General features: G+C 73.0%; 104 protein-coding genes and 1 tRNA gene (1 of these 105 cut by a window edge). 64 read left to right on the top strand and 41 right to left on the bottom strand.

Annotation, left to right across the window (positions count from 1 at the left end):
- Positions 1-1,216, top strand: a 1,216-nt coding sequence (locus ABT403_RS22760; protein ID WP_351649668.1) for a glycoside hydrolase family 10-like protein, incomplete at its 5' end; no start/stop codon positions are given.
- A 16-nt stretch (positions 1,217-1,232) separates the two neighbouring features.
- On the opposite strand, the gene ABT403_RS22755 is transcribed toward ABT403_RS22760, so the two are convergent.
- Together ABT403_RS22755 and ABT403_RS22750 are read right to left on the bottom strand one after the other, a co-directional pair.
- Positions 1,233-1,448, bottom strand: a complete 216-nt coding sequence (locus tag ABT403_RS22755) for a DUF1918 domain-containing protein (protein ID WP_344159138.1) — start codon at positions 1,446-1,448, stop codon at positions 1,233-1,235.
- 59 nt (positions 1,449-1,507) lie between these two features.
- Positions 1,508-2,437 (bottom strand): DMT family transporter, encoded by a 930-nt coding sequence (locus ABT403_RS22750; protein ID WP_344159141.1) that lies wholly within the window; start codon positions 2,435-2,437, stop codon positions 1,508-1,510.
- On the opposite strand from ABT403_RS22750, the gene ABT403_RS22745 reads away from it, so the two are divergent.
- The 8 genes from ABT403_RS22745 to ABT403_RS22710 all read left to right on the top strand — a co-directional run bounded on the left by ABT403_RS22745 (position 2,436) and on the right by ABT403_RS22710 (position 10,246).
- Positions 2,436-3,875, top strand: coding sequence for an aminotransferase-like domain-containing protein (locus ABT403_RS22745; protein ID WP_344159144.1), 1,440 nt, complete (start codon positions 2,436-2,438; stop codon positions 3,873-3,875). The genes ABT403_RS22750 and ABT403_RS22745 overlap by 2 nt on opposite strands.
- Positions 3,876-3,971: 96 nt before the next feature.
- On the top strand, positions 3,972-4,733 hold the full coding sequence (locus tag ABT403_RS22740) for an N-acetyltransferase (RefSeq protein ID WP_344159147.1): 762 nt from the start codon (positions 3,972-3,974) through the stop codon (positions 4,731-4,733).
- 70 nt (positions 4,734-4,803) lie between these two features.
- Positions 4,804-5,304, top strand: coding sequence for a GNAT family N-acetyltransferase (locus tag ABT403_RS22735; RefSeq protein ID WP_344159150.1), 501 nt, complete (start codon positions 4,804-4,806; stop codon positions 5,302-5,304).
- 75 nt (positions 5,305-5,379) lie between these two features.
- The gene (gene argC, locus ABT403_RS22730) at positions 5,380-6,408 is read left to right on the top strand and encodes an N-acetyl-gamma-glutamyl-phosphate reductase (RefSeq protein ID WP_344159153.1); all 1,029 of its coding nucleotides are present in this window, start codon (positions 5,380-5,382) and stop codon (positions 6,406-6,408) included.
- On the top strand, positions 6,405-7,562 hold the full coding sequence (gene argJ / locus ABT403_RS22725; RefSeq protein WP_344159156.1) for a bifunctional glutamate N-acetyltransferase/amino-acid acetyltransferase ArgJ: 1,158 nt from the start codon (positions 6,405-6,407) through the stop codon (positions 7,560-7,562). The genes argC and argJ overlap by 4 nt, the downstream gene beginning before the upstream one ends.
- A complete protein-coding gene (gene argB, locus ABT403_RS22720; RefSeq protein WP_344159159.1) occupies positions 7,559-8,497 on the top strand; it encodes an acetylglutamate kinase in 939 nt (312 codons plus the stop codon). The genes argJ and argB overlap by 4 nt, the downstream gene beginning before the upstream one ends.
- On the top strand, positions 8,494-9,699 hold the full coding sequence (locus ABT403_RS22715; RefSeq protein ID WP_344159162.1) for an acetylornithine transaminase: 1,206 nt from the start codon (positions 8,494-8,496) through the stop codon (positions 9,697-9,699). The genes argB and ABT403_RS22715 overlap by 4 nt, the downstream gene beginning before the upstream one ends.
- Before the next feature lie 7 nt (positions 9,700-9,706).
- Positions 9,707-10,246, top strand: coding sequence for an arginine repressor (locus ABT403_RS22710; protein WP_079425174.1), 540 nt, complete (start codon positions 9,707-9,709; stop codon positions 10,244-10,246).
- 25 nt (positions 10,247-10,271) lie between these two features.
- On the opposite strand, the gene ABT403_RS22705 is transcribed toward ABT403_RS22710, so the two are convergent.
- Together ABT403_RS22705 and ABT403_RS22700 are read right to left on the bottom strand one after the other, a co-directional pair.
- Positions 10,272-10,958, bottom strand: coding sequence for a L,D-transpeptidase family protein (locus ABT403_RS22705; RefSeq protein ID WP_425580200.1), 687 nt, complete (start codon positions 10,956-10,958; stop codon positions 10,272-10,274).
- Positions 10,959-11,136: 178 nt separating this feature from the next.
- Entirely contained in the window at positions 11,137-12,678 is a 1,542-nt protein-coding gene (locus tag ABT403_RS22700; protein WP_344159169.1) for a HEAT repeat domain-containing protein, read from the bottom strand.
- Positions 12,679-12,940: 262 nt separating this feature from the next.
- Between ABT403_RS22700 and argH the strand changes: the two genes are divergently transcribed.
- Complete coding sequence (gene argH / locus ABT403_RS22695) at positions 12,941-14,368, top strand: argininosuccinate lyase (RefSeq protein WP_344159171.1); 1,428 nt, start codon at positions 12,941-12,943, stop codon at positions 14,366-14,368.
- A 67-nt stretch (positions 14,369-14,435) separates the two neighbouring features.
- Here the strand turns inward: argH and ABT403_RS22690 are convergent, their stop codons facing one another.
- Together ABT403_RS22690 and ABT403_RS22685 are read right to left on the bottom strand one after the other, a co-directional pair.
- Positions 14,436-14,855, bottom strand: coding sequence for a hypothetical protein (locus tag ABT403_RS22690; protein ID WP_344159174.1), 420 nt, complete (start codon positions 14,853-14,855; stop codon positions 14,436-14,438).
- Between the two features lie 67 nt (positions 14,856-14,922).
- Positions 14,923-15,435 carry an HAD domain-containing protein gene (locus ABT403_RS22685; RefSeq protein ID WP_344159177.1) on the bottom strand — a complete coding sequence of 171 codons (513 nt, stop codon included), beginning with the start codon at positions 15,433-15,435 and terminating at the stop codon, positions 14,923-14,925.
- A gap of 90 nt (positions 15,436-15,525) precedes the next feature.
- Here ABT403_RS22685 and ABT403_RS22680 point away from each other — a divergent pair, with 90 nt between their 5' ends.
- From ABT403_RS22680 to ABT403_RS22670, 3 genes are all read left to right on the top strand, one after another.
- Positions 15,526-16,074, top strand: a complete 549-nt coding sequence (locus ABT403_RS22680; RefSeq protein ID WP_344159180.1) for a TetR/AcrR family transcriptional regulator — start codon at positions 15,526-15,528, stop codon at positions 16,072-16,074.
- A complete protein-coding gene (locus tag ABT403_RS22675) occupies positions 16,074-17,618 on the top strand; it encodes an MFS transporter (RefSeq protein WP_344159183.1) in 1,545 nt (514 codons plus the stop codon). The genes ABT403_RS22680 and ABT403_RS22675 overlap by 1 nt, the downstream gene beginning before the upstream one ends.
- Positions 17,619-17,687: 69 nt before the next feature.
- Positions 17,688-19,187, top strand: coding sequence for a membrane-associated oxidoreductase (locus tag ABT403_RS22670; protein ID WP_344159186.1), 1,500 nt, complete (start codon positions 17,688-17,690; stop codon positions 19,185-19,187).
- Between the two features lie 9 nt (positions 19,188-19,196).
- Here ABT403_RS22670 and ABT403_RS22665 read toward each other — a convergent pair whose 3' ends face one another.
- A complete protein-coding gene (locus ABT403_RS22665; RefSeq protein WP_344159189.1) occupies positions 19,197-19,826 on the bottom strand; it encodes a lysophospholipid acyltransferase family protein in 630 nt (209 codons plus the stop codon).
- 289 nt (positions 19,827-20,115) lie between these two features.
- Between ABT403_RS22665 and ABT403_RS22660 the strand changes: the two genes are divergently transcribed.
- The 3 genes from ABT403_RS22660 (at position 20,116) to ABT403_RS22650 (ending at position 22,417) form a co-directional block, all read left to right on the top strand.
- Positions 20,116-21,276 (top strand): glycerophosphodiester phosphodiesterase, encoded by a 1,161-nt coding sequence (locus tag ABT403_RS22660; RefSeq protein ID WP_344159192.1) that lies wholly within the window; start codon positions 20,116-20,118, stop codon positions 21,274-21,276.
- A gap of 73 nt (positions 21,277-21,349) precedes the next feature.
- On the top strand, positions 21,350-21,874 hold the full coding sequence (locus ABT403_RS22655; RefSeq protein ID WP_344159195.1) for an RNA polymerase sigma factor: 525 nt from the start codon (positions 21,350-21,352) through the stop codon (positions 21,872-21,874).
- Between the two features lie 36 nt (positions 21,875-21,910).
- Positions 21,911-22,417 carry a GNAT family N-acetyltransferase gene (locus ABT403_RS22650; RefSeq protein WP_344159795.1) on the top strand — a complete coding sequence of 169 codons (507 nt, stop codon included), beginning with the start codon at positions 21,911-21,913 and terminating at the stop codon, positions 22,415-22,417.
- A 15-nt stretch (positions 22,418-22,432) separates the two neighbouring features.
- On the opposite strand, the gene ABT403_RS22645 is transcribed toward ABT403_RS22650, so the two are convergent.
- Together ABT403_RS22645 and ABT403_RS22640 are read right to left on the bottom strand one after the other, a co-directional pair.
- Positions 22,433-22,849: a hypothetical protein gene (locus tag ABT403_RS22645; protein ID WP_344159198.1), complete on the bottom strand. Its 417-nt coding sequence runs from the start codon at positions 22,847-22,849 to the stop codon at positions 22,433-22,435.
- Positions 22,842-23,210 carry a hypothetical protein gene (locus tag ABT403_RS22640; protein WP_344159201.1) on the bottom strand — a complete coding sequence of 123 codons (369 nt, stop codon included), beginning with the start codon at positions 23,208-23,210 and terminating at the stop codon, positions 22,842-22,844. The genes ABT403_RS22645 and ABT403_RS22640 overlap by 8 nt, the downstream gene beginning before the upstream one ends.
- Before the next feature lie 583 nt (positions 23,211-23,793).
- Between ABT403_RS22640 and ABT403_RS22635 the strand changes: the two genes are divergently transcribed.
- The 6 genes from ABT403_RS22635 to cobT all read left to right on the top strand — a co-directional run bounded on the left by ABT403_RS22635 (position 23,794) and on the right by cobT (position 32,680).
- Complete coding sequence (locus ABT403_RS22635; protein WP_344159204.1) at positions 23,794-24,849, top strand: methionine ABC transporter ATP-binding protein; 1,056 nt, start codon at positions 23,794-23,796, stop codon at positions 24,847-24,849.
- Positions 24,846-25,514, top strand: a complete 669-nt coding sequence (locus ABT403_RS22630; protein WP_045948060.1) for a methionine ABC transporter permease — start codon at positions 24,846-24,848, stop codon at positions 25,512-25,514. The genes ABT403_RS22635 and ABT403_RS22630 overlap by 4 nt, the downstream gene beginning before the upstream one ends.
- A gap of 114 nt (positions 25,515-25,628) precedes the next feature.
- Positions 25,629-26,492, top strand: a complete 864-nt coding sequence (locus ABT403_RS22625; protein ID WP_344159211.1) for a MetQ/NlpA family ABC transporter substrate-binding protein — start codon at positions 25,629-25,631, stop codon at positions 26,490-26,492.
- 217 nt (positions 26,493-26,709) lie between these two features.
- Positions 26,710-27,417 carry a GNAT family N-acetyltransferase gene (locus ABT403_RS22620; RefSeq protein WP_344159214.1) on the top strand — a complete coding sequence of 236 codons (708 nt, stop codon included), beginning with the start codon at positions 26,710-26,712 and terminating at the stop codon, positions 27,415-27,417.
- Positions 27,418-27,477: 60 nt separating this feature from the next.
- The gene (gene cbiE, locus ABT403_RS22615) at positions 27,478-28,692 is read left to right on the top strand and encodes a precorrin-6y C5,15-methyltransferase (decarboxylating) subunit CbiE (RefSeq protein ID WP_344159217.1); all 1,215 of its coding nucleotides are present in this window, start codon (positions 27,478-27,480) and stop codon (positions 28,690-28,692) included.
- A 244-nt stretch (positions 28,693-28,936) separates the two neighbouring features.
- Positions 28,937-32,680 (top strand): nicotinate-nucleotide--dimethylbenzimidazole phosphoribosyltransferase, encoded by a 3,744-nt coding sequence (gene cobT / locus ABT403_RS22610; RefSeq protein WP_344159220.1) that lies wholly within the window; start codon positions 28,937-28,939, stop codon positions 32,678-32,680.
- Positions 32,681-33,730: 1,050 nt separating this feature from the next.
- Here the strand turns inward: cobT and ABT403_RS22605 are convergent.
- The 5 genes from ABT403_RS22605 to mshD form a co-directional block, all read right to left on the bottom strand.
- A complete protein-coding gene (locus ABT403_RS22605; protein ID WP_344162502.1) occupies positions 33,731-34,687 on the bottom strand; it encodes a CHAD domain-containing protein in 957 nt (318 codons plus the stop codon).
- A complete protein-coding gene (locus ABT403_RS22600) occupies positions 34,668-36,950 on the bottom strand; it encodes an RNA degradosome polyphosphate kinase (RefSeq protein ID WP_344162505.1) in 2,283 nt (760 codons plus the stop codon). The genes ABT403_RS22605 and ABT403_RS22600 overlap by 20 nt, the downstream gene beginning before the upstream one ends.
- 53 nt (positions 36,951-37,003) lie before the next feature.
- On the bottom strand, positions 37,004-37,789 hold the full coding sequence (locus ABT403_RS22595) for a class I SAM-dependent methyltransferase (protein ID WP_344162508.1): 786 nt from the start codon (positions 37,787-37,789) through the stop codon (positions 37,004-37,006).
- 28 nt (positions 37,790-37,817) lie between these two features.
- Entirely contained in the window at positions 37,818-38,948 is a 1,131-nt protein-coding gene (locus ABT403_RS22590; RefSeq protein WP_344162511.1) for an NsdA family TPR-like regulatory protein, read from the bottom strand.
- A 758-nt stretch (positions 38,949-39,706) separates the two neighbouring features.
- On the bottom strand, positions 39,707-40,642 hold the full coding sequence (mshD, locus tag ABT403_RS22585) for a mycothiol synthase (protein WP_344162514.1): 936 nt from the start codon (positions 40,640-40,642) through the stop codon (positions 39,707-39,709).
- Between the two features lie 147 nt (positions 40,643-40,789).
- On the opposite strand from mshD, the gene ABT403_RS22580 reads away from it, so the two are divergent.
- A complete protein-coding gene (locus ABT403_RS22580; protein WP_344162517.1) occupies positions 40,790-42,607 on the top strand; it encodes a bifunctional metallophosphatase/5'-nucleotidase in 1,818 nt (605 codons plus the stop codon).
- Positions 42,608-42,675: 68 nt separating this feature from the next.
- Here ABT403_RS22580 and ABT403_RS22575 read toward each other — a convergent pair whose 3' ends face one another.
- A complete protein-coding gene (locus tag ABT403_RS22575; RefSeq protein ID WP_344162520.1) occupies positions 42,676-43,461 on the bottom strand; it encodes an alpha/beta fold hydrolase in 786 nt (261 codons plus the stop codon).
- 140 nt (positions 43,462-43,601) lie between these two features.
- On the opposite strand from ABT403_RS22575, the gene ABT403_RS22570 reads away from it, so the two are divergent.
- Entirely contained in the window at positions 43,602-44,189 is a 588-nt protein-coding gene (locus tag ABT403_RS22570) for a TetR/AcrR family transcriptional regulator (protein ID WP_344162523.1), read from the top strand.
- A 130-nt stretch (positions 44,190-44,319) separates the two neighbouring features.
- Positions 44,320-45,228: a phosphatidylinositol-specific phospholipase C gene (locus ABT403_RS22565; RefSeq protein WP_344162526.1), complete on the top strand. Its 909-nt coding sequence runs from the start codon at positions 44,320-44,322 to the stop codon at positions 45,226-45,228.
- Here ABT403_RS22565 and ABT403_RS22560 read toward each other — a convergent pair.
- The 5 genes from ABT403_RS22560 to ABT403_RS22540 form a co-directional block, all read right to left on the bottom strand.
- Positions 45,208-46,662: a sensor histidine kinase gene (locus tag ABT403_RS22560; RefSeq protein ID WP_344162528.1), complete on the bottom strand. Its 1,455-nt coding sequence runs from the start codon at positions 46,660-46,662 to the stop codon at positions 45,208-45,210. The two genes, ABT403_RS22565 and ABT403_RS22560, sit on opposite strands and share 21 nt — an antisense overlap.
- Positions 46,659-47,393, bottom strand: coding sequence for a response regulator transcription factor (locus tag ABT403_RS22555; protein ID WP_344162531.1), 735 nt, complete (start codon positions 47,391-47,393; stop codon positions 46,659-46,661). Before ABT403_RS22555 ends, ABT403_RS22560 begins: the two co-directional genes overlap by 4 nt.
- Positions 47,394-47,485: 92 nt before the next feature.
- Positions 47,486-48,760, bottom strand: coding sequence for a S1C family serine protease (locus tag ABT403_RS22550; protein WP_344162534.1), 1,275 nt, complete (start codon positions 48,758-48,760; stop codon positions 47,486-47,488).
- Between the two features lie 120 nt (positions 48,761-48,880).
- On the bottom strand, positions 48,881-49,903 hold the full coding sequence (locus ABT403_RS22545) for a LacI family DNA-binding transcriptional regulator (protein ID WP_344162537.1): 1,023 nt from the start codon (positions 49,901-49,903) through the stop codon (positions 48,881-48,883).
- A 74-nt stretch (positions 49,904-49,977) separates the two neighbouring features.
- Positions 49,978-50,766 carry a response regulator transcription factor gene (locus tag ABT403_RS22540; protein WP_344162540.1) on the bottom strand — a complete coding sequence of 263 codons (789 nt, stop codon included), beginning with the start codon at positions 50,764-50,766 and terminating at the stop codon, positions 49,978-49,980.
- Positions 50,767-51,236: 470 nt separating this feature from the next.
- Between ABT403_RS22540 and ABT403_RS22535 the strand changes: the two genes are divergently transcribed.
- The 13 genes from ABT403_RS22535 (at position 51,237) to ygfZ (ending at position 61,394) form a co-directional block, all read left to right on the top strand.
- Entirely contained in the window at positions 51,237-51,491 is a 255-nt protein-coding gene (locus ABT403_RS22535; RefSeq protein WP_344162543.1) for a MoaD/ThiS family protein, read from the top strand.
- A 783-nt stretch (positions 51,492-52,274) separates the two neighbouring features.
- Positions 52,275-53,441 carry a hypothetical protein gene (locus ABT403_RS22530; protein WP_502966013.1) on the top strand — a complete coding sequence of 389 codons (1,167 nt, stop codon included), beginning with the start codon at positions 52,275-52,277 and terminating at the stop codon, positions 53,439-53,441.
- Between the two features lie 131 nt (positions 53,442-53,572).
- A complete protein-coding gene (locus ABT403_RS22525; protein ID WP_344162546.1) occupies positions 53,573-54,289 on the top strand; it encodes an LmeA family phospholipid-binding protein in 717 nt (238 codons plus the stop codon).
- Between the two features lie 161 nt (positions 54,290-54,450).
- Positions 54,451-54,534, top strand: coding sequence for a putative leader peptide (locus tag ABT403_RS22520; RefSeq protein ID WP_350206375.1), 84 nt, complete (start codon positions 54,451-54,453; stop codon positions 54,532-54,534).
- Positions 54,535-54,728: 194 nt separating this feature from the next.
- The gene (locus ABT403_RS22515; RefSeq protein ID WP_344162549.1) at positions 54,729-55,574 is read left to right on the top strand and encodes a sulfurtransferase; all 846 of its coding nucleotides are present in this window, start codon (positions 54,729-54,731) and stop codon (positions 55,572-55,574) included.
- Positions 55,575-55,643: 69 nt separating this feature from the next.
- Positions 55,644-55,934, top strand: coding sequence for a DUF1416 domain-containing protein (locus tag ABT403_RS22510; protein WP_344162552.1), 291 nt, complete (start codon positions 55,644-55,646; stop codon positions 55,932-55,934).
- A 144-nt stretch (positions 55,935-56,078) separates the two neighbouring features.
- Complete coding sequence (locus tag ABT403_RS22505) at positions 56,079-56,345, top strand: DUF3099 domain-containing protein (protein WP_042813060.1); 267 nt, start codon at positions 56,079-56,081, stop codon at positions 56,343-56,345.
- A 114-nt stretch (positions 56,346-56,459) separates the two neighbouring features.
- A complete protein-coding gene (locus tag ABT403_RS22500) occupies positions 56,460-57,203 on the top strand; it encodes a hypothetical protein (protein WP_344162559.1) in 744 nt (247 codons plus the stop codon).
- On the top strand, positions 57,200-58,120 hold the full coding sequence (locus ABT403_RS22495; RefSeq protein WP_344162562.1) for a hypothetical protein: 921 nt from the start codon (positions 57,200-57,202) through the stop codon (positions 58,118-58,120). The genes ABT403_RS22500 and ABT403_RS22495 overlap by 4 nt, the downstream gene beginning before the upstream one ends.
- Positions 58,117-58,977, top strand: coding sequence for a hypothetical protein (locus ABT403_RS22490; protein ID WP_344162565.1), 861 nt, complete (start codon positions 58,117-58,119; stop codon positions 58,975-58,977). The genes ABT403_RS22495 and ABT403_RS22490 overlap by 4 nt, the downstream gene beginning before the upstream one ends.
- A 276-nt stretch (positions 58,978-59,253) precedes the next feature.
- Entirely contained in the window at positions 59,254-59,826 is a 573-nt protein-coding gene (locus tag ABT403_RS22485; protein ID WP_045950390.1) for a heme-binding beta-barrel domain-containing protein, read from the top strand.
- 80 nt (positions 59,827-59,906) lie between these two features.
- Positions 59,907-60,374 (top strand): Fur family transcriptional regulator, encoded by a 468-nt coding sequence (locus tag ABT403_RS22480; protein WP_344162571.1) that lies wholly within the window; start codon positions 59,907-59,909, stop codon positions 60,372-60,374.
- Between the two features lie 51 nt (positions 60,375-60,425).
- A complete protein-coding gene (ygfZ, locus tag ABT403_RS22475) occupies positions 60,426-61,394 on the top strand; it encodes a CAF17-like 4Fe-4S cluster assembly/insertion protein YgfZ (protein WP_344162574.1) in 969 nt (322 codons plus the stop codon).
- 9 nt (positions 61,395-61,403) lie between these two features.
- Here the strand turns inward: ygfZ and dtd are convergent, their stop codons facing one another.
- On the bottom strand, positions 61,404-61,829 hold the full coding sequence (dtd, locus tag ABT403_RS22470; RefSeq protein ID WP_344162578.1) for a D-aminoacyl-tRNA deacylase: 426 nt from the start codon (positions 61,827-61,829) through the stop codon (positions 61,404-61,406).
- A gap of 132 nt (positions 61,830-61,961) precedes the next feature.
- On the opposite strand from dtd, the gene ABT403_RS22465 reads away from it, so the two are divergent.
- From ABT403_RS22465 to ABT403_RS22455, 3 genes are all read left to right on the top strand, one after another.
- A complete protein-coding gene (locus tag ABT403_RS22465; RefSeq protein ID WP_344162581.1) occupies positions 61,962-62,561 on the top strand; it encodes an RsiG family protein in 600 nt (199 codons plus the stop codon).
- A gap of 85 nt (positions 62,562-62,646) precedes the next feature.
- Positions 62,647-63,891, top strand: coding sequence for a GNAT family N-acetyltransferase (locus ABT403_RS22460; RefSeq protein ID WP_344162584.1), 1,245 nt, complete (start codon positions 62,647-62,649; stop codon positions 63,889-63,891).
- Positions 63,892-63,925: 34 nt separating this feature from the next.
- Complete coding sequence (locus tag ABT403_RS22455) at positions 63,926-64,705, top strand: putative protein N(5)-glutamine methyltransferase (protein ID WP_344162587.1); 780 nt, start codon at positions 63,926-63,928, stop codon at positions 64,703-64,705.
- Between the two features lie 6 nt (positions 64,706-64,711).
- Here ABT403_RS22455 and ABT403_RS22450 read toward each other — a convergent pair whose 3' ends face one another.
- A complete protein-coding gene (locus ABT403_RS22450; RefSeq protein WP_344165720.1) occupies positions 64,712-65,494 on the bottom strand; it encodes an SDR family oxidoreductase in 783 nt (260 codons plus the stop codon).
- A 169-nt stretch (positions 65,495-65,663) separates the two neighbouring features.
- Here ABT403_RS22450 and ABT403_RS22445 point away from each other — a divergent pair, with 169 nt between their 5' ends.
- A complete protein-coding gene (locus tag ABT403_RS22445) occupies positions 65,664-66,551 on the top strand; it encodes a sigma-70 family RNA polymerase sigma factor (protein ID WP_344162590.1) in 888 nt (295 codons plus the stop codon).
- Positions 66,552-66,625: 74 nt separating this feature from the next.
- Here ABT403_RS22445 and ABT403_RS22440 read toward each other — a convergent pair whose 3' ends face one another.
- Positions 66,626-66,964, bottom strand: a complete 339-nt coding sequence (locus tag ABT403_RS22440; RefSeq protein ID WP_344162593.1) for a DoxX family protein — start codon at positions 66,962-66,964, stop codon at positions 66,626-66,628.
- 185 nt (positions 66,965-67,149) lie between these two features.
- Between ABT403_RS22440 and ABT403_RS22435 the strand changes: the two genes are divergently transcribed.
- The 3 genes from ABT403_RS22435 to ABT403_RS22425 all read left to right on the top strand — a co-directional run bounded on the left by ABT403_RS22435 (position 67,150) and on the right by ABT403_RS22425 (position 68,623).
- Positions 67,150-67,536, top strand: a complete 387-nt coding sequence (locus ABT403_RS22435; RefSeq protein ID WP_344162596.1) for a helix-turn-helix domain-containing protein — start codon at positions 67,150-67,152, stop codon at positions 67,534-67,536.
- A gap of 22 nt (positions 67,537-67,558) precedes the next feature.
- Positions 67,559-68,143: a hypothetical protein gene (locus tag ABT403_RS22430; protein ID WP_344162599.1), complete on the top strand. Its 585-nt coding sequence runs from the start codon at positions 67,559-67,561 to the stop codon at positions 68,141-68,143.
- A 138-nt stretch (positions 68,144-68,281) separates the two neighbouring features.
- Positions 68,282-68,623: a DUF2516 family protein gene (locus tag ABT403_RS22425; RefSeq protein ID WP_344162602.1), complete on the top strand. Its 342-nt coding sequence runs from the start codon at positions 68,282-68,284 to the stop codon at positions 68,621-68,623.
- Between the two features lie 23 nt (positions 68,624-68,646).
- Here the strand turns inward: ABT403_RS22425 and ABT403_RS22420 are convergent, their stop codons facing one another.
- The 3 genes from ABT403_RS22420 to ABT403_RS22410 all read right to left on the bottom strand — a co-directional run bounded on the left by ABT403_RS22420 (position 68,647) and on the right by ABT403_RS22410 (position 72,424).
- Positions 68,647-69,903 (bottom strand): PP2C family protein-serine/threonine phosphatase, encoded by a 1,257-nt coding sequence (locus ABT403_RS22420; protein WP_344162605.1) that lies wholly within the window; start codon positions 69,901-69,903, stop codon positions 68,647-68,649.
- A 372-nt stretch (positions 69,904-70,275) separates the two neighbouring features.
- Positions 70,276-71,400, bottom strand: a complete 1,125-nt coding sequence (locus ABT403_RS22415) for a C40 family peptidase (protein ID WP_344162608.1) — start codon at positions 71,398-71,400, stop codon at positions 70,276-70,278.
- Positions 71,401-71,611: 211 nt separating this feature from the next.
- Entirely contained in the window at positions 71,612-72,424 is an 813-nt protein-coding gene (locus tag ABT403_RS22410) for a class I SAM-dependent methyltransferase (protein WP_344162611.1), read from the bottom strand.
- Between the two features lie 214 nt (positions 72,425-72,638).
- On the opposite strand from ABT403_RS22410, the gene mshA reads away from it, so the two are divergent.
- Positions 72,639-74,021 carry a D-inositol-3-phosphate glycosyltransferase gene (gene mshA, locus ABT403_RS22405; protein WP_425580234.1) on the top strand — a complete coding sequence of 461 codons (1,383 nt, stop codon included), beginning with the start codon at positions 72,639-72,641 and terminating at the stop codon, positions 74,019-74,021.
- A complete protein-coding gene (locus tag ABT403_RS22400) occupies positions 74,014-74,505 on the top strand; it encodes a type III secretion system chaperone family protein (RefSeq protein WP_344162614.1) in 492 nt (163 codons plus the stop codon). The genes mshA and ABT403_RS22400 overlap by 8 nt, the downstream gene beginning before the upstream one ends.
- A 227-nt stretch (positions 74,506-74,732) precedes the next feature.
- On the opposite strand, the gene ABT403_RS22395 is transcribed toward ABT403_RS22400, so the two are convergent.
- Entirely contained in the window at positions 74,733-76,046 is a 1,314-nt protein-coding gene (locus tag ABT403_RS22395; RefSeq protein ID WP_344162618.1) for an MDR family MFS transporter, read from the bottom strand.
- A gap of 162 nt (positions 76,047-76,208) precedes the next feature.
- Here ABT403_RS22395 and ABT403_RS22390 point away from each other — a divergent pair, with 162 nt between their 5' ends.
- The 3 genes from ABT403_RS22390 to ABT403_RS22380 all read left to right on the top strand — a co-directional run bounded on the left by ABT403_RS22390 (position 76,209) and on the right by ABT403_RS22380 (position 78,353).
- Entirely contained in the window at positions 76,209-76,967 is a 759-nt protein-coding gene (locus ABT403_RS22390; protein ID WP_344162621.1) for a phosphoglyceromutase, read from the top strand.
- Between the two features lie 96 nt (positions 76,968-77,063).
- On the top strand, positions 77,064-77,804 hold the full coding sequence (locus tag ABT403_RS22385) for a VOC family protein (RefSeq protein ID WP_351649638.1): 741 nt from the start codon (positions 77,064-77,066) through the stop codon (positions 77,802-77,804).
- A gap of 132 nt (positions 77,805-77,936) precedes the next feature.
- Positions 77,937-78,353, top strand: a complete 417-nt coding sequence (locus tag ABT403_RS22380) for a hypothetical protein (RefSeq protein ID WP_344162627.1) — start codon at positions 77,937-77,939, stop codon at positions 78,351-78,353.
- A gap of 71 nt (positions 78,354-78,424) precedes the next feature.
- Here ABT403_RS22380 and ABT403_RS22375 read toward each other — a convergent pair whose 3' ends face one another.
- A complete protein-coding gene (locus ABT403_RS22375; protein ID WP_167344738.1) occupies positions 78,425-78,574 on the bottom strand; it encodes a hypothetical protein in 150 nt (49 codons plus the stop codon).
- Between the two features lie 141 nt (positions 78,575-78,715).
- Positions 78,716-79,393 carry a phosphate signaling complex protein PhoU gene (gene phoU / locus ABT403_RS22370; protein ID WP_344162630.1) on the bottom strand — a complete coding sequence of 226 codons (678 nt, stop codon included), beginning with the start codon at positions 79,391-79,393 and terminating at the stop codon, positions 78,716-78,718.
- Positions 79,394-79,604: 211 nt separating this feature from the next.
- On the opposite strand from phoU, the gene phoR reads away from it, so the two are divergent.
- On the top strand, positions 79,605-80,843 hold the full coding sequence (phoR, locus tag ABT403_RS22365) for a two-component system sensor histidine kinase PhoR (protein ID WP_344162633.1): 1,239 nt from the start codon (positions 79,605-79,607) through the stop codon (positions 80,841-80,843).
- A 5-nt stretch (positions 80,844-80,848) separates the two neighbouring features.
- Positions 80,849-81,520: a two-component system response regulator PhoP gene (phoP, locus tag ABT403_RS22360; RefSeq protein WP_467644498.1), complete on the top strand. Its 672-nt coding sequence runs from the start codon at positions 80,849-80,851 to the stop codon at positions 81,518-81,520.
- A gap of 67 nt (positions 81,521-81,587) precedes the next feature.
- Here phoP and ABT403_RS22355 read toward each other — a convergent pair whose 3' ends face one another.
- Entirely contained in the window at positions 81,588-82,253 is a 666-nt protein-coding gene (locus ABT403_RS22355) for a copper chaperone PCu(A)C domain-containing protein (RefSeq protein WP_344162639.1), read from the bottom strand.
- A 555-nt stretch (positions 82,254-82,808) separates the two neighbouring features.
- Here ABT403_RS22355 and ABT403_RS22350 point away from each other — a divergent pair.
- The 6 genes from ABT403_RS22350 (at position 82,809) to ABT403_RS22325 (ending at position 89,278) form a co-directional block, all read left to right on the top strand.
- Positions 82,809-83,291 (top strand): CarD family transcriptional regulator, encoded by a 483-nt coding sequence (locus ABT403_RS22350; protein ID WP_003953493.1) that lies wholly within the window; start codon positions 82,809-82,811, stop codon positions 83,289-83,291.
- Positions 83,292-83,599: 308 nt separating this feature from the next.
- Entirely contained in the window at positions 83,600-84,370 is a 771-nt protein-coding gene (gene ispD / locus ABT403_RS22345) for a 2-C-methyl-D-erythritol 4-phosphate cytidylyltransferase (RefSeq protein ID WP_344162642.1), read from the top strand.
- The gene (gene ispF, locus ABT403_RS22340) at positions 84,360-84,893 is read left to right on the top strand and encodes a 2-C-methyl-D-erythritol 2,4-cyclodiphosphate synthase (protein WP_344162645.1); all 534 of its coding nucleotides are present in this window, start codon (positions 84,360-84,362) and stop codon (positions 84,891-84,893) included. The genes ispD and ispF overlap by 11 nt, the downstream gene beginning before the upstream one ends.
- 137 nt (positions 84,894-85,030) lie before the next feature.
- On the top strand, positions 85,031-86,431 hold the full coding sequence (cysS, locus tag ABT403_RS22335) for a cysteine--tRNA ligase (protein ID WP_344162648.1): 1,401 nt from the start codon (positions 85,031-85,033) through the stop codon (positions 86,429-86,431).
- Positions 86,432-86,575: 144 nt separating this feature from the next.
- Entirely contained in the window at positions 86,576-87,547 is a 972-nt protein-coding gene (gene rlmB, locus ABT403_RS22330; protein WP_344162651.1) for a 23S rRNA (guanosine(2251)-2'-O)-methyltransferase RlmB, read from the top strand.
- A gap of 174 nt (positions 87,548-87,721) precedes the next feature.
- Complete coding sequence (locus tag ABT403_RS22325; protein WP_344162654.1) at positions 87,722-89,278, top strand: DoxX family protein; 1,557 nt, start codon at positions 87,722-87,724, stop codon at positions 89,276-89,278.
- A 127-nt stretch (positions 89,279-89,405) separates the two neighbouring features.
- Here the strand turns inward: ABT403_RS22325 and ABT403_RS22320 are convergent, their stop codons facing one another.
- From ABT403_RS22320 to ABT403_RS22305, 4 genes are all read right to left on the bottom strand, one after another.
- Entirely contained in the window at positions 89,406-90,176 is a 771-nt protein-coding gene (locus ABT403_RS22320; RefSeq protein ID WP_344162656.1) for a nucleotidyltransferase family protein, read from the bottom strand.
- 54 nt (positions 90,177-90,230) lie between these two features.
- Positions 90,231-90,644: a hypothetical protein gene (locus ABT403_RS22315; RefSeq protein WP_042816721.1), complete on the bottom strand. Its 414-nt coding sequence runs from the start codon at positions 90,642-90,644 to the stop codon at positions 90,231-90,233.
- A gap of 204 nt (positions 90,645-90,848) precedes the next feature.
- Positions 90,849-91,925, bottom strand: a complete 1,077-nt coding sequence (locus ABT403_RS22310; protein WP_344162660.1) for an ABC transporter ATP-binding protein — start codon at positions 91,923-91,925, stop codon at positions 90,849-90,851.
- Between the two features lie 291 nt (positions 91,926-92,216).
- Positions 92,217-93,599, bottom strand: a complete 1,383-nt coding sequence (locus ABT403_RS22305; RefSeq protein ID WP_344162663.1) for an RNA-guided endonuclease InsQ/TnpB family protein — start codon at positions 93,597-93,599, stop codon at positions 92,217-92,219.
- Between the two features lie 161 nt (positions 93,600-93,760).
- On the opposite strand from ABT403_RS22305, the gene ABT403_RS22300 reads away from it, so the two are divergent.
- Positions 93,761-93,834, top strand: a tRNA-Thr gene (locus tag ABT403_RS22300).
- 87 nt (positions 93,835-93,921) lie between these two features.
- On the opposite strand, the gene ABT403_RS22295 is transcribed toward ABT403_RS22300, so the two are convergent.
- Both ABT403_RS22295 and ABT403_RS22290 read right to left on the bottom strand, forming a co-directional pair.
- Complete coding sequence (locus ABT403_RS22295; RefSeq protein WP_344162665.1) at positions 93,922-95,316, bottom strand: NAD(P)/FAD-dependent oxidoreductase; 1,395 nt, start codon at positions 95,314-95,316, stop codon at positions 93,922-93,924.
- 103 nt (positions 95,317-95,419) lie between these two features.
- Positions 95,420-96,415: a zinc-binding dehydrogenase gene (locus ABT403_RS22290; RefSeq protein WP_344165726.1), complete on the bottom strand. Its 996-nt coding sequence runs from the start codon at positions 96,413-96,415 to the stop codon at positions 95,420-95,422.
- A gap of 102 nt (positions 96,416-96,517) precedes the next feature.
- Here ABT403_RS22290 and ABT403_RS22285 point away from each other — a divergent pair, with 102 nt between their 5' ends.
- Positions 96,518-97,201: a pentapeptide repeat-containing protein gene (locus ABT403_RS22285; RefSeq protein ID WP_351649629.1), complete on the top strand. Its 684-nt coding sequence runs from the start codon at positions 96,518-96,520 to the stop codon at positions 97,199-97,201.
- A 237-nt stretch (positions 97,202-97,438) separates the two neighbouring features.
- On the opposite strand, the gene ABT403_RS22280 is transcribed toward ABT403_RS22285, so the two are convergent.
- The 3 genes from ABT403_RS22280 to ABT403_RS22270 all read right to left on the bottom strand — a co-directional run bounded on the left by ABT403_RS22280 (position 97,439) and on the right by ABT403_RS22270 (position 99,788).
- The gene (locus ABT403_RS22280) at positions 97,439-97,942 is read right to left on the bottom strand and encodes a hypothetical protein (protein WP_344162671.1); all 504 of its coding nucleotides are present in this window, start codon (positions 97,940-97,942) and stop codon (positions 97,439-97,441) included.
- 74 nt (positions 97,943-98,016) lie between these two features.
- Positions 98,017-98,640, bottom strand: a complete 624-nt coding sequence (locus tag ABT403_RS22275; RefSeq protein WP_344162674.1) for a response regulator — start codon at positions 98,638-98,640, stop codon at positions 98,017-98,019.
- Positions 98,637-99,788 (bottom strand): sensor histidine kinase, encoded by a 1,152-nt coding sequence (locus ABT403_RS22270; protein WP_344165729.1) that lies wholly within the window; start codon positions 99,786-99,788, stop codon positions 98,637-98,639. The genes ABT403_RS22275 and ABT403_RS22270 overlap by 4 nt, the downstream gene beginning before the upstream one ends.
- Before the next feature lie 322 nt (positions 99,789-100,110).
- On the opposite strand from ABT403_RS22270, the gene ABT403_RS22265 reads away from it, so the two are divergent.
- Together ABT403_RS22265 and ABT403_RS22260 are read left to right on the top strand one after the other, a co-directional pair.
- Positions 100,111-100,638 (top strand): GlcG/HbpS family heme-binding protein, encoded by a 528-nt coding sequence (locus tag ABT403_RS22265; protein ID WP_344162677.1) that lies wholly within the window; start codon positions 100,111-100,113, stop codon positions 100,636-100,638.
- Positions 100,639-100,658: 20 nt separating this feature from the next.
- Complete coding sequence (locus tag ABT403_RS22260; protein WP_344162680.1) at positions 100,659-102,077, top strand: M1 family metallopeptidase; 1,419 nt, start codon at positions 100,659-100,661, stop codon at positions 102,075-102,077.
- Positions 102,078-102,209: 132 nt separating this feature from the next.
- On the opposite strand, the gene ABT403_RS22255 is transcribed toward ABT403_RS22260, so the two are convergent.
- The gene (locus ABT403_RS22255) at positions 102,210-102,785 is read right to left on the bottom strand and encodes a TerD family protein (RefSeq protein WP_344162683.1); all 576 of its coding nucleotides are present in this window, start codon (positions 102,783-102,785) and stop codon (positions 102,210-102,212) included.
- 164 nt (positions 102,786-102,949) lie between these two features.
- Here ABT403_RS22255 and arfB point away from each other — a divergent pair, with 164 nt between their 5' ends.
- Positions 102,950-103,375, top strand: a complete 426-nt coding sequence (gene arfB, locus ABT403_RS22250; RefSeq protein WP_344162686.1) for an alternative ribosome rescue aminoacyl-tRNA hydrolase ArfB — start codon at positions 102,950-102,952, stop codon at positions 103,373-103,375.
- A gap of 46 nt (positions 103,376-103,421) precedes the next feature.
- On the opposite strand, the gene ABT403_RS22245 is transcribed toward arfB, so the two are convergent.
- Positions 103,422-104,003 (bottom strand): flavin reductase family protein, encoded by a 582-nt coding sequence (locus ABT403_RS22245; RefSeq protein WP_344162689.1) that lies wholly within the window; start codon positions 104,001-104,003, stop codon positions 103,422-103,424.
- A 303-nt stretch (positions 104,004-104,306) separates the two neighbouring features.
- On the opposite strand from ABT403_RS22245, the gene cdgB reads away from it, so the two are divergent.
- A protein-coding gene (gene cdgB, locus ABT403_RS22240) for a diguanylate cyclase CdgB (protein WP_344162691.1) crosses the window boundary here: on the top strand, positions 104,307-104,961 show its start. Its footprint extends 1,052 nt past the window's final position; the window shows 655 of its 1,707 coding nt (coding positions 1-655); its start codon is at positions 104,307-104,309; its stop codon lies off the right edge, out of view.

Genomic DNA, 104,961 nt, shown 5'->3' with positions numbered 1-104,961 from the left:
GGAGGCGGCGGCGGGCCGGGCGGGGGCGGCCGCCGGCCCGGCGCGGGCGCCGGGGCGGGCGGCCGGGGGCGGGGGAGCGGGCCGGGCGGCGGCCCGGGAGTTCCGGGGGATGTGGATCGCGACCGTACAGAACGTGGACTGGCCCTCCGCGTCGGGCCTCGCCGCCCGGGAGCAGCGCGCGGAGCTGATCGCGCTCCTCGACACCGCCGTCCGGCGCCGGCTGAACGCGGTGGTCCTCCAGGTCCGCCCGGCCGCCGACTCCTTCTGGCCGTCGGCGCGCGAGCCCTGGTCGCAGTGGCTGACCGGGGCCCAGGGCAAGGACCCGGGATGGGACCCGCTGGGCACGGCCGTCGCCGAGGCGCACGCGCGGGGCCTGGAGCTGCACGCCTGGTTCAACCCGTACCGGGTGGCCAACCACGGCGACCCGTCCCGGCTCTCGGCCGGGCACCCGGCCCGCCGCAACCCCGACTGGGTGGTCCCGTACGGCGGCAAGCTCTACTACAACCCCGGGCTGCCGCAGGTGCGGGCCTTCGTGCAGGAGGCGATGCTGGACGCCGTCTCCCGCTATCCCGTCGACGGGGTCCACTGGGACGACTACTTCTACCCGTACCCGGTGGAGGGGGAGTACTTCGACGACGACGACGCCTACGCCGAGTACGGGGCCTCCTTCGGCTCCCGCGCCGCCTGGCGCCGCCACAACACCGACATGCTGGTCTCCGAGATGAGCCGGCGGCTGCGCCAGGTCCGTCCGGCGGCGCGGTTCGGGGTCAGCCCCTTCGCGGTGTGGCGCAACCGGGACACCGACCCGCTCGGCTCGCCGACGCGGGCGGGCGTGCAGACGTACGACGACCTGTACGCGGACACCCGCAAGTGGGTCACCGAGGGCTGGCTCGACTACATCGTGCCGCAGGCCTACTGGCAGATCGGGCACCCGCAGGCGGACTACGCGGCGATCGTGCCCTGGTGGGCGCGGACGGTCGCGGGCACCGGCGTGGACCTCTACGTGGGCGAGGCGCTGTACCGCTGCGACGCGCAGAGCTCCACGCCCGCCTGGCGCGATCCGGCGGAGCTCTCCCGGCACCTGACCCTCGCCAAGAAGTACGCGGAGGTCCGCGGCCACGTCTACTTCTCGGCGAAGCAGGTGGCCGCGGACCCCAACGGCGCCATGGCCAGGGTCGTCGCCGACCACTACCAGGCGGTGGCGGCGCCCCGCTGACCGAATGTCAGGTGGCTCAGCGCCAGGTGCCGGACCCGCCCTCGGGCCGGTCCGGGTGGCGTACCACGCAGTCGGGGCCGGGGGACATCACGGCGTCGTGCCCGTCCGGGAAGTGCACCCGGTACGGGGGCGCGCCGTTCTCGCCCAGCACCTCGACGATCTCGCCCACCCTGTCGTGCTGGCCCACGATCCTGCCGTGCTGCACCAGCTGGTCGCCCTCGGTCGCTCGCATCTGCTGACCTCCCTCGGAACAGGTCCGGTCCGGTGCCAGTAGTTTAGGCCGATCCGGGGCTATTTGACCCGTTGGGTCACGGTGATGCAGACCAGAACGGCCCCGGCGGCCAGCGGGGTCGCCGGGGACAGGTGCTCGCCCAGCAGCGCCACCGACCAGACCAGGGTCAGCAGCGGCTGGGCGAGCTGGAGCTGGCTGGCGCGCGGGGCGCCGATGGCGGCCATGCCCCGGTACCAGACGTAGAGCCCGAGGAAGGTCGAGCCGGCCGCCGCCCACACCAGGCCGGCCGCTCCGTGCCAGGTCAGGTGGACCGGCTCGGCCGCGAGGCCGAGCGCGGAACCGGCCAGCGCGAGCGGCAGGCACAGCACCAGGGCCCAGCCGATCACCTGCCAGCCCGGCATCAGCCGGGCCAGGCGCCCGCCCTCGGTGTACCCGGCGGCGCAGACCAGCAGCGCCCCGAACAGGTAGGCGTCCCCGGCCGAGGGGGCGCCGCCGCTCTGCGCCAGGGTGAAGACGAGGACCACCAGGGCCCCGGCGACGGCCGCGGCCCAGAAGGCCCGGGGCGGCCGGGCCCCGGTGCGCAGGGCCGACAGGGCGGCCGTGGTCAGCGGGAGCAGGCCGACCACGACGGCGGCGTGCGAGGTGGTGGAGGTCTGCAGGGCGAGCGTGGTCAGCAGCGGGAAGCCCACGACCACCCCGCCGGCGACGACGGCCAGCCCCGCCCAGTGCGCGCGGGACGGCAGCGGTACCCGTCCGGCGAGCAGGAAGCCGGCCGCGATGACGGCGGCCAGGACGCTGCGCAGCGCCACGAACGACCAGGGGCCGAAGCTCTCCAGCCCCCAGGCGGTGGCGGGGAAGGTCAGCGAGAAGGCGACCACCCCGAGGAGGGCGAGGACGGTGCCGCTGCGGTTCCCTGCCTGGTCCTCGCTACGGCCCCCCACCTGGACTGCTATCGGGGTCGGGCGAGTAGCGCTATTCTGTGCTGTCATGTACGAGCGTAGCAGTGTGGCGGAACTGGCGGAATCCCTGCGGTCCGAGCTGGACCGCTACCCGGTGGGTGGAAAGCTCCCCTCCAGTCGGGCTCTGGTCGAGCGCTACCGCGTCAGCCCCGTCACCGTCTCCCGGGCCCTCGCGCAGCTCGCGGCCGAAGGCCTCGTCGTCACCCGGCCCGGCGCCGGCGTGTACCGCGCCCACCCCCGCACGCTGGGGCCCGCGCCCGGGGACACCTCCTGGCAGGAGGTCGCCCTGAGCGCCGAAGGGGCCGGGGAGGTGGTCCCGCGCTCCGTCGACGCCTCCGGGGTGCTCGTCTCGCTGGCCCAGCCGCCGCCGGGGGTCATCGAGCTCAACGGCGGATACCTGCACCCCTCCCTCCAGCCCGAGCGGGCGATGGCCGCCGCCCTCGCCCGGGCCGGACGCCGGCCCGGAGCCTGGGGCCGCCCGCCGATGGAGGGACTGCCGGAGCTCCGGGACTGGTTCGCCCGGGAGATCGGGGGCACGGTCGGGGCGCTGGGCGCAGCCGACGTGATGATCACCGCGGGTGGGCAGAGCGCCCTGACCACCGCCCTGCGGGCGCTGGCCCCGCCGGGCGCGCCCGTCCTGGTCGAGTCGCCCACCTACCCCGGGCTGCTGGCCATCGCCCGCGCCTCGGGCTGCCGGCCGGTACCCGTCCCCGTGGACGCCGACGGGGTCCGGCCCGAGCTGCTGGCCGCCGCCTTCGAGGCCACGGGCGCGCGGCTCTTCGTCTGCCAGCCGCTGTTCCAGAACCCGACCGGGGCCGTCCTCTCCGCCGAGCGGCGGCCCGAGGTGCTGCGCATCGCCCGGGCCGCCGGGGCCTTCGTGGTCGAAGACGACTACGCCCGCAGCCTCGCCCACGAGGACGCGGGCCCCTTGCCGGCCACCCTGGCCGCCGAGGACGCGGACGGGATCGTCGTCCACGTCCGCTCCCTGACCAAGGCGACCTCCCCCAGCCTGCGCGTCGGCGCCCTCGCCGCCCGGGGCCCGGTCATGGACCGGCTGCGCGCCATCCAGGTCGTGGACAGCTTCTTCGTTCCCCGCCCCTTCCAGGAGGCCGCCCTCGAACTGGTCGGCGCCCCCGCCTGGCCCCGCCACCTGCGGGCCGTCGCCGGCGAACTGCGCCACCGGCGCGACGTGCTCGCCGGGGCCCTGCGCCGGGAGCTGCCCGGGGCGGAGGTCCCCCACCTGCCGCGCGGCGGCTACCAGCTGTGGGTGCGCCCGGCGTGCGAAGGCGGCGACGCCGAGTTCGCAGCGGCCGCCCTGCGCGCCGGGGTCGCGGTCGCGCCCGGCCGGCCGTACTTCTGCGCCGAGCCCCCGGCGGCGTACGTGCGGATGAGCTTCGCCGGGGTCTCGGGGCCGGGGGAGCTGGTGGAGGCCGTCCAGCGGCTGCGCGGCGGGCTGCGCTGGCCGTGACCTGACCTGACCTGTGGCCCGGCTGGCGGCCCTGACCTGCGGGCCCCGGCCCAAACTCCGTTGAGACGGGGGAGCCGCGCGCCTAGCCTGCGGCTCATGACCGAGATCGAGATCACCTCCCTGTCCCGCCGCCCCGAGCTGGCCTCCCGGCTGTGGGACATGGAGGACTCCTGGCCCGAGTTCGCCCGGCACGACGCCGTGGCCTGGGTGCTCTACCCGCGCCTGGTCGCGGAGTTCCCGGACTACGTGTTCATCGCCACCGACGGCGACGAGGTGGTCGCCCGGGCCTTCAGCGTGCCCTTCGCCCTGCACTCCGCCGACCGCGGCGGGGTGCTGCCCGCCCAGGGCTGGGACCGGGTGCTGATGTGGGCCTTCTCCGACCAGCGGCACGGGATCCGGCCCGACACGGTCAGCGCCCTGGAGATCTCCGTCGCCACGGGCCGGCAGGGGCGGGGGCTCTCCGGCCGGATGCTGGCCGCGATGCGCGAGGGCGCCCGCGCCGCCGGGTTCACCGAGGTCGTGGCCCCGGTCCGGCCGAGCGGGAAGCCCGCCGAGCCCGGGACGCCGATGTCCGAGTACGCGTACCGCACCCGCGAGGACGGCCTCCCGTACGACCCGTGGCTGCGGGTGCACGTCCGGGCGGGGGCCGTCATCGACTCCGTGGCCCCGCTCTCGATGACCGTCACCGGCTCCCTCGGCCAGTGGCGGCAGTGGACCGGGCTGCCCTTCGACGCGGCCGGGCCCGTCCGGGTGCCGGGGGCGCTGGGCCTCGTCCACTGCGAGCCGGAGCACGACTACGCGGTCTACGTGGAACCCAACGTCTGGGTCCGCCACCCGCTCACGGCGCCCACCGGCTGAACACGGCGTTTGATTGGCGGCGCCGGGAAACGGGTGCGGTCAATCCGCCGCCCCCGTTAGGTTGCCGGACATGATCGAGATTCGTGGGGCGGGCGCGGTCGACGGGGACGCGCTCGGGGAGATCCACGCAGCCGCCTGGGGGGCCGCGTACGGCCCCTTCTTCACCCCCGAGTTCGCCGCGGCGGGCGTCGCCGACCGGCGCTCCCGCTGGCACGCCCGCGTCACGGACGGCCCCGGGACGGTCCTGCTGGCCCTGGCCGACGGCCGTCCCCTGGCCCTGTCCTGGTACCGGCCCTCGGACACCCGCCCGCCGGGGACCGCCGAGATCCTCAGCTTCTACGCCCACCCCGACGGCTGGGGCACCGGCGTCGCCGCGGCCCTGATGACCGGCACGCTGGTGCGGCTGCGCGCCGAGGGTTTCACCGCCGCGCACCTGTGGACCCTGCGCGACACCCCCCGCTCCCGGCGCTTCTACGCCAAGTCCGGCTTCACCGAGAGCGGCGCCTCGCGCCCCTGCGATTTCGGTGACGGCCACCCCCTTGAACAGGTCGAATACGAGCGGGACTGTTGAGGTGCCGGGCCCCGGAAGGCCTTTGCATAACCCTGCAAAGGTACGTATAGTCATGCCATCGAAGAGGAGGGTCCGATGGTGGTACGTGTAGCGGTGGCCGGAGCGAGCGGATACGCGGGCGGTGAGGTCCTGCGCCTGCTGCTCTCCCACCCCGAGGTGGAGATCGGCGCGCTGACCGGACACTCCAACGCCGGACAGCTCCTCGGCGGCCTGCAGCCGCACCTGGTGCCGCTCGCCGGACGGACCCTGGAGCCGACCACGGCCGAGGTCCTCGCCGGCCACGACGTCGTCTTCCTCGCCCTGCCGCACGGGCAGTCCGCCGCCGTCGCGGCCGAGCTCGGCGACGAGGTGCTCGTCGTCGACATGGGCGCCGACCACCGGCTGAAGGACTCCGCCGACTGGGACCGCTTCTACGGCGCCCCGCACGCCGGGACCTGGCCCTACGGCCTCCCCGAGCTCCCCGGCGCCCGGGCCGCCCTCGCCGGCTCCAAGCGGATCGCCGTGCCCGGCTGCTTCCCCACCGCGGTCTCGCTCGCGCTCTACCCCGCCTACCAGGCGCGGCTCGCCGAGCCCGAGGCCGTGGTCGTGGCCGCCACCGGCACCTCCGGCGCCGGCAAGGCCCTCAAGCCGCACCTGCTGGGCGCCGAGGTCATGGGCACCGTCAGCCCCTACGGCGTCGGCGGCGTCCACCGCCACACCCCCGAGATGGTGCAGAACCTCTCCCCCCTCGCCGGGGAGCGGGTCTCCGTCTCCTTCACCCCCCACCTCGTGCCCATGCCGCGCGGCATCCTCGCCACCTGCTCGGCCAAGGCCCGGCCCGGCACCACCGCGGAATCGCTGCGCGCCGCCTACGAGAAGGCGTACGCGGACGAGACCTTCGTCCAGCTGCTCCCCGAGGGCGTCTGGCCCACCACGAAGTCGGTGTACGGCTCCAACTCCGTCCACCTCCAGGTCGCCTACGACGAGTCCGCCCAGCGGCTCATCGCCATCAGCGCGATCGACAACCTGACCAAGGGCACCGCCGGCGGCGCGGTGCAGAGCATGAACATCGCCCTCGGCCTCCCCGAGGCACTGGGACTTTCCACGATCGGAGTCGCACCGTGAGCGTCACGGCAGCACAGGGATTCACGGCGGCGGGCATCGCCGCCGGGATCAAGGCGAACGGCAATCCCGACCTGGCCCTCGTGGTCAACAACGGGCCGCGACTGGCCGCCGCCGGCGTCTTCACCTCCAACCGCGTCAAGGCCGCCCCGGTCCGCTGGTCCGAGCAGGTCCTGCGCGGCGGCACGGTCAGCGCCGTCGTCCTCAACTCCGGCGGTGCCAACGCCTGCACCGGACCCAAGGGCTTCCAGGACACCCACGCGACCGCCGAGAAGGTCGCCTCCGTCCTCGGCGGGGAGCACAACGCCGGCGAGATCGCCGTCGCCTCCACCGGCCTGATCGGCGTCCTCCTGCCCATGGACAAGCTGCTGCCCGGCGTCGAGACGGCCGCGGCGGCCCTCTCCGCCGACGGCGGCGAGGCCGCGGCCATCGCCATCAAGACCACCGACACCGTGCACAAGACGGCCACGGCCGGCCAGGACGGCTGGACCGTCGGCGGCATGGCCAAGGGCGCGGGCATGCTCGCCCCGGGCCTGGCCACCATGCTCGTCGTCCTCACCACCGACGCCGACCTGGACGCCGCCACCCTCGACAAGGCGCTGCGCGACGCCACCCGCACCACCTTCGACCGGGTCGACTCCGACGGCTGCATGTCCACCAACGACACGGTGCTGCTGCTCGCCTCCGGCGCCTCCGGGCAGGTTCCCGCGTACGAGGACTTCGCGGCCGCCGTCCGGGCCGTCTGCGACGACCTGGCCCGCCAGCTCATCGGCGACGCCGAGGGCGCCAGCAAGGACATCCGCATCGAGGTGATCGGCGCGGCCAGCGAGGACGACGCCGTCGAGGTCGGCCGGTCCATCGCCCGCAACAACCTGCTCAAGTGCGCCATCCACGGCGAGGACCCCAACTGGGGCCGGGTGCTCTCCGCCATCGGCACCACCAAGGCGGCCTTCGACCCGGACCGCCTGAACGTCGCCATCAACGGCGTGTGGGTCTGCAAGAACGGCTCCGTCGGCGAGGACCGCGACCTGGTCTCCATGAAGGGGCGCGAGGTGCACATCACCGCGGACCTGGCCGGCGGCACCGAGTCGGCGGTCATCTGGGCCAACGACCTGACGGCCGAGTACGTCCACGAGAACAGCGCGTACTCCTCATGAGCGCCGCGAGGAAGCACACCGCGCTGCCCAAGGCACAGATCCTCATCGAGGCCCTGCCCTGGCTCACCCGCCACAACGGCAAGGTCGTCGTCATCAAGTTCGGCGGCAACGCCATGGTCGACGAGGCCCTCAAGGCGGCCTTCGCCCAGGACGTGGTCTTCCTGCGCCAGGCCGGCCTCAAGCCCGTCGTGGTGCACGGCGGAGGCCCGCAGATCAAGGCCCAGCTCGCCAAGGAGGGCCTGGTCAGCGAGTTCAAGGCGGGCCTGCGCGTCACCACCCCCGAGGCGATGGACATCGTCCGGATGGTCCTGGCCGGGCAGGTCCAGCGCGAACTGGTCGGACTGCTCAACCAGCACGGCCCGCTGGCCGTCGGCATGACCGGCGAGGACGCCCACACCATCACCGCCACCCAGCACAAGCCGGAGATCGAGGGCGAGCTCGTCGACATCGGCCGGGTCGGGGAGATCACCTCCATCGACACCGGGGCCATCGAGGCCCTCCTCGCGGACGGCCGGATCCCGGTCATCTCCTCCATCGCCCGCAGCGCCGACGACGGCCACGTCTACAACGTCAACGCCGACACCGCCGCCGCCGCCCTGGCCGCCGCCCTCGGTGCCGAGACGCTGATGGTCCTCACCGACGTCGAGGGCCTCTACGCGGACTGGCCCAACAGCGACGAGGTCATCAGCCGGCTCACCGTCAGCGAGCTGGAGAAGCTGCTGCCCGAGCTGTCCAGCGGCATGGTCCCGAAGATGGAGGGCTGCCTGCACGCCGTCCGCGGCGGGGTCCCCACGGCGCGCGTCCTCGACGGACGCGTCCCGCACTCGATCCTGCTGGAGATCTTCACCGACCAGGGCATCGGCACGATGGTCCTGCCCGATCCGCGGCCCGGAACGCCGCGGCCCGGAACACCGCAAGGGGGAGCAGTACAGTGACGCACAACGAGGAGACCGGCAACCAGCGGTTCGCGGCCCGCTGGCAGGGCGCGCTCACGGACAACTACGGCACCCCGGCCGTGGCCCTCGTACGCGGCGAGGGCGCCCAGGTCTGGGACGCGGACGGCAAGCAGTACACCGACTACGTCGGCGGTATCGCGGTCAACGCCCTCGGCCACGCCCACCCGGCGATCGTCGAGGCCGTCACCGCGCAGGTGAAGACCCTCGGCCACGTCTCCAACCTCTTCGCCTCCGAGCCGGTTCTCGCGCTCGGCGAACGGCTGCTCCAGCTGTTCGGCCGCGAGGGGCGGGTCTTCTTCTGCAACTCGGGCACAGAGGCGGTCGAGGCCGTCTTCAAGATCGGTCGGCTCACCGGCCGGACGCACATGGTCGCCACCGACGGCGGCTTCCACGGCCGGACCATGGGCGCCCTCGCGCTCACCGGCCAGCCCAAGAAGCAGGAGCCCTTCCTGCCGCTGCCCGGCGAGGTCACCCACGTCCCCTACGGAGACGTCGAGGCCCTGCGGGCCGCCGTCACCGAGGAGACCGCGCTCGTCCTCATCGAGCCGGTCCAGGGCGAGAACGGCGTGGTCGTCCCGCCCGCCGGCTACCTGACGGCCGCCCGCGAGATCACCCGGGCCACCGGCACCCTGCTCGCCCTCGACGAGGTCCAGACCGGCATCGGCCGCTGCGGCACCTGGTTCGAGTACCAGCGGCACGAGGGCGTCGACCCCGACCTCGTCACCCTGGCCAAGGGCCTCGGCGGCGGCCTGCCCATCGGCGCCGTGGCCGCCTTCGGCCCGACGGCCGGGCTGCTGCGGCCGGGCCAGCACGGCACGACCTTCGGCGGGAACCCGGTCGCCTGCGCCGCCGGCCTCGCGGTGATCGACACCATCGCCACCGACGGACTGCTCGACCAGGTCAAGGCCCGGGGGGAGCGGCTGCGCTCCGGAATCGAAGCCTCCGGTCACGGGCTGGTCTCCCACGTCCGCGGCTCGGGTCTGTTGCTGGGTATCGTGCTGACGGAGCCCCTCGCGCCGAAGGTGCAGCTGGCGGCTCAGCAGGCCGGATTCCTGGTCAACGCGCCCGCCCCCGACGTCGTACGGCTGATGCCCCCGTTCGTCATCACCGAGGCCGAGGTCGACGCGTTCGTCCGGGCACTTCCCGGCATCCTCGACGAAGCGGGACGATCCGGAGAATGAGACGACGATGAGCCAGGCGCAGGAACACGAGCAGAACGGCGGCCCCTCCGTTCCGCAGACCCGCACCGCCCGCCACCGCCGGATCGTGGACATCCTCAACCGGCAGCCGGTCCGCTCCCAGAGCCAGCTGGCCAAGCTCCTCGCCGACGACGGGCTGAGCGTCACCCAGGCGACGCTCTCCCGCGACCTCGACGAGCTGGGCGCGGTGAAGATCCGCAACACCGGCGGCGAGCTGATCTACGCGGTCCCCAGCGAGGGCGGCTTCCGCACCCCGCAGGCCCCGCTCGGCGAATCGGCGAAGGAGGAGCGCATGCGGCGCCTCTCCGGCGAACTGCTGATCTCGGCCGAGGCCTCCGCGAACCTCGTGGTCCTGCGCACCCCGCCGGGGGCGGCGCAGTTCCTCGCCTCGGCCATCGACCAGGCCGAACTGCACGCCGTCCTCGGCACCATCGCCGGCGACGACACCCTGATGCTCATCAGCCGCGACCCCTCCGGCGGCCAGGCCCTGGCCGACCACATGCTGCGCCTGGCGCAGAAGGAGGGCTAGACCCCCCTGCGGGCCGGCAGCCCCCCTAGTACCGGGTCACGGCCAGTGGTCCGTCCTCGGTGCCGATGGCGATGTGCGGGGCGCGGCGGGGGTTGGCCCAGCGCAGGAGCTCGCGCATCGCGCCCTCCGGTACGGAGACGCAGCCGGCCGTGGCGCCCCTGCCGTTCACGTGCAGGAAGATGCCCGCGCCCCGGCCGCGTACCGGGTGCTCGTAGTTGAAGCCGATGACCAGGGCGTGCGCGTACTGCGTTCCGTACGCCGCCAGGTGCTCGGACTCCCCGGGCGCGCAGTCGGCGGGCAGCGGTTCCGTCCACCGGTTGTACGCGGCGGAGGCGTTGTCCTGGCACCACCACGAACGGTCCGTCACCCGCCGGTAGGCGTACTCCGTCCCGGCCGGCGCGTGCGCGGTGCCGAAGGCGTAGGGGAGGGCGTACAGACCGGCCGGGGTGGTGTTCGTGCCCTGGGTCCGGGTCGCCCCCTCGGTCAGGCCGTTCGCGCCGAACCGGGCGGGCGCGCGCCCGGCCTCGTACCAGCGGCCCGCGCGCCGGTCCCACCAGGTCAGCAGGCCCGTGGTCGACCCGGCGGCGGGGGCGACGGCGGTGATCAGCTGGCTGCCGCCGCCGGTGTCGACGAGGCGTTCGGGCAGCGGGCCGGGCCCGTGCGGCCACAGCCCGGCGAGGAACAGCGACCCGGCGATCAGAGCGTTGCGCAGCACAAGCCAGACGGTACGGGCCGCCCGGGCCGGGAGCGGCGCCGACAGACCGGCGGGACCCGATCGGGCGACCCGTCCGCGCTCCCACGGCCCACACCGCCCCCTCCGGTCGCCTTCCCGAGCGCGTCCGGCGCCGGCCCCGCGCCCGCCGGGACGCGGCAGGGGCCGGACGGCGGTGTCAGGCGCGGGTCTCGTGGAGCCGGAGGCCCTGGGGGGAGTGGTTCAGCCGCAGCTCGCGGGCTCCCAGCAGCTCCGCCGCCCGCGCCAGCAGTCCGCCCAGCTCGGCGCGCGCGGCCTCGCCCTCGTCGAGGGTGGACAGCCAGTCCCAGGCGGCCACCCGGTCCCGTGCGAGCCGGCGCGTCCCCGGGTCCGGGTCCGTCAGCAGGGCCACCGACGCCCGGAGTTCGGCGCTCCCGCCCCGGCCGCACAGCAGCCGGAACGCCGCCCGGCGGGTGTGCGGGCGCCACTGCGGCCCGGTCAGGTCCGCCAGCGCGGCGGAGTCCAGCCGCCGGGCCCCCGGGAGCAGGTGCAGCGCGGCCTCGCGGGCCGCCGACGCCGAGGAGTCCTCCAGCAGGGCCAGCAGCGCCGGGGTCTCCACGCGGGCCCCCAGCTTGCGCAGCCCCGCCAGGGCGGCGGCCCGCACCGGCCCTGCGGGGTGCTCCAGCAGGGCGCGCAGCAGCGGGACGTCCTCCCGCCCGGCCACCTCGGTGAAGCCGGTCACCGCGTACCCGCTCACCCGCCCGGGGTCCGTGATCAGCGCGCGGTAGTGCGCGTACGGGTCCCCGCCGGCCTGGCGCAGCAGCCAGCGGGCGCAGGCGCGTACGGACCCGGCCCGGTCGGCCAGGAAGCGGTCGGCCTCCTCCGCCCGCCCGGCCCGGCGCAGGGCGGTGACCCCGGCGGCCCGCACCGCCGGGAAGCGCGAGCCGAGCAGGGCGTCGACCGCCCCCTCCTCGGGTCCGCCGGCGGCCAGCGCCGCCAGGGCCGCATCGGTCCACATCCGGCCGGTCACCGGATCGTGCTCGGCGGCGGCCCGCCGGGCGAGCTCCCGCGCGCCGTACCGTCCGCAGTCGAGGGCGACCCGTGTGCCGAAGCGGCGCGTCGGCCGGTCGGCGCTGCCCGCCAGACGGTCCAGCATGGCCTCGCGCTGCCCGGCGGTCAGCGAGTTCCAGCTCCAGGTCGTCGAGGGCAGCCCGGGGCGCCACCACGCGGCGAGGGAGGAGTAGCGGCCGCTGAGGGCGGCCTCCAGCTGCTCCACCGCCCAGCCGCCGTGTTCGCGCCCGCCCAGCCGCAGGGTGAGCGGGGTGAGCGCGGTCAGCACGCGGGCGGGGTCGTCGGCCACCGGCCGGTTCAGCGCCCGGCGGGCCCGGTCCCGGGTGCGGACGGGGTACTGGGCCAGCACCCGGCCCAGCACCCTGCGGGCGCGCTCGCGCACCTGCGGTACCCAGTCGGCGCACCGGATCAGGACGAGCTGGGCCGGCGGGTTGCGCCACGCGGCGAGCGCGGCCGCGCGGATCCGCCCGTCGGGGTGGCACAGCCGCGCCTCCAGCCGGTCGACGTGTACGCCCTGGAAGCGCTGGAGGCGGCGCACCTCCCGGTCGAAGGCGATCCACGCCTCCGGCCCGTTCCCGACGAGCCGGCCGGCCACCGGGACGCTGACCCCGTGCACCAGCTGCCGGGCCACGCCCCGCCCCCAGGCCGCGTCCGCCGTCGCGCTCCACATATGCCCTCCCCGGCTGGATCCCGCCCCTGATGGTAGGCGGGCGGCACCGGGCCCCGCGCGCCCTATACGGCCTGGTCAGCACCGTGGGGGTGGACTCGATTGACGAAACATGCAGAGCAATGCATAGTTATGCCTATTCTTGCCGTGGACCGCAGCGCGTCGCGACCCCGCCTGAATCGTTTGACGCTGTACCCGGACGGCCTCCCCGCAACCTCCGCGGCGGGGAGGCCGGCCACTTCCACCCTCATGAGGAGCAGTAGCTGTGAGCAGCAACAACGGTGACGTCCGGCTCTGGGGCGGCCGGTTCGCCGACGGCCCTTCGGAGGCCCTCGCGAAGCTGTCCGCGTCGGTCCACTTCGACTGGCGGCTGGCGCCCTACGACATCGCCGGCTCGCGCGCCCACGCCCGCGTGCTCGCCAAGGCGGGCCTGCTCACGGCCGAAGAACTCGACCGCATGATCGCGGGCCTGGACCGGCTGGAGGCCGACGTGGCCGACGGCTGCTTCGTCGGGACCGTCGCCGACGAGGACGTCCACACCGCCCTGGAGCGCGGCCTGCTGGAGCGGCTCGGCCCCGACCTGGGCGGCAAGCTCCGGGCCGGGCGCTCCCGCAACGACCAGGTGGCCACCCTCTTCCGGATGTACCTGCGCGACCACGCGCGGATCATCGGCGGCCTGATCGCCGACCTCCAGGACGCCCTGGTCGGCCTGGCCGAGACGCACCCGGACGTGGCGATGCCGGGCCGCACGCACCTCCAGCACGCGCAGCCCGTCCTCTTCGCCCACCACGTGCTGGCGCACGTGCAGTCCCTGTCCCGGGACGCTGAGCGGCTGCGGCAGTGGGACACCCGTACGGCCGTCTCCCCGTACGGTTCGGGCGCGCTGGCCGGCTCCTCGCTCGGCCTGGACCCGGAGGCGGTCGCCGCCGACCTGGGCTTCGAGCGCGGCTCGGTGGGCAACTCGATCGACGGGACGGCCTCGCGCGACTTCGTCGCCGAGTTCGCCTTCGTCACCGCGATGATCGGGATCAACCTGTCCCGGATCGCCGAGGAGATCATCCTGTGGAACACGAAGGAGTTCTCCTTCGTCACCCTCCACGACGCCTTCTCCACCGGCTCCTCGATCATGCCGCAGAAGAAGAACCCGGACATCGCGGAGCTGGCGCGCGGCAAGTCGGGCCGTCTCATCGGCAACCTGACGGGCCTGCTGGCCACGCTCAAGGCGCTGCCGCTGGCCTACAACCGCGACCTCCAGGAGGACAAGGAGCCCGTCTTCGACTCCTGCGACACCCTGGAGGTCCTGCTGCCGGCCTTCACCGGGATGATGGCCACCCTCACGGTCAACCGCGAGCGGATGGAGGAGCTGGCCCCGGCGGGCTTCTCCCTCGCGACCGACATCGCGGAGTGGCTGGTCAAGCAGGGCGTGCCCTTCCGGGTCGCGCACGAGGTGGCCGGCGAGTGCGTCAAGGTCTGCGAGGCCGAGGGCATCGAGCTCGACGAGCTCACCGACGCCCAGTTCGCGAAGATCTCGGAGCACCTGACCCCCGAGGTCCGCACGGTCCTCAACGTCCCCGGTGCCCTGGCCTCCCGCAACGGCCGCGGCGGCACCGCCCCGTCGGCGGTGGCGCTCCAGCTCACCGAACTGAAGGCCGACCTGGTCATCCAGCACGCCTGGGCGATCCACAAGCGGTAACCGAAACGCCCGGAGGGGCGGTACGGACCCGCACGGGTCCGTACCGCCCCTCCGGCGTGTGCGGGTGTCAGCAGACGACGCTGACCGAGAACGGCCGGTCGTCGTCCACGGCCCGGCTGCCGCCCGCGGACGGCGTCGCGGTGCGGATGAAGATCCTCCTGCTGCCGGCCTGGCCGACCAGGATGGACGAGCTGCCCGGGCCGGGGTCGCTGAAGTCGTTCTTGTTGACCGTGCCCAGCAGGGCGCAGTAGTCGATGTCGGCGTTCGTGACCAGGACGTAGCGGCCCTTGCCGATGTACTCGACGCTGTTCATGCCGGACCAAGCCAGGATCACCCCGTCCGCGCGGACCTTGGCGAAGGCGGTGGCAGTCGCCGCGGCCTGCCTGGTGTGGGCCGGCTCCGCCGACGCGGAGGACACGGCGAACGCGCCGCCGACCGTGAGTGCCATCGCTGCGGCCCCGAGGGCCAGCTTCATCGATCCGTTCATGGGCAGGACTCTCCCGCTTCCCGGGAGAGGTCCATAAGCCCTGGTCACGCGGGTTCACCCGAAAAGATCAAGCGGTATGGTCATCGGCCCAGTCCGCCAGCGCGTCGAAGTCCGGCCGGGTCAGGCCGATCCGCTCGTCCACGTACATGAGCAGCGCGTGCGCCGGGTGGCGCTGTTCGACGTACTCGCGGTCCAGGGCCGTGATGTCGTCGTCGATCCAGGCGAAGGGCCGCGCGCCCGCGTACTCCAGGACGTACTGCGTCTTCCAGAACGTGCCGCGCGGCGCCCGGCCGTGCATCACCGGCCAGTCGATGAACGGCAGCCGGGGCAGGCCCAGGTGCGGGCCTATCCAGTCGTTGGCCTCGTCCTTCCAGGTGGTGGCCCAGACGAGTTCGTAGGAGTCCGCCAGGGCCAGCAGCTCGGCCCCGTGACCGGGGTTGAGCCAGACCCGCAGGGGTTTGCCCTCCGTGAAGCCCGTGGGGCGCATCCGGTGCGTGGTGTAGCCCTCGGGGCGGCGCTGGGGCTGGGCCGCGTAGGGGTTCAGGGGTCCGTCGACGTCGATCAGCAGCAGTGGCTTCATGCGCACAGGTTTCCTCCCCGGCTGCCCTTCCGGCAGCCTGTTTTTCCTTGGAATGAGACATCGGCGTCTCATTTGAGGTACGGTTGTCTCATGGCCATGGATCGTGACCAGGTGCTCCGCGACGCGGCGGCCCTGCTCTCCCGCAAATCGACCGCGACGATGGACGAGGTGGCCCGCGCCGCCGGAATCGGCCGGGCGACCCTCCACCGGCACTTCGCCGGGCGCGACGCCCTCGTGAAGGCCCTTGAGGACCTCGGCATCCGCTGCTTCGAGACGGCCTTCGACCGCGCCCGTCTCGACGAGGGCACCGCGGTGGAGGCGCTGCGCCGCCTCGTCGCCGAGACCGAGCCCGACGCCCAGCTGCTGGCCTTCCTCGTCACCGAGAACCAGCTCTTCGAGGGCGACCAGGTCAACGAGGGCTGGGCCCGCCTCGACGCCCGCGTCAGCGAGCTCTTCCGGCGCGGCCAGCGGGAGGGCGACATCCGCATCGACCTGAGTGCCGCCTGGCTCACCGAGGCCCTCTACGGACTCGTCGGATCCTGCGCCTGGGCCGTCATGGACGGCCGGGTCGCGGCCAAGGACTTTCAATTCATGATCACCGAGTTGCTGCTCGGTGGCGTACGACGGAGTGTGGAGTGATGACCGGAACCGAACAGCTGAACCGGCGGACGGGTGCGGAGGGGAGGAGCCGCGGACGCTGGCTGGCGCTCTCCGTACTCGTCCTGGCCGTACTGCTGGTCGCGGTCGACGCCACCGTCCTCGGACTCGCCACCCCCTCCCTGAGCGAGGACCTCAAGCCGTCCGGCACCCAGCTGCTGTGGATCGGCGACATCTACTCCTTCGTCATCGCCGGCCTGCTCGTCTCCATGGGCTCCCTCGGCGACCGCATCGGCCGCAAGAAGCTGCTGCTGCTCGGCGCCACCGCCTTCGGGGCCGTCTCCGTCCTGAACGCCTACGCCACCAGCCCCGAGATGATGATCCTGGCCCGGGCGCTGCTCGGCGTCGCCGGCGCCACCCTCATGCCGTCCACCCTCGCGCTGATCCGCAACATCTTCCACGACCCCAAGGAGCGCAGCCTCGCCATCGGCATCTGGGGCGCCACCGCCTCCGCCGGCGCGGCCGTCGGACCGGTGGTCGGCGGAGCCCTGCTCCAGCACTTCTGGTGGGGCTCGGTCTTTCTCATCAACCTGCCCGTGATGGCCGTCCTGGTCGTCGTCGGCGTCAAGCTGCTCCCCGAGTCCAAGAACCCGGTCGCCGGCCCCTGGGACCTCTTCAGCGTCGCCCTCTCCCTCGTCGGCGTCATCGGCGTGGTGTACGCCGTCAAGGAAGTCGCCACCCACGGCGTGACCTGGGGCGTCGCGGCCGCCGCCGTCATCGGCGCGGGCTGCCTGTACGCCTTCGTGCGCCGCCAGTTCACCCTGGCCTCGCCGCTGCTCGACATGCGGCTCTTCAAGCACCGCGGCTTCTCCGGCGCGGTCCTCGCCGACCTGCTGACCGTGTTCGGCCTCTCCGGCCTGGTCTTCTTCCTCTCCCAGTTCCTCCAGCTGGTCCAGGGCCGCGACCCCCTGGAGGCGGGCCTGGCGGAACTGCCCGCCGCCGTCGGCGCCGTCGTCACCGGCCTGATAGCCGGCCGGTACGCCCGCCGCTACTCGGTCCGGGTCATCGTGGCCGGCGGACTCGCCGCCATCGGCCTGGCCCTGGCCGCGCTCACCCTGATCCACCAGCACAGCGGCTACCCGCTGCTCGGCGCCTCCCTGCTCGTCGTCGGCCTCGGCGCCGGCTTCTCCTTCACCGTCACCGCCGACGTGATCCTCTCCAGCGTCCCCAAGGAGCAGGCCGGTTCCGCCTCGGCCGTCTCCGAGACCGCCTACGAGCTGGGCGCCGCCCTCGGCATCGCCCTGCTCGGCTCCATCGTCACCGGCGTCTACCAGGGCTTCACCGCCCCGGCCTCGGTCCCGGCCCCGCTGGCCGACGCGGCCCACGAGTCGCTCGGCGGAGCCGTCGAAGCCGCCAGGGCCCTGGACCCGCAGACCGCCCAGACCATGGTCGGCGCGGCCCAGGAGGCCTTCGTGGACGGGCTCCGGCTCGCCTCCGGCGTAGGCGCGGCCGTCCTGCTCGCCACCGCCGTGGCCGCCTGGTTCCTGCTGAAGGGGCAGGAGCTCCAGGACGGCGTCGAGCACTGACGCCACGCCAGACCGTGGCGCCCCGGCGGGTGTTGACAGCCCGTCGGGGCACGGGACACGATCCCCGCGATGGAGATCACCGACCTGACCCCCGCCGAACGCCGTATACGGGACGCCTTCCCGCGCGGTGAGGGCGTCGACTTCCGCGAGGACCCCGACGAGGACGCCGCCGACGGGCACGGCTGGGGGCCCGAGCGGACCGTACGCGCCGACGTGCTCGCCGCCCTGCTGCTCGCCGGCCCCACCCCGAACGGACAGGTGGCCGAGCTCAACGTCAGGGGCGCCCGGATCACCGGCAAGCTCAACCTCAAGTACGCCGACGTCGAGCACGCGATCCGGCTGCGCGGCTGCTGGTTCGAACGCAAACCCCAGCTGTACGGGGCCCGGCTGCGCGCCGTCAGCCTCTCGCAGTCGGCCCTGCCCGGACTCACCGCCTCCATCGTCAGCGTCGACCTCGCGCTCCGGCTGAGCGGCTGCCGCTTCACCGGGCCCGTCCGCCTCGCCGGGGCCCGGATCGCCGGCGGCCTCTTCCTCCAGGACGCGCTGATCCGCCCCGACGCCGGGGCGCGGGCCGACGCCGACGCCGACGCCGAAGAGCACGACGAGCCCCCGCTCCAGCTCAACCACACCGAGATCGGCACCGACATCGTCGCCGACGGGCTCACCGTCCACGGCCAGCTCCGCGTCAACGGCGCCACCGTCGCCGGACAGATCAGCCTGGACCGGGCCAGGCTCCTCGCCCCCGGCGGGATCGCCCTGCACGCCGAGACCGTCTCCGTCGGCACCGACCTGCGCGGCCACCGGCTGGAGGCCGAGGGCATGGTCAACCTCACCGGCGCCCGGGTCCCCGGCCAGCTGATGCTCACCCGCGCCCGGCTCGCCAACCCCGGCGGGGTGGCCCTGCGCGCCAGCAGCTGCGCCATAGGGGAGCTGTGGCTGCGCCGGTGCCCGCCCATCGACGGGATCGTCAACCTGCGCCGCAGCCAGCTCGACATGCTCTACGCCGAACCGGAGACCTGGCCCGCGGTGGTCCGCACCGAGGGGCTCGGCTACCGGGTGCTGCACCCGCTCCTGCCCGCCGAGCAGCGCCTCCCGCTGCTGGAGCGCGAGGAGACCGGCTACCTCCCGTACGCCTACGAACAACTCGCCGCCGCCTACCGCACCGTCGGCGACGAGGCGGCCGCCCGCAGCGTCCAGCTCGCCAAGCTGCGCCGCCACCGCCGCACGCAGCCGCGCCACACGCGCCTGTGGGGGCTCCTCCAGGACGTCACCGTCGGCTACGGCTTCCGGCCGCTGCGCGCGGCGTTCTGGCTCCTGCTGCTGGTCCTGACGGGCTCGCTCGCGTACGGGCTGCACCACCCGAGGCCGCTGAAGCCGGGGGAGGCCCCCGACTTCAACCCCGTCTTCTACACCATCGACCTGCTGCTGCCGATCATCGGCTTCGGCCAGGAGGAGGCCTTCGCGCCGGGCGGCTGGTACCAGTGGCTGTCGTACCTGCTGATCGTGACCGGCTGGATCCTCGCCACCACGACGGCGGCGGGCGTCAGCCGGTCACTCCAGCGCCAGTAGGCAGGGGGCTCAGGCCGCCTTCGCCTTGGTCGCGTACATGTCCACGTACTCCTGGCCCGACAGGCGCATGACCTCGGCCATCACCGAGTCGGTGACGGCGCGCAGCACGTAGCGGTCGCGGTCCATGCCCTCGTAGCGGGAGAACTCCATCGCCTCGCCGAAGCGGATGGTGACCCGCCCCGGGCGGATCATGCCCTTGCCGCCGGGCTGGAGCTTGTCGGTGCCGATCATCGCGAACGGGACCACGGGGGCGCCCGTCATCAGGGTGAGGCGGGCGATGCCGGTCCGGCCGCGGTACAGCCGGCCGTCGGGGGAGCGGGTGCCCTCGGGGTAGATCCCGAAGATCTTGCCCTCTTCGAGGATCCGGCGGCCCGTCATCAGGGCGGCGACCCCGCCGTTCGCGCCGTCGCGGTCCACCGGGATCATGCCGGCGCCGGTGAAGAACCAGGCCATCAGGCGGCCCTTGAGACCCTTGCCCGTCACGTACTCGTCCTTGCCGATGAAGTGGACCGTGCGGTCGCACACCAGCGGCAGGATCATCGAGTCGATGAAGGTGAGGTGATTGCCCGCCAGGATCACCGGGCCGGTGCCCGGAATGTTCTCGATCCCCTCCACCCGGGTGCGGACAACCATGCGCATGACCGATCCGACGGTGGCTTTGAGGAACCTTGTACGGAACAACGTGAGCCCTCCGGCATCGAAAAGCGGTTTTCGCACCACACGGCGGTAGTGCAGGTGAGGACGATACTCGCGGGTCACCCCTGATCGCACATCGGGTTCACGGGATGGATACGCAGTGTTGACGTGTGTTTCCGCCATGTTCCGCGCGACCCAACCCGTCAGCCATCCCCCTTGCCTACCATCGGCTCGCCGATTTCCAAAAGAAGCCGAGCGATTTCCGATCGATTCCGAACAAGGAGTGGCACTGATGACGCAAGGTGGGACAGCCCGGCGCACCGTCCTGGGAGCCGCGGTCCTCGCGGCCGGCACCGGTTTGAGCACGCTCGCCGCGGGCACAGCCTCCGCGAGCGAGGCCGGGCACGGCGAGGGCGGCTACCGCGACCTGCCCGTCCCCCTGATCATCGGGCACCGGGGCTCCAGCGGCTACCGGCCCGAGCACACCCTCGGCTCCTACCAGCTCGCCCTCGACCTCGGCGCCGACGTCATCGAACAGGACCTCGTCCCCACCAAGGACGGCCACCTGGTCTGCCGCCACGAGAACGAGATCGGCGGCACCACCGACGTCGCCGACCACCCCGGGTTCGCCGGCCGGCGCACCACCAAGACCGTCGACGGGGTCTCCGTCACCGGCTGGTTCACCGAGGACTTCACCCTCGCCGAGCTGCGCACCCTGCGCGCCAAGGAGCGCATTCCGGCCATCCGCCAGCGCAACACCCTCTACGACGGCCGCTGGGCCGTCCCCACCTTCGAAGAGGTGCTGCGCTGGGCCGACCGCGAGGGCAAGCGGCGCGGCCGGCGCGTCTGGCTGCACGTCGAGACCAAGCACCCCACCTACTTCCGCGGCCTCGGGCTCGGCCTGGAGGAGCCCCTCGCCGCCCTGCTGCGCCGCTACGGCCGCGACGGCCGGGGCGCCGCCGTCTTCCTCCAGTCCTTCGAGCCCTCCAGCATCCAGCGGCTCTCCCGCCTGGTGTCCGCCCCGCGCGTGGTGCTGCTCTCCGCCGCGAACACCCGGCCCTGGGACTTCGAGACGGCCAAGGACCCCCGTACCGTCGCCGACCTGGTCACGCCCGAGGGCCTGAAGTGGATCGCCGGCTTCGCCCAGGGCATCGGCCCCACCCTGGACCTCATCGTTCCGCGCACCGCGGACGGCCGGCTCGGCACCCCCACCACCCTGGTGCGCGACGCCCACGCCCGCGGCCTCGTCCTGCACCCCTACACGGCCCGCAACGAGAACACCTTCCTGCCGGCCGAGTACCGCAAGGGCACCGACCCGAACGCCTACGGGGACGCCTTCGGCGCCTTCAAGCGCTACTTCGAGCTGGGCGTCGACGCCATCTTCACCGACAACCCCGACACCGGACTCCTCGCCGCCGAGGCCTTCCGCCCCGGACGCGGCGTCAACCGCTAGCCCCCCGGCCCCGTACGGGTGGGCCGGGTCCGGCCGGGAAACCGCCCGGCCCGGCCGCCGCGTCCCGCCCGGCATGGACCTGCGACGCGAACCCGAACTGATCGAGGAGCTGGGCCCGCTGCTCTCCGCCGAGGCGGCCGCGGAGGCCCCCGCCGCCGGAGTGGACGCCGACGACCTGGAACAGGCCGTCTGGGTCAGGCTGCTGGAGCAGGGGCCGCCCGGCCCCGCCCCCGCCGGCCGGGCCCGCTGGCTGCGGCGGGCCGTACGCGCCGAGGCACGCCTCGCCCGCCGGCACACCCGGCGCGAGGTCCCGTACGGGGCCGCTCCCGCGGCCACCGCCGACGAGCCCGAGGACGCCCTCCTGCACGGGGAGGAGAACCGCGCCCTCCGATCGGCGGTCGCCCGATTGCCGGGACGGTGCCCCGAACTGATGGCCGCACTTCTGTCACCCAGAGACCTCACATACCGTGAAATCGCAGGAGAGTTGGGTATCTCACAAGGAAGTTTGGGGCCGGTACGTTCCCGTTGCCTGGGATGTCTGCGCAGAATGCTCGCTCGAGAGGTTGCGGCTCCTGGCCCGTGGGGAAAGGAGCGGTAGACCAGAGAGCTACCGGTGAGCGGGAGGCATGCGCACATGGGCATGAGCGTGACCATTTCGGCGGCGGCCGCCGAGGACGCCGAGCAGATCTTCAAGCTGCAGTACCTGGCGTTCCAGCGCGAGGCCGAGCTGTACGGCAACTACCTCATCCAGCCGCTCACCCAGTCCCTGGACTCCCTGAAGCAGGAACTGGCCACGGACACCGTCCTGGTCGCCCGGCTCGGCGACGAGGTCGTGGGCGCGGTGCGCGGCAGCGTCGGAGAGGACGGCACGGCGAGCATCGCCAAGCTGTGCGTACACCCCCGCCTCCAGGGTCACGGCCTCGGCGCGCGCCTGCTGCGCGGGGTGGAGGAGGCCCTCGCCGGCCGCGGCGGCACCACCCGCTTCCGGCTGCACACCGGCCACAAGAGCGAGTCGAACCTGCGGCTCTACCGCAAGGCCGGCTACGCCCAGGTCGGCAACCGCACCGCCTCGGACGGCGTGCACCTGGTGATCCTGGAGAAGGACGCCGAGGTCGCCTCCGACTACACCGTCAGCGCCTGATCCCGCAGCCGCGCGTCAGCGCCTGGCGCGCAGCCAGAGCATCCCGGTGACCGGCAGGATCACCGGGATGAACAGGTAGCCCATCCCGAAGTCCGACCACACCGTCGCGTCGGGGAAGGCCTCGGGCCGGATCAGCGTCCAGGTACCGACGGCCAGCACGCCCGCGAGCTCGGCGCCGCAGCACACCAGTGCCGCGCGCCGGGCCCGGTCGCCGCCGCGCACGAGCGAGTACGTGATGAAGGCGTAGACCAGGGCGGCCGCCCCCGACAGGGAGTAGGCCAGCGGCGCCCGGTCGAACTCGGTGGAGATCTGGTAGGCCGAGCGCGAGACCGCGCCGACCACCATGACCCCGTAGAGCCACACCAGCAGCAGCCCCGGCCCGGAGACCAGTCGCTTGCGGGCTTCCGGCGAGGCGGTCGTCGTGTCAGGCACCGGCGGATCCCCAGATGTCGTAGAGGCGCACCTCGAGCACGGCGAGGACGACCGCGCCCGCGGCCACCGTCACCGAACCCCACTTGGTGCGCTCGGTCAGCGAGAGCAGCCCGGCGGCCGGGACCGCCGCGAAGGCGCCCAGCAGGTAGGCCACGAAGAGCACCGTGCCCTGTTCCGGCTTCTCGCCGCGGGCCAGCTGCACCACGCCGACCACCAGCTGGGCCAGCGCCAGCAGGGTCACCACGGCCATGCCGATGAAGTGCCAGTCCTTGGTCGGCTGGTCCCGCCATACGGCGTGGCCGCACCAGGCGGCGAGGGCGAGGGCGGCCACGCCGAGGGCGGCCGTCAGGGCGTCGAGCATGCTGCGAGGGTATTACGGCCCCGCGGACCGGCCGCGCAGGGGGCGCCGGGGGGCTCGCGAGGGTGGCCTTGGCCACAGCCGGGGCCCCCGCCGGGACCCGCCCGGACCCGGCCGGCACCGGCTCCCGGAGCCCGTCCGCCCGTGCCGTGACTGGCCGGGGCGGCCCGCGCACCCCATGGGACGGCGCCGCGGATTCGGCCGAACTCGTCCAGAATGCGATCGGAACTCGTCCGCTATCCGGACAGCATTGATCGATGAACCGGCATGTCTGCTTTACTGAGCCCATGACCACGACGAGCAGCCGCACCCTTGCGACCGAGGCGACGATGACGCCCGGTGCTCGTTGTATGTGTCGAATGTGCGCCTTCTGAGGGCCCCTTCCCCCGCGGTCTCGCGCCCCGAAGCGAGACGAGGCGAGCCGCTCCGCCGTCCAGGTCACCCCTGACCTCCGGTCCGGACCGCTCGCAGCCCCGCGCACGTGTCGACACGATTCCTTTGTGACGGTTCGACCCGTATCGCGTCCCCAGATGTTTGCCCCGTGCACGGTCCCGCACGCCGTGCACTCGACAGCGACGGAATTCCTGTGATCACCACATCGGGCCTCACGAAGGTCTACCAGTCCCGTGGCCGCGAGGTCACCGCCCTGGACGGCGTCGACCTCCACGTCCGCGAGGGCGAGGTCTACGGAGTCATCGGCCAGAGCGGCGCCGGCAAGTCCTCCCTCATCCGCTGCGTGAACCTGCTGGAACGCCCCACCACCGGAACCGTGACCGTCGACGGCGTCGAGCTCACCGCCCTCGCCGGCCGCGGCCGGCGCGCCGGCAAGGAGCTCCGCGAAGCACGCAGCCGCATCGGCATGGTCTTCCAGCACTTCAACCTGCTGTCCTCCCGGACCGTCCAGGCCAACATCGAGCTCCCCCTGGAGATCCTCGGTGTGGACCGCCGCGAACGCTCCCGCAAGGCCCTGGAGCTCCTCGACCTCGTCGGCCTCGCCGACAAGGCCAAGGCCTACCCCACCCAGCTCTCCGGCGGCCAGAAGCAGCGCGTCGGCATCGCCCGCGCCCTGGCCGGCGACCCCAAGGTGCTCCTCTCCGACGAGGCCACCAGCGCCCTCGACCCCGAGACCACCCGCTCCATCCTCCAGCTCCTGCGCGACCTCAACCGCCAGCTCGGACTCACCGTCCTGCTCATCACGCACGAGATGGACGTCGTCAAGAGCATCTGCGACTCCGCCGCCCTGATGAAGAAGGGCCGGATCATCGAGTCCGGCACCGTCGCCGAGCTCCTCGCCACCCCCGGCTCCGAGCTCGCCGCCGAACTCTTCCCCGTCAGCGGCACCGCCACCGGCGCGGACCGCACGGTCATCGACGTCACCTTCCACGGCGAGGCCGCCACCCAGCCCGTCATCTCCCAGCTGGCGCGCACCTACAACATCGACATCTCGATCCTCGGAGCCGCGATGGACACCGTCGCCGGCCGCCAGATCGGCCGCATGCGCATCGAGCTGCCCGGCCGCTACGAGGACAACGTGGTCCCCGTCGGCTTCCTGCGCGAGCAGGGCCTCCAGGTCGACGTGGTCGACGGGACGGACGACATCGACGACGAGCTGGCCGAACTGGTCAAGGACGGTGCCAAGTGACCTGGTCCGAAATGCAGCCCCTGCTCACCCAGGGCACCTACGACACCCTCTACATGGTCCTGTGGTCCACCCTGGTGACCGTCCTCGGCGGACTGCCCATCGGCATCCTCCTCGTCCTCACCGACAAGGGCGGCCTCCTGCGGAACCAGCCGCTCAACAAGGCCCTCGGCGTGATCGTGAACATAGGCCGCTCGCTGCCGTTCATCATCCTGCTGATCGCCCTGATCCCGGTCACCACGGCCGTCGTCGGCACCTTCATCGGCCCCACCGCCATGATCGTCCCGCTGGCCATCGGCGCCGTCCCCTTCTTCGCGCGCCTCGTCGAGACGGCCGTCCGCGAGGTCGACCACGGCCTGATCGAAGCCGTCGAGTCCATGGGCGGCGGCATCCCCACCCTCGTCGGCAAGGTCCTCCTCCCGCAGGCCCTGCCCTCCCTGGTCGCCGCCGTCACCACCACCGTCATCACCCTGGTCGGCTACTCCGCCATGGCCGGCGCCGTCGGCGGCGAGGGACTCGGCTCCAAGGCCATCACCTACGGCTTCCAGCGCTTCGAGACCGGCTTCATGGTCGCCACCGTCGTGGTCCTGATCGCCCTCGTCACGGTGATCCAGCTGATCGGCGACGGCGTGGTGCGCGTCCTCGCCCGCCGCGGCCGGACAGCCTGAGCCCGCCCCGGGCCACCCCTGAGTTTCCCCACCCGAGAAAGCCCGCACTTGTCGTGCCTGGGCCACCACCACGGGTCCCCACCCCGGACCCGTACCGCTAGAAAGGCACTCTTCGTGCGTAAGAACATCAAGCTCACCGCCTTCGCCGCCGCCTCCGCCGCGCTCGCCCTCGGCCTCACCGCCTGCGGCAGCTCCTCGGACCCGTCCTCCACCAAGGCCGACGGCGGCAAGGTCGACGAGAGCAAGCCGCTCGTCATCGCGGCCTCCCCGAGCCCGCACGCCGACATCCTGAACTTCGTCAAGGACAAGCTCGCGGCCAAGGAAGGCCTCAAGCTGGAGGTGAAGGAGTTCACGGACTACGTCCTGCCCAACACCGCCACCGAGCAGGGCCAGGTCGACGGCAACTACTTCCAGCACAAGCCGTACCTCGACGACTTCAACAAGAAGAACGGCACCCACATCGTGCCCGTCGTCAACGTGCACCTGGAGCCCCTCGGCCTCTACTCCAAGAAGGTCAAGGCCCTCACCGACATCAAGGCCGGCCAGACCATCGCCGTCCCCAACGACACCACCAACGAGGGCCGCGCGCTCCAGCTGCTCGCCGCGAACAAGCTGATCACCCTCAAGGACGGCGTCGGCACCACCGCCAAGCTCTCCGACATCACCGACAAGAAGGGCCTGGAGTTCAAGGAGCTGGAGGCCGCCACGGTCCCGCGCGCCCTGAACGACGTCGACGCCGCCGTCATCAACGGCAACTACGCCCTCGAGGCCAACCTGTCGCCCGCCAAGGACGCCCTGGTGCTGGAGAAGGCCGAGGGCAACCCGTACGCCAACTTCCTGGCGGTCAAGGACGGCAAGCAGAACGACCCGCGCATCCAGAAGCTCGCCAAGCTCCTGAACTCCGACGAGGTCAAGAAGTTCATCGAGGAGAAGTACCAGGGCTCGGTCATCCCGGCCTTCGGCACCCCGGCCGCCTAAAGAACCGCCAGGCCGCCTGAACACCCCCCGGCCGGCCGGAGAACCACTGGCCGACGCCGGATCCCCGGCCCCGCGCGCCCTCCCGGGCACGCGGGGCCGCGGGCTGCCCGGAGGCTGCCCGCTTCCGGGCAGCCCGGCCCTGCACATCCCCGGGCCGATGCTGCATGCTGTGGCCTACGACCCGCACAAACGGTCCGCCTCAGGCATGGAGCTGCGCATGACTACCACCTTCCCGGACGTCACCATCAGCACGGACCGGCTGGTGCTGCGCCCCTTCGAGGAGGAGGACGTCACCGCGCTCGCCGAGATGATGAACGACGAGCAGGTCACCGCCTGGACCCCGGTCCCGCACCCCTACACCCGCGCCCACGCCCACGCCTGGGCCACCTCCGGCTCCCACGCCGAACGCACCGCCGGCCGCGGCCTCGTCCTCGCCGTCACCGAGTTCCTCACCCACCGCCTCGTCGGCGCCGTCCACCTGCGCGACACCGACTGGCGCACCCGCACCACCGAGATCCGCTACGTCACCGCCCCCTGGGCCCGCGGCGAGGGCTACGCCAGCGAATCCGTCCTCGCCGTCGCCCGCTGGCTCTTCCGCGAGCAGCAGTTCGAGAGACTCGAACTGCGCACCGCCGCCGACAACACCGCCTCCCAGCAGGTCGCCCAGAAGATCGGCTGCATCAGCGAAGGCGTCCTGCGCAACGCCTGGACCGTCCGCACCCAGGACGCCGACGGGAGCTGGAGCGACACCCGCACCGACCTCATCGTCTGGAGCCTGGTCCCCGAGGACCTCGACGACGCCGACGCCGACGACGAGGCCTACGGCGCGTACGACGCCTACGACAACGGCCAGGCCCGCGACGCCCGTACCGCCCGCCCGGCCCACGCCGTCGCCGCGGACTGGAACCGACCCGTGACCAGGTAGTCTCGGAGTGCGCGAACCCGACGAAACTTCGCCTGCCCCCACCCCAGGAGACTGACGACGATGGCCGACCGGGTCACGGTGATCGGCTGGGACGGCTCCCCCCTGACCGCGGCCGCCCGGTCCGCGCTCTCCGCCGCCACCCTGGTGGCCGGCGCCGCCCACCACCTCGCGCTCCCCGAAGTCCCGCCCGGCGCCGAACGCATCCGGCTCGGCAGCCTCGGCCTCGCCGCCCGCCGCATCGCCGGCCACCGCGGCACCGCCGTCGTCCTCGCCGACGGAGACCCCGGCTTCTTCGGCGTCGTCCGCACCCTCCGCGCCCCCGAACACGGCCTGGAAGTCGAGGTCGTCCCCGCCGTCTCCTCCGTCGCCGCCGCCTTCGCCCGGGCCGGAATGCCCTGGGACGACGCCCAGGTCGTCGTCGCCCACCCCCGCACCCTGCGCCGCGCCGTCAACGTCTGCCGCGCCCGCGGCAAGGTCGCCGTCCTCACCTCGCCCGGCGCCGGCCCCGCCGAACTCGCCCTGCTCCTCGAAGGGGTCCACCGCACCTTCGTCATCTGCGAGGAACTCGGCACCGACCGCGAACGCGTCACCGTCCTCACCTCCGACGCCGCCGCCGACCACACCTGGCGCGACCCCAACGTCGTCATCGTCATCGGCGGGACCGGACACCCCGCCACCGCCGACACCCCCTGGCTGCTCGGCCAGAGCCCCGCCCAGAACCCCGCCGCCGGACGCGGCTGGGCCCGCCCGCTCACCGGCCCGGACGCCGGCGAGGGGGAGTCCGCACAACTGCGCGCCGCCCAGCTCGCCCGGCTCGGCCCCCGCCCCGGCGACCTCGTCTGGGACATCGGCACCGGCCACGGCGCCCTCGCCGTCGACGCCGCCGCCTTCGGCGCCGCCGTCATCGCCGTCGACGCCGACCCGCGCGCCTGCGCACGCGCAACAGCCGCGGCCCGCAGCCGGGGTGTGCAGATCCAGGTCGTCACGGGACGCGCTCCACACGTACTCGAGAACCTGCCCGAACCCGATGTCGTACGGGTCGGGGGCGGCGGCGCCGCGGTCGTCGCGGCCGTCGCCGACCGGCGCCCCGAACGGATCGTCAGCCACGCCTCCACGCGCGACGAGGCGGAGGCCATCGGACGGGCCCTCACCGAACACGGGTACGCCGTGGAGTGCGCCCTCCTCCAGTCCGTGGGCCTCGACACCGGGACCTGGGCCGAACAGGAGCGTTCCGTCGTGTTCCTGCTGGCAGCCGAACGCCCCGTGAACCGCTGAGACGGAGCCCGGGGTAGGCTGGCCGATCGTCGTACCGCCAGGCAGGGGCACGACGTGGCGCAGTCCACAGCGGACCGTGCCGGTTTCCGGCCGACACGGTGGCCGACGAGCGCGACAATGCTCAGGAGTTGTCGTGCGGGCGTACGCGAGCCGTCGCGCCCCGCGGCGACCCCGCTCGTCGGGCCACCAGGGCGCCGGACGATCGAAGAGGCGAAGAGGCAACACCGATGGGCGAGGGGTAAGCATGACTGACACCGGCCAGGTCCCGGGCGAGGGTCACCCGGACAACGCGGGCATGGTGGATCAGCAGGGCGTTCCCGCTCCGGTCCCGCCGATGCCCCCCATGCCGCCGATGCCCCCGGCCGGCTACGCCTTCCAGGACCTCGTCGACGACCCCGCCGAGGACGAGGAACTGCTGCTGATGCCCAGCGGCCACGGGCAGGGCTCCTGGAGCGACCCGCAGGTGGTCCCCCAGGCCCCCTCCTTCCCCGGCGAGTTCCCCGCCGAACAGGGGTACACCGAATACCCCCAGCCCCAGGCCGTCGGCTACCCCGAGCAGGGGCACCTCGGCTTCCCGGAGCCGGGCTACCCGATGCCCGGCCAGCCCGTACCCGGCCAGCCGCTCCCGGGCCAGCCGCACCAGGACCAGTCCCTCGCGGGGCAGCCGCTCGCCGGCCAGCCCCTCGGCGCCGGCTTCCCGGAGCCGGGCTACCCCGAACCCTTCGCCGACCCGGCCGCATACAGCGCGGGCGCCCACGAGACCGGCGGCCGTGACTCCGGCTCCCTGGACCTCGGCGGCCTCGTGGTCCCGCAGGCGGCCCCCGCCGCCGGGCAGATGCCGCCCGCCGCCCCCGTGATGCCGTCCCGCCGGCCCCTGCACATGGGCCCGCCCGTACCGGAGGCCACCGGGGGAGTCGTACGGTCCCTCGCGGACCGGGGCCCCGCCGCCGCGCCCGTCGCGCCGCCCGTGCCGGTCGCGCCCGCCGTCGCCGTGATGCCCGAAGGACCCGCCGTGGCCGTCGCCCCCGCCCCGGCACCCGTCGCGGAGGCGGCCCCCGAGCCCGGCCCCGACGCGGCGGCCGCCGTGGCCCCGGCCGACGGCCCGCCCGCGGCTGCCGCCGCTCCCGGGACGCCGGCCGAGCCGGCGCCGGCGCAGGGCGCGGAGCCGGGCCTGCCCGGTGCCCCCGCGCCGGGCCCCGAGTACCTGGACGCCCCGGCCGCCCCCGTCGCCCCGCAGCTGGGCGAGATCCCGCCGCAGGCCGGAGCTCCGTGGACGGCAGACCCGGCGGCCGCGGTCGCCGGCGCGGGCGGCGAGCAGGGCGTGCCGGCTCAGACGGCGACCGAGGGCCAGGTCCCGGCCGAGGGCCAGGGCGTGGTCGGCGGTCAGGCTGTGGCTGAGAGCCAGGGTGTGGCCGGTGGTCAGGTCGTGGCTGAGGGCCAGGGTGTGGCCGGTGGTCAGGTCGTGGCCGAGGGCCAGGCCCTGGTCGAAAGTCAGCCCGTGGGTGAAGGACCGGTCGTGGTCGACGGTCAGGCCGTCGCGGGCCAGTCCGTCGCCCAGGTTCCGGGCGCCGTCGCCCAGCCGGTGGGCGAGGGCCAGCCGGTGGCCGAGGCGCAGCAGGCCGTGGTCGAAGGCGGGCCCGCCGCCGAGGGTCAGCCGGTGGCCGAGGGTCAGGCCGTGGCCGAGGGCGCCGAGGCGCAGCAGGCCGTCGCGGTCCCGCAGGTCGTCCCCGTCGCGGAGGGGGCCGAGGTCCCGGACGCCGCCGTCGCCCCGGAGGCCGGTGCGGCTGTGGAGGCCGCTGCCGCCCCGGAGGCCGCCGTGGCTCCCGAGGGTGCTGCCGCTGCGGAGGGTGTCGTGGCCCAGGAGGGCACGGTGGCGGCCGAGGCGGTCGCGCCCGAGGCCGTCCCCGCCCCGGAAGCCGCTCCCGCCGCCGAGGGTGCCCCCGCGCCGGTGGCCGAGGCCGCCGCCGTAGCCGTAGCCGTCGAGGGCGCGCCCGCCACCCCCGAGGCCCCCGCCGCCGGGGAGACCCCGGCCGAGCCCGTCACCGAGGCCCCCGCCGAACCGGTGGCCCAGGCCGCCGAAGCCCCCGCCGAGACCCCGGCCGAGGTACCGGCCCCGCAGGCCCCCGAGTCCGCCGAGCCGCAGCCCCTCGCCGCCGAAGCCCAGCCCGCCGAAGCCCAGACCGCCACCGGCGAGCCCGCCCCGGCCGAGGGCGAAGCCGCCGCCGAGGCGCCCGCCGAGCCCCGGCCCTCCGTCGGTGAGCCGGCCCCCGGCTACGCCGACGCCGAGCGCGAGGCCGTCCTGCGCGTCATGCGCGAACGCCGCGACATCCGCAACGGCTTCCGCACCGACCCGATCCCGCACGAGGTGCTGCTGCGCGTCCTGGAGGCCGCCCACCACGCCCCGAGCGTCGGCCACTCCCAGCCCTGGGACTTCGTCGTCATCCGCTCGGCGGAGACCCGCCGCACGATGCACGAGCTCGCCCAGCGCCAGCGCGAGGCCTACGCCAAGTCGCTGCCCAAGGGCCGGGCCAAGCAGTTCAAGGAACTGAAGATCGAGGCCATCCTCGACACCCCGGTGAACATCGTCGTCACCGCCGACCCGACCCGTGGCGGCCGCCACACCCTCGGCCGGCACACCCAGCCGCAGATGGCCCCGTACTCCTCCGCCCTCGCCGTCGAGAACCTCTGGCTCGCCGCGCGCGCCGAAGGCCTCGGCGTGGGCTGGGTCAGCTTCTTCGACGAGCGCGAGATGGTCCGCGCCCTCGGCCTCCCCGAGCACCTGGAGGTCGTCGCCTACCTGTGCGTCGGGTACGTCGACGAGTTCCCGGAGGAGCCGGAGCTGATGCAGGCGGGCTGGGCCCAGCGCCGCCCGCTGTCCTGGGTCGTCCACGAGGAGACGTACGGGCGCCGCGCGCTGCCCGGCGAGGCCCCGCACGACCTGCTCTCCGACACCGTCGCCAGCATCCGCCCGCTCGACGCGAAGGCGCTCGGCGAGGCCTGGGAGCGGCAGAAGCGGATGACGAAGCCGGCGGGCGCGCTCGGCATGCTGGAGATCATCTCCGCGCAGCTGGCGGGCCTGTCCCGGGTCTGCCCGCCGCCGATCCCGGAGCCGGCCGCCGTCGCGATCTTCGCGGGCGACCACGGCGTCCACGCCCAGGGCGTCACCCCCTGGCCCCAGGAGGTCACCACGCAGATGGTGGCCAACTTCCTGGGCGGCGGCGCCGTCTGCAACGCCTTCGCCAACCAGGTCGGCGCCGAGGTGTGCGTCGTCGACGTCGGCGTGAAGGGCGACCTGCCCGCCACCCCGGGCCTGCTGCCCCGCAAGGTCCGCCCGGGCACGGACGACCTGTCCGTCGGCCCCGCGATGAGCCGCGAGGACGCGATCGCGGCCATCGAGGTCGGCATCGAGACCGCGCGCGACCTCGTCGCGGCGGGCAACAAGGCCCTCCTGACGGGCGAGATGGGCATCGCGAACACGACCGTGTCCGCCGCGCTGATCTCCGTCTTCACGGGCGTCGACCCGGCGGAGGTCACCGGCCGGGGCACCGGCATCAACGACGAGACCCACGCCCGCAAGGTCGACGTGGTCCGCCGCGCCCTGGAGCTCCACCAGCCCGACCTGAACGACCCGATCGGCGTCCTGGCCGCCATCGGCGGCCTGGAGCACGCCGCGATCGTCGGCCTGATCCTCGGCGGCGCCTCGCTGCGCACGCCGGTCATCCTGGACGGCGTGAGCGCGGGCGCGGCCGCCCTGGTGGTCCGCGCCATCGCCCCCGAAGCCCTGTCGGCCTGCATCGCGGGCCACCGCAGCGCGGAACCGGGCCACGTGGCCGCCCTGAACAAGCTGGGCCTGCGCCCCCTGGTCGACCTGGACCTCCGCCTCGGCGAAGGCACGGGCGCCCTCCTGGCCCTCCCTCTGGTCCAGAGCGCGGCCCGCGCGATGCACGAGGTGGCGACGTTCGACTCGGCGGGCGTGACGGAGAAGTAACCGCGACGCGGATCGGGGCCGGACACCACGGGGTGTCCGGCCCCGCCGCGTCCGGGGGCGGACAGCACAGTCGGCCGGGACCCACGATGACCGGGTCACGGCGAGACGGTCTCAGAGACGGCCGGGGGCTTCCCGCCAGTCCCATCGTCCTTCCGCGTCGAGACGACCTGTCAAGGGCGCTCCTTCGTCGCGTCGCTCCGCGATGGCCTCCGGCCACCCTTGACAGCCCGCCTCGCCGCGAAATGCCGAAGACTGCCGGGAACCCCCCGAAGGAACGGGACGGTCCAGAGTCGGAGGACCAGCGGGATCAGCGAAGAGCCGGGCAGGCCGGGCCACGGCAGACCAAACATCCGCCCCCCATCACCGTCAATCGGTGCCAGCCCACGCACCAGATCGCTACGCGCTCCTGTCGTCTCGGCGTCCGCCGCCCGTCTGGGGCCGGTACCCGCACGAAATGACGATCAGGACCCCATTCGGAGCGGATCGGCGCCTCAGATCGCTACGCGCTTCTCTTTTCTCGGCGGCTTGCCGCCGTCGTGGGCCGGGATGCTCTGCGGGTTGGCCTGTGGTGCCGGTACCAGCCCCAGACGACCGCCGGACGCCGAGATGAGAGGAGCGCGTAGCGATCTGATGCGCCCAGCGGCCCCAAATGCCCATCTCATCGGCCGTTCGTGCGGGTAGCGGCCCCAGACGGCCGCCGGACGCTGAGAAATGGGCAGCGCGTAGCGATCTGGTGCGTGGGGTGGCGCCGAATGCACCTCACTGGGGCCGGATGCCCGGCTTGCCGGCCCCCCAACCTCCCCGGCTGGTCGCTGATCCCGCCGCATGCCCGCCTTGCATCCGTCCCGTTCCTTTGGGGGGTTCCCGGCAGTCTTCGGCTTTTCGTGGCGGGACGGTCTGTCAAGGGTCGCCGCAGGCGATCGCGAAGCGACGCGACGAAGGAGCGCCCTTGACAGGCCGGCCCGACGCGGAAGGACGATGAGACTGACGGGAAACCCCCAATCCTTCCCTGAGACCGCCCAGGTCAGACCCCGCCCACCCCCCGCCCCCTCAGGGCACCGCCGTCGCCGGTTCCCACAGTCTGTGGAAGGTCCAGCGGCTCGCCGCCACCGCGTGGCGCTGGTCCGCGTGGAGGACGCCCAGGGCGTAGGCCGTCGCCGGGGCGATGCGGGGGGTGCGGGCGGCCGTCGCCGAGGCGGTGGCCGCCTCCGAGGCGTCCCGGTGCTGGTTCAGGGCCCCGCTCGCCGCCGCCAGGCGCGGCGTGTCCTCCCCCAGGGCCTCCCGCGCGTAGCGGTGTACGCGCAGCAGACGGCGTACCTCGTGCCAGGCGGCGTCCGCGTGGGCCGAGTACGGGGCGGTGGCGTCCGTGGCGGGGAGGGAGCCGACCGCCGCCTCCAGGCGGGTGCGGGCCACCTCCGCCAGCGGGGTCAGGACGTCGTCCACGTGGCCGGCGGCCGCCACCGGGTCCAGCGGGACCTCCGACGCGAGCACCGCCACCGCGTCCGCCACGGCGTGGAACCGTGACGAGCCGAGCGCCTGGAGGGTCGCCGAGTGCGCCCGGGTCCGGGCGAGGGTGAGCTGGCGTTCCAGCAGGGCGCCCGCGCGCGCCGAGCCGACCGTCAGCGCGCCCGCCGCGCTGCCGCGCGGGGCCGGGGTCTCCGGGGAGGCCGAGAGCCGTTGCAGGGCGTCCATCAGGCGTGACAGCCGGGCCGCGTACGCGTGCTCGTCCGCCAGGGTGGAGGAGAGCCAGACGAGCTCGGTGCGCAGCGGATCCGCCCAGCTCGACTGGGTGACGACCCGGAACGTGCTCAGGGACGAGGCGATGCGGCGCGCGGCCCCCCGCAGGCCGTGCGCCGCCTCCGCCTCGTCCCCGGCGTCGGGGCCGCCCCCCGCGCCCGCCGCGCCCGCGTCATGCAGGCGCAGCGCGCGCAGGAAAGCGGTGGCCTGGGAGCGCAGGTAGACGCCGAGCACGTCACCTGCGGTCGGGTCATGGTTTTGCTGAGCCACGCCGGCGCCTCCGGGCGTCTATGAGCATCTCCTGTACGTGCCGCAGCGGCTGGCCTTCGGCGTCGGTGCTGTGCCGGGTCCATTCGCCGTCCGGGCCCAGGTGCCAGGAGGAGGTGGCGTCGGACATGCCGGTCTCCAGCATCCGGTCCAGTGCCGCGCGGTGACCGGGGTCGGTGACCCGGACCAGTGCCTCGATGCGGCGGTCGAGGTTGCGGTGCATCATGTCGGCGCTGCCGATCCACACCTCGGGTTCGCCGCCGTTGCCGAAGGCGAAGACCCGGGAGTGTTCCAGGAAGCGGCCGAGGATCGAGCGGACCCGGATGTTGTCCGACAGCCCGGGGACCCCCGGGCGTACGGCGCAGATGCCGCGTACCCAGATGTCGATGGGGACCCCCACCCGGGAGGCCCGGTAGAGGGCGTCGATCAGGGCCTCGTCGACGATCGAGTTCATCTTCAGCCGGACGGACGCCGGGCGGCCGGACCGGTGGTGGTCGGCTTCCTTGTCGATGCGCGCGATCAGTCCGTCGCGCAGGGACTTGGGCGCGGTCAGCAGCCGGCGGTAGGTCTCGCGCCGGGAGTAGCCGGAGAGCCGGTTGAAGAGGTCGGAGAGGTCCGCGCCGACCTGCGGGTCTGCGGTGAGCAGGCCGAGGTCCTCGTACAGGCGGGCGGTCTTGGGGTGGTAGTTGCCCGTGCCGACGTGGCTGTAGCGGCGCAGGGTCTCGCCCTCCTGGCGGACGACGAGGGAGAGCTTGCAGTGGGTCTTGAGGCCGACGAGGCCGTAGACCACGTGGCAGCCGGACTCCTCCAGCTTGCGCGCCCACTTGATGTTGGCCTGCTCGTCGAAGCGGGCCTTGATCTCGACGAGGACGAGGACCTGCTTGCCGGATTCGGCGGCGTCGATGAGGGCGTCGACGATCGGCGAGTCGCCGGAGGTGCGGTACAGCGTCTGCTTGATCGCGAGGACGTCCGGGTCAGCGGCGGCCTGTTCCAGGAAGGCCTGTACGGAGGTGGAGAAGCTGTCGTACGGGTGGTGGAGCAGGACGTCGCGTTCGCGCAGCGCGGCGAAGATGTCGGGCGCGGAGGCGGACTCGACCTCGGCGAGGTCGCGGTGGGTGCCGGCGACGAACTTGGGGTACTTGAGCTCGGGCCGGTCGAGGGAGGAGATCCCGAAGAGGGCCGTGAGGTCGAGGGGGCCGGGCAGCGGGTACACCTCGGCGGCGGAGACCTTCAGCTCCTGGACGAGGAGGTCCAGGACGCCGGGGTCGATGGACTCCTCGACCTCCAGGCGCACGGGCGGGCCGAAGCGGCGCCGCATGAGCTCCTTCTCCAGGGCCTGGAGGAGGTTCTCGGCGTCGTCCTCCTCGACCTCCAGGTCCTCGTTGCGGGTCACGCGGAACATGTGGTGCGCGAGCACCTCCATGCCGGGGAACAGCTCCTCCAGGTGCGCGGCGATGACGTCCTCCAGCGGGACGTAGCGCTGCGGGGAGGCCTCCAGGAACCGGCTGAGCAGCGGCGGCACCTTGACGCGGGCGAAGTGGCGGTGGCCGCTGACGGGGTTGCGCACGACGACGGCCAGGTTCAGGGAGAGGCCGGAGATGTACGGGAAGGGGTGCGCGGGGTCCACGGCCAGCGGGGTCAGCACCGGGAAGATCTGGTTGCGGAACAGGGTGAAGAGGCGCGCCTGCTCCTTCTCCGTGAGGTCGGGCCACCGGATGAGGTGGATGCCCTCCTCGGCGAGCTGGGGGGCGATGTCCTGCTGGTAGCAGGCGGCGTGCCGGGCCATGAGTTCGCGGGAGCGGGTCCAGATGAGGTCGAGGACCTCGCGGGGCTGGAGGCCGGAGGCGGAGCGGGTGGCGACGCCGGTCGCGATGCGGCGCTTGAGGCCGGCGACGCGGACCATGAAGAACTCGTCGAGGTTGCTGGCGAAGATCGCCAGGAAGTTCGCCCGCTCCAGGAGCGGGGTGGTGGGGTCCTCGGCCAGCTCGAGGACGCGCTCGTTGAAGGCCAGCCAGCTGCGTTCTCGGTCGAGGAAACGGTCGGCGGGGAGTTCGCCGCTGTCGTCCTTGTCCTCGTAGGCGTCGAGGTCGGCGTCGAGATCGGGGTCGAGGGGGCGGTGGACGGCTATGGAGCCGAGGCGCGACTTCGCCGGTGCCTTTTCCTCTGCCTTGGTCCGCGGTGCGGAGGCGGAGGAGACCGCGGCGGAGGTGTGAGACGGGTGCTGTGCGGGGACCTCGGTGGGGCCTGCGCTGGGCTGGTGGCTCATGACTCCATTCTTCCGCGCACGGGGGAGGACAGGCGCGTCGGAAGTGTCCGCGGTCAGGCGGAGTCGGGGCTGCATGCTGGGAGGCTCGCAAGCGCGTCTGAATGCCCGGTTAATGGCGTATGGCTTCCAGACTCCACGTACGGACAGGATTCCCCCGCACCCCGCCCCCGTACGCCCGTGTGGGTGGCGGCCGTCTGGCGGTGGTGCCAGACCAGTGTGTAGCGCCAGAACAGGCGCCGGCGCAGCCGCGCGCCGGGCAGCGCCCGACGGGCCTCGCGGACGATCTCGGCGAAGGTCATCTCCGCGGGGCGGGTGGGGGCGGTCATCGCCGCAGGTCGCGGCGCGTGGCGGCCCTTGTTCTTGATCCAGGCCATGGCGACGTTGGCCGGGATGGCGGCGGTGTCGATCAGGCGGTCGGTCCACGACCGACGGCGGTAGAGCCCGACGACGACCAGACGGCCGCCGGGCGCGAGGTGCCTCCGGAAGCGGGCGAGGGCGTCGCCGAACGGCATGTGGTGGACGGTGGCGACACAGGTGACGACGTCGTAGCGGCCGGGCGGCAGCTCCTTCCGCGCGTCGCCGACGGTGAAGGTCACCGGGGCCGCCGGGGCGGTGAGCTCCCGCGCCCGTTCGACCATGCCGGGATCCACGTCGACACCGCGCACCGCTCCGGCCCGCGAGGCCAGGAGCCGGGCGAGCTCCCCGCTGCCCGATCCGACGTCCAGGGCGCGCCCGAACCGCGTGGGCAGCTGACGCAGGATCCACGGGTGGTAGTGGGCGTTGTGGTCCCAGGGCCGATCGGCGTGGAACCGTTCAAGCGCTCGAATGACGGGGTTCATACCCCGAGTTGATCAGTGCGGGACCGTCTCAGTCGAGCTCGGCGAGCGCGTCCACCAGGGCCCGGCCCTCACCCGCCCCTCGCCGCAGCAGCAGCGCGCCCACCCTGTGCAGCTCGGCCCAGCCATGCGGCCTGCCGATCTCCGAGGCGTCGTGGACCACGCCGAGCGCCGTGGTCAGAGCGGCCTCGGCCTCCCCGGCCCCCGTGTACGCACGGGCCAGGCAGGCCCCGTACCAGGCCCGGTCCCGCCGGAACGCCGGCCCGAACCCGGCCAGCCCGGCCGTCAGGTTCCCGACGGCCCCCTCCCAGTCCCCCAGGTGCAGGTCGGCCATGCCACGCTGTGCCGCGAACCACGACTCCCCGTAGAAGTACAGCCAAGGCGGCGCGTCCACCGCGTCCGAGATGATCCGCTGCGCCTCGTCCAGCCGCGCGTACGCCTCCCCGCGCTCCCCCTCCAGCGCGTATCCCCGTCCGGCCATCTGCACGGCCATGGCCCGCGTGGCCGCGCTCGCCCCCACGGTTGCCGCGGCGGCCTCCCCGAGCCGCACACATCGCCGCCCCTCACCCCCTGACCACGCCAGATGCGCCTTCATGCTCATGGTGGTGGCGGCCATGTCCCCGTACCCGGCCTCCAGCGCCCAGTCATACGACCGGTCGAACCACCCCAGCGCCACAGCCGCGTTGTCCTGGTCCTGCGCCATCCACGCCAAGAACTGCGCATACTCGGCGAGCAGCTTCACCACCCGGTCCGCGAGCGCCCCCCGGGCCTGCCCGTGAAGCCCCGCCACTGCCCTGAACTGTGCGGTGACCAGCGGTGCGACGGCACGCGACCCGAGGGTGTCCTCGGCCCGGCGGTGCGCGGCCAACAGCGCGTCCATCGCGTCCACGGAAGCGACGTCCAGCCGCAGCCCACCCCTCCGCACGCCCGCCAACCGCTCCCCGCCGGCCTCCGACACCACGCCCGGCAGCACGAGCGAGGGCAGCGGCACCCCTTCCGGCCGGACGCCGACCAGCTCCAGGGGCACGCCGAGCCCGTCGATGATCCGCTGCCGTACCTCGGCCGAGGTCACGGCCCGCCGCCGGTTCTCGATCGCCGACACATCAGGCTGCGCCAGTCCGACCAGCGCCCCGACCCGGCTCTGAGCGACGACCGCCGACATCCGCGACTCCTCCGGCCGCGAGTTCACGAGGGCCGTCGCCAACGTCCAGCCCGCCTATGACCAGCCCCAGACGGCCGGGAGACGCCGGGATCTGGGCAGCGCGTAGCGATCTGCCGCGCGCACCTGCCTCGGATGTCTGCCTGAACGGCATGTCGTGCGGGTAGCGGCCCCAGACGGCAGCCGGACGCCGAGACGGGAGAAGCGCGTAGCGATCTGTTGCGTGGGTCGGCGCCGCTTGCCGTCTGTGGCGGCCCGGATGCCCAGCGGGCCGCCCCCGACCGCCCGGCTCATCGCTGAGGGAGCCGCATGCCCGACCATGCACCGGCCCGTCCTTTTGGGGGTTTCCCGGCAGTCCTTGTCTTTCCGGGGCGGGTCGGTCTGTCAAGGGTGGCCGAAGGCCATCGCGGAGCGACGCGACCGGAGGGAGCGCCCTTGACAGGGCGGCCCGGCCCGGAAGGACAGTGGGACTGACGGGAAAGCCCCAAGGCATCTCTGAGACCGCCCGGCCGGAACCCCGACATCGCGACGTCCCGGCCGGCTGATCAGTACCGCTTGGCGGGCGACCGCCCCCCACCCACCGCCCCGCAGACAGGGAGGAGGGTGGGCAGCCACCGACCCGCCCCCGGCCCCTCGAGGGGGAGATGGCGGGCCCGCACCGCGAGACCCCAGAGCCCGGCGGAAGAAGACGCGAGACCCCAGAGCCCGGCGGAAGAAGAGCAAGCCAGAGCGGAGGGGGATGCAAAGCGGAGCGAGCCCCCTCAGCTCTCCGTGCGGTACATCAGGTCCACCTCGTGCGTCTCGAACCCCAGCCCCTCGTACACCGCCAGGGCGGCCGGGTTGTCGGCGTCGACGTACAGCATGGCCGTCGGGAGGCCCGTGCCCGCCAGGTGGTGGAGGCCGATGGCCGTCAGGGCCTTGCCGAGGCCGCCGCCCTGGGCGCCCGGGCGGACTCCGACGACGTAGACCTCGCCGAGCTGCTCCTCGGCGTGGACCTTCGTCCAGTGGAAGCCGACCAGCTCCCCCTCCCGTTCGGCGAGGAAGAACCCCTTGGGGTCGAACCACGGCTGCGCGATGCGGTCGTCGAGGTCGCGCTGCGTCAGGGAGCCCTGCTCCGGGTGGTGGGCGAAGGCGGCGGCGTTGGCGGCGAGCCAGGCCGCGTCGTCCTGCCCGGGGACGAAGGTGCGGACGGTCACCCCGGCCGGCAGTACGGGATCGGGCAGCGGGGCGGAATCGGTCCCCAGGGGGCGGCGCAGCTGGCGGAGTTCGCGGAAGAGGGTCAGGCCGAGGACCTGCGCGAGGTGGCGGGCGGCGGACTTGCCGCCGTGGGCCCACACCCGGATCCGCTTGCCGGAGGCGGCCAGCAGGGCGGTGCCCAGGGCGCGCCCGTGGCCGCGGCCGCGCAGCGCGGGGTGGACGACGAGCTCGGCGGCGGGGGCCTCCACCGGGTCGGTGTCCTCCAGTTGCCCGTACGCGACGAGCCGGCCGTCGTCGGTGACCAGGAAGTGGCGGATGCCTTCGCGGGGGCCGCCGCGCAGCTGGAGGCGGCCCTGTTCGGAGACGGCGGTGGTGCCGTCGGTGCGGGCCGCCTCGTGGATCAGCCCGAGGACCGCTTCGGCCTGCTCCTCCGTCAGTTCGTCGAGGATCTCGATGTGGCGTCCCGGCTCGACGGCCGTCGCTGCGTCTGCGTCAGTCATGGTCCGAGCCTACGACCGCGACCGCCCGACCCGCCCGACCGCTGCGCGTAACCAGCTCGCAACCCGTACCCCCCTGTTGGTGCTACGCGCGTTGACCTTAGGCTGCGGGCACCTCCCAGTTGTCTCGCTGTCCAAAAAGGGGAACAGATGTCAGCGAAGCCACAACGGCACCGCACGGCGCGCCGGTTGACCTTCGGCGCCCTCGCCCTCACCGCGGGCGCCGGCGCTCTGGTCGCCGCCGCGCTGCCCGCCGGTGCCGCGAGTGGCGGCGTTCCGGTCGCCAAGGGCCGGACCGTCGACGTACAGATGCTGTCGTTCAACGACTTCCACGGCACGCTGGAGCCCCCGCAGGGCTCCTCGGGCACGGTCGCCGAACTGCAGGCTGACGGCACCACCAAGTCCATACCCGCAGGCGGCGTCGAGTACCTGGCGTCGGGTCTGCGCGAGGCCCGCAAGGGCCACGAGTACTCCGTCACGGCCGCGGCCGGCGACATGATCGGCGGCAGCCCGATGCTGTCCGGTCTCTTCCACGACGAGCCGACCGTCGAGGCGCTGAACAAGCTGAACCTCGACGTGACGAGCGTGGGCAACCACGAGTTCGACGAGGGCAAGAACGAGCTGCGCCGGATGGCGTACGGCGGCTGTCACCCGGTTGAAGGCTGCTTCGAGTACGGCAAGACGTACTCGGGAGCGGACTTCAAGTACCTCGCCGCGAACGTGACGGACGAGAAGACGAAGCGTCCGCTGATGTCGCCCACCTTCGTCTGGAAGAAGGGGGACGTGAAGATCGGCTTCATCGGCGTCACCCTGGAGGGCACGCCGGACGTCGTCACCGCCGACGGCGTGAAGGGCCTCAAGTTCGGCGACGAGGTCGAGACGATCAACAAGTACGCCGCCGAGCTGGACAAGCAGGGCGTGAAGTCGATCGTGGCGCTGATCCACGAGGGCGGTCTGCCGGCGAGCGGCGCGTACAACTACGACTGCAACGTGCCGGGTGCCGGCGCGGGCATCTCGGGTGCCATCGTCGACATCGCGAAGAACGTGAGCCCGAAGGTCGACGCGCTGGTGACGGGCCACACCCACCAGGCGTACTCGTGCAACATCCCGGACCCGGCGGGCAACCCGCGTACGGTCACCTCGGCGGCCTCGTACGGCCGGCTGTTCACGGACACCACGCTGACGTACGACAAGGCGACGAAGGACATCGTCCGCACGCCGGTGCAGTCGCCGAAGCCGGTGAACAAGGTCGTCACCCGGAGCCTGCCGAAGGCCCCGGACATGACCGAGCTGATCGACCGCTGGAAGAAGCTGGCGGCCCCGGTCGCCAACCGTCCGATGGGCTACATCTCCGCGGACATCGCGGGCCGCGGCTCGGAGGCTCCGGAGAAGCCGCTCGGTGACCTGATCGCCGACGCGCAGCTGGACGCGACCTCCGCGGCCGACAAGGGCGGGGCGCAGCTGGCCGTCATGAACCCGGGCGGCATCCGTGCCGACCTGGCGTACAAGGCGGCCGGTGACGAGGGCGACGGTGTCGTCACGTACGGCGAGTCGTACACGGTGCAGCCGTTCAACAACCTGCTGAACGTGGTGGACCTGACCGGCGCGCAGCTGATCACGGCGCTCCAGCAGCAGGTCAGCGGCCCGGTCAACGGCCCGAACCCGAAGATCCTCCAGGTTTCCAAGGGCTTCACCTACACGCTGGACATGACGAAGCCGGGCGCGGACCGGATCGTCGTGGACTCGGTGAAGCTGAACGGCGCGGCCATCGACCCGGCCAAGACCTACCGGGTGGTGATGAACGAGTTCCTCGCGGGCGGCGGTGACGGCTTCACGGTCCTGAGGGACCACAAGAACAAGCTGGTCGGCGTGCCGGACCTGGAGGCGTTCAACAACCTCCTGGCGAAGTCGACGGCGGCGGCTCCGATCGCCCCGCCGGCGGCGAACCGGATCACGGTCGTCAAGTAACACCTGTACGAAAGCGTGGGGCGGCGGGCCGGAAGGCCCGCCGCCCCTTTCGCTTCGCCCGGTACCGCTCAGACCCGGGCCAGGTACTCCGCGACGGCGGCGTGGAAGCCCTCCGGGTCGGTGAACGGGACGAAGTGGTCGCCGTCGAGGGGGGTGTACGAGGTGCCGGGGCGGCGGGTGACCATCGCGGTGGCCGTGGCCTGGGGGAGCGCCTGGCTCCCGGTGGCGTGGATCAGCAGGGCGGGGCAGGTGCTCGCGAGCCAGGTGTTCCAGTGGTCGCCGTGGCAGGCGTGGATGGAGTCGAGCATGTCCTGGCCGTGGAAGGCGAGCCGCCAGCCGTCCCCGCCGGGGAGGGGGCGGACGCCGTCGGTGACGAAGGGCAGGGCGGCGGGGTCGACGGCGGCGAGGAGTTCTTCGCGGGTGGGGGCGGTGTAGGGGAGCGCGCCGAGGAAGTCGAACCAGTGCGGGCCGTCCGGGATGCCGATCTCGATGGTGGCGTCGACGCCGATGAGGACGCCGATCCGGTCGGGGTGGGCGGCGGCCAGGTGGTAGGCGTTGAGGCCGCCGAGGGAGTAGCCGAGGAGGGCGATGGGTTCGGTGAGCCCGAGGTGGTCGAGGAGGGCGACGGCGTCGGCGACGTAGCCCTCGCGGCGGTAGTCCGGGGCCCGGCCGGAGTCGCCGTGGCCGCGCTGGTCGGGGGCGATGACCCGCCACTGCTCGCCGAGGGCGGCGGCGAGGCCGGTGAAGGCGGCGGCTTCGGACATGCCGCCGTGGAGGGCGAGCAGGGGGCGGCCGGTGCCGCCGAAGTCCAGGTACGACAGCGTGCGTCCGTCGATGTCCAGCGTGTGGCGCATGGTTCGGCTCTCCCCGTTCGGTGCTGCTGGGCGTGTCCTCGGTGTGGGGTGACGGCTTCACCCTGACAGGATTTGGGCGGGCGCGCAATACGTACGTGTAGGGCAACCGCCCAAAACCGTGCCCCGGCTACGATCCCGGCATGGGAAATCGCGAGGACCTGCTGGCCGGAGCGCGCCGCTGCCTGGAGGAGAAGGGCTACCTGCGCACGACCGTGCGCGACATCGCCTCGGCGGCGCGGGTGAGCATGGCCGCGATCGGCTACCACTTCGGCTCCCGCGAGGTGCTGCTCAACCAGGCGCTGTTCGCCGCCATGGAGGAGTGGGCCGCCGGCGCCGGCCGGCTCGCGGGGCAGGGCGACACCCCCGAGGAGCGCTACGCCGACACCTGGGACCGCAAGATCCGCGACTTCGGCGAGATGAGCTGGCTCTGGATCGCCTCCGTCGAGGCCTTCGTGCACGCCCAGTCCTCGCCCGAGCTGCTCGCGATCCTCGCCGAGGGCCAGCGCCGCAACCGGCGCATGGTGGCCGCCGCGCTGCGCGGGGTCCCCGAGGACGCGGTCACCGAGGAGGACGTCCGCTCCCTCGGCTCCCTGCACATCGCCCTGCTGAGCGGGGTCATGGTCCAGGTCCTCACCGACCCCGCGCAGGCGCCGACGGGGGCGGAACTCGCCCAAGGGCTGCGCGCCATGGTCGAGTTGCTCGGCGAACCCGCCCGTACCGACGGGTAGTAACCGCAGGCTCCGCACGCCATAATCCGGTCCGGCCACGGTGGCCGGACGACGGACGCCGTCGACGCACGACGGACAACGGACGACGGACGCCGTCGACGCACGACGGACTGCGGACAAAGGGGCGGGCATGGCAGTGGACCGACGGACCTTCCTGACCGGCGCACTGGCGGCGGGCGCGGGCGCCGCCGCACTCGGACTGGGCGCGGCCGCCCCGGCCGCCGCGCGGGGCCTCACCGCGAGAGGTGCCGCCGGCAGAACCCTCGGCACCCAGGACTGGATGGCGGGCCTCGGCGACTCGACCCCCCTCCAGCGCATGACCATCCCCGGCACCCACGACTCGGGCGCCCGCCAGGGCGGCCTCTACGTCGCCTGCCAGAACACCTCGATCGCCGAGCAGCTCGACTCCGGCATCCGCTTCCTCGACGTCCGCTGCCGGGTGACGGGCGGCTCGTTCGCCATCCACCACGCCGCGTTCTTCCAGAACCTGATGTTCGGGGACGTCCTCGTCGCCTGCGCCGCCTTCCTCGCCGCGCACCCCTCGGAGACCGTCCTGATGCGCGTGAAGCAGGAGTACTCCACCGAGAGCGACGCCACCTTCCGCGCCGTCTTCGACGACTACCTCGACCACCGCGGCTGGCGCCCGCTCTTCCGCATCGCCGACACCCTGCCCGCCCTGGGCCAGGCCCGCGGCAAGGTCGTCCTCCTCGCCGACAATGCCGGACTGCCGGGCCTGCGCTACGGCGACGGCAGCGTCTTCGACATCCAGGACGACTACAACACCGAGCCCTTCGCCAAGCGCGGCCGGATCGAGGACCAGTTCCGCAAGGCCGTCGCCCAGCCCGGCAAGCTCTTCGTGAACTACACCAGCACCGCCGCCTACATGCCCCCGCGCTGGAACTCCGACCGCCTCAACCCGCAGGTCCACGCCTTCGTCGACGGCGCCGAACTGTCCGGCCGGACGGGCCTCGGCATCGTCCCGATGGACTTCCCGAACACCCGCGCCGGCCTGGTCACCTCACTGATCCGGCACAACTGACGCGGCCGGCCCCGGTTCCGTCGTCGGGGGTGGGGTCGGGGCGCCCGGGATGCGGAGGGTGGCCTCCGTGCCGCCTGCGGCGTCGGGCGCCGGGCGCAGTTCGGCCGTGCCGCCCGAGCGGGCGGCCGTGCGGGCCACGATGGACAGGCCCAGCCCGCTGCCGGGCAGGGCGCGTGCGGACTCGGAGCGCCAGAACCGCTCGAAGACGTACGGGAGGTCCTCGGGCGGGATGCCCGGCCCGTGGTCCCGTACGGTCAGCTCGCCCGACCGCAGCGACACCTCGACCGCGCCGCCCGGCGGGCTGAACTTCACCGCGTTGTCCAGCAGGTTGACGACCGCCCGCTCCAGCGCGGCCGCCTCGCCCCGTACGTACCAGGGCTCCAGATCCGCCTCGAACCGCAGCTCGGGGCCGCGCAGCCGGGCCCGGGACAGGGCCGCACCCGCGATCTCGTGCAGGGCCACCACCCCGAGCGGGGCGTGCGGGGCGGTGTCCGGGCGGGACAGCTCCTGGAGGTCCCCGATCAGCGAGGCCAGTTCCGTCATCTGCGCCTTCACCGAGGCCAGCAGCTCGCGGCGGTCCTCGGCCGGGATGGCCCGGCCGGTCTTCTCGCTGCGCGCGAGGAGCTCGATGTTGGTGCGCAGCGAGGTGAGCGGGGTCCTCAGCTCGTGCCCGGCGTCCGCGATCAGCTGGGCCTGGCGCTCCTGGGAGGAGGCCAGGGCCGCGGTCATGGAGTTGAAGGACCGCGACAGGCGGGCGATCTCGTCGTCGCCCTCGTCGGGGATCCGGACGGTGAGGTCCTCGGTCCGGGCGATGTGCTCGACCACCCCCGTGAGCTCGTCCACCGGCCGCAGCCCGGTCCGCGCCACCCACAGCCCGGCCGCCCCCGCCCCGACCACGCCGACGCCGGAGACCAGCAGCAGCACCCAGGCCAGGGTGGAGAGGGGCTGTTCGACGTCGGCGAGGGGCTTGGCGATGGAGACCCCGAAGGAAGCGCCGGTGGTGAGCCGCTTGTTGATCGTGTAGACGCGCATCTTGGTGCCGTCGCCGGTCGTCGCGTCGTGCAGGCTCTTGCCGCTCAGGCCCGCCGCGACGGCCTTGTCGGCGGCGGAGACCGGCAGGTCGCTGCGTCCGCTCACCAGGCAGCGGGCACCGTCCGCGGTGACGATCTGCACGGTCGGGCCGAGCTCCTCGGCGATGTTCGGCGGACCGACGGCCGGGCGGGTCACGCAGCCCTCGCGCAGGGTCCGCACCACCTGTTCGTCGGGCTGCGTGGACAGCAGGGACTGGTTCAGCTGGTCGGTCAGCTGCGCCCGCACCATCACCCAGGACACCCCGGCCACCGCCGCCACCGCGACCGCCACCGCCACCGTCACCAGCAGCGCCAGCCGGGAGCGCAGCGGCAGGGCGCGGAATCTGGCGGCCGGACTCGTCATTCGGGCCCGCCCTCGCCGGCGCGCAGCACGTACCCGACCCCGCGCACGGTGTGCACCAGGCGCGGCTCGCCGCCCGCCTCGGTCTTGCGCCGCAGGTACATCACGTACACGTCGAGGGAGTTGGAGCTGGGCTCGAAGTCGAAGCCCCAGACCGTCTTGAGGATCTGCTCGCGGGTCAGGACCTGGCGCGGGTGCGCGAGGAACATCTCCAGCAGGGTGAACTCCGTACGGGTCAGCTCCACCTGCCGCCCGCCCCGGGTGACCTCACGGGTGGCGAGGTCCATGCGCAGGTCGCCGAAGGTCAGCACGTCCTCGGGCTGCGCCGGGCCGGCGGCGGGGGCGGCGTAGGAACTGCGGCGCAGCAGGGCGCGGACGCGGGCGAAGAGCTCGTCCAGCTCGAAGGGCTTGACGAGGTAGTCGTCGGCGCCCGCGTCGAGGCCGGTGACGCGGTCGCCGACGGTGTCGCGGGCGGTCAGCATCAGGATCGGGGTGACGGCGCCGGCCGCGCGCAGCCGGCGGGCCGCCGTCAGGCCGTCCATACGGGGCATCTGGATGTCGAGGACGATCAGCTCGGGGGCGTACGAGGCCGCCTGGTCGAGGGCGTCGATGCCGTCGACGGCGGTCCGTACGTCGTAGCCCTCGAAGGCGAGGCTGCGGCGCAGGGCCTCGCGCACCGCCGGTTCGTCGTCGACGACGAGGATCCGCTGCGGGTCGCCTTCGGCCGGATTCATGCTGGTCCCCCAGGGGTGGTCGTCGTCGGTGCGCGGGACGGGGCCGTCCGGTCCCAGGGTGTCAGAAGGCGGTGGAGCGGGCGGGTCCGGATTCAGAGCGAGATGCCGAACCCGTTGCCGCCGCCCCCGCCGCTCTGGTCCGAGCCGCCGCCGGAGCCGCTGCCGCCCTTGCGGAGGGAGGCGAGGTCCGCCTTGACGGTGTTGACGGGGATGGCGAAGCCGAGGCCGACGCTGCCGGCGCTGGAGCCGTCGCTGGAGGGGGAGAAGATCGCGGAGGGCATGCCGACGATCTCGCCGTTCATGTTGACGAGGGCGCCGCCGGAGTTGCCGGGGTTGAGGGAGGCGTCGGTCTGGATGGCCTTGTAGGAGGTGGTGTCCGAGCCGGTGCCGCCGTTGAACTGCTGCCCGTCGTACGAGAACGGCCAGCCGCCGCCGCCCTGCCGGCCGCGCTGCTGCTGTCGGTCCTCGGACTTGGGGACGTTCACCTCGCGGTCGAGCGCGGAGACGATGCCGCTGGTGACGGTGCCGGTGAGGCGGTCGGGGGAGCCGATGGCGACGACCTGGTCGCCGACCTTGAGGCCGTCGGAGTTCCCGAGCTTGGCGGGCTTGAGGCCTCCGGCGCCCTGGAGCTTGATCAGGGCGAGGTCCTTGTCGGGGTCGGTGCCGACGGTCTTCGCGGTGTACTTCTTGCCGTCGCTCATCGTCACCTGGATCTCGGTGGCGCCGCTGACGACGTGGTTGTTGGTGACGATCTCCCCGTCGGCGGTGATGACGATGCCGGAGCCGGTGCCCTGGCCGGAGCCGGTGCGGGTGTCGATGCGGACGACGGAGGGGCTGACCTGCTCGGCCACCCCGGAGACGGTGCCGTTGCTGGACTGCGAGACGTTGGTGCCGGTGAAGGCGTTGGTGCCGGTGCCGTTCTGCCCGAGGAACTGCTGGACGGCGGTGGCCGTCCCGCCGCCGACGACGGCGGCCGCGAGGGCCACGGCGGCGAGGAGCGCGACGGGGCGCTTGGCGCGGGGGGCGGGGGCCGGGGCGGCGGCGGGGGCGGCGCCCCACTGGTTCCAGCCGTTGCCGCCGTTGCCGCCGCCGTTGCCGTCGCCGCCGGTGGCTCCGCCGGGGACGGTCTCGCCCTGGATGACCGTCGCCGGGGGCTGGTGCGCTTCGTTCCACCCCGGGGCCGGGGCCGGGGCCGGGGCCGGGGCCGGGGCCGGGGGGTAGGCGGGCGGCGGCGGGTAGGCGGCGCCGCCCATCGTGTCGTGGGCCAGCCGGTCGCGCCCGCGCTGCCAGTCCTCGCCGAAGGGCGAGTGCGGGGCGGGGCGGTTCTCCTGCGGGTACTCGCCTTCGCGGCGGAAGCTGTCGGTCATGTCTCCGACTCTGTCCGCGGATCATGAAAGCTTTCTGAGTCCCGGCTGAGAAGCCCGACAGAACCATGTATGCCCGATATAAGGCCGGCCCCGCCCCCCGGCGAAAGGCCGGCCCCGTCCCTAGCGGCAGCCGCAGCTGCGGCGGATGACCAGGGCCGAGGGGAACTGCTTCAGGCGTTCCCGCCGCGACCCGGCCACCCGCAGGGCGTCGTCCAGGACGAGGTCCACCGCGGCGCGGGCCATCGCCGGGCGGTCCGAGGAGACCGTCGTCAGCGGCGGGTCCGTCAGCGCCGCCTCCTTCACGTCGTCGAAGCCGGCCACCGCCAGCTCCCCCGGCACGTCGATCCGCAGCTCCCGCGCGGCCCGCAGCACGCCGATGGCCTGGTCGTCCGTCGCGCAGAAGATCGCCGTCGGCCGGTCCGGGCGGGTCAGGACCTCCAGGGCGACCCGGTAGGCGTCGTAGCGGTTGTACGGGGCCTCGATGACCCGGCCCTCGACCGACCGCCCGGCCTCCAGCATGGCCCGCCGCCAGCCCTCGACGTGGTCGGCGACCGGGTCGCCGACCGACGGGGTGTTCTCGATGCCGCCGATGCAGGCCACGTACTCGTGCCCGTGCTCCAGGAGGTGCCGGGTGGCCAGCTGGGCGCCGCCGATGTCGTCCGTGACCACCGCCACGTCGTCGATCGCCTCGGGACGCTCGTGCAGCAGCACGATGCGCGCGTCCCAGGCCTCGATCTCCGACGCGGCGCGCTCGCTCATGCCCTGGCTGACCAGGATCAGCCCGGACACCCGCATCCCCAGGAACGCGCGCAGGTAGTGGACCTCGCGCTCGTCCCGATAGTCGGAGTTCCCGACGAGGACCATCTTCCCGCGCTCGGCCGCGGCCTGCTCGACCGCGTGCGCCATCTCCGCGAAGAACGGCTGGCGGGCATCCGGGACGATCATGCCTATGAGGTCGGTACGCCGCGACGCCATCGCCTGGGCGACCCGGTCCGGGCGGTAGCCCAGGTCCTTGATCGCGGCGAGGACACGCTCGCGCGTGGCCGGGGCGACCGGCCTGGGTCCGTTGTTGATGACGTAGCTCACGACGGCGGTAGACGTACCCGCAAGTCGTGCAACGTCATCCCGCGTCACCTTGGCCACGCGCGGAAGTCTACGCGGGGTGACCTACCTCTGGGCAGGGCGTCCTGGAGAGGGGATGGTCACAGGGCCTCCTCCTAATGGGGGACGGCCGCCGGCGTCTCGTCGGGAGCGTTCGCCGGGGCCTCGGCCGGAGCCTCGGCGGGAGCCTGCTTCCGCTCGGCCTTGGCGGCCGCCTCCGCCGCCCGCTCGGCCTTCTCCGGGGTGACGAAGCGGTAGCCGACGTTGCGGACCGTACCGATCAGCGACTCGTGCTCGGGGCCGAGCTTGGCGCGCAGCCGCCGGACGTGGACGTCCACCGTCCGGGTGCCGCCGAAGTAGTCGTAGCCCCAGACCTCCTGGAGGAGCTGGGCGCGGGTGAAGACCCGGCCGGGGTGCTGGGCGAGGTACTTCAGGAGCTCGAACTCCTTGAAGGTCAGGTCCAGGACCCGGCCCTTGAGCCTGGCGGAGTACGTCGCCTCGTCGACCGACAGGTCGCCGTTGCGGATCTCCATGGGGGAGTCGTCGGAGCCGAGCTGCTGGCGGCCCGTGGCCAGCCGCAGCCGGGCCTCGACCTCGGCCGGTCCGGCGGTGTCGAGGAGTACGTCGTCGATGCCCCAGTCGGCGGTGACGGCGGCGAGGCCGCCCTCGGTGACGACGAGGATCAGCGGGCAGCCGGGTCCCGTGGACCGCAGCAGCTGGCACAGCGACCGCACCTGCGGCAGGTCGCGGCGTCCGTCGACGAGGATCACGTCGGCCCCGGGGGTGTCCACCAGGGCCGGTCCTTCGGCCGGCGCCACCCGGACGTTGTGCAGCAGCAGTCCGAGTGCGGGCAGCACCTCCGCGGAGGGCTGCAGGGCATTGGTCAGCAACAGGAGGGAACTCATACCCGACCACCTGCCCGGGTCAGGTGGTCGTGCCCCTGTTTGCTTCGCTGGTCCATCACGTCGGTTCCTCCTCGGTCCCGTCGAGGACGTGCGTGGTACGGCTTCGTACGACTTGCCTGGCATGCCGTCCGGCCCCCGCGCCCTGGGGTCCGGATGGATACCACTGTTCTCGGTCCGTTCAACGTGCTGAAAGCACAAAAGGACCCGGGGGCTACGTTGCCCGGATCCTCTACGCCGTCAGAATAGCCCACCCGCCCTTTCGGGGCCGAGGGCTGCCATGCACCGCATTCTGTGGTTCGCGCCACGCCTTCCTCCTGCGTATGCCCTGGTTTCACCGGATCGGTGGACCCCCCGCGGGCCGCCCGGGCGCACGGACGGCGCGCGGAGGCACGCCGGGGTGACGAGCCGGAGGGGTCATCATGGAGGCCGACGGTGGAGATCCGACGGAGCCGAACACGATAGGAGCTGCAGTGGCAACCGGAACCATCCGCTACTGGGCGGCGGCCAAGGCCGCGGCCAAGACGGCGGAGGAGCCGTACTCGGCACGCACACTGGCCGAGGCGCTCGACGCAGTGCGGGAACGCCACCCGGGGGAGCTGACCCGGGTCCTGCAGCGCTGCTCCTTCCTCGTGAACGACGAACCCGTGGGCAAGCGCCCGCACGATGCCGTCCTGCTGACCGAGGGGGGCACCGTAGAGGTGCTCCCGCCGTTCGCGGGCGGGTGAACGGAAGCGATGAGCACTCCGAGCAGCCCCGGTACTCCTGAGGAGCAGCAGCGCCGGCAGCAGCAGGCCGCCGCCGCGCAGCAGGACCCGTACAGCACGCAGACCTGGCACGCCGACACCTGGGAGACCGGGTACCAGCCGGTGCAGCCGCCGCTCGGCTCGGTGCCGGGGCAGGCGGCCCCGCAGGGGCAGTCCGCGTGGCAGCCGCAGGCCGGCGCCGACGGCGGCGGTACGCCGTGGCCGGACGCCTCCGCCGGCGGGGGCGCCGCGTGGCAGCCGCAGCCGCAGGCGCAGCCGCACCAGGCCCCGGCCGCGCCGGAGGCGTGGTTCCGCGACGCGCAGCCCCAGGCGCAGCCTCCTGCGGCGCAGCCGACGGGCGGGGGCGTGGCGTGGCCGGACGCCTCGTCCGGCGGCGGGACGGCGTACCCGGTGGCGGGACAGGCCCAGGCCCAGCCGCAGCCGGCCGTGCCGGACTCCTGGTTCCGCGACCCCGAGCCGCAGGCGGCCTCCGCTGCGGAGACGGCGTACCTGCCGCCGGTGCGGCAGCCCGAGCCGCCGCAGCCGACGGGCGGGGGCCTGCCGTGGCCGGACCCCTCGTCCGCGGCCGAGACCGCGTACCTGCCGCCGGTACGGGAGTCCGCGGACGCCTCCGCGTACCCGTCGCCCTACCCGGGGCAGGCGCAGCCGGCGGTCCCGGACTCCTGGTTCCGCGACCCCGACCCGCAGGCGGCCTCCGCCGCCGAGACGGCGTACCTGCCGCCGGTGCGGGACCTGCAGCCCCCGGTGGACGCGGCGGCGGCCGAGACGGCGTACCTGCCGCCCGTGCGGGACCCGCACCCCTCCGCCGACGCGGCGGCCGAGACGGCGTACCTGCCGCCCGTGCGGGACCCGCACCCCTCCGCCGACGCGGCCGCCGAGACGGCGTACCTCCCGCCCGTGCGGGACGCGCAGCCCCCGGTGGACGTGGCGGCCGCCGAGACGGCGTACCTGCCGCCCGTGCGGGACCCGCAGGCCCCGGTGGACGTGGCGGCCGCCGAGACGGCCTACCTGCCGCCCGTGACCGGCGCACAGCCCCCGGCCGGTGTGGCCGCTGCCGAGACGGCGTACCTGCCTCCCGTGCGGGAAGACGGGCCCGCCGGCGGCGGGGCCGGGGCGGAGTGGTCGCCGCCGACGCTCGGGGGGAACACGCTGCGCGCCGTCGACCCCGCTCAGGCGCGGGCCGAGGGGCGGTCGCCGATCATCGATCCCGGGCCGCAGTCGGCCATACTGACCGCCGCCCTCGGGCTCCTGCTGGCCGGTGCCGCCGCCGTGGGCCAGTACGCCCTGCTGTTGCCGCTGATCGCCCTCCAGGGCCTCACCGCGGCCGGCTGGTTCCGGCTCAACGGCATGTGGCCGGCCCGCCAGGGCATCGCCCTCGCCTTCGCCGGAGCCCTCGTCGCCGACGGCGCGGTTCTCGCCGTCGACGGTACGTACGGCCCCGGCGCGATCATCGGCACCCTCGGGGTGTGGGTGCTGCTCACGCTGGTCCTCCAGCTGCGCAGCCACGCCGACCCCGACGAGCGGATGTACGGGCTGATGGCCTCGGTGGCCTCCGCCGCGCTGGCCATCGCCTGCACCGGGTTCCTCGCGGCCGGCTGGGCCGCGGTGAGCGCGGGGGCGGCCGCCGTGGCCGTCGCCGTGTTCGCGCGGGCCCTGCCGCTGCCGACCGTGCCCTCCGTGGGCGTCTCGCTGGCCGCCGCGGCCGGTGCGGGCATCGCGGTCGGCGGGCTGGTGGACTTGGGCGCGGGCGGCGCGCTGGTCGGCCTGGTGGCCGGGGCGTGCGCCCTGGCCGGGCTGCGCGTGGCGGCGTACGACTACCCGTCGAAGTTCGTGCACATGACGGCCGGTGTCGCGCTGCCGCTCGCGGTGGCGGCCCCCGCCGTCTACCTGATCGGCCGGGTGGTCGGCTGACGGAGCGGGGCGGGCCGGGGCGCCGGGGGAGACGGCGCTCACAGGCCCGCCCATGATCCCGCTCACGGCGTTCCGACCGCGATCATGGTCCACTGGAACGCACGTACTGATGAGTGGCTGGGGGAGGGCACGTGCGTTTCCTGCGTTTCGTGGTGATCGTCGTGGTGGTGCTGGGGGGCCTGTTCGTGGGGGCCGACCGGTGGGCGGTCGGCTACGCCGAGAACCGGCTGGCCGAGAAGATCCAGGCCCGCCAGGGCCTGGCGGGCAGCGCCGAGGTCGACATCCACGGTTTCCCGTTCCTCACCCAGGCCCTCAGCCACGAGCTGGAGCAGGTCGACCTCAAGCTGAAGGGCGTCGACGCCTCCGCCGACGGCCGCAAGACGCGGCTCTCGCAGCTGGACGCCAGCTTCCACGACGTGAAGCTGAACGGGGACTACACCGGCGGGTCCGCCAAGCGTGCCGAGGGCACCGCGCTGATCTCCTACGAGGACCTCACCAAGGCCTCCCAGACGGGCGCGACGCTGACCTACGGCGGCCAGCCCGGCAAGCTGAAGGTCACCGCGACGGTGGAGATCCTGGGCCGCTCGATCACCCGCAGCGTGATCTCCACCGTCGAGCTGGTCGACGGGAAGGGGGGCTCGGGCGGCAAGACCGTCCGGGTGCACGCGGACTCCGTTCCGGGCGAGGGCATACCGGGGATCGAGAGCGCGATCCGCAGGCGGACGGACTTCGACCGCCGCATCGACGACGGCCTCCCGGCCGGTCTCAAGCTCACCGCGCTGACCTCGGACGAGGCGGGCGTCCACCTCACGCTGACGGGCACGGACGTGAGCCTGGCCGGATCGTGAGACGGCGCGGTCCGATCCGCAGGCGGACGGGCCGCAGGAGCAGCCCCGGAAGGCCCTGAGGAGGCCTCCCGGGGCTTTCTCGTCCCGGTATTCGGACGATCCCGTCTCGCCATATGACACGCCGGTGACAGGGCGGCCGGTTCGTCCCTACGATCCTTGCCATGAAGCATCAGCAGGCGGACCTCACGAAGCGGCGGGCAGTAGACCTGTGTCGCGTCGCCGCCATGCTCTGTCGCTCCATGTGAGGCGTGAGCCTTCCCGCTCCGCCGGCCGGACCGACGGCCCTTCATCCGCGTGACCGCACCGCATCCGCCTCCCGCCCCGACGCCTCCCCGCGCAGGGCCGAAGAGCGCCGACCGACAGCGGCCGCGCACAGCAACGCCAGCCCCACCGCAGCACCAGCACAGCCCCGCCGCACACTGCCCCGGAGGAGATCACCATGAGCCGCAGCGACGTCCTCGTAGACGCCGACTGGGTCGAGGCCCACCTGAACGACGCCAACGTCGTGATCGTCGAGGTGGACGAGGACACGTCCGCCTACGACAAGAACCACATCAAGAACGCCGTCCGGATCGACTGGAAGCAGGACCTCCAGGACCCGGTCCGCCGCGACTTCGTGGACCAGGAGGGCTTCGAGAAGCTCCTCTCCGCCAAGGGCATCTCCAACGACGACACCGTCGTCCTCTACGGCGGCAACAACAACTGGTTCGCGTCCTACGCCTACTGGTACTTCAAGCTCTACGGCCACCAGGACGTCAAGCTCCTCGACGGCGGCCGCAAGAAGTGGGAGCTCGACTCCCGCGACCTGGTGGACGGCAAGGACGTCCCGAACCGCCCGGCCACCGAGTACAAGGCCAAGGCCCAGGACACCTCCATCCGCGCCTTCCGTGACGACGTCGTCGCCGCGATCGGCTCCCTGAACCTGGTCGACGTCCGCTCGCCCGACGAGTTCTCGGGCAAGCTGCTCGCCCCGGCGCACCTCCCGCAGGAGCAGTCGCAGCGCCCCGGCCACGTGCCGAGCGCCCGCAACATCCCGTGGTCGAAGAACGCCAACGACGACGGCACCTTCAAGTCCGACGAGGAGCTGACCGCCCTCTACGAGGCCGAGCAGGTCGACCTCGCGAAGGACACCATCGCCTACTGCCGCATCGGTGAGCGCTCCGCGCTCACGTGGTTCGTGCTGCACGAGCTCCTGGGCCAGGAGAACGTCAAGAACTACGACGGCTCCTGGACCGAGTACGGCTCGCTCGTCGGCGTGCCGATCGAGCTCGGCGCCAACAAGTAATCCCGGCGGCCGGGCACGCGACGCCCGCCCCTCGTAGCAGCGGAACCTCTCTAGGACAGGACAGAGAACATGTGTGGAGCACAGATCGGCGGGCCCGACCTCGCGACCCTCAAGCCGGGTGAGACCGCGATCCAGGGCCAGGTGACCAAGGACGGCGAGCCCGTCAGCGGCTACGTGCGGCTGCTGGACTCGACCGGCGAGTTCACCGCCGAGGTCCCGACCTCCGCGACCGGCCAGTTCCGCTTCTACGCGGCCGAGGGCTCGTGGACGCTCCGGGCGCTGGTGCCCGGCGGCCAGGCCGACCGCGCCGTCGTGGTCGTCGAGGCCGGCGGCGTGACGGACGTCGCCATCGCGGTCTGACGCGACATCGCGGTCTGACGCGACCGCACCGCAGTACCGGCCGGAGGGCCGCACCCCAGGGGGTTGGACGCCACTGGAACGGGGTGCGGCCCTTCGTGCCGTCCGCACCCTTGTGCGGGGAGGGCCCGGCCCTACGCTGGAGGTATGTACGCCCGGCGTCGGCGCGCCTACTTCCTGCTCATGGGCGGATGCCTGTTCCTGTTCGTCTCCGCCTGGTCCTTCGTACGCCTCTTCTCGGTCCCGGCGGCGGTCGCGCTGTGCGTGGTCGCGATGGTCATCCCGCCGGTGGCGGCGATGGTCGCGAACCGGCGCGGGCCGGACGACCGCTGGTGGGACGACCCGTCGGGGGATCCGAAGTCCGACGAGTGGTGGGACGAACTGGACGGAAAGCGGCGCCCGCCCGAGGATTGAACGCGTTCGAGATAAAAGCGTAATAAGGATGCGTACAACGGCCTTTCCCCGCAGGGTGTCTTGGATGTGCGCGGGCGAACGCTCCCGCGCCTCCAGGTCTGTGGGGGGACCCCTTTGGAACACGAACAGCCGCCGCCGCGCGCCCAGCGCCGCCGTGGCCGCACCACCGCCCTGATCGCCGCCGCTCTCGTCCTCGGCGCCCTCGCCGGCACGGTCACCGGCTACGCGATCCAGTACGACCGCGAGCCCACGCCCCTGCCGCCACTGGCCCAGCAGAAGCTGGACCCGCCGAAGGCGCAGGCGCCGAACGACGCCACGACCATCAAGTCGATCAACGCCAACCGCTGGCACAAGACGGACGACGACCTCACGAAGCTGCTGATCGAAGCGCCGGCCGGGGCGAAGAGCGACGGCAACGGCTACGACAGCCTCGACTCGTACGCGACGGGCTTCGACGCGCCCGGCGGCGCCTTCCGCAACCTGGTCGAGCGTGGGCTCCGGCGCGTCGTGAGGACCTCCTGGGAGCAGGGAGACATCCACGTCGAAGTCCATCTGCTCCAGTTCAGGGACTTCAAGGGCGCGGACGAGTACCGGGGCGGACAGTCCGGCTACCTGTACAAGGAGAAGTACGCGGGCAACGGCGGAGCCGACATCCCGGGAGTCCCGACCGAGTCGGGCCACCTCTGGGTGTACGCCAAGACCGAGGAGAAGCCCGGCTACTACCCGCTCCGCCAGGCGAGGGCGGTCGCCCGCCGGGGCGACATCGTCATGCACGTCTTCTACTACGACAAGCGTGGACGCGACATCGCGGAGAGCGACGTCGCCGAGGTGGCGAAGCGCCAGTGGGAGCGACTGTGACCGAGCCGCAGAAGGACATCGAATCCGGCGCGCAGGCGCCCGTCACCCAGCCGGCGGAATCCGCGGCGCCCGAGGCCGTAGCGCAGGAGCCCGCGGCGCCCGACGCCGTGGTGCCGGAGCCCGTGGCGCCCGAGGACCCGGCGCCGGAGCCCGCCGCTCGGACGGGCGGGCGCCGCAAGACCGTCGCCCTCGCGGCGGCGGCCGTCGCGACGGCCGCCCTCGTGGGCGCCGGGTTCTGGGCCTCGTCCGCCGTCGCAGGCGCCGACCGGAGCGCGCCCACGGCCTACTGGGTCCCCGACGGGGCGTCGCTGCCGGACCGCCCGGTGCCGGGCCAGGTCCCCGGGAACGCCCTCTCGTCGAAGCTCATCCCGGCCCCGCCGGGTTACCGGCCCGGCCCCGACCTCGCCTCCGACGGCAACGACTATGCCGTCTCGGGGGAGCGCGCGCTGGAAGGCTTCAAGGAGGCCCGCACGGGCCTGTCGGCCTCGGAGCGCAAGAAGCGCGACGACATGCTCGCCCAGCTCAAGCTGAAGGGCGTCGCCGGCCGTACCTTCGCGAAGGACACCGGGACGCTGGTCGTGGAGGTCCAGCTGATGCAGGCCGACCCCAAGGCCCTGGACTCCTTCTCGCAGGTCTCCGGGAAGCTCCTCGAATTCGCCGGCGACGGCCGTGAGGCCCCCAAGGTCGACGGGTACCCCGACGCCCGGTGCGCGCTCGCGGCCGTCGCCGACGAAGAGAAGGACAAGAAGGACAAGAAGGACGAGGGGATCGACTCCCTCTCCTGCGTCGCCGTCCAGGGCGACGTGATGGTCGAATTCCAGGCCTACGGCCCCAAGAACGTCTTCTCGGGCTCCGACGCCGCCGCGATCTTCAAGAACCAGCTGAACCACCTGAAGTCCCCCGGGGAGTCCGTGTGACCGAGCAGACCACCGGCGCCCCGGAGGCCCCCGGGGAGCCCGCCGTCGAAGCCGCCGAAGCCGTCGGGGCGTCCGGGCCCCCCGTCCCGCCCGCCCCCAAGGACCGCCGCAGGCTGCGTGCCGTCCTGCGCTGGACCGCCGCCATCCTCGTCTTCGGCGCCGCCGGAGCGGGGACCGCGTACGGGATCACCCGGCCCGCGCGCACCGAGGTCCCCGGCCTGTCCACCAAGGACGACGGCCGCTGGGCCTACCCCGTCCTGGCCCGGCCCACCCCGCCCCCGGGCGCGCCGCTGCCCTTCGCCCCGGACAACCCGGACGGCATCCACTACGCCGACCTGACCCAGCTCCTGCTCCCCGCCCCGCAGGGCTCCGCCCCGGACGCCGGGCTGAAGCTGGAGAAGGACTCGGCCGTCACCGTGGACACCTTCCTGGCGGAATACGAGCCGTCGGCCCGCGACAAGCTGCGGCAGCAGTTCGACCTCGACGGCCTGCGCCAGATCGCGGCCCGCGGCTGGACCACCCCCGACGGCACCCGTACCCGTATCTACCTGCTGCGCTTCCACGCCTCGGGGTTCGCGGACAGGTTCAAGGGCTGCGGTTTCGGGATGGAGCTGAACGGGGTCAAGGGCATCGACTCGGACGAGGTCTGGGGCAAGGCCAAGGCCGCCCAGGTCTCCCCGGCCCTCGAAGGCGTCAAGGTCCTGGCCGAGACGGTCCCCTTCGGAGACGAGCAGACCCGCGTCGGGTGCGTCCCGTCGGGCGACGTCCAGGCCCTGATCCTCCAGAACCGCAAGGGCGGGGCCGCCGCCGTGCCGCTCCACCAGGCGGTGATCCTCCAGGACCAGCTGCTCCACTGACCGGTCCACCCGGGCAGGGGCCGGTTCGGCCTACCTCACACCGTGCGCCGGTCCCCGGGCCAGTAGGCTTGGGGACCGGCCCCGTCCACCCGCACCGAATCCTCCGAGGAGCACCCCGTGCTTGAGGCAGTCTTCACCTCCCTGCTGGTCCTGGTCTGCGTCGGCGTCCTCGCCTTCACCGGCCTGGCCGTCAAGAAGCTGTACCAGGGTCAGCGCTAACCGCCGACCGGCCGACCGCCCCGGAACCCCTCCCACAGATCGCCTGAGCAGCCAACCATGATCCAGATCCCGTCCGACCTGAACCCGGGCCTCGTCCCCCTCGCCTTCCTCCTCGGCACCTGGGAAGGCGCCGGCGTGTTCGACTTCCCCGGCGAGGAGAAGTGCAACTTCGGCCAGGAAGTCGTCTTCAGCCACGACGGCCGGGACTTCCTGGCGTACACCTCCCACTCCTGGGTGCTCGACGCCGAGGGCAACAAGGTGCGCCCCCTGGAGTCCGAGTCGGGCTACTGGCGCATCGACAAGGACCGCAAGGTCGAGATCGTCATGGTCCGCGACCAGGGCGTGGTCGAGGTCTGGTACGGCGAGCTCGCCGACCAGAAGCCGCAGATCGACCTCGTCACCGACGCCGTGGCCCGCACCGCCGCCTCCGGCCCGTACAGCGGCGGCAAGCGGCTCTACGGCTACGTCAAGAGCGACCTGATGTGGGTCGGCGAGAAGGCGACCCCCGAGGTCGAGCTGCGCCCGTACATGTCGGCCCAGCTCAAGAAGGTCGTCACCCCGGAGGAGATCGCCGACATGGCGCGCAACCTCCCGGAGCTCCCGGAAGACGGCATCGCCTTCTTCCGCTGAGCAGGCGCACGCGCACGCGTACACGTACGAAGGGGACCGCGGCAGGGCCGCGGTCCCCTTCGCGCGCTTACACTGGCCGGGTGGTGACCACCGACTGGAAGAGCGACCTGCGGCAGCGCGGATACCGGCTGACACCGCAGCGCCAGCTCGTGCTGGAAGCGGTCGACGCCCTGGAGCACGCGACCCCCGACGAGATCCTCGCCGAAGTGCGCAAGACGGCCTCGGGCGTCAACATCTCCACCGTCTACCGCACGCTGGAGCTCCTGGAGGAGCTCGGCCTCGTCTCGCACGCCCACCTCGGGCACGGGGCCCCCACCTACCACCTCGCCGACCGGCACCACCACATCCACCTCGTCTGCCGCGACTGCACCGAGGTCATCGAGGCCGACCTCGACGTCGCCGCCGACTTCACGGCGAAACTCCGCGACACCTTCGGCTTCGAGACCGACATGAAGCACTTCGCCATCTTCGGCCTGTGCGAGCAGTGCGCCGCCCGCCGCCGCGAAACCACTGCCACCGCCCCCGCCCCCGGCCCGGCCGACGCGTAGCGCCCCCGGTGCGCCCTGGGCCCCCGCGGGCGGGGTCGTAGGCTTGGTGGCATGACCAGCAGCCCCTTGCTCCATCTTCCCGGCGCCGTAGCGGCCGAAGGCCGTGACGAGGGCGTCGCCGCCCACTACGGAGAGCTCTACGGCGAACAGCGCGCCCTCGCCGACGGCCGAGGCTTCGTCGACCTCTCCCACCGCGGGGTCGTCACCGTCACCGGCCAGGACCGGCTCGCCTGGCTGCACCTGCTGATCACCCAGCACGTCACGGAACTCCCGCCGGGGCAGGCCACCGAGGCGCTGATCCTCTCCGCCAACGGGCACATCGAGCACCAGCTCCACCTCGTCGACGACGGCGAGACCACCTGGGCGCACGTCGAGCCCGGCACCCAGGAGGCGCTGATCGCCTACCTGGAGTCGATGAAGTTCTTCTACCGCGTCGAAGTCGCCGACCGCACCGCCGACTTCGCCCTCGTCCACCTGCCGGCCGGCTCCATCGCCGAGGTCGACAAGGAGCACGTGGTCCGCGAGACCCCCTACGGCCGTGACGTGTTCCTGCCGCGCGAGCGGCTGGAGGCCTTCGCCGCCGCCCACGGGCCCGCCGCCGGACTCCTCGCCTACGAGGCCCTGCGCGTCGAGGCGCACCGGCCCCGCCTGGGCCTGGAGACCGACCACCGCACCATCCCGCACGAGATCGGCCTCATCGGCACCGCCGTGCACCTCCAGAAGGGCTGCTACCGCGGCCAGGAGACCGTCGCCCGCGTCCACAACCTGGGCAAGCCCCCGCGCCGGCTGGTCTTCCTCCACCTGGACGGCTCCGAGGTGCTGCTCCCCGCGCACGGCGCGCCCGTACGGCTCGCCGCCGACGGGGAGGACGGCCGCCAGCTCGGCTTCGTCACCACGGCGGTGCGCCACCACGAGCTCGGGCCGATCGCGCTCGCGCTGGTCAAGCGGAACGTTCCGGTGGACGCCCCGCTGCTGGCCGGGACCACCCCGGCCGCGCAGGAGGTCGTCGTAGCCCCGTAAGAACGGCGGCTACACGTCGATGACGATGGTGAACGGGCCGTGGTTGGTCAGCGAGACCCGCATGTCCGCGCCGAACCGGCCCGTCGCCACCGTCGCGCCCAGCGCCCGCAGCTGCGCCACCACCTCGTCCACCAGCGGCTCGGCCACCGGCCCGGGCGCGGCCGCGTTCCAGGTGGGGCGGCGGCCCTTGCGGGCGTCCCCGTAGAGCGTGAACTGCGAGATCACCAGCAGCGGCGCCGCCACGTCGCTACAGGACTTCTCCGCCTCCAGGATCCGCACCGACCACAGCTTGCGGGCCAGCACCGCCGCCTTCTCCGGGGTGTCGTCGTGGGTCACCCCCACTAGCACGCACAGCCCCTCGCCGACGATCTCGCCGACCGTCTCCCCGTCCACGACGACGCTCGCGCCGTCCACTCTCTGCACCACTGCTCGCATACCACCTGTGTACCAGGCATGCACCCGTCCGGGGCCGATCGGGTGGTGTGGGACTGCGTTCGCACCACGGAGAGTGGCACCATGCACGCAGGCGGTGCCCCCAGCACCGGTCGAGGGGACGGACAGGAAACGATGAACACCTCTGGTACCTCTACCTCCGCACCTGCACCCGCGTCAGCCGGCGACGCGACGGCGCCCGCGCCCCCGGTACGGCCGCCCGCGCAGCGCACCGGCGACGCCGAGGGGCCGACCACCCCCGTCGCCGCCGCCGCGCTCGGCCTGCCCGAGCTGCGCGCCCTGCGCCGTGACGCCCAGCGCGACGAGGCGGACCTCAGCTACGTGCGCAGACTCCTCCAGGGCCGCATCGACATCCTGCGCGCCGAGCTCGCCCGCCGGACGGACCCCGAGGCGCCGGTGGTGGACCGGCTCTCGGAGATCCTCGCCGACGCCCCGTCCAGCCGCAGCGCCTCCGCCCGGCACGTCACCCTCGGCACCCCGCAGAGCGAGGAGTTCCGGCTGCTGGCGGCCGAGATGCTGGCCGACGTGGAGCTGTCGGACCTGGACGCCCGCACGGACGCCGAACTGCACGAGGCGATGGCCCGGCTGGTCCGCTTCGAGCAGCAGGTCTCGCGGCGCCGCCAGCAGCTCCAGCGGACGGCGGACGACTCCAGCGCGGAGATCACCCGGCGCTACCGGGAGGGCGAGGCGCAGGTGGACGACCTGCTGGCGTAGCGGCGGGGCGGGGCCGGTCCGGGACCTGACGGGCGGGCGGAAATTCGGGCGACTCGGCCCGGTGCGGCCGTTAGCGTGACCGCATATGAGTACTGACATCCGGCCGATCGCCGAATCCGAACTCGCCGGCTGGCTGCAGGCCCTGAACACGGGCTTCCTCCAGCCGAAGCCGTTCCCCGAGGCCGACGTGGCCATGCGGGCCAAGTACTGGGACCTCGGCCGCACCCAGGGCGCCTTCGACCCCGTCACCGGCCGCTGCGTGGCCACCTTCCGCTCCTTCTCCCAGGAACTGACCGTCCCCGGCGGGGCGGTCGTCCCCTCCAGCGCCGTCACCAACGTCAGCGTGACCGCCACCCACCGCCGCCAGGGCCTGCTGACCCGGATGATGGAGGCCGAGCTGACGGCGGCCAAGGAGCGCGGCGACGTCCTCTCCGCGCTGATCGCCGCCGAGTACCCGATCTACGGCCGGTACGGGTACGGGCCCGCCACGACCATCGCCGAATGGGAGATCGACGTCGCGCGCAGCGGCCTCGACCCCCGCCTCTCCGGGCCGGGCGACGGCGGCCGCATCGACCTGGTCGACGTCTGCGAGGCCCGAGGGATCGGCCCCGGGCTGCACGAGCGGCTGCGGGAGTCCGTGCACGGCGCGGTCAGCCGCGACACCCGCTGGTGGAACATCGCCACCGGGCTGGAGCAGACCCAGGCGCGCCCCTACAAGGACAAGTTCTACGCCGTCTACCGGGACGCGGCGGGTGAGCCGGCCGGTCTCGCGGTGTACGCGGCCGACGAGCACTGGACGGACGAGAAGCGCCCGCAGAACACCCTCACGGTCAAGGACCTGATCGCGGTGACCCCCGAGGCCGAGCGGGCCCTGTGGCGGTTCCTGTGCTCCATCGACTGGGTGCTGAAGGTCCGCACCGGTTACCGGGCCCCCGACGACGTCCTCCCGCTGCTGCTGCCCGACCCGCGCGCGGCCCGGCTGGTGACCTCGGCGGACTTCATGTGGCTGCGCCTGCTCGACGTCGAACGGGCCCTGGCCGCCCGGACGTACACGGTGCCCGGGGTCCTGGTCCTGGAGGTGGCGGACGCGGCGGGGCTCGCGGACGGCCGCTACCGGCTCGACGCGTCGGCCGGCACCTGCGTCCGTACGCAGGACCCGGCCGACCTGGCCCTGGACGTCTCCGCGCTCGGCTCGCTCTACCTGGGCGACGAGTCGGCGGCGCGGCTGGCCGCGCTGGGCCGGATATCCGAGGAGCGGCCCGGGGCGGTCGCGCTCGCCGACGCGGTGCTGCGCACCGCCCGGCGGCCGTGGTGCCCGGACGTCTTCTGACCCGGCCGTCGCCGTTGTCGATCGCAAGCCGAGGATGGGGTACGTGACATCGATCGTTGAGCAGCTGCGCGCGGCGGGCTGTGTTTTCGCGGAGGAGGAGGCCGAGCTGCTGACCGCGGCCGCCTCCGACGCCGGGCAGCTGGCGGCCCTGGTGGCCCGCCGGGTGGAGGGCGAGCCGCTGGAGCACGTCGTCGGCTGGGCGGAGTTCTGCGGACTGCGCGTGGAGGTGGGCGCGGGGGCCTTCGTACCGCGCCGGCGCAGCGAGTTCCTGGCCGGGGAGGCGGTGGCGCTGGCCCGGCCCGGGGCGGTGGTGCTGGACCTGTGCTGCGGGGTCGGCGCGCTCGGTGCGGCGGTGGCCTCGCAGGTGCCGGGCGGGGTCGAGCTGCACGCCGCCGACATCGACCCGGCGGCGCTGGCGTACGCCCGGCGCAACGTGGCCCCGTACGGGGGAGCGGTGTGGGAGGGCGACCTGTACGCGGCGCTGCCGAAGGGGCTGCGCGGGCGGGTGGACGTCCTCGTGGTCAACGCCCCGTACGTGCCGACGGGGGAGATCGCGCTGATGCCGTCGGAGGCCCGGGTGCACGAGCCGCTGGTCTCCCTCGACGGGGGTGAGGACGGCCTGGACGTCCACCGGCGGATCGCGGCGCAGGCGCTGCGCTGGCTGGCCCCGGGCGGCCACCTGCTGATCGAGACCAGCGCCCGGCAGGCGCCGCTGACGGCGTCCGCGCTGACGGCGGGGGGTCTCGCGGTGCGGGCGGCCACCTCGGAGGAGCTGTACGCGACGGTGGTGACCGGGCGCGCGCCGGTGGCGTAGGGCGGCTCAGGAGGCGAGGCGCTCGGCGAGGAAGGCTTCCCAGGTCCGCTCGCCGAGCACCGCGCCGTCGAGGGAGAGGTTCTCCCCGGCGCGGTAGGCGCGGCCGGCCTTCCCGGGCATCCGGACGGGCATCATCAGGCGGCGCTTGCCGCGCGCCCGCAGGTAGTCGCGGCTCAGTTCGCCGAGGGTGTGGACGGTGGGCCCGGCGAGGTCGGGGACCAGGCCGGCGGGCTTGCCGAGGGCCAGTTCGACGAGGCGGGCCGCGACCTCGCGGGAGTCGACGGGCTGCCAGCGGACCCCGCCGGGGACCGGGACCACGGGCAGTTTGGCGAGCTTCTCGGCGACGGTCAGGGCCAGTTCGTGGAACTGGGCGGCGCGCAGCGTGGTCCAGGGCAGCCCGGAGCCGGATACGGCACGTTCGGCGTCGAGCTTGGTCCTGAACCAGGCGAGGGGGACCGTGTCCGCGCCGATGACGGAGATCAGTACGAGGTGGCGCACGCCCGCGGTCTTGGCGGCGCGCACGAGGTGGCGGGCGGCGACGTCGTCGCCCTTGGGCCCGCCGGCGAGGTGCAGGACCGTTTCGACGCCGTCGAGGGCGGCGTCGAGCCCCTCGTCCCGCAGCAGGTCGCCGCGTACGTAGGTGACGCCGTCGGCTGCGGGGCGGGGGGTCCGGCTGAGGATCCGTACGGGGACGCCGGCCTCGCGCAGGAGCGGTACGACGAGGCTGCCGAGGGTTCCGGTGCCGCCGGTGACCAGGAGGGGGCGGGGGGATCCGGTCGTGTCCGTCATCTGGGTCATCTCCGATCGGTGGGACGGAAGTTGACGTCCCGGGCTTGAACCCGTTCGATTTCACGGGGGTGTGCGGTCTACTGCCCTGACCCGCAGTGAGGAAGGAATGTGACAGGTGGACGAGATTTCTTCGCCGGAGGCTGTGGCCGCTCATACGGATCCGGCGGATATGGCGGATCTGACGGAGCGTTTCGAGGAGCACCGTGGTCATCTGAGGGCGGTGTCCTACCGGATGCTCGGTTCGCTGAGCGAGGCGGACGACGCGATCCAGGAGACGTGGCTGCGGCTGGAGCGCACCGATGTGAGCGAGGTCGAGAACCTCGGCGGGTGGCTGACGACCGTGATCTCGCGGATCTGCCTCAACATGCTGCGTTCGCGCGAGCAGCGGCGTGAGGACCCGATGGAGCGGCTGGAGACGCGGATCCCGGATCCGCTGATCCGCTCCGAGCGCCGGATCGATCCGGAGCAGGAGGTGATGCTGGCCGACTCGGTGGGGCTGGCGCTGATGGTGGTGATGGAGTCGCTGTCGCCGGCGGAGCGGCTGGCGTTCGTCCTGCACGACATGTTCGCGGTGCCGTTCGAGGAGATCGCCCCGCTGGTCGAGAAGACCTCGGCGGCGACCCGGCAGCTGGCCAGTCGGGCCCGCCGCAAGGTGCAGGGTCAGGCCCCGGCCCCCGACAAGGACCTCGCGCGCCAGCGGGAGGCGGTGGACGCGTTCTTCGCGGCCGCGCGGGACGGGCGGTTCGAGGCGCTGCTGTCGGTGCTCGACCCGGACGTGGTGCTGCGTTCGGACGGCGGGGCGGGCGGTGCGCTCACGGTGGTGCTCACGGGTGCCCGGACGGTGGCGGGCCAGGCGGTCACGTACAGCTCGCTGGTCCCGTTCGTCCGCCCGGCGCTGATCAACGGCGCCGCGGGGGTCGTGGTGGTCCGCAAGGACCGGGCGGTGTCGGTCATGGCCTTCACGGTGGTGGAGGGGCGGATCGTCGCGATCGACGTGCTGTCCGACCCGGAGCGCCTGGGGGCGCTGGACCTGTCGTCCCTGGACCCGGAGGACTGACCCGGAGGACTGAGGCGGGGTTCCGGCCGTCGCCGTCGCCGTCGCCGTCGCCGTCGCCGGCCCCGGCCCCGGTCTCAGACCAGGGCGAGGACGGCGGCGGCGGGGGCGGCGTAGATCAGCGGGAAGGCGACGTGCGCGTACGAGCGGGCGCGCAGGACCGTGATGACGGCGCCGGTGAAGTAGAGGACCAGGCCGATCGCGGCGGCGATCCCGACGGCGGGGACGACGAACCCGGCGATCAGGCCGAGGGCTCCGGCGACCTTGGCGGTGCCGAGGAAGGTCCACATGCCCTTCGGGACGCCGTACTCGACGAGCGGCTCGGTGACGAACGTGGCGCCGCGGAAGATCGAGACGCCGGAGAACCCGGCCATGAGGGCGGCGACCAGGGTGACGACGGTGGCGGTGGTGGACATCGGGGGCTCCTTCGGGGCGGTGTGTCTCTGCGTTCTCCTCGTCGCCGCTCTCGCGCCGACACCCCTCTGACCCGCCACCGCGTACGGATGTGACAGCGGGGCGGGAGGAATTTCCCGACGGCCCGGGCGGATACTTCTGCAAGCAAGCGCTTGCAATAGTTAGCGGGGTGCGGCAGGATCGGAGCATGGCATCGCTCAACGTCGGGAACCTCGGCGAATACCTCCGCGAGCAGCGGCGGCAGGCCCAGCTCTCGCTGCGGCAGCTGGCCGACGCGGCGGGGGTGTCGAACCCGTACCTGAGCCAGATCGAGCGCGGGCTGCGCAAGCCGAGCGCGGACATCCTCCAGCAGCTGGCCAAGGCGCTGCGGATCTCCGCCGAGACGCTGTACGTGCAGGCCGGGATCCTCGACGAGCGGGACCGGGACGAGGTGGAGACGCGGGCCGTCATCCTCTCGGACCCGTCGATCAACGAGCGGCAGAAGCAGGTGCTGCTCCAGATCTACGACGCGTTCCGCAAGGAGAACGGATCGGACGACTCCGCCGCCGACGCCGCGGTGCCCCCTCAGAACTGACCGGATCCGGGAGGACCCGCACATGGCCATCGCCGATGACCTGAAGAAGACCCTCACCGACCCCACCCCCCTCTACTTCGCCGCCGGCACCGCCGACCTCGCCCTCCAGCAGGCCAAGAAGGTGCCCGGCCTGATCGAGCAGCTGCGCGCCGAGGCCCCGGCCCGCATCGAGGCCGTGCTCGACACCGACCCCAAGGTCGTCCAGGAGAAGGCCAAGGTGGCCCAGGAGGCCGTCACGGCCCGGGTCGTCGAGGTCTTCGGGGCGATCGACCCGAAGAAGCTCGGCGAGACCGCCCAGGACCTGGCGCTGCGCGGGGTCGGCGTGGCCGCCGAGTACGCCGTACGGGCCAAGGAGACCTACGACAAGGTCGCCGAGCACGGCGAGCAGGCCGTGCGGGCCTGGCGCGGTGAGGTCGCCGACGAGTTCGTGGACATCGCCGGGGCCGTGGAGCCCGAGCCGGCGCCGGCCGCGGAGCCCGCCCAGGACGCCCCGGCCGAGGCCTCGGCCGACGCGTCCGCCGACGCCCCCGCGAAGAAGCCCGCCGCGCGCCGCGCCGCCAAGAAGGCCGCCGCCGAGCCGGCCGCCGGGGCCGCGGACGAGAGCTGACCGGCTCGCGGACGAGAGCCGAGTGGCTCGCGGACGGACCGGGCACCCGCGGGGTGTCCGGTCCGTTCTCGTTTCGGAAGGCGGCTCGGGCGGTAGCGTGGAGTCGGAAGAGCTGGATGCGAGAAGGCGGTCGAAGCGATGCTGATGCAGGGGTTCGATAACGGGATCATCCCGTTGCTCGGCTACGTCATGCTGGCGCTCGCCGTCGTGGCCTTCGTCCTCGCGCTGACGGCGCGGGAGGACGCCTACCGGGCGGCGGACAAGCAGACCAAGACGTTCTGGCTGGTCATCCTGGGCGTCACCGTTCTGGTGGACTTCTTCCTCGGGATGCTGTTCCTGCAGATCGCGGGCCTGGTGGCGTCCATCGTGTTCTTCGTCGACGTCCGCCCCGCCCTCAAGCAGGTCTCGGGCGGCGGCAACCGGCGCCGGGGCGGCAGCAGTAGCGACGGGCCGTACGGTCCGTACAACGGCGGCCGCTGACCCCGGTCACCCGCTGACCCCGGTCACCCCCCGGCGCGGGAGAGCAGCACCACGGCGACATCGTCGGTGAGCTCGCCGCCGTTGAGGCGCCGCGCCTCGGTGACGGAGGCCTCCAGCAGGGCCTCGCCGGTCAGCCCGTCCTCCAGGTGCCGGTTGATCATGTCGACCATGCCGTCCTGGCCGAGGCGCTCGCGGCCCTCGCCGATCCGGCCCTCGATGAGGCCGTCCGTGTAGAGCATCAGGCTCCAGGTGCCGCCCAGGTCCACCTGGCGGCGGGGCCAGCGGGCCCGGGGGAGCAGCCCGAGCGCCGGGCCGCTGTTCTCGTACGGCAGCAGGCGTGCGGCACGGCCCGGGCGGGAGACCAGCGGGGCCGGGTGGCCGGCCAGGCACAGCCCCGCGCGACGGCCGTCGGGGGAGATGTCGACCGTGCACAGCGTCGCGAAGATCTCCTCGCAGGGCCGCTCCACCTCCAGGACCTCCTGGAGGGTGGCCAGCAGGTCGTCCCCGCACAGACCGGCCAGGGTCAGCGCCCGCCAGGCGATGCGCAGCTCGACGCCGAGGGCCGCCTCGTCGGGGCCGTGGCCGCAGACGTCGCCGATCATGGCGTGGACGGTGCCGTCGGGGGTGCGGACGGCGTCGTAGAAGTCGCCGCCGAGCAGGGCCCGGCTGCGGCCGGGGCGGTAGCGGGCGGCGAAGCGGAGGTCGGAGCCGTCGAGCAGGGGCGTGGGGAGCAGTCCGCGTTCCAGGCGGGCGTTCTCCTGGGCCCGAAGTTTCGATTCTGCGAGCTTGTACTGGGCGATGTCGGCCCGCTTTCTCTCCACGGCGTAGCGGATCGCGCGGCTCAGGAGCCGCCCGTCGAGCTCGTCGCGGAAGAGGAAGTCCTGGGCGCCGACGCGGACGGCCTCGGCGGCGCGCTCGGCGTCGGCCTCGGCGGTGAGTACGAGCACGGCGTGGCGCGGGGCGATGCGCAGGACCTCGCGCAGGGCGCCGAAGCCGTCCTCGCCGGGGCCGGGCAGGGCCAGGTCGAGCAGGACGCAGTGCACGTCGGGTGTGAGCAGCCGGGCGGCCTCGGTGAGGTTGCGGGCGCTGCGGAGCCGGATGCGCTGGCCGTCGGCGTTGAGGATCTCGGGGACGGTGAGACCGCCCGCCGGGTCGTCCTCGACGACGAGCAGGGTCAGCGGGGCGGGGCCGCCGATCTCCGGGGCAGGGGTCTCCCTCTGCCGCGGTACGGGTACGGGCATCGTCTCCGGTTCCTTGCCTCCCCCCGGAAGTGCGCTCATGCGGGCGACCCTAGCGGGCGGGCGTGGGGCGGGGGAATGCCGAGACGGGCGGGGTGCGGCGTCATATGCCCCTATCCCGGCGGAAACCCGCCCACCCGGAATGACCAACGTCACGACCGCCCGAAGCCCCCGGTCACAGGGCGTACGGACCCCGCTGCGCGGGGCGAGGTCCCTGCCCGGCCCCGCCTCCCGGGGCGCGGCGCCGGGCTTCCGGGGGCGGTGGCGCCGGGCTTCCGGGGGCGGTGGCGCCGGGGTTCCGGGGGCGGTGGCGCCGGGGTTCCGGGGGCGGTGGCGCCGGGGTTCCGGGGGCGGTGGCGCCGGGGTTCCGGGGGCGGTGGCGCCCCCCGGACCCTTGACCCGCCCGGCCAGGGTTTACGCGTCGGGGCGGACCACGGCCTTGATCGGCATCGAGCCCGCGCCCGCCAGCGTCACGTTCCGCCCCGGTCGCGGCGCGTGCACGATCGCCCCGTCCCCGACGTACATCCCGACGTGGGTCGCGTCGTCGAAGTAGATGATCAGGTCACCCGGCCGCATGTCCTTCAGCGCGACCTTCGGCAGCAGCCGCAGCTGCTCCTGCGAGGTGCGCGGGATCGGCCGTCCCGCCGCCAGCCACGCCTGCGAGGTCAGCCCGGAGCAGTCGTAGGAGGCCGGCCCCTCCGCTCCCCAGACGTACGGCTTGCCTATCTGCGCGGTGGCGAACTGCACCGCCCGCTTCCCCGCCTCCGAGGCGAGGCCCTTGACGTCCTTCATCGCGCCCGACGACAGCCATGCCGTCTGCGCCTGGTACTGGGCGTCCTGCTCCAGCTGGATCAGCCGGGCCTTCTCCTCGGCCGCCAGCCTGTTCTCCAGGGCCTCCGCCGTCTTGATCTTGTCCTCGATCTCCTTCTTGGCGGCTTCCTTCTTGGCCCGGTTGTCCTCCATCTTCTGCCAGAGGGCGCCCGCGTCCTTCGCGTACCGCTCCAAGTCGGCCTGGGTGCGCGTCAGTTCGGCCAGCAGGTCCGTGGTGGCCTTCTCGCCCTGCCGCAGCCGGCCCGCCCCGTCGAGGAAGTCGGACGGGCTGTCGCTCAGGGCGAGGCGCGCGCCCGGCGGCAGGCCGCCCGAGCGGTACTGGGCGCGGGCGGCGGCGCCCGCGCGGTCCTTCAGGGTGGAGATCCGGTCCTGGCCGGCCACCACCAGCTTGGCGATCTCGACGATCCGCTCGGACTGCGCCTTGGTTTCGCTCTCCGCGAGGTTGTAGGCGTCCGTCGCGCTGCCGGCCTGCCGGTAGAGGTCCTCTATCTCCTTGCGGACCTGCTCCAGCGTCTTGGCGCCGGGCTCCGGCGCGGGCGCCGCCGGCGCGGACGGGGCAGCCGGGGCCGACGGGGAGGCCGGCGCCGCCGGCGCCGCGTACGCCGTGCCCGTCGTCAGACCGGGGGCCGCCAGTATCGCCATCGCGCACAGCAGCGTCAGGGCGGACGCCCCTCTCCGGCGCGACGACACTCGCTTCACGGTCCCCATGGCTCCCCCAGGCGCCCCGAGTCAGAACCGGCATCACCCGGCATCAGATCTGACTATTCATCAGTAACTTCGCACTGTCTCCGGGATGGTGCCACGAACCGGCGAATTCCAACACCCTCCGGATTCCGCTCCGATCACGACCCGCCACGCAGCGTCCATCCCGCACGGCTCAACGGGCCGCCTCCACCCCCGGTTCCCCGCCACGCGAGGTTCACCCCGCCGGGCGCAACGCCTCCCAGCGCACCGTCAGTTCCCCCTGCCTCCACCGCACCGGCCCGTCCGCCAGCGGCCAGTCACCCGCCAGCGCCCGCGCCGTCCGGATCCACCGCTGCCGCGCCCCGTAGGAGGCGTACGGCGCGGCCGCCGCCCACGCCCGGTCGAAGTCCCGCAGGAACGCGTGCACCGCCTCCCCCGGCACGTTCCGGTGGATCAGCGCCTTCGGCAGCCGCTCCGCCAGGTCCGACGGCCGCTCCAGCGAACCCAGCCGCGTCGCGAACGTCACCGTCCTCGGCCCCTCCGGCCCCAGCGCCACCCACACGTGCCGCCGGCCGATCTCGTCACAGGTCCCCTCCACCAGCAGCCCCTCCGGAGCCAGCCGCCCGCACAGCCGCTCCCAGACCGCCTCGACCTGCTCCTCGTCGTACTGCCGCAGCACGTTCGCCGCACGGATCAGCGCCGGCCGCTCCCCGCCCTCCAGCGGCACCTCGAACCCCCCGTGCCGGAAACTCAGCCCCTCCCGCTCGTACGGCTTCGCCCCCGCCACCCGCGCCGGCTCGATCTCGATCCCGACCACCCGCACCCCCGGCGCCGCCTCCCGCAGCCGCGCCAGCAGCTCCACCGCCGTCCACGGCGCCGCCCCGTACCCGAGGTCCACCGCGACCGGAGCCTGCGCCCGGCGCAGCGCCGCCCCGTGCACGGCGGCGATCCAGCGGTCCATGCGCCGCAGCCGGTTCGGGTTCGTCGTCCCGCGCGTCACGGTGCCCACAGGGCGCTTCGGGGGTGGCGGAGTGCTGCGGGAGACCATGCGCCGAGCGTAAGCGGAGCCGCGGGCCCGCAAAAAAATCCGGCGTCCCGAGCAGGAAGTTGCCGTCCCCCGGAATGCGGGGGACGGCCATCCGGGTTGCACTCCTTGCAGGGCGCCGCGCGCGCTCCCGCACGCATGCCGTCACACCGTGCCGCCCCACCGGCACCCCGCACAGCCCGCCGTCCGCGCGATCCGAGCGAGAGGAACTGCTCCCTTGAGCCAGTACGTGTCCCGCATCGGCGGCAGCATCAGCGGCCGCATCGCCGCCGCCCGCGGCGCCCGCCAGGACGCGCCCCGCCTGCGCCTCCCGGCCGTCGGCCACCACCGCAAGCCCCGCCGCGTGGCCATGCTCAGCGTGCACACCTCACCCCTGCACCAGCCGGGCACCGGCGACGCCGGCGGCATGAACGTCTACATCGTGGAGCTCGCCCGCCGCCTCGCCGCGATCAACATCGAGGTGGAGATCTTCACCCGGGCCACCACCGGCGGCCTGCCGCCCGTCGTCGAGCTCGCCCCCGGCGTCCTCGTCCGGCACGTGGACGCCGGCCCCTACGAGGGCCTCGCCAAGGAAGAGCTCCCCGCCCAGCTGTGCGCCTTCACCCACGGCGTCATGCAGGCCTGGGCCGGGCACCGCCCCGGCTACTACGACCTCGTCCACTCCCACTACTGGCTCTCGGGGCACGTCGGCTGGCTCGCCGCCGAACGCTGGGGCGTCCCCCTCGTCCACGCCATGCACACCATGGCCAAGGTCAAGAACGCCGCCCTCGCCGAGGGCGACACCCCCGAGCCCGCCGCCCGCGTCATCGGCGAGACCCAGATCGTCGCCGCCGCCGACCGGCTCATCGCGAACACCGCCGAAGAGGCCGACGAACTCGTACGGCACTACGAGGCCGACCCCGGCAAGGTGGCCGTCGTCCACCCCGGCGTCAACCTCGACCGCTTCACCGTCGGCGACGGCCGCGCCGCCGCCCGCGCCCGGCTCGGCCTGCCCCAGGACGCCGTCATACCGCTGTTCGCCGGACGCATCCAGCCCCTCAAGGCCCCCGACATCCTGCTGCGCGCCGTCGCCGAACTCGTCGACCGCGACCCCGCCCTGCGCGGCCGCCTCTTCGTCCCCGTCGTCGGCGGCCCCAGCGGCAGCGGCCTCGCCAAGCCCGAGGGGCTCCAGAAGCTCGCCGCGAAACTCGGCATCACCGACCTCGTCCACTTCCACCCGCCCGTGGCCCAGGACCGGCTCGCCGACTGGTTCCGGGCGGCGTCCGTGCTGGTCATGCCCTCCTACAACGAGTCCTTCGGACTGGTCGCCATCGAGGCCCAGGCCACGGGCACGCCCGTCCTCGCCGCCGCCGTGGGGGGCCTGCCCGTCGCCGTCGACGACGGGACCACCGGCATCCTCGTCCCCGGCCACGACCCCGTCGACTACGCCCGCGCCCTGCGCCGCTTCGTCGACGAACCCGGCCTCACCGACCGGATGGGCGGCGCCGCCGCACGGCACGCCCAGCACTTCGGCTGGGACACCGCCGCCAGCGGAACCGCCGACGTGTACACCGCAGCCATGCATGATCACCGCCGTCGCGTACGCTCCCACCATGGCTGACACCGCCGCGATCATCGAGTCCACGCTGGCCGGCGCCGAGCTGCCCTGGGAGAGCCCGCAGCCCGGCACGTACGTCGTCCAGCTGCCCGGCACCCGCAAGCTGAGCACCACCTGCTCCCTGCGGATCGGACGCCACTCGCTGTCGGTGAACGCGTTCGTGATCCGCCACCCCGACGAGAACGAGGCCGGCGTCCACCGCTGGCTGCTGGAACGCAACCTCAAGCTGTACGGGATGGCGTACGCGGTCGACCAGCTCGGCGACGTCTACCTCACGGCGCGGCTCCCCCTCTCCGTGGTCACCCCGGACGACCTGGACCGCCTCCTCGGCACGGTCCTGGAGGCGGCGGACGGGGCGTTCAACACCCTCCTGGAGCTCGGGTTCGCGAGCGCGATCCGGCGCGAGTACGCATGGCGCACGGCGCGGGGGGAGTCCACCCACAACCTGGACGCCTTCAAACACCTGACCCGCCCAACCCCTGCCTGACGCGCCGCTCGCACCGCTCGGCCCTGGCGGGCCCCCCGTTCCCAGGGGCTCCGCCCCTGACCCCGATACCGGCCGCTCCGCGCCCGGTGCGCTCAAACGCCGCGCGGGCTATGTGTAGCCCGCGCAGCGTTTGAGGCGCTGGGGTCCGGGGGCGGAGCCCCCGGGGAACGGGCGAAGGGCGGGGCGGGGAGACGGCTCCGCGCAGCGGGGCCCCGCGCCCCCGGCCCCTACGCCTCGGCCGGTGCCGCCACCGCGGCCGCGCCGGAGCCCGCGGCCGGGCCGGAGGCGGTGGTGGACGCCGTCCGGGTGGGAGCCGGGGCCGGCTCTGCCTCCGGCAGCCCCCGCATCAGGAACCAGTACCCACCCGCGGCCACCGTCCCCAGGACACCCGTCGACGCCCACAGCCACCCGGCCCCCCACCGGTCGATCACGAACCCCGACATCAGCGGGGCCACCAGCGACGCCACCGCCCAGGACATCGTGTACATCCCCTGGTACCGCCCCCGCCCCCGCACCGGAGACAGCCGTACCACCAGCGACATCTGCGTCGGCGCGTTCACGATCTCCGCCAGCGTCCACACGCACACCGCCAGCGCGTACGACCACAGCGGACCCGCGAACGCCGTCAGCGCGAACCCGTACCCGACCAGCAGCGACGACACCACCAGCAGCCGTCGCGGGTCACGGTCCTCGATGAACCGGGTCACCGGCAGCTGGAGCGCCACGATCAGCACCCCGTTCACCGCGATGACCAGCCCGTACTCCCCGGGCGAGAACCCGGCCGCGCCCATCGCCACCGGCAGGCCCACCGAGCCCTGCGTGTAGATCAGCGAGATCAGGAACGACAGCCCGACGATCCCCATGAACCGCCCGTCCCGCAGCACGGCCCCCAGCCCGACCTCGGCCCCGGACGACTCGGGGTCCTCCCCGGCCCCCGCGGCCGCCTCCGGCCGCGACTCCGGCAGCTTCACGAACACCAGCACCGCGCACAGCAGCGTCAGCGCCGCCTCGCCCAGGAACCCGGCCAGGTAGCTGTACTCGGCGACCAGCCCCGCCGCCACCGAGCTCACCGCGAAGCCCAGGTTGATCGCCCAGTAGTTCAGCGCGAAGGCCCGTACCCGGTCCTCCGGCCGGACGATGTCCGCCATCATCGCCTGCACCGCCGGCCGGGAGGCGTTCGAGGTCATCCCGACCAGCATCGCCACCGCCGCGATCGCCGCCGGGTGCTCCATGAACCCCAGCAGCGCCACCGACCCGGCCGTCGAGACCTGCGCCACCAGCATCGTCGGCCGCCGCCCCAGCCGGTCGGCCATCACCCCCGCCACCAGCGAGGACGCCACCCCGCCCAGCCCGTGCAGGGCGGCCACGAGTCCCGCGAAGGAGGCCGAATAGCCCCGCTCCAGGGTCAGGTACAAAGCCATGAACGTGGCGACGAAGGCCCCGAGCCGGTTGACGAGCGTGCTCGCCCACAGCCACCAGAACGCGCGCGGCAGACCCGAGACGCTCTCCCGGGCGGACCGGCGCAGACGGGCAAAGGACATAAGGATTCCCCCGGGCGGTGTAAGTGTCACTGATCCGCCCGGCACGTTACGAGAGGGGCTCGCCGCCCGCCACTCAATTGACGCCGGACGTCAATCGGACCGCCCCGGGACCGCCCCCCGACCGCGCGCGAGCGCCCCCGGCCGTCCACTAGGCTCGTACGCATGGCCGACGCACCGTACAAGCTGATCCTCCTCCGCCACGGCGAGAGCGAATGGAACGCGAAGAACCTGTTCACCGGCTGGGTGGACGTCAACCTCAACGAGAAGGGCGAGAAGGAGGCGGTCCGCGGCGGTGAGCTGCTCAAGGACGCCGGTCTGCTCCCCGACGTCGTGCACACCTCCCTCCAGAAGCGCGCCATCCGCACCGCGCAGCTGGCCCTGGAGTCCGCCGACCGCCACTGGATCCCCGTCCACCGCTCCTGGCGCCTGAACGAGCGCCACTACGGCGCCCTCCAGGGCAAGGACAAGGCCCAGACCCTCGCCGAGTTCGGCGAGGAGCAGTTCATGCTGTGGCGCCGCTCGTACGACACCCCGCCGCCGGCCCTCGAGGACGGCACCGAGTTCTCCCAGTCCGCGGACCCGCGCTACGCCTCCATCCCGCCGGAGCTGCGCCCGCGCACGGAGTGCCTCAAGGACGTCGTCGTCCGCATGCTCCCGTACTGGTACGACGCGATCGTCCCCGACCTCCTCGACGGCCACACCGTCCTGGTCGCCGCGCACGGCAACTCCCTGCGCGCCCTGGTCAAGCACCTCGACGGCATCTCCGACGCCGACATCGCGGGCCTGAACATCCCGACCGGCATCCCGCTCTCCTACGAGCTCGACGCCGACTTCAAGCCCCTCACCCCGGGCGGCACCTACCTCGACCCGGAGGCCGCGGCGGCCGCCATCGAGGCCGTGAAGAACCAGGGCAAGAAGTAACAAGCACGGTGATCATGCCTCCCACCTGCGCGTACGGCGCCGGTGGGAGGCATTTTTCGCGCGCGGCGGGGCCCGGTCGTCCTTAAGATCCGCACCATGGCAACACGACTTGTGCAGATCAACATGAAGGCCGTGGACGACGCCGCGCTCGGCCGGTTCTGGGCCGCGGCGCTCGGCTGGGGCATCGACAGCGAGGGGCCCGGGGTGACCAACCTCGAACCCGTCGGGTTCGCCTACCCCGACCCCGCGGCCGTCTGCATCGACCTCATCGCCCGCCCGGAACCCAAGACGGGCAAGAACCGGGTGCACCTCGACCTCGCCACCACCTCGGCCGCCCACCAGGCGGAGCTGGTCGCACGCCTGAAGGACCTCGGCGCCACCCTCGCCGACGTCGGCCAGGGCGACGTCCCCTGGACGGTCATGGCCGACCCCGAGGGCAACGAGTTCTGCGTACTGGAGCCCCGCGACGTCTACCGGGACACCGGGCCGATCGCCGCCGTGGTCGTCGACTGCGCCGACCCGCGCGAGATGGCCCGCTTCTGGAGCGGGGCGATGGACTGGACCCTGCACGAGGTCACCGACGACCAGGCGACCCTGCGCTCCTCCCAGGGCGTCGGCCCCTACCTGGAGTTCCTGCGCACCCCCGACACCAAGAACGGCTGGAACCGCGTCCACCTCGACGTCGCCCCCTACTCCGGCGGCGACCCGAAGTCGGAGGCGGCCCGCCTGCGCGCCCTGGGCGCCACCGACGCCCCCGGCATGGACCCGTCGGCCATCTCCTGGACGGTCCTGGCCGACCCCGAGGGCAACGAGTTCTGCCTCCTGAGCCCCCGCTGACACCCCCGGACGGGGGTGTCAAGCCACGGGATCCAGGGGCATGACGGGGGACCCGCCGGCGGGGCCTACTCGAAGGGCGGGACCGGCCGGAACCGGCGGCCCGCCCCACATCCCCGGAACCAGGAGGCCCCCATGTCCCGCATCCCCCGTCCCCTCAGGCTCGCGCTGCTCACCGCATCGGCCTCGCTGGCCGCCGCCGGCGTCCTGCTCCCCACCGGCGCGCTCGCCGCGCCGGCGGCGACGTCCCACCTCACCGCCCCGGCCGGCGGGCACCGCCACCACCACGACGAGGACTCCGGGCACCGGGGGACCGGCGAGGGCACCGGCACCGGCCCGGTCCTCGGCGACGAGCAGGGGACTCCGCCGCGGCCCGCCGACCCCCAGCCCGACGGCGTGATCCCCGCCGACCGCTGCAAGGACCCGAAGGTCGCCCCCGGCCTGTGCGTCGACGGCAAGCCGCTGCCGAAGGGCGACGGACACGTCGTCGTCCCCGAGGGGACCTACGTGCCGAGCCCCACCGGCAGCTCCACCGTCGAACTGGCGGTATGAGCCGCCACGCGCGAGGGCCCCGTCCGACGGATCGGACGGGGCCCTCCTGGCTTCACGGGCGGCGGCGGCCGTCAGCCCCCGCACTGGCAGGGGGCACCGGACTGGCAGCCGCAGCCGCAGCCGGAGCCGCAGCCGCAGGCCGCGAGCAGGGGCAGGCGCAGGGGCTCCGGACGGGGCGGCTGCTCCTGCTCCGGGGTGATGGGGACGGGGGAATCGGGCATGGATCCTCCTCGCAGGCGGCGTACGGGACGTCGTAGTGCCTTCGCCTCATTCATGCCCAGCCACACCGGCGCGTCAACGGCGCATTGGGGCGCGGGAGCGGCCCCGCACGGGACCGCCCGGACGCCCCCCGCGGCCCCCGCTCAGACGCCCTCGACCTGCGTCGGCTGCTGGAGCTCGTCCGCGTGCTCACCCGTCACCAGGTACACCACGCGCTTGGCCACCGACACCGCGTGGTCGGCGAACCGCTCGTAGTAGCGGCCCAGCAGCGTCACGTCCACGGCCGTCTCGATGCCGTGCTTCCAGCGGTCGTCCATCAGGTGCTGGAAGAGGGTGCGGTGCAGCTGGTCCATCTCGTCGTCGTCCTGCTCCAGCTGGAGGGCCAGGTCGACGTCCTTCGTGATGATGACCTCGGCCGCCTTCGCCATCAGGCGCTGCGCCAGCTGCCCCATCTCCAGGATCGTGGCGTGCAGGTCGCGCGGTACCGCACGGTCCGGGAACCGCAGCCGGGCCAGCTTCGCCACGTGCTGCGCCAGGTCGCCCGAGCGCTCCAGGTCGGCGCTCATGCGCAGCGAGGTGACGACGATGCGCAGGTCGGTGGCGACCGGCTGCTGGCGGGCCAGCAGGGCGATGGCGCGCGCCTCCAGGTCGTGCTGGAGGTCGTCGACCTTCTGGTCGGCGGCGATGACGCTCTCGGCGAGCTTCAGGTCCGCGTCGAGCATGGAGGTCGTGGCCCGCCCGATCGCGGAACCGACGAGCCGGGCCATCTCGACCAGGCTCTCTCCGATCGAGTCCAGTTCCTCGTGGTACGCGTCGCGCATGTGTCCTTCTCCTGCCTGCTTGCCTACTACTCGCTACTGCTACTGCCGTGGACTTCCGTGCCCCACGTTGACACGTTCGGGCGCCAACGCGTCCGACTCCGGCACCACAAATGAATCAGCACCGTCGCCAGGGTGAACTCTGGGCGACGACTGTTCGAGCTGCCACCCGAACGGCTGTGGAAGTGTCGTAGCGGCTGCTTAACCTGGACACATGGACGTGAACGCGGCGGTCGCCGCAGCTGCGGCGATCGCCGGTCTCTGCACCGGTGTCATCGCCATGCTGGCGTTCCGCTGGAGCGAGCGCGACCAAGCCCGCCCCACGAGGAGCTCCATGCGCCCCGACATCAACGCGGTGCTCCCGCCCGGCGTGGACACGGTGCTCTCCGTACTCCGCTCCTCCGCCGTCGTCCTCGACGAGGGCGACGCGGTGGTCAAGGCCAGCTCGGCGGCTTACGCCCTGGGTCTGGTCCGCGGCGGGAAGCTCGCCGTGGAGCCCATGCTCCACATGGCCCGTGACACCCGCCGGGACGGTGAGATACGCCAGATCGAACTCGACCTGCCCCGGCGCGGGACCGGCCGCGGCGAGGCCCTCGCGGTCTCCGCCCGCGTCGCCCCGCTGGGCTCCCGGCTGGTGCTGCTGCTGGTCGAGGACCTCACCGAGGCCCGCCGCATCGAAGCGGTGCGCCGTGACTTCGTCGCGAACGTCTCGCACGAGCTGAAGACGCCGGTCGGCGCGATCTCCCTGCTCTCCGAGGCGGTCATGGACGCGTCGGACGACCCCGAGGCGGTCACCCGCTTCGCGGGCCGCATGCAGATCGAGGCCACCCGCCTGATCAACCTCGTACAGGAGCTCATCGACCTCTCCCGGGTGCAGAACGACGAGGCACTGGAGGACGCCGAGCCGGTACGGGTGGACACGCTCGTGGCGGAGGCCATCGACCGCTGCCGGCACACGGCCACCTCCAAGCAGATCACCATGGCCGCCGGCGGCACCGCCGACCTGCGGGTGTGGGGACACCGGGGGCAGCTGGCCGCGGCCCTCGGCAACCTGGTCGAGAACGCCGTGAACTACAGCCCGGCCCGCACCCGCGTCGGCATCGCCGCGCGCCGGGTGACCGCGCCGGGCGGAGACTTGATCGAGATAGCCGTGACCGACCAGGGCATAGGCATCCCGGAGAAGGACCGCGAGCGCGTCTTCGAGCGCTTCTACCGCGTCGACCCGGCCCGCTCCCGCGCCACCGGCGGAACCGGACTGGGCCTCGCCATCGTGAAGCACGTGGCGGCCTCGCACGGCGGGGAGGTGTCGGTGTGGAGCTCCGAGGGCCAGGGCTCCACGTTCACCCTGCGGCTCCCCGAGGCGCCCGCGCCGGCCCCGGCGACCGCCTCCGAACCCGCCAGACCCCAGCTTGACCCAGAACCAGTCGTCCCCTCCCCGGAGGTCCTTCCGTGACCCGAGTGCTCGTCGTCGAGGATGAGGAATCCTTCAGCGACGCCCTGTCCTACATGCTCCGCAAGGAAGGCTTCGAGGTCGCGATCGCCGCGACGGGGCCCGACGGGCTCGACGAGTTCGAGCGCAACGGCGCCGACCTCGTCCTCCTGGACCTGATGCTGCCCGGCCTGCCGGGCACCGAGGTCTGCCGGCAGCTGCGCGGCCGCTCCAACGTCCCCGTGATCATGGTGACCGCCAAGGACAGCGAGATCGACAAGGTCGTCGGGCTGGAGATAGGAGCCGACGACTACGTGACGAAGCCCTTCTCCTCCCGCGAGCTGGTCGCCCGCATCCGCGCGGTCCTGCGCCGCCGCGGCGAGCCGGAGGAGGTCACCCCGGCGGCCCTGGAGGCCGGTCCGGTACGGATGGACGTGGACCGGCACGTGGTCACCGTCGGCGGCGCCAAGGTGGACCTCCCGCTCAAGGAGTTCGACCTGCTGGAGATGCTGCTGCGCAACGCGGGCCGCGTGCTGACCCGTATGCAGCTGATCGACCGGGTCTGGGGCGCGGACTACGTCGGCGACACCAAGACCCTCGACGTCCACGTCAAGCGCCTGCGCGCCAAGATCGAGCCGGACCCGGGCGCGCCGCGCTACCTGGTCACGGTCCGCGGCCTGGGCTACAAGTTCGAGCCGTAGCCCTGCCGGGCGTGAAAAGGGGAAGGGGCCCCGGCCGCGATGCGGCCGGGGCCCCTTCCTTCGTGCGTCAGTGGCCGGCGCCGTGCGAGGCCGAGGGGGAGCCCGAGGGGCTGCCCGAGGCGGAACCCGACGGGGTGGCGGCCGGGGAGCCCGACGGGCCGGCGGACGGGGAGGCGGAGGCCGAGCCCGAGGGGGCCGGCGTCGCACCGGCGGCCGGGGCCTCGGTGGGGCCGTAGCCGGCGTACATGCCGGTGGCCGGGACGACGTAGGCCTCCAGCTTCACGTCACCGGCGGTGCTGAGCTGGAAGGTCATCTCCTGCACGTTGCCGTTCTGGACGGCCTCGCGGCCACCCTCGACGACGGCGGAGGCGTTGCCCTTGCCGCCGAGGACCACGGAGCCGCCGGCGGGCACGGTGACCTTGCCGGAGCCCTCGGCGCCCTTGAGGGTCACCTTGGACTTGCCACCCGCCAGGGTGATCGCGTCCAGGGTCTGGTCCTTGGTGCCGGAGTTGAAGAGGGTCGCCGAGACGGAGGCCGGGCCCTTCTTCTCCTTGTCGCCCTTGGTGATCACCAAGGCGTTCTGGACCTTGATGTCGCCCTTGGTGACGGCGGCGTTGTCCGGCTTGATCTGGAGAGTCTGCGCGTCGTTGCCCGCGCCGCACGCGGCAAGCGAGGCGAGCGAGAACACTACGGCGGAAGCGGCGAGGGCGCCGCGTCGAAGGCTGCGGCTCACGGCGGCGGCAACTCCTTGGACGTACGGACGGGACGGTGGGCTCTCGGAGCGGCCGAGGTAAAGCCGCCCTAAGGGTGTGTCAGCGGGCTTAGGTTACCGAGCCGCCACCCCGCCCCCGCACCCGACCCTCCGCAGTGCGCGCACGGCGCCGCACGGGTGCGCGATCTTGCATTCCGCTATCCCCCGGGAGGGTCCTTCGATGATCGAATTCAGGCATTCCCTCGAACGCCGGTCCGTGATCAATTCCCGATTGGGCCGGATCCCGCTCCGTACGGGTGGCCGCCAGTCGAACGGAGTACGTCGGTTTCCTGTCCTGGAACCCGGCAAAACGGGACGTACGTCACACTGGTGGGTGCACCCGCCAGGTGTAACGTGGTCGTTTCGCCCGGTCCGCACAGCGCCTCCGACCTGCGAATACCCCCCTCCGGAAGCCTTTCGCAGCACGTTCGTGTCGCTGTTGTCAAGCCCCGAGATGTGCCCTGACCTGCGAAAACGCCATTCATAACAGTCAGTTCTCGTGTTACCCTGGATAGCCACGGAAGGGGTACCTGTCACATGACGTTCAAGGTTGGCGACACCGTGGTCTATCCCCATCACGGGGCCGCGCTGATCGAGGCCATCGAAACTCGCCAGATCAAAGGCGTGGACAAGACCTACTTGGTGCTCAAGGTCGCCCAGGGCGACCTGACGGTTCGTGTGCCTGCGGACAATGCGGAGTTCGTCGGTGTTCGCGACGTAGTCGGCCAGGACGGGCTGGACCGGGTCTTCGAGGTGCTCCGCGCACCGTACGCAGAAGAGCCCACGAACTGGTCCCGTCGCTACAAGGCAAATCTGGAGAAGCTCGCTTCGGGCGATGTCATCAAGGTCGCCGAAGTGGTGCGCGACCTGTGGCGTCGTGAGCGTGAGCGCGGGCTTTCCGCCGGTGAGAAGCGGATGCTCGCGAAGGCGCGTCAGATTCTGGTGAGCGAGCTCGCGCTCGCCGAGAACACGAACGAGGACAAGGCCGAGGCCCTCCTCGACGAGGTGCTCGCGTCCTGACGCTCACGCATCTCGATCAAGCACTGTGATCATCAAGCACGGGGATCACTGTGTGCCGCGGTGCCCGATGACTGGCCCTCTCCTCCGCGAGAGGGCTGTTGCCGGGCGCTGCGGCATGTCTGCGTCCGCTTCCGCTTCCGCTTCCGCCTCTGCTGCGTCCACGTACGCAGCCACGTACCCCACCTGGCGTGCCGGGTCCGGGCAGCCGGCTCGACCGGTCGTCACGGAAGGGGCGAGGGCGTCGCACCCGGCACCCTTCAGGCCATACCCATGTCGGCCGAAGTCACAAACCTGGCTCGGAGCTACTGATGTCTGACGAATCGCGCCCCCACCGCACCGCCGCGGTGATCCCGGCCGCCGGCCGCGGGGTACGCCTGGGCCCCGGCGCCCCCAAGGCCCTGCGGGCCCTCGGCGGGACCCCGATGCTGGTCCACGCCGTCCGCGCCATGGCCCGCTCCCGAGCGGTCTCCCTCGTCGTGGTCGTCGCCCCGCCCGACGGGGCCACCGAGGTGCGCCACCTCCTCGACGAGCACCCGCTCCCTGGGGGCACCCCCGGCGGTAGCTGGGGGAGGACCGACGTCCTCGTCGTCCCCGGCGGCGAAACCCGCCAGGAGTCCGTGCGCGCCGGCCTGGACGCCCTCCCCGCCGACGTCACCTCCGTCCTCATCCATGACGCGGCCCGCCCCCTGGTCCCCGTCGAGACCGTGGACTCCGTCGTGGAGGCCGTCCGCGACGGCGCCCCCGCCGTCGTCCCCGCCCTGCCGCTCGCCGACACCGTCAAGGAGGTCGAGCCCGGCCGCCCCGGCGAGCCCGAGCCCGTCCTCGGCACCCCCGAGCGCGCCCGGCTGCGCGCCGTGCAGACCCCGCAGGGCTTCGACCTCAAGACCCTCCTGCACGCGCACGAGACCATCGCCGTGAGCGGCGAGGGCGCCACCGACGACGCCGGAATGGTGGAACGCACCGGGGTCACCGTCGTGGTCGTCCCCGGCCACGAGGAGGCCTTCAAGGTCACCCGCCCCCTCGACCTGGTCCTCGCCGAGGCCGTACTCGCCCGCAGGAGGGCCACCGATGCCTACTAGTCCCGCAGGTTCCGGGGAGTCCGCCGCGACGCCCGCCGCCCCCCTGATCCCGCTCGTCGGGATCGGCACCGACGTGCACGCCTTCGAGACCGGGCGCGAGCTGTGGTGCGCCGGCCTGCTGTGGGAGGGCGAGGACGGCCTCGCCGGGCACTCCGACGGCGACGTCGCCGCCCACGCCGCCTGCGACGCCCTCTTCTCCGCCGCCGGCGTCGGCGACCTCGGCGCCCACTTCGGCACCTCCCGCCCCGAGTGGTCCGGCGCCGCCGGCGTCACCCTGCTGGCGGAGGCCGCCCGGATCGTCCGCGCCGAGGGCTTCGAGATCGGCAACATCGCGATCCAGGTGATCGGCGTACGCCCGAAGATCGGCAAGCGGCGCGAAGAAGCGCAGAAGGCGCTCGCGGAGGCGGCGGGCGCCCCCGTCTCCGTCTCCGGCACCACCACCGACGGACTCGGCCTCACCGGCCGCGCCGAAGGCCTCGCCGCCATCGCCACCGCCCTCGTCTACCGGGCGAACCGGGACTGAGTACGGGATACCTCCCGGAAGGCGGCCGTTACGGATGTCAGGCCGCCGACGGCGGATGTCACCTCTTCGGCAACAAAGCGTCCCCGCGACCTCAAACGGTCGCGGGGCACTGCCACAGGCGCACTACCCTGGATGCCGTGACTATTCGCCTGTACGACACCAGCGCCCGGCAGATCCGCGACTTCACCCCGCTCACGCCGGGCTGCGTCTCGATCTACCTCTGTGGTGCCACCGTGCAGGCGGCGCCGCACATCGGGCACATCCGCTCCGGCCTCAACTTCGACATGATGCGCCGCTGGTTCACCTACCGCGGCTACGACGTGACCTTCATCCGCAACGTCACGGACATCGACGACAAGATCATCACCAAGTCGGCCGAGCAGGGCCGCCCCTGGTGGTCCATCGGCTACGAGAACGAGCGCGCCTTCAACGACGGCTACGCCGCCCTCGGCTGCCTGCCGCCCACCTACGAGCCCCGCGCCACCGGCCACGTCACCGAGATGGTCGAGATGATGCGCGGCCTCATCGAGCGCGGCCACGCCTACGAGGCCGACGGCAACGTCTACTTCGACGTGCGCTCCTTCCCCGGCTACCTGGAGCTCTCGAACCAGGAGCTCGACAACCTCCTCCAGCCCTCCGCCGAGGGCGAGACCGGCAAGCGCGACCCCCGCGACTTCGCCATGTGGAAGGCCGCCAAGCCCGGCGAGCCCTCCTGGGAGACCCCCTGGGGCCGCGGCCGCCCCGGCTGGCACCTCGAGTGCTCCGCCATGGCGCACAAGTACCTCGGCTCCGCCTTCGACATCCACGGCGGCGGCCTGGACCTGATCTTCCCGCACCACGAGAACGAGATCGCCCAGGCCAAGGCCTTCGGCGACGAGTTCGCCAACTTCTGGGTGCACAACGCCTGGGTCACCATGTCCGGCGAGAAGATGTCCAAGTCGCTCGGCAACTCGGTGCTCGTCTCCGAGATGGTCAAGCAGTGGCGCCCGATCGTCCTGCGCTACTACCTCGGCACCCCGCACTACCGCTCGATGATCGAGTACAGCGAGGAGGCGCTGCGCGAGGCCGAGTCCGCGTTCGCGCGCATCGAGGGCTTCTGCCAGCGCGTCATCGAGAAGGCGGGCGGGCCCGTCGAGGCCGCCGCCGAGGTGCCGCCGGCCTTCGCCGAGGCGATGGACGACGACCTGGGCGTGCCCGGGGCCCTCGCGATCGTCCACACCACCGTCCGCCAGGGCAACAGCGCGCTCGCCGCGGACGACAAGGACGCGGCCATCGCCCGCCTGGCCGAGGTGCGGGCCATGCTCGGCGTCCTCGGCCTGGACCCGCTCGACCCCCAGTGGGCCGGCGAGTCCGACCGCGGCGAGGAACTGCACGGCGCCGTGGACACCCTCGTACGCCTCGTCCTGGACCAGCGCGAGTCCGCCCGGGCCCGCAAGGACTGGGCGACCGCCGACGCCATCCGCGACCAGCTCCAGCAGTCCGGCCTGGTCATCGAGGACAGCCCCACCGGCCCGCGCTGGACGCTCGGCCCGCGCTGACCCGGACCTGATCCGGACCCGTCCGGGCCCGGTCCACAGCCGGACCGGACCCGCTCGGACCAGCGCCGTTGTGCCGCCCGGCCCTCCGGACGGCACACTCTTCATACGTACATATCGCAGCACGAACGAAAACAGGTAGAGGTCATGGCCGGGAACAGCCAGCGCAGGAACCGCCGCACGTCCAACAAGAAGGGCGCCACGGTCGGCAGCGGTGGCCAGCGGCGCAAGGGCCTGGAAGGCAAGGGCCCCACGCCCAAGGCGGAGGACCGCAAGAAGCACAAGGCGAACCGCATCGCCAACGCCATGGCCCGCCAGGCCGCCAAGCGCCGCCCCGCCCCCCGCCGCGGCGGCCCCAAGGGCAGCAGCGAGATGGTCGTCGGCCGCAACCCCGTCTTCGAGGCCCTGCGCGACGGCGTCCCCGCCACCACCCTCTACGTGCAGCAGTTCATCGACAACGACGAGCGCGTCCGCGACGCCCTCAAGCTCGCCGGCGAACGCGGCAACATCAACCTGATGGAAGCCCCGCGCCCCGAGCTCGACCGCATGACCAACGGGCTCAACCACCAGGGCCTCGTCCTCCAGGTCCCGCCGTACGAGTACGCGCACCCCGAGGACCTCACCGACGCCGCCTACGACAACGGCGAGGAACCCCTCATCGTCGCCCTCGACGGCGTCACCGACCCGCGCAACCTCGGCGCCATCGTCCGCTCCGTCTCCGCCTTCGGCGGCCACGGCGTGGTCATCCCCGAGCGCCGCGCCGCCGGCATGACCGCCGGCGCCTGGAAGACCTCCGCCGGCACCGCCGCCCGCACCCCGGTCTCCCGCGTCACCAACCTCACCCGCGCCCTCCAGGAGTACAAGAAGGCCGGCATCACCGTCGTCGGCCTCGCCGCGGAAGGCACCCACGAGGTCCAGGACCTGGAGGCCCTCGGCGGCCCCGTCGTCATCGTCGTCGGCTCCGAGGGCAAGGGCCTCGGCCGCCTCGTCGGCGAGAACTGCGACTACCTCGTCCGCATCCCCATGCCGGGCGGCGCCGAGTCCCTCAACGCGGGCGTCGCCGCCGGCGTCGTCCTCTACGAGGCCGCCCGCCGCCGCGCCACCCGCGGCCGCGTCTGACCTCGTCAGCCGTACGGGCCACCCCCGGGCCGCCACCTTGATCCACTCGGCCCACCGGACATGACCCGTGAGCGTGTCGCCCCGCCCCTTCCGGGCGGGGCGACTTGATCTTGACGGGTCTCGGACAGATCCCTGCTGTCAAGGCAGTGTCCTAAACACTGATCACTCGGTTAGATGAGTGTGGACACCAGAACGTCAGGGTTCGACGACCAGCCCGCGCTGAGCATGGTCAAGGTGCCGTGCGACCCCGCACAGGTCATCGTCAACCACGCCAGCTTCCGCGTGCGGCTCGCACCGAGCCCGAGCGCGCGTTCCAAGCCCGCGAACGCCCCCGGCCCCGGCCGCGCACCGGTCCTGGCCGCCGGAGCCGTCGCGGCCGCCGGAGCCACCCGCCGCCGCGCCCCCGTCGTCTGGAGCGGCAAGACCGCCCCCGGCGACGACGCCGCGGCCACGGGCGGACTCCTCCAGGCCGTCCGCGAAGCCGGACGCGGCCACGACGACTACGACGGCGGCGCCACCCAGACCATCCCCCGGGTGGACCTCGCGCGCGACCTCACCGAGGACACCCTCGCCACCCCCACCGTCATCGGCCAGCGCACCTACGCCGACCCCGACGAGACGCGCCCCCTGGCCGCCGTACCCGACCAGCCGCGCCAGCCCCACGACCACCCCTACGGCCACCCCCACGAGGACCAGCCCCCCTACGGCGGCCCCGGCACCGAAACCCGGCGCCCCGCCGACAACCGCGCCCAGGCCTCCTACTACCCCGGCCGCCGCATGAACCTCGGCGTCGTGCTGCTCCCGCTGCGCGTCTTCCTCGGCTTCATCTCCATCTACGCCGGCATGGGCAAACTCTGCGACCCCGTCTACTTCGACGGCGGCGAACGCGGCTCCATGGTCACCTGGCTGCGCACCCTCCACCCCTGGGCCCTCGCCGAACCCCTGCGCGACTTCGCCCTCGCCCACCCCGTCGGCGCCGGACTCACCGTCGCCTTCCTCCAGGTGATCGTCGGCGTCCTCACCGTCTTCGGCCTCTGGCAGCGCTTCGCCGCCTCCATCGGCGCCCTGCTCTCCGCCGCCCTGCTGATGACCGTCAGCTGGAAGACCGTCCCCGCCTACGACGCCCCCGACATCATCTACCTCGCCGCCTGGAGCCCGCTGATCATCGCCGGCGCCCCCGTCTACTCCCTCGACGGACGCCTCGCCGGCGAAGCCTGGCGCACCCTCGGCCCCCGCTCCGAGATGTGGCAGCTGCGCCGCCGCGTCCTGCGCCGCGGCACCGTCATGGCCACCGTCGTCTGCGGACTCACCCTCCTCATCGGCTCCCTCCTCGGCGGAGCAGTCCGCTCCAGCACCGTCGTCACCGTCCCCGGCCCCGGCCAGGCCCCCAGCAACTACCTCCCCGGCAGCCCCCTGCCCCAGCCCCCCGCCCAGCAGCAGACCGGACCGGCCAAGCAGCAGCCCTCCAAGCAGGCCTCCCCCTCCGCCTCGGCCTCCCCCTCCACCCCCGCCGCCAAGTCCGGCCGCACCGGCAGCGGAGCCCCCAGCCAGAGCACCGGCTCCGGCGCCCCCACCGCCACCAAGGGCAGCGGCAGCGGCCAGACCCCCCGCAGCACCACCTCCAAGCAGTCCAGCCCCCAGCAGCCGCCCGCCACCTCCTCCGGCAGCCGCACCGGCGGCGACACCACCACCGCCAAGAAGCCCGGACTCGTCGGCGGCCTCCTCGGCTGACCCCCCCGACACGACGAAGGGCCCGGCGCGCCGACGGCGCACCGGGCCCTCCGCCGTCCCGGCCCCCCGCCCCGGCCCCCGTCCAGGCACACTCAACGGCAACGGCACAACAGGCCTACGAAAAGCCTCAGACGGCGCTGTGAGCCGCCAACTCCCGCGCCGCCTCAGCCAAGTCCTTCGCCGTGTCGATCGCCCGCCAGTAAGCCCCCTGCGGCAGCGGAAACCCCGCCAGCCGCCGCTCCCGCGCCAACCGCGGAAACGTCGTCCGCTCGTGATCCCCCACATCCGGCAGCAACGCCGCGAACCCGGGCGCGAACACATACACCCCGGCGTTGATCAGATAAGGCGACGGCGGCGCCTCGACGAAATCCAGCACCTGCCCCAGCTCGTTCGTCTCCACCGCCCCCCACGGGATCCGCGGCCGCGCCAGCGCCAGCGTCGCCGTCGCCCCCCGCTCCGCATGGAACGCCGCCATCTCCCGCAACGGGAACCGCGTCCACACGTCCCCGTTCGTCGCGTACCAGGCCCCCTCCGGATCCGGCAGACGCCGCGCCGCGAACTTCAGCCCGCCCCCGCGCCCGAGCGGCTCCTCCTCCACCACCGTCGTCACCCGCAACGGCAACTCCGCCCCCGCCAGCCACTCCTGCAACACCTCCGCGAGATGCCCGCAGGACACGACCACGTCCGTGACCCCCTCCACCGCCAGCCACGCCAACTGGTGCCCGATGATCGGCAGTCCGGTCCCCGGGATCTCCACCATCGGCTTCGGCCGGTCGTCCGTATACGGCCGCAGCCGCGAACCCTGGCCCCCCGCCAGGACGACGGCCTGGACGGGCGGAGCCGGGAACGCGGCCGCGCGGTCGGTGGATGATGCGGACGGGGAAGGGGAGTCGGTCATGGCCGCCAGGGTAGGGACGGCCACCGCCCCGGCAGGGGCGGCACGTCGGGCGGGTCAGCCCATCGAGGCAACCCCGGACGCGTACGAGGTGTCGCACACCGGCCGGGAGTAGGACTGCGCCTTCGTGGGCCCGTACGCCTCGACGGCGGCCCGGCCGAGCGCACGGGCGATGCCCATGCAGTGCTCGGCGAGCGACGGCCGCCCGTTCACCTGCTCCTGCAGGTGCCCGAGGACCACACCCGGGTTCTCACCCTGCTGCAGCTCGCTCAGCAGCTTGTCGCGCAGCACGTCCTGCGCGGCGCGCGGCTTCGCGGGGACGGAGACGTCCTCGGCGGAGGCGGTAAGGATCTGGGAGGGCGAATTGTCCGCCCAGGGGACCATGGTGACCGCGAGGGTCCCGGACAGGACCAGGACGACGGGCAGGACCAGGGCGAGGGAACGGCCGATTCGGCGGGCAGTGTGGGTCACGAGGGCGAGAGTAGCGCTCGGTGAGGATTTGGCGACATTTAGTCACCCGGTCGGGGGATGGTTCGACGTGGCTTTTCGATTTACGGGTTGACGCGTGCGGCCGAATGGCCCGGTCTGCCGGGGTTCGTGGGACACGCCACCCACAACTGCCGCGGGAGGGGCGCCCCTTGACGGAACACCCCTCCCACGGCCCAGCCGTCCCGGTCAGTCGGAGAGCCGTGCCCCCGTCGACGTCGAGAACACGTGCATCTCACCCGCACGCGGCACCACGTGCAGCGAGGAACCCTTTTCGGGCACCTGGCGGCCACCCACGCGCACCACGATGTCCTGGCCGTCCTTGCTGCCGTAGACGTAACCGTCGGCGCCCAGCTCCTCGACCACGTTCACGGTGATCGTCAGACCGCCGGTCTCACCGACGTCGAAGTGCTCGGGGCGCACGCCCACGGTGACGGTCTTGTCGCCCGCGTCGGCGGCAGCCGACAGCGCCTCGCGCGACACCGGCACCACGCTGTCCCCGAACTTCACGCCGCCGTCGGTGATCGGCACCTCGACCAGGTTCATGGCGGGCGAACCGATGAACCCGGCGACGAAGAGGTTCGCCGGCCGGTCGTACATGTTGCGCGGGGTGTCCACCTGCTGGAGCAGCCCGTCCTTGAGCACCGCCACGCGGTCGCCCATGGTCATGGCCTCGACCTGGTCGTGGGTGACGTACACGGTGGTGATGCCGAGGTCGCGCTGGAGCGCGGCGATCTGCGTACGGGTGGACACGCGGAGCTTGGCGTCGAGGTTCGACAGCGGCTCGTCCATGAGGAACACCTGCGGCTTGCGCACGATGGCCCGGCCCATGGCGACGCGCTGGCGCTGGCCGCCGGAGAGCGCCTTGGGCTTGCGGTCGAGGTACTGGGTGAGGTCCAGCATCTTCGCCGCCTCCTCCACCTTGCGGCGGATGGTGGCCTTGTCCTCGCCGGCGATCTTGAGCGCGAAGCCCATGTTGTCGGCGACGGTCATGTGCGGGTACAGCGCGTAGTTCTGGAACACCATCGCGATGTCCCGGTCCTTGGGCGGCAGGTGCGTGACGTCGCGGTCCCCGATGCGGATGGCACCGCCGTTGACGTCCTCCAGGCCGGCGAGCATGCGCAGCGAGGTGGACTTGCCGCAGCCGGAGGGCCCGACGAGGACGAGGAACTCGCCGTCCTCGATCTCCAGCTCCAGCTGGTCGACGGCGGGCTTGTCGCCGCCGGGGTAGAGGCGGGTCGCCTTGTCGAAGGTGACAGAAGCCATGGTGATGCATCCCTTCTACCGGCAGGAACGTGCCGGACGATCCGAGTGGAAGGTCTAGTCCAATATTCAGGACTCGGCCCGACGCTACCGGGTGGGAGGGCTTCTGTCAGCAATCTGACGGGGCGGATTGCGGTGGGGGCGGGGGCAGAGCAACGGATTTTTGACCATGGTTCCTGCTTCGACGCCCGCTGCCGCCCTGGCGAGACTCTGGGGTCGCGCCAGGCCGGTCTTACGCAGGCTCCACGGGCATTGCGGCCGACGGCCCGTCGGTCCGTACTGCGCTTGACTCTGCTATGCGGCTGGCACGAGGTTCACCAGCTCCGAAGCCCTGATCACACTCGGCGGCACGCGCCCGGGCGGCAGCGCCATGGCCACGGCCCAGTACAGCCGCATCCCCTCGTCCCGGAGGTTCACCGCCGCGTTCTCGTCCCGGTCGTGAAAGGTCCCGCACTCCGCGCAGGTCCACTCGCGGATGGACACGTCGAGCTTCGGCCCCTTCGTGTGGCACGCGGAGCAGCGCCGGGTGGACGGGAAGAACCGGTCCACGACCACCAGGGTCCGTCCGTACCACGCGCACTTGTAGCGCAGCTGGCGCAGCAGCTCACCCCAGGCGGCATCGGTGATCGAACGGTTCAGAGCCGCCTTGCGGCGCCTGTTCTTGCCCGTGCCCGCACGCATGAGGCTGGCGATCGACAGGTCTTCCACCACGAGCACTTGGTTCTCGCGCACGAGGCGGGTCGTGAACTGGTCCAGCTGATCACGGCGGGCGTCACCGATCGAGGCGTACAGGCGGGCGATCCGCTCCCGCACCTTCCCCCGGTTTTTCGACCCCTTCGTCTTTCGGTGCAGGTCGCGCTGAAGGGACGCGAGCCGCTTCTCGTACTTCGCCAGGAGGCGGGGATGCGGGAGCTTCTCCCCGTCGTCCATGGTCACCAGCGTCGCGAGCCCGAGGTCGAGGCCCACGGCCTTGGGCTCCCGGCCGCCCGGCAGGAACACCTCGGGAAGCGGGGCTATCACCTCCTCCACCAGGACGGAGAGGAAGAAGCGGCCGGCCCGGTCGCGGGTGACGTTGAGCTTCACCGGCAACTGTCCTGCGGGGAGCGGGCGCGACCAGCGGATGTCGAGTGGCTTCGTCTGCTTGGCGAGGGTGACCGAGGCCGTACCCGGGCGCTCCGGGTCCTCGACCCACCGGAAGCCGGTGCGGACGTAGGTGGCCGAGTCCTTCGACTTGTGTCTGGACTTCCTCTTCGGATACTTCGCCGAACCTTTGAAGAACCGGGAGAAGGCCGCGTCCAGGTGCCGCAGCGACTGCTGGAGGACCGTGGACGAGGTCTCCTTGAGCCACGCCGTCTTCCGTACGCGCTTCCACCCGGTCAGGGCTCGGCAGGTCTCCGCGAAGCCCAGCGAGACCCGGTACTCCTCCCATGCCTTCACGCGGAGGGCCAGGCCCTCGTTGTAGACCCAGCGGCAGGCGCCGAAGGTCTGGGTGAGCTGGGCCGCCTGGTCGGCGGTCGGGTAGAAGCGGAAGCGGTAGACGCGCTGTTGCGTGCCCGGCTCTCTGACCAGCCCTTTCAGGGGGGCGATCGCTCGCCCCCGGTGTTTGGTCCGGTCGGCCACCCCGAGGAGTTCGCGCTTGATGCGCTGGGCTTCCTCTCCCGTTATTCGATCCGCCATCGCCTCTCCCGTGCTCTGATCTTCAGAACGGCACGCCAGTACGTTCAACGAACACTTGCGTGATGGGTTACGGGGTGGGGCTCAATGTGATGGCTTGGGGAATCGGGCGCTGTGTAGAGTAAGGGCGGCTTCGCGCGTAGAGGGTTCGTGTGTGAGGTTGTGCCGCCTTAGCTCAGTTGGCTAGAGCGCTTGACTTGTAATCTTGAGGTCGTCGGTTCGATTCCGACAGGCGGCTCCGTCCCAGGTCAGAGGGCGTCTGATCGAGGGAATTCGTACACAAGCGGAAGGCCCCGGATGATCATCCGGGGCCTTTTCGCGTGCCTCAGGAGCGGCCCGAGATGTGGTTCGCCAGGTGGGCCAGGGGGGTTGTCTTCGGGGTGTGGGTTCTCGTTTCGCGGCGGTCCGCTTCGCGGTAGGCCGCGTAGAGGGCGTGGACGCCCAGCCAGCGGAAGGGTTCCGGTTCCCAGCGGCGGACGCGGTGGTGGACCCAGGGGAGGGTGGTCAGGGCGGTGGATTCGCCCAGGACCAGGTCGCGGAGGGTGCGGGCGGCGAGGTTGGCGGTGGCCACGCCCGAGCCGACGTAGCCGCCGGCCCAGCCGAGGCCCGTGGTGGCGTCCAGGGTGACCGTGGCGCACCAGTCGCGGGGGACGCCGAGTACGCCCGACCAGGCGTGGGTGATCTCCGTGCCGGTGAGGACCGGGAAGAAGGTGGTCAGGAGGGTGGTCAGCGCGGTGATGGTGGCGGGCTGGGTGCGGCCGTCGTTGTCCGTGCGGGAGCCGAAGCGGTACGGGATGCCGCGGCCGCCGATCGCGATGCGGTCGTCGGCGGTGCGCTGGGCGTACATGTAGGCGTGGGCCATGTCGCCGAGGAGCGGGGCGTCGCTCCAGTTGAGCTGTGACCAGACGGACGGGGGGAGGGGGGCCGTGACGATCATCGAGGAGTTCATCGGGAGCCAGGTGCGCTTCTGGCCCTTGAGGGAGGCGGTGAAGCCTTCGGTGCAGCGCAGGACGTACGGGGCGCGGACGGTGCCGTAGGGGGTGACGGCTCGGCGGGGGGCGATTTCCGTGACGGGGGTGGATTCGTGGATGACGACGCCGAGGCGTTCGCAGGCGTCGGCGAGGCCGTGGAGGAGTTTGAGGGGGTGGATGCGGGCGCCGTGGGGGGTCCAGCTGGAGCCGAGGGCGTCGGCGACGTCGATGCGGTTGCGGGTGCCGGTGGCGTCGTAGAGCTCGCGGTCGGTTTCGCCGAAGGAGAGTTCGGCGGTGTGGAAGGCCTTGAGGCGGGTGAGCTGGGCGGGGGTGCGGGCGATTTCGAGGACGCCGCCGCGGTGGATGTCGGCGTCGATGGATTCGGCGGTGGCGACGTCGATGACTTCGGTGACGGTGTCGTTCATGGCGTGCTGGAGGCGTTGGGCGGCTTCGTGGCCGTGGAGGGCGGCGTAGCGGTCGCGGCCGGCGATGCCGTTGTAGAGCCAGCCGCCGTTGCGGCCGGAGGCGCCGTAGCCGCAGAACTTCTGTTCCAGGACGGTGACGCGCAGGTCGGGGGCGGTGCGCTTGAGGTAGTAGGCGGTCCACAGGCCGGTGTAGCCGCCTCCGACGATGGCGACGTCGGCGGTGGCGTCGGTGGTGAGGGGGGTGCGGGGTGGCCGGGGTCGGGTGGTGTCGGGGTGGGGGCCGGTGGTCGCGTACCAGAAGGAGATACCGCCGTTGATCGTCATGGGGGTGTTGGTACAGGGGGTGTGGGAGGGGAGTCCAGGTACGGGGTGTCGGGTGTGGGGGGCGGGTTGGGTGCGGGGTGTCTGATGCGTGGGGGTGGGGTGGTCAGGGTTCGAGGACGACCTTGCCGGTGGTGGCGCGGGTTTCGAGGTCGTGGTGGGCGCGGGCGGCTTGGGAGAGGGGGTAGCGCTGTACGGCGGGGCGGAGGTGGCCGGTGGCGGCTTCGGTGAGGGCGCGGGTTTCGAGGGTGCGGAGGGGGTCGGGGGTGCCGACGGCTTGGAGCATGGCGGGGCCGAGGACGTGGTGGGTGGTGATCCGGCGGGCGTCGAGGTCGGCCTGTTCGGTGTCGGTGAGGGTGAGGGGGGTGCCGCTGGACCAGCCGAAGACGAGGTGGAGGGCGCCGGGGGCGAGGAGGGTGAGGGCGGTGCGGGCGGTGGTGCCGCCGACGGAGTCGAAGAGGACGGTGGCGCCGGCGGGGTGGTGGGCGCGGAGGGTGTCGGCCCAGTCGGGGGTGGTGTAGTCGAGGGCGAGGTCGGCGCCGTTGGCGGTGGCGAGGGCGGTTTTGGCGGGGCCTCCGGCGAGGGCGATGACGGTGGCGCCGGTGTTCTTGGCGTGCTGGACGAGGAGGGTGCCGATGCCTCCGGCGGCGGCGGGGATGAGGGCGGTGGTGCCGGGGCCGAGGTCGGCGAACTGGAGGATGCCGAGGGCGGTGCGGCCGGTGCCGATCATGGCGACGGCTTCGGCGGGGTCGAGGCCGTCGGGTACGGGGTGGAGGCGGGTGGCGTCGGCGACGGCGTGTTCGGCGTAGCCGCCGGGGGCGAAGCCGAGGTGGGTGACGACGGTGCGGCCGAGCCAGGCGGGGTCGGTGCCGGGGCCGAGGGCGTCGATGGTGCCGGCGACTTCGCGGCCGGGGATGGTGGGGAGCTGGGGGAGGGGTGTGGGCGGGCCCTGGACGCCTCGGCGGAGGAAGGTGTCGAGGAGGTGGACGCCGGCGGCGGCGACTTTGATGCGGACCTGGCCGGGGGCGGGGGTGGGGAGGGGTGCCGTTTCGTAGGTGAGGTTCTCGGCGGGGCCGAAGGCGTGGAGGCGGACGGCGTTCATGGTGGGGGCGGGTGAGGTGGTCATGGGGAGAGGTTGGGGCCTCAAGCGTGGTTGAGGTCAAGGGTGGGGCGGGTTGTCAGTGCGGGGGGTCACGATGGGGGGATGGTGCGCAGTGGTGGAAGTGGTGGGCGGCAGTCGGTGAAGGCGGCGCGGCGGGCGGAGGTGGCCCTGCCGGAGTTGGTGGCGTGGGAGGGGGGTGGGCTGGAGCCGGACGGGGATTACGACGGGCTGGAGTTCGCGGACGTGGACCTGTCGGGGCAGGAGGGGGTGGGGGCGCGGTTCATGGACTGTGCGCTGCGCCGGTGCGGCCTTGACGAGGTGGGGCTGGCGAAGGCGCGGGTCCTGGATTCGGTGCTGGAGGGGGTCCGGGGGGTGGGGGTGGACCTGTCGGGTGCGTCGCTCAGGGATGTGGAGCTGGTGGAGGCGCGCCTGGGCGGGGTGCAGTTGCACGGGGCGGTGCTGGAGCGGGTGCTGGTGCGCGGGGGGAAGATCGACTATTTGAACCTGCGGCAGGCGCGGTTGCGGGATGTGGTCTTCGAGGGGTGTGTGCTGGTGGAGCCGGACTTCGGGGGTGCGGTGCTGGAGCGGGTGGAGTTCCGGGACTGTGTGCTGCGGGGTGTGGATGTGACGGGGGCGCGGTTGTCGGATGTGGATCTGCGGGGGGCGGTGGAGCTGGGGGTGGCGCGGGGGCTGGAGTCGCTGGCGGGGGCGGTGATCAGTCCGTCGCAGCTGTTCGACCTGGCGCCGGCGCTGGCGGCGCAGCTGGGGGTGCGGGTGGTGGGGTAGGGGGGTGTGGCTGGTCGCCGGGGGGGGGCGACGTCGCGCGGCCGCGTGGGTTCTGCGGTGTGGTGGCCGGTGCGCCGGGGCGGGGGGTGCGTCGGGGCGGCCGGGGGCAGGCCGGGCTGGCCGGGGGCAGGCCCCGGGCGGCCGGGTGGCCCCGGGCGGCCGGGTGGCCCCGGGCGGTGGGGCGGCCCCGGGGGGGGCCGGGGGGCCGGGTGGCCCCGGGTGGCCGGGGGGTCGGGGTCAGGCCGGGACGCGGGGGAAGCGGGACTGGAGGGTCCAGATGACCGGGTTGTCGCCGAGGCCCTCGTGCATGTCGACGAGGTCCGCGATCAGGTCGTGGAGGAAGTCGCGGGCCTCGCGGCGCAGGAGGCGGTGGCTGAAGGTGAGCGGGTCCTCCTCCGGCGGCATCCAGTCGGCTTCGATGTCGACCCAGCCGAAGCGGCGTTCGAAGAGCATGCGGTCGCTGGATTCGGTGAAGTCGAGTTCGGCGTACCGGCTCTGGGAGGAGCGGCTGCCTCGGGGGTCCTGGTCGAGTTGTTCGACGATGTCGCACAGGGCCCAGGCGAAGTCGAGTACGGGCACCCATCCCCAGGCTGTGGACACCTCGGTGTCCTTTTCGGTGTCCGCGAGGTAGACGTCGCCGCAGAAGAGGTCGTGGCGCAGGGCGTGGACGTCTGCCGAGCGGTAGTCGGTCTGCGGGGGGTCGGGGAAGCGGCGGGAGAGGGAGTAGCCGATGTCGAGCACGTAGCCGATGGTGTCACGGGTCGGGGCGTGGTGGGGGGTCGGGTGGGGAGGGGGCGGGTCAGGAGGGGGCCGGGTCAGGTGGGGAGGAGGCGTTGTTCCTTGGCGACCGCTACGGCGCCGGCGCGGGTGTCGACGCCGAGCTTGTCGTAGATGCGGCCGAGGTGGGTTTTGACGGTGGCCTCGCTGATGAACAGGGCGCGGGCGATGTCGCGGTTGCCGAGGCCGCGGGCGAGCTGGCCGAGGATGTCGAGTTCGCGGTCGGTGAGGGTGGGGCGGGTTCCGCGCATGTGGGCCATGACGCGGCTGGCGACGGGGGCGGAGAGGGTGGTGCGGCCGGCGGCGGCGGAGTGGATGGCGGCGAAGAGTTCTTCGGGGCGTTCGGCTTTGAGGAGGTAGCCGGTGGCGCCGGCGCCGATGGCGCGGGTGATGTCCGCGTCCGTGTCGTACGTGGTCAGGACGAGGACGTGCGGGGGCCGGGGGAGGGCGGTGATGCGGCGGGTGGCTTCGACGCCGTCGATGCCGTCGCCGAGCTGGAGGTCCATGAGGACGACGTCGGGGTGGAGCTTGGCGGCGAGTGCGACGGCTTCCTCGCCGCTGCCGGCTTCGCCGAGGACCTCGATGTCGGGTTCGCTGCCGAGCAGGGCCAGGAGGCCGGCGCGGACGACGACGTGGTCGTCGCAGAGGAGGATCGTCGTCATCCTGTGGGCTCCAGGGGGATCGAGGCCGAGAGGACGGTGCCTTCGCCCGGGGTGGATTCGATGGTGAGGGTTCCGCCGAGCTGGCGCACGCGGGCGCGCATCGCGGGGAGGCCGTGGCCGCGGTCGGCGGGGGCGGGGCCGGTGGGGGTGGTGGCGGTGAAGCCCGTGCCGTCGTCGGCGATGTCCAGGACGACCTGGTCGCCGAGGAAGCTGAGGGTGAGGGCGGCGGTGCGGGCGCCCGAGTGTTCGCGGATGTTGGCGAGGGCTCCTTGGGCGATGCGGAGCAGGGCGGATTCGGCGCGGTCCGGGAGGGGGGCGGGGGCGCCTTCGAGGTGGAAGCGGACCTCGATGTCGGGGCCGGCGTCGAGGGCGCGCAGGGCGTCGGCGAGGCCGGCGCCGTTCTCCAGTTCGGGTGGGGCCAGGTCGTGGACGAGGCGGCGGGCCTCGGCGAGGCCGCGGGCGGCGATGCCGTTGGCGGTGCGGACGTGGGCGCGGGCGGTGGCGGGGTCGGTGTCCCAGGTGCGGTCGGCGGCCTGGAGCAGCATCTGCTGGCTGGAGAGGTGCTGGGCGAGGGTGTCGTGGATCTCCATGGACAGGCGCTGGCGTTCGGCGAGGGTGCCTTCGCGTCGTTCGGTGGCGGCGAGCTCGCGGCGGGTGCGGATGAGGTCGTCGATCAGTGCGCGCTGGGCTTGGGCCTGGCGTTCCATGTGGATGAAGACGGCCGTGGCGAGGGCGGCGATGGCGGGTGGGGCGAGGAGGAGGTTGGGGTCGAAGGCGGTGGAGAGTTTGAGCTGGGCGGCGACGACGAAGACGGTGAGGACGGCGACGAGGGCGACGGCGGCGCGTGGGGGGAGGGTGCGCAGGGCGGTGAAGAACAGGGGGACGGCGCACCAGGCGAAGCTGGGGGCGAGGACGACGAGGACGACCCAGGTGGCGACGACGAGTCCGAGCCAGAGCCTGCGGCGGTGGGTGGGGGCCGGGGTGGGGGTGGGGTCGCTGCCGGTGGCGCCTACGGCGGGGCCGAGGACGTAGAGCAGGGCCAGGGTGATGCTGAGGGCGATGACCCAGGGGGTGCGGGGTTCGCCGGGGTGGCGCAGGAGGAAGCGGGCCACGGAGGCGCCGAGCAGGAGGAAGAACGCCGTGTGCATGACCGTGGCCAGGGCGCGGGTGTCGGGTTTCCGCGGGGGGTGGCTCACGGCGGGGCTCCTGGGGGTGGGGACGGTTCCATTGTGACGCCCTTCCCCTGGCCGGGCCCTTGCCCTGGCCGGGCGGTGTCCGGTGTTGGGGGGCGGGTCGGGGGTGGCCGGGTGCAGCCCCAGGAAACCGGGCGGCCGGCCCTGCCGCATCGGCCGATCGGTTGACCCCCGGGTCAACCGGTGTGGTCGTCGGGGCGAGCCGGTACGGGGACGGGGCGGGGTGGGGGTGGCGGGGATGGTTGGAGGGAGCCAGTCGAGACCACCAGGAGCAGAGATGAACACCCGTACCCGCGTCCTCACCGGTACCGCCCTCGCCGTCGTTCTCGGTGCCGGGACCTTCGGGGCCGTCAGCGCGAGCGCCACCCCTGCGAAGAAGGACGAGGTCAAGAGCGCCAACTTCACCACCTCGACCCACCTGACCGTCGACGCCGCCAGCCGTGCCGCCCAGGCGGCGCTGGAGGCGGCCGAGAAGGAGAACCAGAAGGTCACGGTCGCGGTGGTGGACCGCAACGGCAACACCATCGTCACCCTGCGCGGTGACGGCGCCGGCCCGCAGTCCTACGAGTCCGCGCAGCGCAAGGCCTTCACCGCCGTGTCCTGGAACGCCCCGACCTCGGTGCTGGCCGGCCGGCTCGCTCAGACCCCGAACCTGAAGGACATCCCCGGCACCCTCTTCCTCGCCGGTGCCGCGCCCGTCCAGGCCGACGGCGCGCCCGTCGCCGGTATCGGTGTGGCCGGTGCGCCGAGCGGTGACCTGGACGAGAAGTTCGCCAAGGCCGGTGTCGAGGCCCTGGGCAAGTAACCCCACTTAGGATCGGGCGTGTGGAACACCGCACGCTCGCCCGTCTCGCCGCCCCCGCCCTCGCCCTCCTGATCGCCCTCACCGCGGGGTGTACGGGGGCGACGGTGCAGGGGCGGCCGGGTGCGTCGGGGGTGCGGGATCCGTATTTCCCCCGGGCGGGCAACGGCGGGTACGAGGTCGAGCACTATGCGCTGGACCTGGCGTACGACCCGGCGGACGGGGAGTTGCACGGGACGGCGGTGATCACCGCGCGGGCCGGGCAGGGTCTGAGTTCGTTCAACCTCGATTTCAGCGGGCTGAAGGTCGAGGGCGTGGAAGTGCAGGGCGTGGGTGCGCGGTTCAACCGGACCGGCAACGAGCTGACCGTGCGTCCGGCCGGGGACCTGCGCAAGGGTGAGGTCTTCCGTACGCGGGTGGATTACAGCGGGCGGCCGAAGGCCGTGGTCGATCCGGACGGGTCCAAGGAGGGCTGGATCACCGCCGAGGGCGGTGATTACGCGGTCGGTGTGGGCGAACCGGTGGGGTCGATGGGCTGGTTCCCCGGCAACCACCATCCCGGTGACAAGGCGACGTACGACATCACGGTGACCGTTCCCCGTGGCTACGAGGCCGTGTCCAACGGGGAGTTGCGGTCGCGGCGGGACGTGGGGGAGGGGCGGACCGAGTTCGCGTGGCGCAGCGTGGAGCCGATGGCGAGCTATCTGGCGACCGTGGCCGTGGGGAAGTTCAAGGTGACGACGGGGAAGACCTCTTCGGGGGTGTCGGTGTACCAGGCGGTGGCGCCCGGGGAGGAAGAGGCGAGCCGCGGGGTGCTGGCGCGGGTGCCGGAGATGGTGGAGTGGGGGAGCGCGACGTTCGGGCCGTATCCGTTCGGGACGGTGGGTTCGATCGTGCTGCCGCCGCGGAGCCTCGGGTATGCGCTGGAGACGCAGACCAAGCCGGTGTACCCGGGTGCGCCGGACGAGGACCTGGTGCTGCACGAGCTGGCGCACCAGTGGTTCGGGGATTCGGTGTCGCCGAAGACCTGGAAGGACATGTGGCTGAACGAGGGGTTCGCCACGTATGCGGAGTGGCTGTGGGCGGAGTCCCACGGGGGTGTGTCCGCGCAGCGGCGGTTCGAGGCGTTCCTGGCCGGTGACACGTCGGTGGACGGCCATGCCGATGCCGACTGGGCGGCGTTCCCGCCGGCTTCGCCGCCGGATGCGGCGCACATCTCCGATGATCCGGTCTACTACCGGGGTGCGATGGTGTTGCACCGGATCCGGCAGGAGGTGGGGGACGCGAAGTTCTTCGACCTGCTGCGGGGCTGGGCGGCCGACCACCGGTACGGGAACGCGAGCACGGCCGACTTCACGGCGTACGCGGAGCGGCGGACCGGCGTGGGTCTGAAGAAGGTCTGGGACGTGTGGCTCTACGGCGAGGGCAGGCCGAAGGCGTAGGGGGATTGCGGGATTGGGCCGGGGGGCGCCGTCCACGGGTGAGGGGCTGGAGGGTCCCCCGTCGAGCGGTGGTGGGGCCGGGCGGGGGCCCTTCCCGGGGACGGTCGGGAAGGGGCCCTGCCGGGGGCGGTCTCAGACGTTGACGCCGAAGTCCTGGGCGATGCCGGTGAGGCCGGAGGCGTAGCCCTGGCCGACCGCGCGGAACTTCCACTCGGCGCCGTTGCGGTAGAGCTCGCCGAAGACCATGGCGGTCTCGGTGGCGGCGTCCTCGGAGAGGTCGTAGCGGGCGATCTCGGCGCCGCCGGCCTGGTTGACGACGCGGATGTACGCGTTGCGGACCTGGCCGAAGTTCTGGCCGCGGGAGTCGGCGTCGTAGATCGAGACCGGGAAGACGATCTTGTCGACGCTGGCGGGCAGGCCGGCCAGGTTGACCTTGATGGACTCGTCGTCGCCGGAGCCCTCGCCGGTGCGGTTGTCGCCGGTGTGGACGATGGTCTGGTCCGGGGTGGACTTGTTGTTGAAGAAGACGAAGTGGCCGTCGGAGACGACCTTGCCCGTCGCGTCGACCGCGATGGCCGAGGCGTCGAGGTCGAAGTCGACACCGGTCGTCGTGCGGACGTCCCAGCCGAGGCCGACCGTGACGGCGCTGAGGCCGGGGGCCTCCTTCGAGAGCGAGATGTTGCCGCCCTTGGACAGGCTTACTGCCATGTGACTGGTGTCCTTCCTCGTCATTCCGGGTGCGTGAGCCCGATGTGGGGCCAAGCTACCGCTGCCCTTCATAACGCGTGGAGGGGGCGCGGAGGTTCCAGCCGGGTTCCGAGGGGCGGTAAATGAGGGTGACGGGGGCGGGGCGGGGGCGGATCATAGGGGTCATGCCTGGTCCCTATGTCATCCGCGGTGCGGTCGTGCTCCCCGAGGCGGAGCTCGCCTGGCGGTTCTCGCGTTCCTCGGGGCCGGGCGGGCAGCACGTCAACACCTCGGACTCGCGGGTGGAGCTGCTGTTCGACGTCGCCGCGACGAAGGCGCTGCCGGCGGTGTGGAAGGAGCGGGCCCTGGAGCGGCTCGCCGGGCGGCTGGTGGACGGGGTGCTGACGGTACGGGCCTCCGAGCACCGGTCGCAGTACCGCAACCGGGAGATGGCGCTGGTCCGGATGGCGGCGGTGCTGGCTGAGGCGACGGCGGCCCCGCCGAAGGCCCGGCGGGCGACGAAGATCCCGCGCGGGATCAACGAACGGCGGCTGCGGGAGAAGAAGGCGCGCAGCGAGACGAAGCGGGGACGCAGCTCGCGCGACTGGTAGCCCCCCGCCCGGCCCGCCCCCGCCCCGCCCGCCACCGCCCCGCGCCCTACGGCAGCAGGTGGCGGTAGCGGCCGCGGAAGTAGGTCAGGGGCGGGGCGTCCGGTGAGGGGAACGCGGTGGCCAGGACCTCGCCGATGACGAGCGTGTGGTCGCCCGCCGGAACCCGGGACCGGGTGCGGCACTCCAGGGAGGCGAGGGCCCCCGAGAGCAGCGGCGCCCCCGAGACGGCGCCCCGCTCGTGGGGGAGGTCGGCGAAGAGGAGCCGGTCGCTGATGCGGCCCTTCATCGAGAACCGGCTCGCCACCTGGAGCTGGCTCTCCGCCAGCAGGGACACCGCCCACAGCGGCTGTTCGGCCAGCAGGTCGTCCATGCGGGAGCCCTCGCGGACGCTGACCAGGACCAGGGGCGGGTCCAGGGACACCGACATGAACGCGGTGGCGGTCATGCCGACGTCCTCGCCGCGCGGTCCGCCGGCGGTCAGGGGCGGTTCGTGGGCGGTGATCAGGCACACGCCCGCCGCCAGCCGGGACATGGCGGCGCGGAACTCGTCGTTGCTCACCCCCTCAGGATGGGGGGCGAGGGGGCCGGCGGGGGTGTAGGGCTGGGGTGCGGGGGTCGTCTTCGGCACGTTCCGCACGCTAGTCCGGTCGTCGCGCCGCGCACATCGGGCGCTGGTCCGAGCCGCGTCCCCGCCGCTCGGCCTAGGTCCGGGCGTATCGTTTGCGCGTGGGAAGGCGGGAGAGGGCTCCTCGGCCCCAACGCGCCTACGCCGCAGCACTATTCATCTCATGTGACTTGAGTCACAGAGGGCAAGATTTGTTGACCCTGTGTACCTGCCGCACAGCTCACTGTGATTCAGTGGACGGGACACCGCAACGAAACGCCGATGACAAACCTGGAGTTGCTGTCGAGGTCTCGGGGAGAGCGAGCAATGGAGACCGAGTCGGAGCCGTACGTCCGTCTTGCGACCCTGCGGCAGCTGCACCAGGTGGTGGCCGAGCTCAACACGGCCCGGAGCCTGGCGGACACCCTGCAGACCGTCGTGGACGGCATCGTGCGCGGCCTCGGCTACGAACTCGCCTGTGTCAACCTCGTACGCCCTGACGGCGATCTCGTCGTCGCCGCCTTCGCCGGGGACCCCGCCGCCGAAGCCCTGATCACCGGCCGCGTCGGCTCCCGCCCCGCCTGGGAACGCCGCCTGACCATGGGCGAGGACTGGGACGGCCTGCGCTTCATCCCGCACACCGAGGGCTGGGTCCTGCTGGAGGACGACGTACCCCAGTGGCACACCGAAGGACCCGATCCGCGCTTCGAGGACGAGTGGCACCCCGAGGACCGGCTCTACGCCCCCATGTATGCGACGGGCGGGGAACTTCTGGGTGTCATCTCCGTGGACAGGCCGCGCAACGGCCGGCGTCCGGGCGCCTGGGGACGCGAGGCGCTCCAGATGTACGCCTTCCAGGCCGCCATTGCGATCAGCAACGCGCGCCTGCGCGCGAACATGCAGCGGGCCCTGGTGCGGCTGGAGCGCGAGCAGCAGGCGCTGCGGGCCAGCGAGGAGTCGTTCCGGCAGGCCTTCGAGTACG

The sequence above is a fragment of the Streptomyces sp. NPDC000075 genome, from assembly GCF_040301925.1.
GTDB lineage: Bacteria > Actinomycetota > Actinomycetes > Streptomycetales > Streptomycetaceae > Streptomyces > Streptomyces polychromogenes.
Note: the sequence above shows the minus strand (reverse complement) of the source record. Positions and strands in the feature narration are given on the sequence as shown.

Bases quoted from the DNA above. Each gene is read 5' to 3' on its own strand.
- ABT403_RS22430 (WP_344162599.1), top strand. From the start codon at position 67,559: ATGGCCATCGCCGATGACCTGAAGAAGACCCTCACCGACCCCACCCCC.
- ABT403_RS22515 (WP_344162549.1), top strand. From the start codon at position 54,729: ATGAGCCGCAGCGACGTCCTCGTAGACGCCGACTGGGTCGAGGCCCAC.
- rlmB (WP_344162651.1), top strand. From the start codon at position 86,576: ATGGCCGGGAACAGCCAGCGCAGGAACCGCCGCACGTCCAACAAGAAG.
- ABT403_RS22415 (WP_344162608.1), bottom strand. From the start codon at position 71,400: ATGGGGACCGTGAAGCGAGTGTCGTCGCGCCGGAGAGGGGCGTCCGCC.
- ABT403_RS22570 (WP_344162523.1), top strand. From the start codon at position 43,602: ATGGGAAATCGCGAGGACCTGCTGGCCGGAGCGCGCCGCTGCCTGGAG.
- phoR (WP_344162633.1), top strand. From the start codon at position 79,605: ATGGACGTGAACGCGGCGGTCGCCGCAGCTGCGGCGATCGCCGGTCTC.
- ABT403_RS22665 (WP_344159189.1), bottom strand. From the start codon at position 19,826: ATGCGCATGGTTGTCCGCACCCGGGTGGAGGGGATCGAGAACATTCCG.
- ABT403_RS22520 (WP_350206375.1), top strand. From the start codon at position 54,451: ATGAAGCATCAGCAGGCGGACCTCACGAAGCGGCGGGCAGTAGACCTG.
- ABT403_RS22555 (WP_344162531.1), bottom strand. From the start codon at position 47,393: ATGAATCCGGCCGAAGGCGACCCGCAGCGGATCCTCGTCGTCGACGAC.
- ABT403_RS22410 (WP_344162611.1), bottom strand. From the start codon at position 72,424: ATGGTCTCCCGCAGCACTCCGCCACCCCCGAAGCGCCCTGTGGGCACC.
- ABT403_RS22600 (WP_344162505.1), bottom strand. From the start codon at position 36,950: ATGAGCCACCAGCCCAGCGCAGGCCCCACCGAGGTCCCCGCACAGCAC.
- ABT403_RS22700 (WP_344159169.1), bottom strand. From the start codon at position 12,678: ATGTGGAGCGCGACGGCGGACGCGGCCTGGGGGCGGGGCGTGGCCCGG.
- ABT403_RS22350 (WP_003953493.1), top strand. From the start codon at position 82,809: ATGACGTTCAAGGTTGGCGACACCGTGGTCTATCCCCATCACGGGGCC.
- ABT403_RS22590 (WP_344162511.1), bottom strand. From the start codon at position 38,948: ATGTCGGCGGTCGTCGCTCAGAGCCGGGTCGGGGCGCTGGTCGGACTG.
- ABT403_RS22420 (WP_344162605.1), bottom strand. From the start codon at position 69,903: ATGAGCGCACTTCCGGGGGGAGGCAAGGAACCGGAGACGATGCCCGTA.
- ABT403_RS22650 (WP_344159795.1), top strand. From the start codon at position 21,911: ATGGGCATGAGCGTGACCATTTCGGCGGCGGCCGCCGAGGACGCCGAG.
- ABT403_RS22675 (WP_344159183.1), top strand. From the start codon at position 16,074: ATGACCGGAACCGAACAGCTGAACCGGCGGACGGGTGCGGAGGGGAGG.
- ABT403_RS22265 (WP_344162677.1), top strand. From the start codon at position 100,111: ATGAACACCCGTACCCGCGTCCTCACCGGTACCGCCCTCGCCGTCGTT.
- ABT403_RS22375 (WP_167344738.1), bottom strand. From the start codon at position 78,574: ATGCCCGATTCCCCCGTCCCCATCACCCCGGAGCAGGAGCAGCCGCCC.
- ispF (WP_344162645.1), top strand. From the start codon at position 84,360: ATGCCTACTAGTCCCGCAGGTTCCGGGGAGTCCGCCGCGACGCCCGCC.
- ABT403_RS22485 (WP_045950390.1), top strand. From the start codon at position 59,254: ATGATCCAGATCCCGTCCGACCTGAACCCGGGCCTCGTCCCCCTCGCC.
- ABT403_RS22735 (WP_344159150.1), top strand. From the start codon at position 4,804: ATGATCGAGATTCGTGGGGCGGGCGCGGTCGACGGGGACGCGCTCGGG.
- ABT403_RS22390 (WP_344162621.1), top strand. From the start codon at position 76,209: ATGGCCGACGCACCGTACAAGCTGATCCTCCTCCGCCACGGCGAGAGC.
- ABT403_RS22325 (WP_344162654.1), top strand. From the start codon at position 87,722: ATGAGTGTGGACACCAGAACGTCAGGGTTCGACGACCAGCCCGCGCTG.
- ABT403_RS22435 (WP_344162596.1), top strand. From the start codon at position 67,150: ATGGCATCGCTCAACGTCGGGAACCTCGGCGAATACCTCCGCGAGCAG.
- ABT403_RS22550 (WP_344162534.1), bottom strand. From the start codon at position 48,760: ATGACCGACAGCTTCCGCCGCGAAGGCGAGTACCCGCAGGAGAACCGC.
- ABT403_RS22640 (WP_344159201.1), bottom strand. From the start codon at position 23,210: ATGCTCGACGCCCTGACGGCCGCCCTCGGCGTGGCCGCCCTCGCCCTC.
- dtd (WP_344162578.1), bottom strand. From the start codon at position 61,829: ATGCGAGCAGTGGTGCAGAGAGTGGACGGCGCGAGCGTCGTCGTGGAC.
- ABT403_RS22400 (WP_344162614.1), top strand. From the start codon at position 74,014: ATGGCTGACACCGCCGCGATCATCGAGTCCACGCTGGCCGGCGCCGAG.
- ABT403_RS22285 (WP_351649629.1), top strand. From the start codon at position 96,518: ATGGTGCGCAGTGGTGGAAGTGGTGGGCGGCAGTCGGTGAAGGCGGCG.
- arfB (WP_344162686.1), top strand. From the start codon at position 102,950: ATGCCTGGTCCCTATGTCATCCGCGGTGCGGTCGTGCTCCCCGAGGCG.
- ABT403_RS22620 (WP_344159214.1), top strand. From the start codon at position 26,710: ATGACTACCACCTTCCCGGACGTCACCATCAGCACGGACCGGCTGGTG.
- argC (WP_344159153.1), top strand. From the start codon at position 5,380: ATGGTGGTACGTGTAGCGGTGGCCGGAGCGAGCGGATACGCGGGCGGT.
- ABT403_RS22680 (WP_344159180.1), top strand. From the start codon at position 15,526: ATGGCCATGGATCGTGACCAGGTGCTCCGCGACGCGGCGGCCCTGCTC.
- ABT403_RS22455 (WP_344162587.1), top strand. From the start codon at position 63,926: ATGGGGTACGTGACATCGATCGTTGAGCAGCTGCGCGCGGCGGGCTGT.
- ABT403_RS22385 (WP_351649638.1), top strand. From the start codon at position 77,064: ATGGCAACACGACTTGTGCAGATCAACATGAAGGCCGTGGACGACGCC.
- ABT403_RS22690 (WP_344159174.1), bottom strand. From the start codon at position 14,855: ATGAACGGATCGATGAAGCTGGCCCTCGGGGCCGCAGCGATGGCACTC.
- mshD (WP_344162514.1), bottom strand. From the start codon at position 40,642: ATGACTGACGCAGACGCAGCGACGGCCGTCGAGCCGGGACGCCACATC.
- ABT403_RS22655 (WP_344159195.1), top strand. From the start codon at position 21,350: ATGGACCTGCGACGCGAACCCGAACTGATCGAGGAGCTGGGCCCGCTG.
- ABT403_RS22380 (WP_344162627.1), top strand. From the start codon at position 77,937: ATGTCCCGCATCCCCCGTCCCCTCAGGCTCGCGCTGCTCACCGCATCG.
- ABT403_RS22750 (WP_344159141.1), bottom strand. From the start codon at position 2,437: ATGACAGCACAGAATAGCGCTACTCGCCCGACCCCGATAGCAGTCCAG.
- cbiE (WP_344159217.1), top strand. From the start codon at position 27,478: ATGGCCGACCGGGTCACGGTGATCGGCTGGGACGGCTCCCCCCTGACC.
- ABT403_RS22275 (WP_344162674.1), bottom strand. From the start codon at position 98,640: ATGACGACGATCCTCCTCTGCGACGACCACGTCGTCGTCCGCGCCGGC.
- ABT403_RS22450 (WP_344165720.1), bottom strand. From the start codon at position 65,494: ATGACGGACACGACCGGATCCCCCCGCCCCCTCCTGGTCACCGGCGGC.
- ygfZ (WP_344162574.1), top strand. From the start codon at position 60,426: ATGACCAGCAGCCCCTTGCTCCATCTTCCCGGCGCCGTAGCGGCCGAA.
- cobT (WP_344159220.1), top strand. From the start codon at position 28,937: ATGACTGACACCGGCCAGGTCCCGGGCGAGGGTCACCCGGACAACGCG.
- ABT403_RS22305 (WP_344162663.1), bottom strand. From the start codon at position 93,599: ATGGCGGATCGAATAACGGGAGAGGAAGCCCAGCGCATCAAGCGCGAA.
- ABT403_RS22395 (WP_344162618.1), bottom strand. From the start codon at position 76,046: ATGTCCTTTGCCCGTCTGCGCCGGTCCGCCCGGGAGAGCGTCTCGGGT.
- ABT403_RS22505 (WP_042813060.1), top strand. From the start codon at position 56,079: ATGTACGCCCGGCGTCGGCGCGCCTACTTCCTGCTCATGGGCGGATGC.
- ABT403_RS22460 (WP_344162584.1), top strand. From the start codon at position 62,647: ATGAGTACTGACATCCGGCCGATCGCCGAATCCGAACTCGCCGGCTGG.
- argB (WP_344159159.1), top strand. From the start codon at position 7,559: ATGAGCGCCGCGAGGAAGCACACCGCGCTGCCCAAGGCACAGATCCTC.
- ABT403_RS22745 (WP_344159144.1), top strand. From the start codon at position 2,436: ATGTACGAGCGTAGCAGTGTGGCGGAACTGGCGGAATCCCTGCGGTCC.
- ABT403_RS22465 (WP_344162581.1), top strand. From the start codon at position 61,962: ATGAACACCTCTGGTACCTCTACCTCCGCACCTGCACCCGCGTCAGCC.
- ABT403_RS22670 (WP_344159186.1), top strand. From the start codon at position 17,688: ATGGAGATCACCGACCTGACCCCCGCCGAACGCCGTATACGGGACGCC.
- ABT403_RS22580 (WP_344162517.1), top strand. From the start codon at position 40,790: ATGTCAGCGAAGCCACAACGGCACCGCACGGCGCGCCGGTTGACCTTC.
- ispD (WP_344162642.1), top strand. From the start codon at position 83,600: ATGTCTGACGAATCGCGCCCCCACCGCACCGCCGCGGTGATCCCGGCC.
- ABT403_RS22320 (WP_344162656.1), bottom strand. From the start codon at position 90,176: ATGACCGACTCCCCTTCCCCGTCCGCATCATCCACCGACCGCGCGGCC.
- ABT403_RS22290 (WP_344165726.1), bottom strand. From the start codon at position 96,415: ATGAACGCCGTCCGCCTCCACGCCTTCGGCCCCGCCGAGAACCTCACC.
- ABT403_RS22595 (WP_344162508.1), bottom strand. From the start codon at position 37,789: ATGAACCCCGTCATTCGAGCGCTTGAACGGTTCCACGCCGATCGGCCC.
- ABT403_RS22755 (WP_344159138.1), bottom strand. From the start codon at position 1,448: ATGCGAGCGACCGAGGGCGACCAGCTGGTGCAGCACGGCAGGATCGTG.
- ABT403_RS22425 (WP_344162602.1), top strand. From the start codon at position 68,282: ATGCTGATGCAGGGGTTCGATAACGGGATCATCCCGTTGCTCGGCTAC.
- ABT403_RS22440 (WP_344162593.1), bottom strand. From the start codon at position 66,964: ATGTCCACCACCGCCACCGTCGTCACCCTGGTCGCCGCCCTCATGGCC.
- ABT403_RS22560 (WP_344162528.1), bottom strand. From the start codon at position 46,662: ATGACGAGTCCGGCCGCCAGATTCCGCGCCCTGCCGCTGCGCTCCCGG.
- ABT403_RS22540 (WP_344162540.1), bottom strand. From the start codon at position 50,766: ATGAGTTCCCTCCTGTTGCTGACCAATGCCCTGCAGCCCTCCGCGGAG.
- ABT403_RS22710 (WP_079425174.1), top strand. From the start codon at position 9,707: ATGAGCCAGGCGCAGGAACACGAGCAGAACGGCGGCCCCTCCGTTCCG.
- ABT403_RS22565 (WP_344162526.1), top strand. From the start codon at position 44,320: ATGGCAGTGGACCGACGGACCTTCCTGACCGGCGCACTGGCGGCGGGC.
- ABT403_RS22310 (WP_344162660.1), bottom strand. From the start codon at position 91,925: ATGGCTTCTGTCACCTTCGACAAGGCGACCCGCCTCTACCCCGGCGGC.
- phoU (WP_344162630.1), bottom strand. From the start codon at position 79,393: ATGCGCGACGCGTACCACGAGGAACTGGACTCGATCGGAGAGAGCCTG.
- ABT403_RS22445 (WP_344162590.1), top strand. From the start codon at position 65,664: ATGGCGGATCTGACGGAGCGTTTCGAGGAGCACCGTGGTCATCTGAGG.
- ABT403_RS22575 (WP_344162520.1), bottom strand. From the start codon at position 43,461: ATGCGCCACACGCTGGACATCGACGGACGCACGCTGTCGTACCTGGAC.
- ABT403_RS22660 (WP_344159192.1), top strand. From the start codon at position 20,116: ATGACGCAAGGTGGGACAGCCCGGCGCACCGTCCTGGGAGCCGCGGTC.
- ABT403_RS22255 (WP_344162683.1), bottom strand. From the start codon at position 102,785: ATGGCAGTAAGCCTGTCCAAGGGCGGCAACATCTCGCTCTCGAAGGAG.
- ABT403_RS22270 (WP_344165729.1), bottom strand. From the start codon at position 99,788: ATGCACACGGCGTTCTTCCTCCTGCTCGGCGCCTCCGTGGCCCGCTTC.
- ABT403_RS22740 (WP_344159147.1), top strand. From the start codon at position 3,972: ATGACCGAGATCGAGATCACCTCCCTGTCCCGCCGCCCCGAGCTGGCC.
- ABT403_RS22295 (WP_344162665.1), bottom strand. From the start codon at position 95,316: ATGACGATCAACGGCGGTATCTCCTTCTGGTACGCGACCACCGGCCCC.
- ABT403_RS22685 (WP_344159177.1), bottom strand. From the start codon at position 15,435: ATGAAGCCACTGCTGCTGATCGACGTCGACGGACCCCTGAACCCCTAC.
- ABT403_RS22510 (WP_344162552.1), top strand. From the start codon at position 55,644: ATGTGTGGAGCACAGATCGGCGGGCCCGACCTCGCGACCCTCAAGCCG.